Origin of the sequence: Brachybacterium sp. AOP25-B2-12 (assembly GCF_052378625.1) — a bacterium.
In the GTDB taxonomy this organism is placed as follows: domain Bacteria; phylum Actinomycetota; class Actinomycetes; order Actinomycetales; family Dermabacteraceae; genus Brachybacterium.
Genome location: NZ_JBQSXW010000002.1, coordinates 112,717 through 228,059, shown reverse-complemented (window position 1 = coordinate 228,059; position 115,343 = coordinate 112,717). Strand labels below are relative to the sequence as shown.

The 115,343-nt window shown below is 73.6% G+C and carries 87 protein-coding genes, 1 tRNA gene and 1 pseudogene (1 of these 89 running past the window's edge); 44 read left to right on the top strand and 45 right to left on the bottom strand.

Annotated features, from left to right (window positions below):
* A protein-coding gene (locus tag ACT3TZ_RS02665; protein WP_444581846.1) for a glycosyltransferase crosses the window boundary here: on the top strand, positions 1-429 show its end. Its footprint begins 681 nt before the window's first position; 429 of the gene's 1,110 nt are visible here — the last part of the coding sequence; its start codon lies off the left edge, out of view; its stop codon occupies positions 427-429.
* Between the two features lie 81 nt (positions 430-510).
* Positions 511-3,147: a YfhO family protein gene (locus ACT3TZ_RS02660; RefSeq protein ID WP_444581845.1), complete on the top strand. Its 2,637-nt coding sequence runs from the start codon at positions 511-513 to the stop codon at positions 3,145-3,147.
* A 42-nt stretch (positions 3,148-3,189) separates the two neighbouring features.
* Here ACT3TZ_RS02660 and ACT3TZ_RS02655 read toward each other — a convergent pair whose 3' ends face one another.
* From ACT3TZ_RS02655 to ACT3TZ_RS02610, 10 genes are all read right to left on the bottom strand, one after another.
* Complete coding sequence (locus tag ACT3TZ_RS02655; protein ID WP_444581844.1) at positions 3,190-4,029, bottom strand: alpha-1,2-fucosyltransferase; 840 nt, start codon at positions 4,027-4,029, stop codon at positions 3,190-3,192.
* A complete protein-coding gene (locus tag ACT3TZ_RS02650) occupies positions 4,026-5,294 on the bottom strand; it encodes a glycosyltransferase family 4 protein (protein ID WP_444581843.1) in 1,269 nt (422 codons plus the stop codon). Before ACT3TZ_RS02650 ends, ACT3TZ_RS02655 begins: the two co-directional genes overlap by 4 nt.
* Positions 5,291-6,157 carry a hypothetical protein gene (locus ACT3TZ_RS02645; RefSeq protein ID WP_444581842.1) on the bottom strand — a complete coding sequence of 289 codons (867 nt, stop codon included), beginning with the start codon at positions 6,155-6,157 and terminating at the stop codon, positions 5,291-5,293. The genes ACT3TZ_RS02650 and ACT3TZ_RS02645 overlap by 4 nt, the downstream gene beginning before the upstream one ends.
* Positions 6,154-7,011: a hypothetical protein gene (locus ACT3TZ_RS02640; protein WP_444581841.1), complete on the bottom strand. Its 858-nt coding sequence runs from the start codon at positions 7,009-7,011 to the stop codon at positions 6,154-6,156. Before ACT3TZ_RS02640 ends, ACT3TZ_RS02645 begins: the two co-directional genes overlap by 4 nt.
* A gap of 83 nt (positions 7,012-7,094) precedes the next feature.
* Positions 7,095-8,093 carry a glycosyltransferase gene (locus ACT3TZ_RS02635; protein ID WP_444581840.1) on the bottom strand — a complete coding sequence of 333 codons (999 nt, stop codon included), beginning with the start codon at positions 8,091-8,093 and terminating at the stop codon, positions 7,095-7,097.
* A gap of 110 nt (positions 8,094-8,203) precedes the next feature.
* Positions 8,204-9,403 (bottom strand): glycosyltransferase, encoded by a 1,200-nt coding sequence (locus ACT3TZ_RS02630; RefSeq protein ID WP_444581839.1) that lies wholly within the window; start codon positions 9,401-9,403, stop codon positions 8,204-8,206.
* Positions 9,400-10,662 carry a rhamnosyltransferase WsaF family glycosyltransferase gene (locus ACT3TZ_RS02625; protein WP_444581838.1) on the bottom strand — a complete coding sequence of 421 codons (1,263 nt, stop codon included), beginning with the start codon at positions 10,660-10,662 and terminating at the stop codon, positions 9,400-9,402. Before ACT3TZ_RS02625 ends, ACT3TZ_RS02630 begins: the two co-directional genes overlap by 4 nt.
* Positions 10,659-11,633 (bottom strand): glycosyltransferase family 2 protein, encoded by a 975-nt coding sequence (locus ACT3TZ_RS02620; protein WP_444581837.1) that lies wholly within the window; start codon positions 11,631-11,633, stop codon positions 10,659-10,661. Before ACT3TZ_RS02620 ends, ACT3TZ_RS02625 begins: the two co-directional genes overlap by 4 nt.
* Positions 11,634-11,635: 2 nt before the next feature.
* On the bottom strand, positions 11,636-13,516 hold the full coding sequence (locus tag ACT3TZ_RS02615; protein WP_444581836.1) for an ABC transporter ATP-binding protein: 1,881 nt from the start codon (positions 13,514-13,516) through the stop codon (positions 11,636-11,638).
* Positions 13,513-14,463: a glycosyltransferase family 2 protein gene (locus tag ACT3TZ_RS02610; protein ID WP_444581835.1), complete on the bottom strand. Its 951-nt coding sequence runs from the start codon at positions 14,461-14,463 to the stop codon at positions 13,513-13,515. The genes ACT3TZ_RS02615 and ACT3TZ_RS02610 overlap by 4 nt, the downstream gene beginning before the upstream one ends.
* 172 nt (positions 14,464-14,635) lie before the next feature.
* Between ACT3TZ_RS02610 and ACT3TZ_RS02605 the strand changes: the two genes are divergently transcribed.
* Complete coding sequence (locus tag ACT3TZ_RS02605) at positions 14,636-15,799, top strand: glycosyltransferase (protein WP_444581834.1); 1,164 nt, start codon at positions 14,636-14,638, stop codon at positions 15,797-15,799.
* Between the two features lie 14 nt (positions 15,800-15,813).
* Here the strand turns inward: ACT3TZ_RS02605 and ACT3TZ_RS02600 are convergent, their stop codons facing one another.
* Positions 15,814-16,917, bottom strand: a complete 1,104-nt coding sequence (locus ACT3TZ_RS02600) for an acyltransferase family protein (RefSeq protein WP_444581833.1) — start codon at positions 16,915-16,917, stop codon at positions 15,814-15,816.
* Between the two features lie 75 nt (positions 16,918-16,992).
* On the bottom strand, positions 16,993-18,390 hold the full coding sequence (locus tag ACT3TZ_RS02595; protein WP_444581832.1) for an acyltransferase family protein: 1,398 nt from the start codon (positions 18,388-18,390) through the stop codon (positions 16,993-16,995).
* Between the two features lie 311 nt (positions 18,391-18,701).
* Between ACT3TZ_RS02595 and ACT3TZ_RS02590 the strand changes: the two genes are divergently transcribed.
* Together ACT3TZ_RS02590 and ACT3TZ_RS02585 are read left to right on the top strand one after the other, a co-directional pair.
* Positions 18,702-20,315 (top strand): sugar transferase, encoded by a 1,614-nt coding sequence (locus ACT3TZ_RS02590; RefSeq protein WP_444581831.1) that lies wholly within the window; start codon positions 18,702-18,704, stop codon positions 20,313-20,315.
* A gap of 130 nt (positions 20,316-20,445) precedes the next feature.
* Positions 20,446-20,931, top strand: a pseudogene (locus ACT3TZ_RS02585) (VanZ family protein); the annotation flags it as partial.
* 58 nt (positions 20,932-20,989) lie between these two features.
* On the opposite strand, the gene ACT3TZ_RS02580 reads toward ACT3TZ_RS02585, so the two are convergent.
* On the bottom strand, positions 20,990-21,919 hold the full coding sequence (locus ACT3TZ_RS02580) for a nucleotidyltransferase family protein (RefSeq protein WP_444581830.1): 930 nt from the start codon (positions 21,917-21,919) through the stop codon (positions 20,990-20,992).
* 46 nt (positions 21,920-21,965) lie between these two features.
* On the opposite strand from ACT3TZ_RS02580, the gene manA reads away from it, so the two are divergent.
* Genes manA through ACT3TZ_RS02565 form a run of 3 tightly spaced genes read left to right on the top strand, consistent with a single transcriptional unit; the run spans position 21,966 to position 26,182 of the window.
* On the top strand, positions 21,966-23,165 hold the full coding sequence (gene manA, locus ACT3TZ_RS02575; RefSeq protein WP_444581829.1) for a mannose-6-phosphate isomerase, class I: 1,200 nt from the start codon (positions 21,966-21,968) through the stop codon (positions 23,163-23,165).
* Between the two features lie 22 nt (positions 23,166-23,187).
* A complete protein-coding gene (locus ACT3TZ_RS02570) occupies positions 23,188-23,520 on the top strand; it encodes a PqqD family protein (protein ID WP_444581828.1) in 333 nt (110 codons plus the stop codon).
* Positions 23,521-23,533: 13 nt separating this feature from the next.
* Positions 23,534-26,182, top strand: coding sequence for a MauE/DoxX family redox-associated membrane protein (locus tag ACT3TZ_RS02565; protein WP_444581827.1), 2,649 nt, complete (start codon positions 23,534-23,536; stop codon positions 26,180-26,182).
* Between the two features lie 140 nt (positions 26,183-26,322).
* Here ACT3TZ_RS02565 and ACT3TZ_RS02560 read toward each other — a convergent pair whose 3' ends face one another.
* The gene (locus ACT3TZ_RS02560) at positions 26,323-26,889 is read right to left on the bottom strand and encodes an arsenate reductase/protein-tyrosine-phosphatase family protein (RefSeq protein ID WP_444581826.1); all 567 of its coding nucleotides are present in this window, start codon (positions 26,887-26,889) and stop codon (positions 26,323-26,325) included.
* A 172-nt stretch (positions 26,890-27,061) separates the two neighbouring features.
* Between ACT3TZ_RS02560 and ACT3TZ_RS02555 the strand changes: the two genes are divergently transcribed.
* The gene (locus ACT3TZ_RS02555) at positions 27,062-28,723 is read left to right on the top strand and encodes a M48 family metallopeptidase (protein ID WP_444581825.1); all 1,662 of its coding nucleotides are present in this window, start codon (positions 27,062-27,064) and stop codon (positions 28,721-28,723) included.
* A gap of 68 nt (positions 28,724-28,791) precedes the next feature.
* Here ACT3TZ_RS02555 and ACT3TZ_RS02550 read toward each other — a convergent pair whose 3' ends face one another.
* Positions 28,792-29,844 carry a glycosyltransferase family 2 protein gene (locus ACT3TZ_RS02550; RefSeq protein WP_444581824.1) on the bottom strand — a complete coding sequence of 351 codons (1,053 nt, stop codon included), beginning with the start codon at positions 29,842-29,844 and terminating at the stop codon, positions 28,792-28,794.
* Between the two features lie 224 nt (positions 29,845-30,068).
* Between ACT3TZ_RS02550 and ACT3TZ_RS02545 the strand changes: the two genes are divergently transcribed.
* Positions 30,069-30,980 (top strand): glycosyltransferase, encoded by a 912-nt coding sequence (locus ACT3TZ_RS02545; protein ID WP_444581823.1) that lies wholly within the window; start codon positions 30,069-30,071, stop codon positions 30,978-30,980.
* Here ACT3TZ_RS02545 and ACT3TZ_RS02540 read toward each other — a convergent pair.
* Genes ACT3TZ_RS02540 through ACT3TZ_RS02500 form a run of 9 tightly spaced genes read right to left on the bottom strand, consistent with a single transcriptional unit; the run spans position 30,931 to position 43,609 of the window.
* A complete protein-coding gene (locus tag ACT3TZ_RS02540) occupies positions 30,931-32,310 on the bottom strand; it encodes a lipopolysaccharide biosynthesis protein (protein WP_444581822.1) in 1,380 nt (459 codons plus the stop codon). The two genes, ACT3TZ_RS02545 and ACT3TZ_RS02540, sit on opposite strands and share 50 nt — an antisense overlap.
* Positions 32,307-33,011: a PIG-L deacetylase family protein gene (locus ACT3TZ_RS02535; protein WP_444581821.1), complete on the bottom strand. Its 705-nt coding sequence runs from the start codon at positions 33,009-33,011 to the stop codon at positions 32,307-32,309. The genes ACT3TZ_RS02540 and ACT3TZ_RS02535 overlap by 4 nt, the downstream gene beginning before the upstream one ends.
* Positions 33,008-34,198, bottom strand: a complete 1,191-nt coding sequence (locus ACT3TZ_RS02530; protein ID WP_444581820.1) for a DegT/DnrJ/EryC1/StrS family aminotransferase — start codon at positions 34,196-34,198, stop codon at positions 33,008-33,010. Before ACT3TZ_RS02530 ends, ACT3TZ_RS02535 begins: the two co-directional genes overlap by 4 nt.
* On the bottom strand, positions 34,195-36,129 hold the full coding sequence (locus ACT3TZ_RS02525; RefSeq protein ID WP_444581819.1) for a polysaccharide biosynthesis protein: 1,935 nt from the start codon (positions 36,127-36,129) through the stop codon (positions 34,195-34,197). Before ACT3TZ_RS02525 ends, ACT3TZ_RS02530 begins: the two co-directional genes overlap by 4 nt.
* Positions 36,126-38,582 (bottom strand): hypothetical protein, encoded by a 2,457-nt coding sequence (locus tag ACT3TZ_RS02520; RefSeq protein WP_444581818.1) that lies wholly within the window; start codon positions 38,580-38,582, stop codon positions 36,126-36,128. Before ACT3TZ_RS02520 ends, ACT3TZ_RS02525 begins: the two co-directional genes overlap by 4 nt.
* On the bottom strand, positions 38,579-39,859 hold the full coding sequence (locus ACT3TZ_RS02515; protein WP_444581817.1) for a glycosyltransferase: 1,281 nt from the start codon (positions 39,857-39,859) through the stop codon (positions 38,579-38,581). Before ACT3TZ_RS02515 ends, ACT3TZ_RS02520 begins: the two co-directional genes overlap by 4 nt.
* Complete coding sequence (locus ACT3TZ_RS02510) at positions 39,856-40,998, bottom strand: hypothetical protein (protein WP_444581816.1); 1,143 nt, start codon at positions 40,996-40,998, stop codon at positions 39,856-39,858. Before ACT3TZ_RS02510 ends, ACT3TZ_RS02515 begins: the two co-directional genes overlap by 4 nt.
* The gene (locus ACT3TZ_RS02505) at positions 40,995-42,119 is read right to left on the bottom strand and encodes a glycosyltransferase family 4 protein (RefSeq protein WP_444581815.1); all 1,125 of its coding nucleotides are present in this window, start codon (positions 42,117-42,119) and stop codon (positions 40,995-40,997) included. The genes ACT3TZ_RS02510 and ACT3TZ_RS02505 overlap by 4 nt, the downstream gene beginning before the upstream one ends.
* Complete coding sequence (locus ACT3TZ_RS02500; RefSeq protein ID WP_444581814.1) at positions 42,119-43,609, bottom strand: sugar transferase; 1,491 nt, start codon at positions 43,607-43,609, stop codon at positions 42,119-42,121. The genes ACT3TZ_RS02505 and ACT3TZ_RS02500 overlap by 1 nt, the downstream gene beginning before the upstream one ends.
* A 500-nt stretch (positions 43,610-44,109) precedes the next feature.
* On the opposite strand from ACT3TZ_RS02500, the gene ACT3TZ_RS02495 reads away from it, so the two are divergent.
* The 4 genes from ACT3TZ_RS02495 (at position 44,110) to metE (ending at position 50,243) form a co-directional block, all read left to right on the top strand.
* Positions 44,110-45,546, top strand: a complete 1,437-nt coding sequence (locus ACT3TZ_RS02495; RefSeq protein WP_444581813.1) for an MFS transporter — start codon at positions 44,110-44,112, stop codon at positions 45,544-45,546.
* Positions 45,539-46,615, top strand: a complete 1,077-nt coding sequence (locus tag ACT3TZ_RS02490; protein WP_444581812.1) for a hypothetical protein — start codon at positions 45,539-45,541, stop codon at positions 46,613-46,615. The genes ACT3TZ_RS02495 and ACT3TZ_RS02490 overlap by 8 nt, the downstream gene beginning before the upstream one ends.
* 69 nt (positions 46,616-46,684) lie before the next feature.
* Positions 46,685-47,599 (top strand): methylenetetrahydrofolate reductase, encoded by a 915-nt coding sequence (locus tag ACT3TZ_RS02485; protein WP_444581811.1) that lies wholly within the window; start codon positions 46,685-46,687, stop codon positions 47,597-47,599.
* A 286-nt stretch (positions 47,600-47,885) separates the two neighbouring features.
* Entirely contained in the window at positions 47,886-50,243 is a 2,358-nt protein-coding gene (metE, locus tag ACT3TZ_RS02480; RefSeq protein WP_444581810.1) for a 5-methyltetrahydropteroyltriglutamate--homocysteine S-methyltransferase, read from the top strand.
* Between the two features lie 105 nt (positions 50,244-50,348).
* Here metE and ACT3TZ_RS02475 read toward each other — a convergent pair whose 3' ends face one another.
* Together ACT3TZ_RS02475 and ACT3TZ_RS02470 are read right to left on the bottom strand one after the other, a co-directional pair.
* A complete protein-coding gene (locus tag ACT3TZ_RS02475) occupies positions 50,349-51,083 on the bottom strand; it encodes a hypothetical protein (protein WP_444581809.1) in 735 nt (244 codons plus the stop codon).
* A gap of 136 nt (positions 51,084-51,219) precedes the next feature.
* A complete protein-coding gene (locus ACT3TZ_RS02470) occupies positions 51,220-52,761 on the bottom strand; it encodes an MDR family MFS transporter (protein WP_444581808.1) in 1,542 nt (513 codons plus the stop codon).
* A gap of 460 nt (positions 52,762-53,221) precedes the next feature.
* On the opposite strand from ACT3TZ_RS02470, the gene ACT3TZ_RS02465 reads away from it, so the two are divergent.
* Positions 53,222-54,904: a hypothetical protein gene (locus ACT3TZ_RS02465; protein ID WP_444581807.1), complete on the top strand. Its 1,683-nt coding sequence runs from the start codon at positions 53,222-53,224 to the stop codon at positions 54,902-54,904.
* A 28-nt stretch (positions 54,905-54,932) separates the two neighbouring features.
* Here the strand turns inward: ACT3TZ_RS02465 and ACT3TZ_RS02460 are convergent, their stop codons facing one another.
* The gene (locus ACT3TZ_RS02460; RefSeq protein ID WP_444581886.1) at positions 54,933-56,294 is read right to left on the bottom strand and encodes an MATE family efflux transporter; all 1,362 of its coding nucleotides are present in this window, start codon (positions 56,292-56,294) and stop codon (positions 54,933-54,935) included.
* A gap of 290 nt (positions 56,295-56,584) precedes the next feature.
* Between ACT3TZ_RS02460 and ACT3TZ_RS02455 the strand changes: the two genes are divergently transcribed.
* Together ACT3TZ_RS02455 and ACT3TZ_RS02450 are read left to right on the top strand one after the other, a co-directional pair.
* Entirely contained in the window at positions 56,585-59,977 is a 3,393-nt protein-coding gene (locus tag ACT3TZ_RS02455; protein ID WP_444581806.1) for an efflux RND transporter permease subunit, read from the top strand.
* A 64-nt stretch (positions 59,978-60,041) separates the two neighbouring features.
* Positions 60,042-62,237, top strand: a complete 2,196-nt coding sequence (locus ACT3TZ_RS02450) for an MMPL family transporter (RefSeq protein WP_444581805.1) — start codon at positions 60,042-60,044, stop codon at positions 62,235-62,237.
* Positions 62,238-62,332: 95 nt separating this feature from the next.
* On the opposite strand, the gene ACT3TZ_RS02445 is transcribed toward ACT3TZ_RS02450, so the two are convergent.
* Both ACT3TZ_RS02445 and ACT3TZ_RS02440 read right to left on the bottom strand, forming a co-directional pair.
* Entirely contained in the window at positions 62,333-63,118 is a 786-nt protein-coding gene (locus tag ACT3TZ_RS02445; RefSeq protein ID WP_444581804.1) for a ferritin-like domain-containing protein, read from the bottom strand.
* The gene (locus tag ACT3TZ_RS02440) at positions 63,108-64,124 is read right to left on the bottom strand and encodes a hypothetical protein (RefSeq protein WP_444581803.1); all 1,017 of its coding nucleotides are present in this window, start codon (positions 64,122-64,124) and stop codon (positions 63,108-63,110) included. The genes ACT3TZ_RS02445 and ACT3TZ_RS02440 overlap by 11 nt, the downstream gene beginning before the upstream one ends.
* A 181-nt stretch (positions 64,125-64,305) precedes the next feature.
* Between ACT3TZ_RS02440 and ACT3TZ_RS02435 the strand changes: the two genes are divergently transcribed.
* The 4 genes from ACT3TZ_RS02435 (at position 64,306) to ACT3TZ_RS02420 (ending at position 67,990) form a co-directional block, all read left to right on the top strand.
* Positions 64,306-66,222 carry a hypothetical protein gene (locus ACT3TZ_RS02435; RefSeq protein ID WP_444581802.1) on the top strand — a complete coding sequence of 639 codons (1,917 nt, stop codon included), beginning with the start codon at positions 64,306-64,308 and terminating at the stop codon, positions 66,220-66,222.
* Between the two features lie 161 nt (positions 66,223-66,383).
* A complete protein-coding gene (locus ACT3TZ_RS02430) occupies positions 66,384-66,698 on the top strand; it encodes a GNAT family N-acetyltransferase (protein ID WP_444581801.1) in 315 nt (104 codons plus the stop codon).
* A gap of 34 nt (positions 66,699-66,732) precedes the next feature.
* Positions 66,733-67,230, top strand: a complete 498-nt coding sequence (locus ACT3TZ_RS02425; protein WP_444581800.1) for a mycothiol transferase — start codon at positions 66,733-66,735, stop codon at positions 67,228-67,230.
* Positions 67,223-67,990 (top strand): class I SAM-dependent methyltransferase, encoded by a 768-nt coding sequence (locus ACT3TZ_RS02420; protein ID WP_444581799.1) that lies wholly within the window; start codon positions 67,223-67,225, stop codon positions 67,988-67,990. The genes ACT3TZ_RS02425 and ACT3TZ_RS02420 overlap by 8 nt, the downstream gene beginning before the upstream one ends.
* An 82-nt stretch (positions 67,991-68,072) precedes the next feature.
* Here ACT3TZ_RS02420 and ACT3TZ_RS02415 read toward each other — a convergent pair whose 3' ends face one another.
* Together ACT3TZ_RS02415 and ACT3TZ_RS02410 are read right to left on the bottom strand one after the other, a co-directional pair.
* A complete protein-coding gene (locus ACT3TZ_RS02415) occupies positions 68,073-69,563 on the bottom strand; it encodes a peptide MFS transporter (RefSeq protein WP_444581798.1) in 1,491 nt (496 codons plus the stop codon).
* A 207-nt stretch (positions 69,564-69,770) separates the two neighbouring features.
* Positions 69,771-70,244 (bottom strand): DoxX family protein, encoded by a 474-nt coding sequence (locus ACT3TZ_RS02410; RefSeq protein ID WP_444581797.1) that lies wholly within the window; start codon positions 70,242-70,244, stop codon positions 69,771-69,773.
* A gap of 230 nt (positions 70,245-70,474) precedes the next feature.
* On the opposite strand from ACT3TZ_RS02410, the gene ACT3TZ_RS02405 reads away from it, so the two are divergent.
* The 8 genes from ACT3TZ_RS02405 to ACT3TZ_RS02370 all read left to right on the top strand — a co-directional run bounded on the left by ACT3TZ_RS02405 (position 70,475) and on the right by ACT3TZ_RS02370 (position 80,721).
* On the top strand, positions 70,475-71,263 hold the full coding sequence (locus ACT3TZ_RS02405) for a hypothetical protein (RefSeq protein WP_444581796.1): 789 nt from the start codon (positions 70,475-70,477) through the stop codon (positions 71,261-71,263).
* Positions 71,264-71,445: 182 nt separating this feature from the next.
* Positions 71,446-72,831, top strand: a complete 1,386-nt coding sequence (gene dnaB / locus ACT3TZ_RS02400) for a replicative DNA helicase (protein WP_444581795.1) — start codon at positions 71,446-71,448, stop codon at positions 72,829-72,831.
* Positions 72,832-73,011: 180 nt separating this feature from the next.
* Positions 73,012-74,661 carry a TIGR04028 family ABC transporter substrate-binding protein gene (locus ACT3TZ_RS02395; protein WP_444581794.1) on the top strand — a complete coding sequence of 550 codons (1,650 nt, stop codon included), beginning with the start codon at positions 73,012-73,014 and terminating at the stop codon, positions 74,659-74,661.
* A 4-nt stretch (positions 74,662-74,665) separates the two neighbouring features.
* Entirely contained in the window at positions 74,666-75,601 is a 936-nt protein-coding gene (locus tag ACT3TZ_RS02390) for an ABC transporter permease (RefSeq protein ID WP_444581793.1), read from the top strand.
* Entirely contained in the window at positions 75,598-76,440 is an 843-nt protein-coding gene (locus tag ACT3TZ_RS02385) for an ABC transporter permease (RefSeq protein WP_444581792.1), read from the top strand. The genes ACT3TZ_RS02390 and ACT3TZ_RS02385 overlap by 4 nt, the downstream gene beginning before the upstream one ends.
* The gene (locus ACT3TZ_RS02380) at positions 76,437-78,326 is read left to right on the top strand and encodes a dipeptide ABC transporter ATP-binding protein (RefSeq protein WP_444581791.1); all 1,890 of its coding nucleotides are present in this window, start codon (positions 76,437-76,439) and stop codon (positions 78,324-78,326) included. The genes ACT3TZ_RS02385 and ACT3TZ_RS02380 overlap by 4 nt, the downstream gene beginning before the upstream one ends.
* Positions 78,323-79,336 carry an LLM class flavin-dependent oxidoreductase gene (locus tag ACT3TZ_RS02375; RefSeq protein ID WP_444581790.1) on the top strand — a complete coding sequence of 338 codons (1,014 nt, stop codon included), beginning with the start codon at positions 78,323-78,325 and terminating at the stop codon, positions 79,334-79,336. The genes ACT3TZ_RS02380 and ACT3TZ_RS02375 overlap by 4 nt, the downstream gene beginning before the upstream one ends.
* Entirely contained in the window at positions 79,333-80,721 is a 1,389-nt protein-coding gene (locus ACT3TZ_RS02370; RefSeq protein WP_444581789.1) for an alkylhydroperoxidase domain protein, read from the top strand. Before ACT3TZ_RS02375 ends, ACT3TZ_RS02370 begins: the two co-directional genes overlap by 4 nt.
* A gap of 473 nt (positions 80,722-81,194) precedes the next feature.
* On the opposite strand, the gene ACT3TZ_RS02365 is transcribed toward ACT3TZ_RS02370, so the two are convergent.
* Complete coding sequence (locus tag ACT3TZ_RS02365; protein ID WP_444581788.1) at positions 81,195-82,571, bottom strand: NADP-dependent succinic semialdehyde dehydrogenase; 1,377 nt, start codon at positions 82,569-82,571, stop codon at positions 81,195-81,197.
* Between the two features lie 258 nt (positions 82,572-82,829).
* Positions 82,830-83,369 carry a thioesterase family protein gene (locus ACT3TZ_RS02360; RefSeq protein WP_444581787.1) on the bottom strand — a complete coding sequence of 180 codons (540 nt, stop codon included), beginning with the start codon at positions 83,367-83,369 and terminating at the stop codon, positions 82,830-82,832.
* 144 nt (positions 83,370-83,513) lie between these two features.
* On the opposite strand from ACT3TZ_RS02360, the gene ACT3TZ_RS02355 reads away from it, so the two are divergent.
* Positions 83,514-83,711 carry a CsbD family protein gene (locus ACT3TZ_RS02355; RefSeq protein WP_444581786.1) on the top strand — a complete coding sequence of 66 codons (198 nt, stop codon included), beginning with the start codon at positions 83,514-83,516 and terminating at the stop codon, positions 83,709-83,711.
* A gap of 227 nt (positions 83,712-83,938) precedes the next feature.
* On the top strand, positions 83,939-84,976 hold the full coding sequence (locus ACT3TZ_RS02350) for an alpha/beta hydrolase (RefSeq protein WP_444581785.1): 1,038 nt from the start codon (positions 83,939-83,941) through the stop codon (positions 84,974-84,976).
* A 158-nt stretch (positions 84,977-85,134) separates the two neighbouring features.
* Here the strand turns inward: ACT3TZ_RS02350 and ACT3TZ_RS02345 are convergent, their stop codons facing one another.
* The gene (locus tag ACT3TZ_RS02345) at positions 85,135-85,683 is read right to left on the bottom strand and encodes a GNAT family N-acetyltransferase (protein ID WP_444581784.1); all 549 of its coding nucleotides are present in this window, start codon (positions 85,681-85,683) and stop codon (positions 85,135-85,137) included.
* A 73-nt stretch (positions 85,684-85,756) separates the two neighbouring features.
* Between ACT3TZ_RS02345 and ACT3TZ_RS02340 the strand changes: the two genes are divergently transcribed.
* Positions 85,757-86,467 carry a hypothetical protein gene (locus tag ACT3TZ_RS02340; RefSeq protein ID WP_444581783.1) on the top strand — a complete coding sequence of 237 codons (711 nt, stop codon included), beginning with the start codon at positions 85,757-85,759 and terminating at the stop codon, positions 86,465-86,467.
* Positions 86,468-86,476: 9 nt separating this feature from the next.
* Here ACT3TZ_RS02340 and ACT3TZ_RS02335 read toward each other — a convergent pair whose 3' ends face one another.
* Both ACT3TZ_RS02335 and ACT3TZ_RS02330 read right to left on the bottom strand, forming a co-directional pair.
* Positions 86,477-87,748, bottom strand: coding sequence for a phosphodiesterase (locus ACT3TZ_RS02335; RefSeq protein ID WP_444581782.1), 1,272 nt, complete (start codon positions 87,746-87,748; stop codon positions 86,477-86,479).
* Between the two features lie 503 nt (positions 87,749-88,251).
* Positions 88,252-88,506, bottom strand: coding sequence for a hypothetical protein (locus ACT3TZ_RS02330; RefSeq protein ID WP_444581781.1), 255 nt, complete (start codon positions 88,504-88,506; stop codon positions 88,252-88,254).
* A gap of 129 nt (positions 88,507-88,635) precedes the next feature.
* On the opposite strand from ACT3TZ_RS02330, the gene ACT3TZ_RS02325 reads away from it, so the two are divergent.
* Entirely contained in the window at positions 88,636-90,066 is a 1,431-nt protein-coding gene (locus ACT3TZ_RS02325) for a protein kinase domain-containing protein (protein ID WP_444581780.1), read from the top strand.
* 21 nt (positions 90,067-90,087) lie between these two features.
* Here the strand turns inward: ACT3TZ_RS02325 and ACT3TZ_RS02320 are convergent, their stop codons facing one another.
* The 4 genes from ACT3TZ_RS02320 to ACT3TZ_RS02305 all read right to left on the bottom strand — a co-directional run bounded on the left by ACT3TZ_RS02320 (position 90,088) and on the right by ACT3TZ_RS02305 (position 98,304).
* A complete protein-coding gene (locus tag ACT3TZ_RS02320; RefSeq protein WP_444581779.1) occupies positions 90,088-91,650 on the bottom strand; it encodes a serine hydrolase domain-containing protein in 1,563 nt (520 codons plus the stop codon).
* Between the two features lie 560 nt (positions 91,651-92,210).
* A complete protein-coding gene (locus tag ACT3TZ_RS02315) occupies positions 92,211-93,008 on the bottom strand; it encodes a hypothetical protein (RefSeq protein WP_444581778.1) in 798 nt (265 codons plus the stop codon).
* Complete coding sequence (locus tag ACT3TZ_RS02310) at positions 93,005-96,286, bottom strand: DEAD/DEAH box helicase (protein ID WP_444581777.1); 3,282 nt, start codon at positions 96,284-96,286, stop codon at positions 93,005-93,007. Before ACT3TZ_RS02310 ends, ACT3TZ_RS02315 begins: the two co-directional genes overlap by 4 nt.
* A gap of 53 nt (positions 96,287-96,339) precedes the next feature.
* Complete coding sequence (locus ACT3TZ_RS02305) at positions 96,340-98,304, bottom strand: chromosome partitioning protein (protein WP_444581776.1); 1,965 nt, start codon at positions 98,302-98,304, stop codon at positions 96,340-96,342.
* A 32-nt stretch (positions 98,305-98,336) separates the two neighbouring features.
* Between ACT3TZ_RS02305 and ACT3TZ_RS02300 the strand changes: the two genes are divergently transcribed.
* A complete protein-coding gene (locus ACT3TZ_RS02300) occupies positions 98,337-99,125 on the top strand; it encodes a protein phosphatase 2C domain-containing protein (protein ID WP_444581775.1) in 789 nt (262 codons plus the stop codon).
* Between the two features lie 619 nt (positions 99,126-99,744).
* Here the strand turns inward: ACT3TZ_RS02300 and ACT3TZ_RS02295 are convergent.
* Both ACT3TZ_RS02295 and upp read right to left on the bottom strand, forming a co-directional pair.
* Positions 99,745-100,548 carry a winged helix-turn-helix domain-containing protein gene (locus ACT3TZ_RS02295; protein WP_444581774.1) on the bottom strand — a complete coding sequence of 268 codons (804 nt, stop codon included), beginning with the start codon at positions 100,546-100,548 and terminating at the stop codon, positions 99,745-99,747.
* Between the two features lie 406 nt (positions 100,549-100,954).
* On the bottom strand, positions 100,955-101,593 hold the full coding sequence (gene upp, locus ACT3TZ_RS02290; protein WP_444581773.1) for a uracil phosphoribosyltransferase: 639 nt from the start codon (positions 101,591-101,593) through the stop codon (positions 100,955-100,957).
* Between the two features lie 151 nt (positions 101,594-101,744).
* Here upp and tadA point away from each other — a divergent pair, with 151 nt between their 5' ends.
* Complete coding sequence (tadA, locus tag ACT3TZ_RS02285; protein ID WP_444581772.1) at positions 101,745-102,215, top strand: tRNA adenosine(34) deaminase TadA; 471 nt, start codon at positions 101,745-101,747, stop codon at positions 102,213-102,215.
* A gap of 128 nt (positions 102,216-102,343) precedes the next feature.
* On the opposite strand, the gene ACT3TZ_RS02280 is transcribed toward tadA, so the two are convergent.
* Entirely contained in the window at positions 102,344-102,856 is a 513-nt protein-coding gene (locus ACT3TZ_RS02280) for an SRPBCC domain-containing protein (RefSeq protein WP_444581771.1), read from the bottom strand.
* 258 nt (positions 102,857-103,114) lie between these two features.
* On the opposite strand from ACT3TZ_RS02280, the gene ACT3TZ_RS02275 reads away from it, so the two are divergent.
* The 8 genes from ACT3TZ_RS02275 to ACT3TZ_RS02240 all read left to right on the top strand — a co-directional run bounded on the left by ACT3TZ_RS02275 (position 103,115) and on the right by ACT3TZ_RS02240 (position 112,054).
* Complete coding sequence (locus ACT3TZ_RS02275; RefSeq protein ID WP_444581770.1) at positions 103,115-104,131, top strand: methionine ABC transporter ATP-binding protein; 1,017 nt, start codon at positions 103,115-103,117, stop codon at positions 104,129-104,131.
* Positions 104,128-104,823, top strand: coding sequence for a methionine ABC transporter permease (locus ACT3TZ_RS02270; RefSeq protein WP_444581769.1), 696 nt, complete (start codon positions 104,128-104,130; stop codon positions 104,821-104,823). The genes ACT3TZ_RS02275 and ACT3TZ_RS02270 overlap by 4 nt, the downstream gene beginning before the upstream one ends.
* Positions 104,824-104,878: 55 nt before the next feature.
* Positions 104,879-105,730 carry a MetQ/NlpA family ABC transporter substrate-binding protein gene (locus ACT3TZ_RS02265; RefSeq protein ID WP_444581768.1) on the top strand — a complete coding sequence of 284 codons (852 nt, stop codon included), beginning with the start codon at positions 104,879-104,881 and terminating at the stop codon, positions 105,728-105,730.
* A 245-nt stretch (positions 105,731-105,975) separates the two neighbouring features.
* Entirely contained in the window at positions 105,976-107,967 is a 1,992-nt protein-coding gene (locus ACT3TZ_RS02260) for an SIP domain-containing protein (RefSeq protein ID WP_444581767.1), read from the top strand.
* 97 nt (positions 107,968-108,064) lie between these two features.
* On the top strand, positions 108,065-109,093 hold the full coding sequence (locus ACT3TZ_RS02255) for an ABC transporter substrate-binding protein (RefSeq protein ID WP_444581766.1): 1,029 nt from the start codon (positions 108,065-108,067) through the stop codon (positions 109,091-109,093).
* 2 nt (positions 109,094-109,095) lie between these two features.
* On the top strand, positions 109,096-110,163 hold the full coding sequence (locus ACT3TZ_RS02250) for a FecCD family ABC transporter permease (protein WP_444581765.1): 1,068 nt from the start codon (positions 109,096-109,098) through the stop codon (positions 110,161-110,163).
* Positions 110,160-111,242, top strand: coding sequence for a FecCD family ABC transporter permease (locus ACT3TZ_RS02245; protein WP_444581764.1), 1,083 nt, complete (start codon positions 110,160-110,162; stop codon positions 111,240-111,242). Before ACT3TZ_RS02250 ends, ACT3TZ_RS02245 begins: the two co-directional genes overlap by 4 nt.
* Before the next feature lie 38 nt (positions 111,243-111,280).
* The gene (locus tag ACT3TZ_RS02240) at positions 111,281-112,054 is read left to right on the top strand and encodes an ABC transporter ATP-binding protein (protein WP_444581885.1); all 774 of its coding nucleotides are present in this window, start codon (positions 111,281-111,283) and stop codon (positions 112,052-112,054) included.
* A gap of 48 nt (positions 112,055-112,102) precedes the next feature.
* Here the strand turns inward: ACT3TZ_RS02240 and ACT3TZ_RS02235 are convergent, their stop codons facing one another.
* On the bottom strand, positions 112,103-114,232 hold the full coding sequence (locus ACT3TZ_RS02235) for a S9 family peptidase (protein ID WP_444581763.1): 2,130 nt from the start codon (positions 114,230-114,232) through the stop codon (positions 112,103-112,105).
* 138 nt (positions 114,233-114,370) lie between these two features.
* On the opposite strand from ACT3TZ_RS02235, the gene ACT3TZ_RS02230 reads away from it, so the two are divergent.
* Positions 114,371-114,461, top strand: a tRNA-Ser gene (locus ACT3TZ_RS02230).
* Between the two features lie 82 nt (positions 114,462-114,543).
* On the opposite strand, the gene ACT3TZ_RS02225 is transcribed toward ACT3TZ_RS02230, so the two are convergent.
* Complete coding sequence (locus ACT3TZ_RS02225; RefSeq protein WP_444581762.1) at positions 114,544-115,275, bottom strand: hypothetical protein; 732 nt, start codon at positions 115,273-115,275, stop codon at positions 114,544-114,546.
* Positions 115,276-115,343 lie beyond the last annotated feature (68 nt).

Here is a 115,343-nt window from a genome sequence, read left to right as displayed (position 1 = left end):
GAGCGCCTGGTCGTGGTGGGGCGTGGCCCCGAGAAGGACCGGCTGCGGGCGATCGCACCGCGCAATGCGATGTTCGTGTCGGACCTGACGGATGCCCAACTGCGATGGACGTACGCGGGAGCACGGGCTCTCATCGCCGCCGGACGTGAGGACTTCGGCCTCACCCCCCTGGAGGCGGGAGCGCACGGCGTCCCGACCTACGCGCTCCGGGCGGGCGGCTACCTCGACAGCGTCCGCGAGGGCGTCACGGGTCTGTTCTTCGAGGCCTCGACCCCGGAGGCGATCGCCGACGCGGTGCAGGAGGGCGGGCGGCGCATCTGGGACCCGGCGAGGATCCGGGCCGAGGTGGAGAGCTTCTCGCAGGAGCGGTTCGTGCAGCGGATCCGCACCGAGGTCCAGGTGCTGGGACGCAGCGCATCCTCCGCCTGACCGCATCCTCCGACCGCCCCGTCCCCGTCCGCGCAGCGCGTGCGGATGCCGCACTCCCGCGCCCCGCAGACAGGACCCGAGATGACCGCCCCTGACACCCCGCGAGCCACGTCGGCCGCGGAGGAGCCGACCGACGGTCCCCGCGGGCGTCGCCGCGCCTTCACCGTCCCCGTGCTGTCCGCTCTGGCCGCCGTGGTGGTCCACTGCCTCGGCGTGGCTCTCGCGGGCCGCTTCCCCTTCGGTCCCCACGGGCGGGACATCGCCGATCTCGGCGCGCAGTTCGTCCCGTTCCACGCCCTGTTCGCCCGCGCGCTGCGCGGTGAGGACCCGACCACCACCGCCACCTTCACCTGGGCCGTCGGCAACGGAACCCCGTTCATCGGCGACTACGCGACGTATCTCGCCAGCCCCTTCGCGCTGATCGCGGTCCCCTTCGGCCCCGAGCACGCCTCGATGGCCCTGTTCGTCATCGCGTGCGCCAAGCTCGCGGCGGGTGCGGCGATGATGGCGTTCTTCCTCCTGAGCGTGATGCCGCCCCGGTCCAGCGCGTTCCTGCCCTGGTGGGCGGGACTGCTGGGGCTGTCCTGGGCGACCTGCGGCTGGGCGATCGACGACGGCACGTGGCTGCCGATGTGGCTCGACGTGCTGTGGTGCCTGCCGCTGCTGCTCCTGGTGGTCGAGCAGGTCCTCCGCGGGCGGAGACTGGTCCTCGGCTGCGTGGCCGTGGCCCTGGTCTGGTGGTCGAACTACTACATGGCCTACATGGCGAGCATCTTCGCCACGCTCTACCTCGTGGCGCGCCTCGTCGAGCTGCGGCCGACCGGGCGGGAGGTGCTGCGACGGCTCGGCGGATTCCTCCTGAGAGCGGCCCTCGGCGCCGCACTGGCCGCCGTGCTGCTGGTCCCGGCATTCCTGGCGGTCGGCAACGCCACCCCGTGGGACGAGGGCGCCTTCGTGCGCAAGCCGTGGAGCCTCGTCGTGGGCCGGTTCCTGCCGATGACGGCAGGCGCCTTCGCCGCCCCCGGGCTGTTCATCGGTGTCGCCGCGCTCCTGGCCGCCGCGGTCCAGCCCCTGGGCCGCCACATCTCCTGGACCCAGCGCCTCCTCTGGCCCGCGGGCGCGCTCGCCCTGCTGCTGTCCCTCCAGCTCCCGGCGACCCAGCTGGCCTGGCATGCCTTCGCCCTGCCCCACGGGGGCACCTTCCGTGAGGCGTTCGTCGTGTGCGCTTGGCTGATCCTCATGGCCTGGCGATCGATGGGCGCACCCTGGACGCGGCTGCAGACGGGCATCGCCCTCGGCGCCGGACTCGCGCTCCTGGCGGTGTCGCGGATCGGGACGGCCGCGACGGTCGTGCCCGTGGACGGGGTGCTGGTGGTTGCCGTCTCGGTGCTGGTCCTCGGGATCGCCGCAGGGTGTGCCCGTCGGCTGCCCCGCATCGCGCTCGCTGCGACGGTCGCCGTGGTGGTCCTGGGCAGCATCGCCAACGTCCTCGGCATGGAGAGGGGCAAGCAGGACTGGGAGTCGTATCCCACCGTCGCCGGCGCAGCCGGTGACTCTTCGGGATCCGCGTCCTGGCCCACCTATCGCACCACGGCCGGTGCGCAGGTGCGAGCGAACGACGGAGCGGTGACCGGGCGCGTCGGGAGCTCCTACTACTCCAGCCTCACGCCTGCCGAGAGCGCGACCATGCTCGCGGCGCTCGACCTGGGTTGGACCAGCTTCGGACGCGGGACCTCGGACCCCGCCGACCCGGTGGGGGCTTCGCTGATGGGTGCTGAGAGACTGCAGGCCCGATACCCGGAGGTCGCCGTGTACCCGCTGGTCCGGACCGTCCCGTCGGCCCTGCAGACCCCGTCCGACGGACGGCCGGGCGGCACCGACGGCGCAGCGGACCCGTCAGGAGACGACGCCATGGCCATCGCGGACGGCTCGGCGTTCGCATCACGTCGCAACGCCGTGGCCGGGGCCGAGGTGTACCGGGCCGTCGACACCCAGGTGCGCACGGGATCCCCGGACGGCCCCCTGCTGGCCGTCCCTCCGAGCGGGCTCGAAGTGGATCCCGGGCAGGTGTACGTGCTGACGGCGTCGTGTCGGCCGGGTGACCTCGTGCAGGTGTTCTCCCCGGCGCTGTCCGGCCGCGTGAGCACCGCGGACCAGGCCGCGACGATGGACGGCGTGCGGGAGGAGGGGGTCGTGGCGACGCGGGCCGAGCCGGCGACCCTGGGCGTCACCGACGATGGCAGGGTCGAGGCGCAGGTCGTGCCGTCCGGCGCGTCGCTGCTCGCGGACGCATCCGTGGCGTGCGTGGACCTCGGCGCGCTGCGCGCCGCCGTGCAGGACGCGGAACGTCCCACCGAGCTGAGGATCCGGGGCGGGCGCGTCGAGGCGCAGTGGGACCGCCCCGTCTCCGGGACCACGGTCATCGCCGTTCCCGCGTACCGCGGGTGGTCGTGCACGGCCGATGAGCGGGCGACGCCGGTCCGTGACGTCAGCGGCATGCTCGCCGTGCGCACGGAATCCGTGCAGCGACTGACCTGCCGGTACTCGCCCCCGGGACTGACCGCAGGGCTGGTGGTCTCTCTCTCGAGCCTGACCTGCCTCGTGACCTTCGGCATCCGCTCCCGCTCACGCGCCCGACGGTCCGTGACCGTCACCTGGGGAGGCACGATCCACCGAGGCCGTGTGCCCGGTCGAGGGCGGGCCGATTCCCCGCCGTGAGCAGCCGTGGGGCCGGGTCGTGGGGGCACCGGGTCCGACAGCTCACGCCGTGGGCAGCTCGGCGACCACCGTCCACGAGGGGTCGAAGCGCTGGGCGTCCTCGGTGCCGTCGGCGTGCCGGAAGTGGAAGGGCGGGGCGACGCAGGTGCGGAGGTCCCCGAGCGCCGCCCCGAGATGCGCACCCCAGAACGAGAACGTGGAATTCGCCAGGATCAGCGTCCGGGCCACCGACAGCGCCGCGAGGTCGTCGAAGAGGTCCCGACGATCCAGCGTGGCGACGGTGCCGGGCACCATCGGCGCGACGTGCTCGAGGCACCAGGCGGGATCGTCGGAGACGAGGACGTGGTGCGCGGCGGGTTCCGTCAGCTCGAGCGCCGCGCGGACGAAGCCCGGCACGTCCATGCCGTACATCGCCTCGAGCTCGGGGACGCGGTAGTAGTCACCGCGCCGTACGTTGATCACGCAGGTGCCCTCGGGGATCTGCGCACGTGCCCGTGCGCGTCGCGCCCGGAACGAGGGGGACGAGGCCACGAGCGCTCGGCAGAAGCCGTCGAGCTCCTGCCGCGAGAAGTGGACGCCGATCAGGTCGTACCGGTCGCCCAGCCACTGGGTCAGCAGCCGGGGCACGTCCTGCTTGCGGGTCGACAGGTGCTCCAGCAGGGGGAACTCGGCGGGCCATTCCGCGAAGTTATCCTGCAGGAGGATCCGACAGGGGTGCCTCGGGGCATCGAGCGTCCACGCGCGCAGCCAGTAGTACAGGGCGTTGCCCCCGCGCGTATTGGGGGAGGTGATCTGCACCTGGGGTGCGCCGAGGAGGCGGCCGACCGGCGCGAGCACGTGGTCGCGCAGGGCGCCCACCATCCGGTGCCTGTCGATGCTCATGGCCCTGTCCGTCCTCGGTGCTCGGCGCCCGGGCGCCCGTCCACTGTCGGGGCGGGGTCATCGAAGAGGTGGTCCCAGTCCTCCTCGCGCCGCGCGCGCAGGCCTGCGCTCTGCAGGATGCGGGAGGCGACGCGGTCCCAGGTGAAGAGCGGGGCGAGCTCGCGACCGGCGGCGCCGAGCGCTCGGGCCCGCTCGGGGTCGGCGAGGTGCAGCATCGCCGCGGCGAGGGCGTCGAGGTCATCGGGACGGGCCACCACACCACCGGGCCCGATCATGTCGGGCGCCCCGCACCCGGAGGCCCCGATTCTGGGGATCCCGACGGCGGCCGCCTCGAGGAAGGCGATCCCCGCCGCCTCGAAGGCCGTCGGGACCACGAGGCAGGTGGCGCGGGCGTAGAGCGCGGCGAGGAGCTCCTGTGCGGAGGCGTCCGTGAGGTCCAGGAAACCGTGGCCGGTCACCCCGGGCCGGTCGACGGCGGGGTGGTGCCCGACGAGGTCCAGACGGGCGTGGGGGAGGACCTCGTGGACGGATGCGAAGGCCGCCAGGAGCACGGGTCCGTTCTTCTGCTCCCAGTTCTTGCCGACGAACAGGTACCGGGGCGACGACCAGTCACGCCCGGCGAGCACCGGGAGCCCGCTGATCCCGACCCCCACGGCGTGGACCCGGTCCTCGGGTACCTGCAGGTCCTCGCGGACCGAACGGGCCGTCCAGGGCGTCGCGGTCGTCGCGGCGCGGGCATGCAGGAGCGCGCGGGTCTGCGCCCGGAGCCGGGAGCGGACCGTGGACGGCGCCAGCCCGCGCCAGTCCGGGGCATCGCGCTGCAGCACCTGGGGGATCGTGAGGTCGTCGAACGTGACCGTGGCCGCTCCGGCCACCTCGAAGGCGGAGCCGATCTGGATCACGAGGTCCACGGGCCCCGTCCGGTGCAGGGCCCGTGCCGCCACCCGGGAGCTCCACCACCGGTACCGGCGGGTGTTGCGGGTCCGTGCGACGGCGGCGTCCAGCGCCGAGCGCAGGTGCGGCGTCCGACGCAGCTGCCGCGGGACGGCAGGCAGCGACAACACCTGCAGCACGCGCTTCTCGAGGACGGGCCGGGGGCTCGCCGACACGCCGATGACCTCGTGGCCCGCTGCGCGCAGCCCGCCGATGATGCCCGCGGGGGTGCCGGACCACGTCGCCCGGGACTCGGGATCGCCGTGGGCGGCCACGACGATCCGCAGGGGACGATCTGCCGTGGGGAGGGGGCCGTCGGTGACCGCGCTCATCGGTAGCCCCGCGTCCTGACCAGCAGGCGCCGATCGCGCAGCACGTGCGCGCGGTGCTTGATCTCCAGCGGCTCGGTGACCTCGGCCAGGAGCTCCGTCCACCGCAGGGCGTAGCCGGGGCGTTCCCCGTACGTGTCCCCCGGTGTCCGGCGCAGGGCCTCGGCATGTGCGTCGAGACGGGCGTCGACCTCGTGCATCCATTCGGCGGTCAGGGAGGTGCGTGCCCGGCAGATGAAGGCGCCCTGTCCGGTGAGGAGGCTGGAGCGGTCCCGCAGGGCATCGCCGAAGGGCTCGGGCCGGGGGATCAGGGTATGGACGATCTCGGGGTAGCCGGCCAGCCAGATCCCCTGGCGCTCGACCTGCTCGAGCACGGGCAGCCACGCACCGATCGGCCGCTTGACGTCGGTGTACGCCCCACCGTGGTGGTGCAGGAGGTAGGCGCGCAGGTAGTCGGACCGATGGACCAGGGTGAGGTCCTCGAAGCGCGGATGCAGGGGATGGTCCGGGAGGATCCATCGGTCGATGGTCGCGGGTGTCACGAGACGGACCTCGAGGCCGCGCTGGACCTCGCGGAGGTGGGCGAGCGAGGCGGTGCGCGTGGGGGACATGGGGTTCTCGCCGGTCCACAGCACCCACAGCACGCGGGGGATCGGTGCGGTGGCGGCGCCCGGGTCCCCCGGCTCGTCATGCCGGAGGAAGCTCTCCGCGACGAGCTCGGGCGGAAGGGACAGATCCTGCCGCCGCTGACGCGCCTCCCGGAGGAACTCCACGTGGCGCAGGTGCAGGTGACGGAACTTCCAGGCGAGGAACGCCCTGTGCTTGGCCTGCCGCGCAAGGGCGAGGAGCGTGGAGCGGGCGGTCACGGCAGACGCACCGTCCAGGACCGCTCGCTGGGCGGCAGCACACCGTCGTCCACGATCGAGCTGTCTCCCACGAGCTGGCTGCGGTAGTGCTCCATGAGGGCACGCTTGACCGCGGTGTCCACGGCGCGGACCCGCTCGTCCAGGGGACCCAGGCGCGCGGAGAGCTCCTCGACGGCACCGGTCGCGTCCTGGGAGAGCAGGTACGGGTAGTCCTCGTAGAACTCGACCTCCACCGTCCGCCCGGGTGCCTCAGGGGTTGCCCGGATGAGGTGCTCGAGGTGGTCGAGCACGGTGTCGCGGACCCACAGGTGGTCGCCGTTGACGGTGCGGGCGCTGCCCACCGTGAGGTTGCGGTGACGTCGCCGGGCGGCGTCGAAGAGCTTCTTGCCGGGGGCCCCGACGATCCGCTTGACGACGCGGGTCCATCGTCTGCCGGGCGGCGGCGCCGGGATCGTGCGGAAGGGCACCCCGGCACCCGCGGGCATGCAGACGAGAGGCTCGTGTGCCGCCGAGAGCCAGGCCTCGAGCTCCGCGTCGAGCACGGCGGCGTCCTGTGCGGTGCGGGGACCCGTGAGATAGGGCGCCTCGAGCAGGGGAAGGCGTCTGAGCGCGTGCTGCGTCCCGGCGAACGCCGCGTCATCCTCCTGCCGACGGGCCTCGACGGCGTGGTCGGAGTCCCGGAAGCCGCACTGCTGGTCCCAGGACCGGACGACGGGCGGGCTGGGGGCGCCCGCGAGCACGGTCAGCACCGTCGCGTGGGGATGCTCGGCCAGGACCGCGCTCGCCGAGTACGCGGCGTCGTCGGGATGGGGTGCGACGACGAGGACGTCGCGCGCGGAGGGCGTGACCTGCATGGGAGCATTCTGCCCCGGGCGACGTGCCCTGCGCTGTCGCGGGGCGCGCGAAGAGGGTCCAGGATCGCGGGACACCGCGGCGATCAGTACTCGGAGCGGTGGCGATGCCTCGCCGTGATCCCCAGGACCGATCGCCAGCGATACCGGAGATGCCCCTCGACCTTCGAGCCCGCCTTGAGGATCGCTCCGAGGTGCCCCTTGACGTCCCGAGCCGGGATGGTGGGAAGGCTTGCGATCCCACGGGCGAGCCGTCGGACGTCGGCGCTGAACGAGAGCGGCACGCCGGCATGGTGCTCGTAGTCGGACCACATGTGGACGTCGCCCCGTCCGAACTGCCTCTGCTGGCGGAGGAAGGCCCGGAAGCTCGTGCGGGACCGATAGTGGATCAGGCAGCCCGAGACGCGCTGCACGGTGAACCCGAGCAGCTGGGCGCGCGCTCCGAACTCGATGTCCTCCTGGCTCCGGTAGCGGGTCTGGAAGTCGCCGATCTCGAAGAACGCGTCGCGACGTACCGCCAGGCCGGAGCCTCCTGTGATCACGAACCGCCCCGCATGCGGGGGTGCCTGCTCCTCATGGCGCGCCGCGTCCTCCTCGACGGCGCGGAGTCTGCCCGCATCGGGCGCGTCGTCGCCGTGGAAGGCGGAGGCGTCGGACGGCGCGATCGCGAGGTCGTGGACCTCGAGGGCGTCGTGGAGCCTGCGGAGGAGGTGCGGCGACGGGATGTCGTCGGCGTCGATGAACACGAGGTGCTGACCCCGGGCGTGGCGCACCGGGATGTTGCGGGCCACGGCACGCCCGCGGGACGTGTGCGCCGCGACCACGGAGATCCTCGGGAGGGTGTCACGGAAGGCGTCGACGACGGAGCGGAAGCCGTCGGTGCTGAGGTTGTCCGAGACGATCACCTCGAACGGCGGGGGGTCCACCTGCTCGACCAGGGCCGACAGGAGCGCCGGCAGCGTGGCGGCCGCGTTGTAGCAGGGGATGATCACGCTGACGAGTGGATCGCTGTCGTCCTGCGGCTCCACGGCTGACTGCGGCCTCGCGAGCGAGGTCGGGCGCGGCGCTGTCTGCTCGGTCGGCATGGACGCAAGGTATCGCACGGCCGGGCCGGTCGGGTGCGCCGACCGGTGCGCTCCGCACCCGTGCGTGTCGCCGTCCGTCCTGCGCGGAGCGCCGCGGCCGACAGGGCCGGTCAGGGGGCCTCGGTCGGCGCGGCGTACAGGCGTCGGACCTGCTGGGAGAAGGCCTCGGGGCCGTACTGCCGCCTGATCTCAGGGGCGATGCGCGCCGCGTCCCGATGGAAGGGGGCGGGGTCCTGGAGCACCTCGATCAGCGAATCCGCGAACGCCTCGGGATCCGTCGTGATCGCGGCGAGGTGCCGTGCCGCCTCGATGCCCTCGGCACCGATCGGGGTCGACACCGCGGGCAGTCCGCGGGCCAGCGCCTCCAGGGTCTTGAACTTGACCCCCGACCCCAGGAGGAGCGGCACCGCGACGACGGTGAGATCCGCGTACGCCGCATCGAGGTCCTCGATGAAGCCGGTGGCCTCGATCGAGGGGGCGCCCGCCGCCACCGCGGTCGCGAAGCCGGTGGGATCCGCGCCGACCAGCAGGAGACGCGCACCGTCGGTCCCGTGCAGGACCCGGGGCCAGACGTGCTCCACGAACCAGCGGGTGCCGGCCTGGTTCACCTCGCGCCCGAAGGCGGCGACGATCCCGACGGTCGGACGGCCCGGGGGGTCCGGGACGTGCTCGCCGCCGGATGCCAGAGGGATCAGCGGGTCGAGGACGGTGACGTCGGCAGCTCCCGCGGCGCGCAGCAGCGCGGCGTCCGCCGGGCTGAGGGCGACGGCCAGGTCGAGGTGGCGCAGGATGCGACGCTCGTGGCGCCGGGTCACCTGCACACGACGTGCGGCGATCACCCCGGGGGCTCGCGCCAGGCGGCGCTCGGCGAGGTGGCTGAGCACGTCGTGGAAGGAGCCGATGCGCCGGGCGTGCGGGGCGATGCGGCGGACGATCGGCGCCAGCGCCGCGTACTCCTCCCACTGCAGGTCGACGACGTCGGCCCCGGCCAGCGCCGCACGCGCCCGGGGGTCCAGGAGGAGTCCCAGCGCGAGGGGGAGGGGAGGCAGCGTGAGGTCCAGGCGGCGCAGCAGGTTCTCGCCGCGGCCGAGGAGCGTGCGCATCCAGCGGGGCCCCGGGACACGCACCTCGAACCCCGTGGCGACCGCTCCCTCGCCCGCCGGAGGGGCGTCCGGAGGGGTCAGCACGAGGAGATCCGCGCACCCGTCCACCTGGATCTGGAGGTTCTGGAGGTGCCCGAGCCCGGCGGACGGCGCGGGGGACCCGTCCCCGACACGGGGAGCGATCATCACGACGCGGTGGCGCCTCACGAGATCACCTCCCGCACCCGGGCGAGCACGGGAGCGAAGGCCTCGGGCCAGGTGCTCGGCAGGGCCGCACCGGACGTCACAGGAACCCCTGCGTCGTGCCGCGCGCACGCCGCGACCAGGGCGTCACGCAGGGCCCCGACCCGGGCCGGGGCGACGGTGACCTCGCCGTACCGCGAGAGATCGGTCTTCCGGCCCCACGCGGTCGTGACGACGCGAGCACCCGCCTGGGCGACCTCGAGCGTCGGGTAGTTCGGATGGGGGGCGAGCATCGGTGACAGCGCCACGGCGGCGCGTCCGATGAGGGTCCGGTACTCCCTGAGGCCGAGCTTGCCGAGGTTCGTGAGGCGCTGCCCTCCGTCGAGCGTCAGGTCCGGGAGCTCCGCGTCGCCCGCCATCACCAGCGTCCAGCCCGCGAGTGCGGGGTCCGTCGAGGCCCGGTCCAGTGCCTCCAGGCCCAGCGCGAAGAGGTTCCGGGCCACCTGCGGGCGGGCGTAGAAGAAGAGCAGGCGCTCCGTGCCCGGATGCGGCTCGGGAGGACGGAGGACGGACGGCTCGAAGGAGATCCCGCGTCGCGCCAGGGCGGCGAACTCGGTGTGCGCGAAGTGGTCGCGGAGCACCTCGGTGTTGAACACGGGCAGGGTCGACGCGAGGGCGAAGGTCCGCGCCACCGCGAGCTCCTCGTCGCTCGCGGGATAGAAGATGCGCTCGTCGTCCTGGATCAGCTGGATCACCGGTGTCTCCAGCGGCAGCCGCGCGGCGACGGCGGTGTCCCACCACGCGCTCGTCACGACGAGCTCCCGGGGATGCAGCGGGAGCGGGGCGACCTCGTGATCCCGGCGCCATGACATGTCCACGAGCTCCACGCGGCGCGGGTCCACCGAGACGCCGAGCTCCCGGATCGCAGCGACGACGTCGGGTGCCGTGCGATGGCTCAGCGTCTCGACCACCCGCAGCGGACGGTCGAGGCCCTCGGCGAGGGAGGCACCGAGGGCCATCACCGTCGCCGTCCCGCCGAACAGGCTTCCCGGGTGCAGGGAACCGAGCACCGTGACCCCGGGCGCGGCCGTCGAGCTGCATGTCGGGATCGCCGGGTGCTCGGGACTGAACTCCGCGAGGAGGGCCCGGGCGTCGGAGAGCGGTGTGCTCGGTGCCCACCGCGCCTGGATCTGCTGGAGCAGGCGGTCACCGCGACGCAGACCTCCCCGTGCGCGGCGTGCCGCCCCTGTGAGGAGGCGGGGGAGCGGGGACTCGCGGGTCATCGTGCCTCCTCCGGACCCGGAGCCGACGCCTCGACGTCGTTCCAGGTCGACGGGCTGGTGGATGCCAGGGGCACGAGGGCGCCGTGCGGCTTGTAGCCGAACTCCAGGCCGGCGTCGGGGCCACCGCAGATCTCGGCCCAGACGGCGTCGAGCTCGCCCGAGGACAGGCCGGTCATCTCGCCCCAGTGCCCGTCGACGCCGGAGGCGGGACCCCCCAGGCCGGCGGCGGACAATCCGGCGGACCCCTTGCGGATCTTCTCCGCCAGCTGCGTGCGGGACCGCCAGGGGAGGTGCAGGAAGTGCAGACCGTCCCCGCGGGATCCGGGCCGGCGGACCCAGTGCGCCCCGTCGGCCACCTCCGCGAACGGGTGCGTCCGGAAGGCCACCTTGGTGATCGGGTGGGGATGCGGGTCCCAGGTCCACGGGGCGTCGCGGACGTCGGACGTGGGATAGGCGTTGTGGACGTGCGCCGTGACGATGTCCAGGCCCTGGCGGCGCGCGTCGGCAAGGGTCGCGGGCACGGTGTCCGTCGCGCCGACCCATCGTTCGTCGGCGTCGGCGGGGACGACCCAGTCGGCCCCCGCGCGCCATGCCAGGTGGGCGAGGTGGGTGAGCTTGGCGCCCTGGTGGAAACCTCGCAGCCGGTCGTCGAGAAGGGTGATCCGGGCATCGGAGCGCGCGAGCGCCTCCAGCATCGAGTCGGTCCCGTCCTGGGACCCGTTGTCCGCGACGAGGAGGCGGTCCAGGCCCTGGCCGAGGTGGTGGGTCACGAACTCCTCGATGACGTCGGCCTCGTCCCGGACCACGGCGATCAGCCACACGGATCCGAGGACCCGACGGTGCGGTCGCGGCCGCGTCCCGGTCATGGCGGCGGCGGCCCGGCGCCGGAGGAGGGTCTCGTCGGTGCCGCGCAGTCGCAGGCGTCGCCGGACCAGCGCTGCCTCCTGCCGGAGTCGACCCTCCGCGTCCACGGTCAGCTCCGTCCCGGTGCGTCGGTCATGGGCGTCTCGTGCGGGCTCTGCCCCTCGTCCCCGGGCGGCCCGGCGTCGAGGCGGCCCAGGTCGACGAGATGGGCGAAGGCGGGGGACGCGGCACGCACCTCGGAGAACGTGCCCAGGGCCTCGATCCGTCCGTCGGCCATCATCGCGACGGTGTCCACGTCCCGGACCGTGGACAGGCGATGGGCGATCACCAGCACGGTCACCTCCCCCCGGAGCGCCGAGATGGTCGCGGTGATGCGCCGCTCGGTCTCGTTGTCCAGGGCGCTCGTGGCCTCGTCGAGGACCAGCAGCCGCGGACGGCCGTAGAGCGCCCGGGCGATCCCCAGGCGTTGGCGCTGACCGCCCGAGAGCCGTGTCCCCCGCTCACCCACGCGCGTGGCGGTGCCCTCGGGCAGCGAGCGGACGAACTCGGTGAGCTGTGCCCGCGCGAGGGCGTCGGCGATCCGCTCGTCGTCGATGTCCGCCGCGTCCTGGTCGAAGGCGATGTTCTCGCGGATCGTCGCGTCCATGAGGAAGACCTCCTGGGGGACCACGGCGATGTTGGCGTGCCAGGCGGCCGGGTCCGAGGCGATGTCGGTGCCGTCGGCCGTCACGGTGCCCCTCGTCGGCGCCTGCAGCCCCAGGATCACGTCCACGAGCGTCGACTTCCCGGCACCGCTGGTCCCCACGAAGGCCATCGAGGACCCTGCCGGGATGGTCAGGTCGATCGAGCGCAGGACGTCGGCGTCCCCGCCCGCGTACCGGAAGGTGACGGCCTCCAGGCGCAGGGCATCCTCGAAGGGCATGGGGGTCTCGGCGGGGTCCTGGTGCGGGGGGATCGTGCGGGAGGCCGCGAGGTCGTCGTGGACGGCATCCAGTGCGGGCAGTCCGCTGCGGATCCCGGCGACCGCGCCGATCAGGCGCGAGAGCGAGGGGAGGAGGCGGAACGCGCCGGCGCCCAGCAGGCCGATGCTCACCACGAGGCTCGAGGTCCCCTGGGTGAGGACCACGACGACCGTGAGGACGAAGAAGCAGACGAAGAAGGCGATCTCGAGGACCGCCTTGGGCAGGTCGCCGACGAACGCGAGCACGCGCTGGGAGTGGGCCGCGCGATGCTCGAGCCGACGGTACGTCCCCACGAAGTGCGCCTGGGAGTGCCGGAGCTTGATCTCCTTCATGCCGCCGAAGGCGTGCTGGACCAGCTGGAAGCCCTGCTCGGCGAGGGAGAGGACCAGGCCGCCCTCGCGGACGACGCGGGGTCGCACGGCGCGCAGGAGGATCATCCCGGTGACCCCGAGCACCACCAGCAGTCCGACGGAGTACAGCGGGGTGGCCACGAGCAGCGCCGTGCCGATCACGATCACGGTGGTCAGCTCGATGATCAGGCTGACGAGACCCTGGGCGACGGAGGCGTAGAGCTGTCCGGTGGAGGTGCCGATCGTCGTGTACATGCTGCTCATCGATCGACGCTGGACCTGGGGGTAGGGGGCGTCGAGGTAGTACTGCATGAGCTCCGCGTAGGTCTCGGCACGCTCGTGCGTGAGGAAGCCGACCGACCACCACTTGAAGGCGAGGGAGAAGGTGTCCTTGAGCAGGAACCCGGCGACCACGGCGGCCAGCAGCACCAGGGTCAGGTCCTGGCGCGAGGTCAGCCCGGTCGTCGCGGCGATCGTGCCCAGGACGCCCTGGGTCACGTCGGCGCCCGTGAGCACCTGCAGGAGGGGGGCGACCAGCAGGATCGCGCCGGTCTCCATGAGCGTCACGGCGATCGACCCCAGGGTCAGGAGGACGAGTCCGCGCCGCGCGCGGCGCGAGAACACGACGCCCAGCTGCATCAGGCGGAAGCGGATCTGAGCCCGGACGTGACGGGTCATCGCGCCCCCCGCACGGTCCATCGCCCCGGCACCCGCAGCTGCGCCAGCACCGCCAGCGCCAGCCCCCGGACGGGAGCCGGGGAGTCCCGCCAGGTCCGGCGCAGGTCCGAGCGCAGCGCGGCGTCGGCGTCGCCGGCGCGCCAGCGCCTCAGGGCCAGGAACCACATCGCCTCGGGGATGAGGTCCGAAGCGGGAGTGGGCGCGCCCAGGTGCTTGCGGAAGCTCGCGGACATCGCTGCCAGGAACCGGGGGTTGTCCGCGGAGAAGGTGGTGTGGCCCAGCGACGTGGGCAGCTCCCGGAACACCACGAGCGGGGTGTCCACGCCCACGGCGTCCCCGCGCAGCGACAGGCGCAGCAGCAGGTCGAAGTCCTCGTAGTAGATGTCCGGGTCGTAGCCGCCCGCCTCCCGCATCGCCGCGGTCTCGGCCAGCACGGATGGTGCGGGGACGAAGGACTCCAGGACCAGGGAGCGGAACAGGTGCGGCGGGCGCTCGGCGGGCCAGACGTACGCGACGGAGAACGGCTCGGGCAGGAGCGTGCGGTGCTCGTCCTCCCGGAGGGCGTCGCTGTAGCTCCACGTCGTGCCCGCCGGTGCTTCGCGCAGGGCGGCCAGCTGCACTTCGAGACGCTCCGGCAGCATGCGGTCGTCGCCGCTGATGTACGTGAAGTACGGCTCCCGGGCGGTGGCCAGCGCCTCGGCGAGGTGCGCGGTGAGGCCTCGGTTGGTCGGGTGCAGGCGCAGCTCCCAGGGGATCTCCGGGAAGCGGGCGGCGCTCTCGCGGATCGCCTCGGCGGTCCCGTCGCCCGAGGCGTCGTCCACGACGATCACCTGGGCGGGACGTGCCGTCTGCGCGGCGATGGAGGCCATGCAGTCGCCGACCCAGGCGGCGTGGCGGTAGGCGACGACGACCACGGTCACCGGGGCCGGAGGTGGGACTGGGGCCACGTCAGCCGTCCACGACGATGCTGCGGGCATTCGTCGTCGTGCACACGCTCAGTACGATAGCCCACGACCGGCGCGGCTCCCGGTGGTGCGAGGCCCCTCGGCCGCGGCCGTCGCGCGCCCTCCGCCGGACGGTGCCGCAGCAGGTCGAGCAGTCGAGCACAGGGGAGCGCCGGTGACGCCGAGGCAGGACGGCCCGCGTCTCGTCGTCGCCCAGCAGGACCCGATCTCCCTGGACGGCACGACGGTCCGGATCGCGACCAAGAGCCTCGTCGGGCTGGAGCAGTACGCCCGCACGTGGCCCGGGGAGGTCGTCCTCCTCGCCCGCGCGACGGACCGCGCCGCCACGGTCACCCCGCTGCACACCGCCGTCGCCCGCGGGGAGCTGCCCTTCGACCTCGAGCTGCGCGAGGGCTCCGCGCCGTCGCGGGCCCGGGAGGGCGCGGCGGCGACCCTGGCCTTCCATCACCTCGACGCCGCCGCGCTGCTGGCACGGGATCCCCGGTCCGTGGTGCTGTTCGGGGAGTTCTCCCTGGCCGAGAGGATCCGGATCGGCGCCCTGGACGCACCGTCCGTGACGAGGGCCCGGGTCGCGGCGGGCTGGCTGCGTCGCCGGGGCGCCCTGCGTCGGATGGTCCGCGACACCGGCGGGTACCAGGCCAACGGGTATCCCGCGCTCTCCGCCTACGGAGCGCTGTCGCCCCGCGCGATGCTGTACCTCGACACGCGGATGACCGCCCCCCTGTTCGCCCGGGGACGCGATCACCTCGCCCCCGGGGACCCGTCGCCGGGGCATCCGCTCCGGCTCGGCTTCTCGGGACGGCACATCCGCGCCAAGGGCGCCGAGGATGCCGTGTCCGCCGCCGTCCGTGCCGCGACGCGGGGCCTCGCGCTCACCCTCGACGTCTTCGGGTCCGGGGAGGCCACCGCACGGATGCGGGCGATCGCCGCCCCGCTCGGCGACCGTGCACGGTTCCACGGGGACCTCGTCTTCGACGACGCCTGGGTGCGTGCCGTCGCCGCGGGCATCGACCTCATGGTGCTGCCGCACCGTCAGGGGGACCCGGCCGGCACCTACCTGGAGACCGCCGCGCTGGGGGTGCCCGTGCTCGGCTACGCCAACCGTGCCCTGCAGGCGCTCGTGGACCGGCACGGGATCGGGTGGACGGTGCCGATGGACGATGTGGACGCGCTCGCGGCGGCGATCGCCGGGATCGGCCGGGATCCCGCGGGCCGGGCGGCCGCCGGCGCCGCGGGCCGCGAGCTCATGTCCGAGCACCTCTTCGCGCGGGAGGCGGAGCGGCGCATCGCGCACCTCCGCGAGGTGGCGCAGGTCTGAGGCGCATCCCGCCCTCAGGCGGTCACCCTGCGTGCCGACGCACCGGCCCATCGGCCCCAGGCGCGGAGGATCACCCGCTGACAGGGCTTCTCCCAGAGGTGGTGCAGCACGGCGGCGGCCCCGAAGGACAGGCACACCGCCGCCAGGCACCATCCGAGCCCCGCCGCGCCCGCTCCTGACGCGAGGGGCGGCACCAGGGGCACCAGGTTCAGGATCACGAGCTCGTGCACCAGGTAGAGCGCGAAGCTGACCTCCCCGGCCCATTGCAGCGGACGCGCCCGGGTCCAGCGGATCTCCCCGCGCGCGTCCGCCCGGGCCAGTGCCACGACCAGCAGCACGCAGCACGGCGCCAGCACGACGCTCGCGGTGGTGTGGGGCAGCCCGGTGACGGCCAGCACCGCGTACACGAGCACTACGAGACCCGTCATCGGCAGCGGTCGCACAGCTGCCGGCGGCTCCCAGCCCCGTCGCAGGAGCAGGGCCGCGAGAGCACCGAGCACGAACTCGCCGCTGCGGATCACCGGATTGGGATAGGCCAGGGAGTCCGTGAGACCCGAGGCGGATCCCAGCACGATGCCCGCCGCGGCCATCACCGCCCACCATCCGCCCAGCGCCAGCACGGCCGAGCGGGTGGAGCGGCTGTGCGCCCACGCGAAGAGGAACGGCGCGACGACGTAGAACACCAGCTCGCACGACAGGGACCACGAGACGCCGTTGAGCCCGTAGACGACGTCGTACAGCGGGAACAGCGACTGGGTCAGGGTCAGGTTCGCCGCGATCGACAGGGCGGTGGGGGAGAAGATCGTGACCGGGACGACCAGGGCGATCAGCGCGGTGAGGACGTGTGCCGGGTAGATCCGGGCCAGGCGGCGCACCCAGAACCCCGTCGCCGGGTCCGCCGGGCGCGTGGACCACTGCAGGACGAACCCCGAGAGCACGAAGAACAGCGCCACCCCCACGAAGCCGGTGTCCACGAGCGGCCCGCCCTCCAGCCACGGCGTGCGCAGCGACAGGTGGTACCCGACCACCAGCAGCGCCGCGGGTGCCCGCAGCGCCGTGAGCGAGGGCAGGCGGGGCGCCGGGACGACGCTCTCGCGCGGGGTGGGCACGGCAGGCATGGGGGAAGACTCTCAGATCACGGGGGAGGCAGGGGCGGGGTGGCGGGCACCGGGCGGCCGAGGGGCCGACGCCGCTCAGGTCCGGGTCGTCCCGGCGGCAGGCGGCGAGCCGCCCAGGATCGGCGCGGGCGCGGGCGCAGCATCGGGCGAGGTATCGGGCTCGGCGTCGATCACCGTGGCCGGTGACGCCGTGACCACCGGGCGCGCCGGCTGCGTCGCGACGTCCGTCACCGCCGGCGGGGCCTCCACCACCGGGGGCGGCGAGGCCGGGATGCGGGGGTGGCGACGCTTCCACCAGCCGAGGATCGCGAGCTGCCACGGCTTCTCCCACAGATGGTGGATCGCGACCGCCGCCAGGATCGACAGCCCCAGCACCGCGCCCGCCCAGGCCAGGCCCTCCGCCCGGGAGGACACGGGGCCCACCAAGGGCATCACGTTGATGATCACGAGCTCGTGGATCAGGTACAGCGCGAAGCTGCAGTCCCCGGCCCACTGGAGCACGGGGGCGCGCAAGAACGTGGTGCGGCCCTCGACGTCCGAGCGCGCCATCGCGATCGACAGCAGTGCGAAGCAGGGGCCCAGCATCATCTCGGCCGCGGTGGGCGGGACGTGGAACGTCGCGACGGCGACGTGCACGAGCACCACGAACACCGCGGTCGGCAGCGGTCGCAGCACCTTCGGCGGCGTCCACCCGCGGCGCAGCAGCAGGGCCGCCAGGGCACCCAGGACGAACTCACCGCTGCGGATCACGGGGTTGGGGTAGGCCAGTCCGTTGGTCAGGCCCGAGGCGTAGCCCAGCACGATCCCCAGCAGCGCGATCCCCAGCCACCACGACCCCATCGCCAGCACCACGGTGCGGGTGGAGCGGCGGTGCGCCCAGCGGAACAGGAACGGCGCCACCGCGTAGAAGGCCATCTCGCACGACAGCGACCAGGAGACGCCGTTGAGGGAGAACACCACGTCGTACAGCGGGATGAAGGCCTGGGTGAGCGTGAGGTTCGCGGCGACCCCCAGCACCGTGGGGGCGAACACCGTGATCGGCACGAGCAGGGCGATGACCGCCACCAGCAGGTGCGAGGGGTAGATCCGCGCGAAGCGGCGCACCCAGAAGCCCTTGGCGGTGTCGTGGGGCCGCGAGGACCACATGAGCACGAACCCGGACAGCACGAAGAACATCGAGATGCCCACGAAGGCGCTCTCCAGCACGGGCACGCCCTCGAGCCACGGGGTGCGCAGGCGCAGGTGGTAGAGCACGACGAACAGCGCGGCGGGCCCGCGCAGCGCCGTGAGCGAGGCGAGGTGGGGAACCCGGGTGCTGCCCCGGCGGAGGGGGAGGCGGTGAGCGCGGCGGCAGGCATGGACGGACTCCGGGATTCGGCCGTGGGCGGAGGCGGGGAAGGGCGCGAGCCGGGATGCGGGGCGTGCGCCGGCCGGACGGGTCGCGGTGAGGAGCCACGAACTGGACGAGCGCACGCGAGTGGTCGTCGGCCTGACCCGACTCTAGCCACGATCCGTCGCGAATGTCGGTGTCGTGACGGTGTGTGCGGGCTCGACCTCGTCACCGGTCACTGGCGCGCACAGCGACCGGCGGCACGGAGGTCGGGGACGGGAGGGCGTGGACGGGAGGCGCGGCGGGGCCCGGGACGGGGGTCGGACCCCTGCGTGCCGGCGCGACCCCAGGCAGGCGGGCCCTGTGACCTTGGGTGCAGAGAGTGGGGGGATCTTGTGCAGGCGGCCTCCGGGGACCACCCTGGGTGCACTGTGCGCAGAAGGGTGCCGACCACATGACGACCGACGCCGGGACCAGGGTCACGTCCTCGACCCGCCCCGCGCCGCGCCCGGAACCGGACGGTCCGGGCTCCGAGGAGCCTCGCCTCCCCGCGCAGGCCCTCGTCGACGCCGCGCCCGCCTGGACCGCCGATCCCGAGATCCTGCGCCCCGCCGACACGGACCCCGCCGCCCCCTCCGGCGCCGCTCGTGTCCGCACCTCCCGGCGCCACCTGCTCGTCGCCCTCGTGGGCATGGACGTCGTCGCGCTCGCACTCGCCGTGCTCATCGCCTACCTCGCCCGTCAGGTCACCCCCGGTCTCGGCCACGCCGGGGACCTCCCGGGGATCCTGCAGCAGGGGGCCTGGCCGATCGCGCTGGGCTGGCTCGTGGCGATCACCGCCTTCGGCGGCTACAACGTGCGGCTCATGCAGGCGGGCTCGGAGATCTTCCGCAACGTCCTGCACGCGAGCCTGGCCGCCGCCGGGATCGTGGGCGGCGCCGTGTACCTCTCGGGGATCGAGCTGTCCCGCGTGTTCTTCGTGGCGCTGTTCGTGGCGGGCCCCCCGCTGCTGCTCCTCAACCGCGCCCTGCTGCGCCGGGTGCTGAACCTGCTGCGACGACGGGGACGGATGCGTCAGAGCGTGCTGGCCATCGGCGCCCTCACCCACGTCGACTCGATCGCCGCGACCGTGCACCGCGAGGGCTGGCTGGGCTACGACGTGGTCGGGGCGCTCGTGCCGGCGGGCGTGGCCGCCTCCCGCTCCCGGGCGGGGATCCCGGTGCTGGGCGCCGAGGACGACGTGGTCGCCGTCGCGCGCGCCCTGCGGCCCGCCGTGCTCCTGTTCGCCGCGGGATCCAGCGCGAGCGCCGAGGACTTCCGGCGCACCGCCTGGGAGCTCGAGGATCTCGACGTCGACGTGATCGTGGTGCCGGCCGTCAGCGAGATCTCGGGCGACCGCATGAGCATGCGCCCGGTGGCGGGCCTGCCGCTGGTGCACCTGGACCTCCCGCGCTCGCAGGACGCGCTGCGGCGCTCCAAGCGCTTCTTCGACGTCGTGGCCAGCGCCGTCCTGCTGACGGTCGCCGCCCCCGTGCTGGCGGTCGTCGCCCTCGTGGTGCGCCTCCACGACGGCGGCCCCGTGCTCTTCCGGCAGACCCGCGTGGGACGCAGCGGCGAGGAGTTCGAGTTCCTGAAGTTCCGGACCATGGGCACCGACGCCGAGCAGCGCCTGGCCGAGCTCCTCGCCGAGGACCGCGACCGCGGCAACGACGTCCTGTTCAAGCTCGCCCGGGACCCGCGGGTCACGCGGCCGGGCCGCCTCCTGCGGCGCTTCTCCCTCGACGAGCTGCCCCAGCTGTGGAACGTGCTGCGCGGCGACATGAGCCTGGTGGGCCCGCGCCCGGCGCTCCCGCGCGAGGCGGCGCGGTACGACCAGGACGCCCGGCGCCGCCTCTCGGTGCGCCCGGGCATCACGGGCCTGTGGCAGGTCTCCGGCCGCAGCGACCTCTCCTGGTCCGAGACGGTGCGCCTGGACATGTACTACGTGGACAACTGGTCCTTCACCCAGGACGTGCTGATCCTGACCAAGACGGTGCGGGCCGTGCTCGCGAGCTCCGGGGCGTACTGAGCCGCGGGGCCGTACCTGGAGCCCCGGTCGTGCTGAGCGCACCGGTCGTGCTGCGCGCGATCGGTCGTCGAGCGACCGGTCCGCGCGAACCTTGCGGGCGGCCGTCGACGTCGATGCTCCCGCGCGTGTGATGTCCGGTGCACGGGAAGCTCCCCGGCTTGTCGCGACCGGCGGACGCGAAGAAGCTGGGGCGATGAGCACGAACGGGAGGTCGAGCGCACCGGCCGCAGCAGGTCCGGCGAGACCCCGCCACCGCGTCCTGCGCACGATCGCCCTGATCCTGCTGATCGCCTACGCCGCAGCCGCCCTGGCGCTGCTGCTGACCCCCTCGGGATGGTGGGTCAACCGCGTCAATGTGGAGGTCTGGCTCGCGGTCACCGAGCCCTTCGGCCTCCAGCGCACGATCACCCCCGACGAGTTCCAGGGGGTCGCCAACATCGTCCTGTTCGTCCCGGCCTTCGCGGCGCTCGCCGTGCTCCGTCCCACCTGGTGGTGGGTGGCCCTGGGTGCCGGGCTCTCGGCGTGCGTCGAGACCTACCAGCTCGTGATCGGGACGCGGCAGGCATCGGTCGTCGACGTCCTCATGAACACCCTCGGGGCGCTGATCGGCGTCGCGATCGGGAGGGTGATCATCCGTCGTGCACGCGCTCGCGCCCAGGGGCGCGCCACGGGCGTCAGCCCTGCCCCGGACGCCGGGCGCGCAGCCTCCGCGCCCCCCGCGCCAGGCGATGCCACCACTCCGCCCGCAGCTCGCGGCGCGAGGGGGCATGGCCCAGGGCCAGCTCCAGATGATCGCGGTTGACCCGCGCGGCCTCCACGAGCAGTCGCGCCCGGTGCACGGGGCCCCGGGCATCCCGCAGACGTGCCCTCCACACGACGGTGGGATTCTCCCCGGCATGCACCGCGCGCCAGAGGTGCTCCCCGGACACTCCCCGGGCGCGCTCCGGGCGGTCCGTCGCCAGGGCGAGGGGCACCGTCGCGCCCAGCCGGTCGGCGAGGGTGTCGACCACGTCCCGCTCCGCGGGCGGCACCTGCGTCCAGGCCACGTCCACGTCGTGCTCGCGCCGCCCCATCGCGTCCCGGGCCGCATGCACCAGCAGCACCAGGCGCTGCGCCGTCAGGTCCGGGACGGCGCACTCGTGACCTCCCAGCTCCACGGTGCCGCGATGCTCCCAGAGCTCCGCGAAGGTCGCGCGGGGGTCGCGCTCGAGCCCGGGGAAGCTACGGTGCACGTCCACGGTGCCCCACACGGGGTGGAAGTAGGTCGCGGCATGCGTGAACACGCTCCCGTGGGCGAAGGTCGTGCGGCGCTCCCAGCCGGCCGCCGTCAGGCGTGCGGTGTAGGCCGGGACGTCGTCCGGGGTCACCAGCACGTCGCAGTCGGTGGAGGGCGGCCGCCCGGCCGAGAGCGTCGGGTGCAGGGCCTCGCCCTTGAGGTGCAGCACCCGCAGTCCGCGGTCCCGTGCCGCAGGGGAGCGGTGTCCGTCGACGGGGACGCGCGGCGCGGCGAGGTGCTCGAGGCAGGCGTGCGCGAGCCGCAGCCGCGTCCGGTCGGGGACGGTGGCGTCCGGGCCTGCAGGGTCGGGCACGGCCGGGACGTCCATGGCGCCCATAGTATGGACCGACGCCTGACGGGACGGACGAGGACGCATGTGGGAGCTTGACGGGACCCTCCAGCACTACGCCTGGGGCTCCGAGCGGACCCTTCCGGAGTTCCTGGGACGCCCGATCGACGGCCGCCCCTGGGCGGAGCTGTGGTTCGGCGCCCATCCCGCGGGACCGTCGCAGGCACCCGATACGGGCACCGGGCTGGACACGATGATCTCCGCCGACCCCCACGGCACGCTGGGCGACGTCGTGACCCGTGCCTTCGGGCCCCGCCTGCCCTTCCTCCTCAAGCTCATCGCCCCCGCGGTCCCGCTGTCGCTGCAGGTCCATCCCAGCCGCAGCCACGCCGCGGAGTCCTTCGCCGCCGAGAACGCGGCGGGACTGCCCCTGGACTCCCCGGTGCGCAACTACCGCGACGACAACCACAAGCCGGAGCTGGTGGTGGCCCTGACGCGCTTCGAGGCGCTGTGCGGGTTCCGCACCCCCCGTCGTGCCGCCGGGATCCTCGACGGCCTGGACACCCCTCTCACCGACCGGCTGTGCGCCCTCCTGCGGGATCTGCCGAGCGCCCAGGGGATGCGCGCCGCCTTCCGCACCCTGGTCTCCCCGTCGATGCGCCCGGACCCCGAGGCGGTCGCCGACGTCGCCGCGGCCTGCGCCGCGCGGCTGGCCGAGGGCGCCTCCCCGTCCCCCCGGATCGACCGCACCGTGGCGATGCTCCAGGAGCACTTCCCCGGCGACCCCGGGGTGGTGGCCGCGCTGCTGCTGAACCCCGTGACCCTGCGTCCCGGGGAGTCGATGTACGTCCCCGAGGGTGCCATCCACTCCTACCTCTCGGGGTTCGGGGTCGAGATCATGGCGGCCAGCGACAACGTCCTGCGCGCGGGGCTGACCGTGAAGAAGGTCGATGCCGACGAGATGCTGGGCTGCGTCTCGGTGGTCGCCGCCCCGCCGCTGCGGGTGGCCCCCGAGCGCCAGACCGAGGCCACCGTGGCGTACTACGCGCCGGTGGACGACTTCGAGCTGTCGCTGACCACCCTCGACGAGGCGAGCGGGCCGCAGGCCGTGACCGTCCCCGGCAGCGGCCCGCGGATCCTGCTGGGGCTCGACGGCGAGGTCGAGGTGAGCGCGGGCGGTGCCACCCGCACCCTCGTCCGCGGCGGCGCGCTCTTCGTCCCCGATGCCGACGGGCCGGTGCGCGTGCACGGCACGGGCCGCCTGGTCCAGGCGTGCACACCGTGACACCCGTCAGGATGCCGCTGTCATGACCCGCGACGGTGACGCCGACCGGGTCGAGCTGGCCGAGCTGGCCTGGGAGGACGATGCCGCGGGGCGGTGGGTCGCCGCCCTGCCCGACGGGCCGATCCTCCACGTCGACGCCGTCGGGGAGCTCATCGTGGACATCGTGGCCGATGCAGACGGTCCCGTGACCGTCGAGGAGATCGCCCGCGAGGCCAGACGCCGCGTGCCCGGCGCCCCGCCCTCGGCCCTCGAGGACGTCCGGGCGTTCGTCGCCGCGCTCCGGGAGGCGGGCGTGGTGCGTGCCGCCCCGAGGCCCGCCGTCGGCCCTGCGGCACCGGGTCCGGGCGCGGCATGACAGCCTGTACCCCGTGAACGCCCTGCACATCGCGACCCTCGCCCTCGCGGCCCTGCTCGCCGTCGCGGCCGTGGCCAAGCTCCGTGAGGACGACGCGATCGCGCGCGCCGCCTGGATCGACCTCGACATCCCCGTGGCGCTGCGCCGCAGGGCCCTGCGGCGCGCCCACCCCATCGGCGAGCTCGCCCTCGCGGTGCTGGCCCTGCTGCCCGGCGTGCTCTCCCTGCTCGGCGCGCTGGGCATGCTGGTCCTGACCCTCGTCTACCTCGGGGTGATCGTGCGGGTCGTGCGCCGTCCCGAGCCCGTGGCCTGCGCCTGCTTCGGGGAGGACGGCGGTGTGGTCTCCGGCCGCACCGTCGAGCGCAACCTGCTGCTGGTGGCCCTGGGTGGATGCGCCGTCGCGGCCGCCGCCCTGACCGGCGGACCCTTCGACCACCTGGGCGACCAGGTGATGAACGCGCCGCTGGCCCTGGCCGTCGGTCTGCTGGCCCTCGCGGCGGGCTGGTTCAGCGGCCCCGGCTCCGCCTCGGCGCCCGCTGTGGTGGCCGCCCCGGCTGAGCCCGCGTCGGATCGCGACCCGGCCGATGAGGACGTCGCCGGAGGCCTGGCCGGCGATGACACCGAGGACGACTACGTGCGGACCCTGACGCCCCGCGCCCGGGTCACGACCGCCGAGGGGGCGGTGACCGATCTCCTCGCCCTCTCCCAGAAGGCGCCGCAGCTGCTCGTGTTCGGCTCCCCGGGCTGCTCCTCGTGCCTGCGCCTGTCGCCCCAGCTGGCCGGCTTCCGTGCCCGGCTGCCCCAGGTCGAGGTCCGCATGGTCACGAGCGTGCCCCTGGAGGAGCTCCGCGAGCAGGCGCCCGAGTGGGTGGACCTGGCGCTGCTGGACGCCGACGCGACCGCCGCCTCGATGCTCCAGGTGCTCCGGACGCCCACGGCGTTCCTGCTGGGCACCGACGGGATGCTCGCGGGAGGGCCCGTCGTGGGAACCCAGAACATCGCCGACCTCGTGGACGACATCGCCGAGGCGCTCGCCGAGGGCGGGGTCCCGGCTCCCGAGCCCGCACCCGAGGCCGAGGTCGGCGCGGACGCCAGGACGGACGCGCCGCCCGGCACTGGTCCGGATGCCCCTCCGCCGGGAGCGTCCGCAGCAGACGTCGAGCGGTCGGGGGATGCCACACCCATCGGGGACGCCGCACCGCGCGGTGACGATGCACCCCCGACGGCCGACACGCCCTCCGCAGCGGCCGGCGGGGCCGTCGTGGCCGCCGCGCCGTCCGTCGATGCCCCCACGTCACCCACCCCGCCACAGCGACTCGTCCTGGCCGTGGCCGGCGTCCGGATCGACCTGCTCGTGGAGGACCCCGAGCTCGCAGGCCGACTGGCCGTGCTGTGGGATCACCTCCTGGTCGGGGACCCCCTCGCCGTCGCCGACGATCCGGCGGTGCCCGGGACCTCGGACGCCGCGACGCAGCATCCAGCCACCGATGCCCCCGAAACGCCCGATGGGCAGGAGTTCCGCACACCCGGAGGCCCCGACGGCGTCGTCCACGTGCTCGGTCCCGAGGGCGGTGCGATGACGGACGGGGTCGGCTCCGACCCGGCGGGGGACGCGGATCTCGACGTCCCGGACGCGAGCGTCCCGGAGCATCCCGTCGTGCGACCGCTGCGCAGCACCCTGCATCTGGACCCCCGGCACGTCACGAGCGAGTACTCCGTCTCGGGCGCGGTGACCCGCATGCTCATCGCCCTGCACCGCGGGCGCTTCCTGCTGCTGCACGGCGCCGTCGTGGCGCGCGACGGTCGCGCGCTCGCGCTCCTCGCGCCGTCGGGGACGGGCAAGTCCCATGCCGCGCGGCACCTGGGTGCAGCCCCCGGCGTCGAGTACCTGAGCGACGAGACGGTGATCGTGGATCCCGGCACCTCGATGGTGCTGCCCTTCCCCAAGCCCCTGTCGCAGGTCCGCGAACCCGGGGGCTGGGCCAAGTCGGACGAGGCCCTGCCCCAGGCGGGCCTCACGCCGGCGACCGGGCCCGTGCCCCTGGCCGGGATCGTCGAACTCGTGCGGGACCGTGATGCCTCCGATGCCTCCGATGCCTCCGATGCCTCCGGCACCTCCGACGACGGCGTCCGGCTCGAGCGCCTGGACCTCGCGGAGGCGCTGCGGGTGCTCGCCCCGCTGACCTCCTCGCTCGCGGCGATGGACGGCCCGCTGGACCTGCTCGCCGCGCTCCTGGACACCGTGGGCGGCCTGCACCGGGTGACCTACCGGGACGTCGGCGATGCCGAGGCCCTTCTCTGGCAGGTGCTCGACGCCGATGCCGTGCGCACCCCGCGCGACCACCTGCCCGGCCGGGACTCCGTGGGCACCCTGCTCGAGGTCGCGCCCTTCGCGGACGCCCTGGTGCTGGACGATTCGACCATGGTGCTCGACGCCCAGGGCGTGCGCGACGTGACCGGCTTCGGGGCGGTGGTGTGGGAGACCCTCGCCGAGTCCGGGCCGCTCACCACGGACGGGCTGCGGACGCGGCTCGAGGAGCGCATCGGCGCCCACCCCGAGGCGGGGGCGCTCATCGACTCCGCGCTCCGGGAGCTCGCTGATGCCGGGCTCGTGCTGCGTCATGAGGCCGATGGCACGGCAGGCCGGTCCAGCCGCGTCTGACGGCAGCTCGCGTCATGCCTGACCGTGTCGGCCGCGTCTGAAGAGGTCGCGCCAGGCCCGGCCCGGTCGGCCGCGTCTGACGAGAGGTCGCCCCAGGCCCGGCCCGGTCGGCCGCGCCGGACGGGAGGACCGACCGTGCGTCAGCGAGGACCTGCGCCCGCGAGACGAGGCGCCAGCAGCTCGACGGCCGTGGTGATCCGCTGTGCCGCAGCATGGGCGGCCTGCTCGCCCCGTCGGAAGGGGTCCGCGATCTCCCCGGCGGGATCCACGGGCAGACGGGTCCACCTCGCCACGTCCCCTCGGGTGAGCGGCGACCATGCCTCCGTCCCCGGGGCAGGAGCGCACAGCGTGGCCACGGACCCGAGCAGGCCCAGCCGTCGCACGGCTCCCGGGTGCTCGTCCAGCAGCAGGCCGCGCTGGCGCCGTGACATGACGAGGATCAGGTCCGCGTCGAGGTCGGCGAGGGTGACCTGACGCGCCGTCCGGTCGGCGGGGACCTGCACCCCTGCCCCCAGCTGCGTCGCCATCAGCGGATCCATGGCGGAGCCCTCCCACGCGTCGGTCCCGGCGCTGGAGACCGCCAGGCCCGGGACGAGATGCTCCAGGAGGGCCGCGCCGAAGGGGGACCGGCACACGTTGCCGGTGCACACGAACAGCACGGAGGCGATCGGGATGTCCGCGATGGGTTCTCCTCCGGGTGAGGTCATCGCGCCAGGATAACGAGCGCCCCGGGCGCGCCCGATCCGCGCCGGATGTCCGAGGCCGCGTGCGGCCCCAGGAACGTAGGGTGGCCGGAGGGTCGCCGCCTCTCCGCCGTAGCGGACGGCAGCGGCGCGCCCTCGAGACGACGTCCCCGTGCGCCGAGAAAGCGAGCTCATCGTGACCCATCCCCCCAGCGATCCCTATCCGCCCCGGGGCGGCGGCCCGTCCGATCCGGGCGCAGGTCAGGCTCCGTGGGATGCAGGCCGGGACCCGCGGGCGGGACAGCTGTCGCCGGCGGCTCCCGGTGCGCCGTCGGTGCCGTACGGCGCCGCGAGCCCGACCCCCGGGTACGGCAGCTCCGCCGCCGGGTACGGGAGCCCGGCCCCCGGGTACGGGAGCCCCGCCTTCTCGGCGCCGGGCGCGCACCCCGGGTCGGTCGCGCCCGGCGGCACGGGTGGGCCGTTCGGCCCCGGTGGCTCCGGTGAGCCTGCCGGTCCGGGTGGGCCGTTCGGCCCCGGTGGCTCCGGTGGGCCAGCCGGTCCCGGCGGCCCGTTCGGCCCCGGTGGTCCCGGAGGCAGCTCGGGCGGCCCCGTCCCGCCGCGCGATCCGGGAGAGCCCGCCGCCCCCAACCTCATCAACGGCGCGACCGTCCACGGGATCCTGGGTCGCCGGGGTATCCGCCACCCGTGGGAGCTCCCCCTGTTGGGCGTCGGCGTCGTGATCACCCTCGTCGCGGCGCTCCTATGGATCCTGGCCACGCTCTACTGGATCTTCCAGGGACCCGCCAACGCCCAGCGGGCGCTGAACGAGCTGGGTCTCGGCTCCACGGTCTCCCAGCTCTACGTGGCGTTCGGGCTGATGGCGCTCATCCTGTGGATCGCCCGCGCGCTCGGCTACGCGCAGCAGCGGGCCGGGGCGATCCGCATGAGCCCCACACAGTTCCCCGAGGGCTACCGCATGGTGGCCGAGGCCGCGCGACGTCAGGGCATGCGCCGTGTCCCGGACGCCTACGTCCAGCTGGGCAACGGCACCATCAACGCCTTCGCCTCGGGGCACGGGTTCCGTCGCTTCGTCGTCGTGTACTCCGACCTCTTCGAGGTGGGAGGTCACGCGCGCGACCCCGAGGCGCTGCGCTTCATCATCGGCCACGAGGTGGGGCACCTGGCCGCCGGCCACGTCTCCTACTTCCGCTACGTCTTCACCAACCTGCTCGCCCAGATCCCGATCCTGGGACCGGCGTTGTCCCGCGCCCAGGAGTACACGGCCGACAACTACGGCTACGACTTCTGCCCCTCGGGATCAGCCGGGACGATGGCCGTGCTCGGCGCCGGGAAGTACCTCAACGCCGACGTCAACGTCAATGAGCTCGCCGACCGCGCCCCGGCGGAGAAGGGCCTGTGGCTGCACATCGTCAACTGGCTCTCCAGCCACCCGATCCTCACCTGGCGCGCCTACGCCCTGCGGGATCGCCGCAGGCCGGGCAAGATCTGGTTCCGCCCCGGCAGTCCCCTGTGGCCCGGGACTCCGGCCGACGCCCCCATGTTCCGCGGCCCGCTCCCCGCCGGCAGCGTCTTCAGCGGCCCCTACCCGACGCCCGAGCAGGCGATCCGCCTCCTCGACGAGGCCGACGCCGTGCGGCCGGCGGGCTCGGCCGACCAGTGGGGGCGCTTCCCCGGGGTCGACTACGCCGATCGTCCCGCGGTGCGGACGTTCCAGACCTCGGCGCCGCTGCTCTCGCGGCCCTGGGGCGAGGTCCCGCGCTTCGGCCCCGACGACGGGCCCGGCGGGCACGGCGGCGCCCCGGGCGGCTACGTCCCACAGGACACGGTCCGCCCCTGACGGGCGCGACCTGCACGGCCCGGCCCCGCAGCGGCGGGACCGGGCCGTCGGCGTCGGTGCGGGAGAGGTCAGGCCGCGGCTGCAGCAGCGGCCGCGGTGTTCCGGTGCCGGCGCTTGCGCGCCCCGTAGGCCTGGTACGCGCGGCGGTGCAGCACCGGCGAGATCCACATCAGCAGCCATTCGGCGGCCTCGGCGCGATGCCCCTCACGAGCCAGTGCGAGGGCGCCGCGCGGGGTGATCCGGGCACGGGCCCATGCCGTGACCTCGCGACGCAGGGGGCTGTCCTGGGAGGACCCCGCCGCCTTGTGCAGGACGTGGGTGACGGTGTGGCGGCGCAGCTCGACCTCCAGGGCCGCGGCCTCGTCGGGCTCGAAGGTCTCCCGGATCAGCGGGGCGGCGAGCTCGGGCAGGTCGAGCAGACCCCACACGGAGGGGCGCAGGCCCGCGGACTGCGAGATCTCCTGGATCGTGTAGAGGTAGGGCGCGTCGTCGGCGTAGGCGACCCGCTCGGCCCGCGCCACGTGGCGCATCAGCGTGATCCAGTCCCCGTAGGTGAGACCCTCGGGGGCCACCGGCTGCGGATCGCGCAGCAGCACGTGCTGGCTGCCGACGACATTGTTGCGGAGCATCGCCCGCATGGCCTCGCGGCCGGTGGACACCGGCCCCGGGGGGTTCCAGGCCAGGGTGTGGTTGGCGACGCCGTCCTGGATGGCGATCAGCGGCATGAGGACCACGGCGGCATCGGCCTCCTCGCCCGCCCGCACGAGCTTCTCGAGGACGTCGGGGGCGATCTCGTCGTCGGAGTCCAGGAAGTGCACCCACCGGCCCCGGGCCCGGCGCAGGGCATGGTTGGTGACGCGGGAGTAGCCGCCGTTGACGGGGCGCCGGTCGATCACCAGGCGAGGGTCCGCGGGGAGATCCTCGGGGACCGGGTCGTGCTGGGAGCCGTCGTCGACGACGAGGACCTCGATGTCGGTGAGGGTCTGGGCCAGGGCCGAGGCCACCGCGGTGCGGACGTCCGTGCCCGACTCGTAGGACGGGATGACCACGGTCGCCACCGGCGCGTGGGAGGCCGCGGGCGCCTCCCGGTCGGCGGGATCGGTGCGGGGGGTCTCGGTCACGGGTGCTCCTGGGTGGTGCGCGGGCCGGGAGGTCCGGCGGCGGTGGGAGGGCGTCGCTGTCCGGTGCGCCCGGTTCGTCCTCTGGGACCCTCCCACCAGGGGCGCGCCCGGCACAAGCGCACAGGCGCGGATGCGTGCGAGCGCACATCGGACGTACCGGGACGTTCCGATGGGTAGGGTGGGTGCTCGTCACGCCCGCCGCGAGCCGTCCAGGAGGGTCCTCGGTGTCCACGCCCCCGGAGCTCACCGTCGTCATCCCCGTGCGCGACGGCGCCCACTGCATCGACGAGCAGCTCGACGCGCTCGCCGCGCAGGACGCCGTCTTCCCCTGGGAGCTGGTGGTCGCCGACAACGGCTCCCGGGACGGGACCCGCGCCGTGGTCGAGGCGCGGGCCGTACGCTTCCCGGTGCCCGTGCGGGTGGTCGACGCGGGTCAGAAGCCCGGGGTGTCCCACGCGCGCAACACCGGCATCCTGGCGGCGCGCGCGCCCCGCATCGCCATCTGCGACGCCGACGACCGCGTCGGATCGCACTGGGTGCGCGCCGCGCGCGGCGGCCTGGCCGTGCACGACGTCGTGGGCGGACCGCTGCGCCGGCTCACCGAGCCCTTCGACCCCGAGGCGCCCGAGCACGCGTTCACCTCGCTGACCGAGGACGCCGTCATGTGCTGCAACGTGGCGCTGCGCCGCGACGTCGTGCTGGCCCTGGGCGGGTTCGACGCCTCGTTCCGCGCCTACGGCCGGGAGGACTTCGAGTTCACCGTCCGCCTGGAGCAGGAGGGCCTGGACATCGGCTTCTCGCCCGAGCTGCTGGTGTACTACCGCGTGACCCCCAGCGCCCGCGAGATGGTCCGCAAGGTCTATCTCAGCGCCGTCGCCGACGTCATGGTCTGGCGCCGCCACCCCGAGGTGTTCCCCGACCGCCAGGGCCGCGGGTACGTGCTCCGCGAGGCCCTGGGGCTGCCCGCGAGCATCGTGCGGGCCGCCCGGGGCGGCGGGATGCGGCGCGTGGCCCGCGTGCTGACCACGCTCGCCGCCCACGCCCGGGTGATGCTCCCGCCGCACCACGAGCTGCCGCCGCCCGAGCTCATCGTGCGTGACGGGGCCTCGACTCGCGTCGCCGGCGACGTCTGCTGATCCCGAGGTCGGCGAGCACCTGGGGGCGGGTGCGGCGCGTCCGACGCCGCTGCGTGCGGGCGTCGAGCGCGAACAGCAGGGCCTGCAGGCCCTCGGAGACGATCAGCGCGACCGCCGCGCCGATCGCCCCCCATCCCAGGGCCCCCAGGATCACGAGCACCAGGTGCACGGCCGCCCCGGCCGTCGCCAGGCGCGCCACCTGGGAGAACCGGTGCTGGGCGGTGGCCCGGAGCATGAGCACCGAGCTGACGGCGACCATCAGCAGCGTCACGCCCATGAGCTGGGTGACGGGGGCGGCATCGCGCATCTCATCGCCCAGGTACCAGGGGATGAACCACGGCGACGCGAGCGCGAGGATCAGCCCGGCCGCGGCGTAGCCGCCGATGATCCCGCCCGCGATGAGGCGCTGGAGCCCCGCGGAGGAGTCGTCGGCCCGGCTCATGCGGGGCAGCATCGCGTCGGTGACCCCGCGCATGACCCCGCGCACCGCGTTGGAGAACCGCTCCCCGGCTCCGAAGTAGGCGACCTGCACGGGCGTGGTGACCACGCCCAGGACCACGGAGTTCGCGGTGCCCATGACGACGGTGGCGATGTTGGCGATGAACAGCGGCCAGGAGTCCACGAGGGCGTGGCGCACCGCGGCGACGGTCACCCGGACCCGCACGATGTCCTTCCACACCAGGGCCAGCATCACCCAGCTGGCGATCGCCGAGAGGGCCAGCGGGAACTGCTGCCACGTCATCGCCAGGACGATGTCCTGGGGCCCGTGCACGGTCAGCAGCAGCAGCGCGAGGGCCACCAGACGGCTGCACGAGGTCAGCAGCGCGAAGGACTTGACCCGGCCGATGCCCTGCAGGAACCAGTTGGGGTACAGCGCCCCGACGCCGATCAGCGCCACGCCCACCGCGTACATCTCCCAGTGGGTGCGCAACGACGGGACGGCGGCGACGATCACCATGAGCACCGCGGCGCAGACGGTCCACAGCAGGGCCTTGGCGGCGATGGTCGACAGGGCCACCGCCGAGCGCTCGGTACGGTCCCGGGCGACGGCGACCCGCCGGATCGCACCCATCCCGAACCCGAAGTCGGTCACGTAGACGACGATCTGCAGCAGGGCCAGCGCGAACATGAGGCGGCCCAGGTCCGCGGCGCCGAACACGCGCGCCAGGAACGGCAGGGAGACCAGCGGGTAGGCGAAGGAGGCGAGGTAGCCCAGCCCCACGGCGAGGGCGTCGGTGCCCACCCTCGCGGTCGAGTCCTTCTGCGGCTCCTCGGGTGCGGCGGTGTCCTCGGGCACGGCGGGGGAGGGGGCCTCGCGGCCGCCCGTCATCCCAGCGCCGCCAGGGCCCCGTCGTCCGCGGCCGTCACGAGCCGCACCACCTGGAAGGACTCGGCGTGGGGCAGCCCGGCCTGGCTGCCGCGGAACAGGGCCAGCGCCTCGAGCGCCTGGACCGAGCGCGGGCCGGGGAAGGCCTGCAGCTGGCTCTCGAAGCGCGCGAAGGCCTCCGTCTTGCGGGCCAGCGTGGCGCTGATGTCGACGTTCCAGGTGGGGGCGAACACGGGCTCGGCACCGGGGGCGTTCCAGAACGTCTCGGAGATCGTCTCGTACATCGCCACCAGCGTGATGTCGCGCCCGGCGCCGATGGGCCGGGTCGCGACCATCGCGGCGTCGAACACGGCACGGTGGTCCACGTGGCGGTCCGGGAAGGGGATCAGCACGATCGCGGGCCGCACCCGGTCCACGACCGCCTGGAGGGGGCCGTTCAGGGCGGCGACGGGCCCGCGGGACACCTCGACCGAGGGCAGGTCCAGGAAGACCGACTCGGCGACGCCCAGGACCTCGTGGGCCGCCCGCGCCTCCCGCTCGACGGCGGGGGCGACCTCCGCGGGGTAGAGCGGCGGAAGGTCCGAGCACGCGGCGACGACGGTCACCTCGATCCCGGCGTCGGACAGGCGGGCGATGGTGCCGCCCGCGCCGAGCACCTCGTCGTCGGGGTGGGGGGCGATCACGAGCGCACGGGGTGCGCTCACAGGACCACCTCGGCGGGGGTCTGGGAGACCGCCTGCTCGACGACCGCGCCCCGTGCGGCGGAGACCGCCGCGGCGATCCGCTCGCAGACCTCGTCGATCTCCCCGGCCGTGGTCGCGGGCGAGGAGGGCACCGAGACCCCGGTGAGGTACATGCGGTCGGCCGTGCCGTCCAGCACCCGCGGGAACCTCTCGGGATCGGCGAAGACCGGCTGGCCGTGCATGGGGGCGAACACGGCGCGGGCCTCGATGCCGTGGAAGGCGAGGGACTGGCACAGGGACGTGGGGGTCAGGTGCGTCACCTCGGGGTCGATCACGAGGTTGGTGAGCCAGCAGCTGTCCCCCTCGTCGCCCCCTCCGAGGATCGCGATCCCCTCTACGGCGTCGGCGAGCTCGCGGTAGCGCTCCCGGTGCGCGCGACGGCCGACCATGAACTCGTCCAGCCGCTCGAGCTGGGCCAGGCCCAGGGCCGCGAGGAGGTTGGACAGGCGGTAATTGAAACCGACCTCGCGGTGCTCGTAGTGCGCCACGGGCTCGCGGGCCTGCGTCGCCAGGCGCCGGGCGTGGTCGGCCAGGGCCTTGTCGTCGGTCAGCACAACGCCGCCGGAGGACGCCGTCACCATCTTGTTGCCGTTGAAGGAGAAGGCCGCGAGGCGGCCCTGCGAGCCCGCGGGGCGCCCGTCCCGCTCGGCGCCCAGGGACTCGGCGGCATCGACGAGGTACACGGCGTCGTGGGCGGACGCGATCCGGGACAGGCGGGCGTGGTCGGCGACCTTCCCGTAGAGGTCCACGGGGATGACCGCCCTGATCGGGTGCCCCGTCTCCTCGCCACGGATGAAGGCGCGCTCGAGCAGCTCGGGGGACATGTTGCCGGTGTGGTCGCAGTCCACGAACACCGGCACCGCCCCGGCGTGGACGATCGCGGCGGCCGTGGCGATGAAGGTCAGGGTGGGGCAGGCGACGTGGTCGCCCGGCCGCACGCCGGACACCAGCAGCGACAGGTGCAGCGCGGCGGTCCCCGAGGACACGGCGACGGCGTGGCGGCGGTCGGCGAGCCCGGCCAGCGCGGCCTCGAAGGCGTCGAGCTGCGGTCCCACGGGCGCGATCCATCCGGAGTCCAGCGCCCCGAGGACGAGCGCACGCTCGGCGGGGCCGACGGTGGGGACGGAGAGCGGGATGCGAGGTTTCATGACGGATCGACCTTTCGCGCCGAATGCGGGACGGGTGTGGGGATGCTGGAGGAGGGAGGGCGCGTCGGGCGCTCCCCGGTGCCGAGGACGCGCAGGTAGAACGCGTCGACGGCTGACGGCGGGGCGTGGGGCGGGGGCAGCGCGCTCGGTGCGATGCCGGCGTTGCGCACGTGCGTGACGCGCCCGGTCGTGCGCAGGATCTCCTGCTCCCCGGGCGTGAAGAGCTCCTCGGCAAGCTTCTCGCCGGGGCGAAGACCGGTGTGGACCACCGGGACGCGACGCCCGGACAGCAGCATCATGCGTTCGACGAGGTCGGCGATCCGGACGGGTGACCCCATGTCCAGGACCAGGGTCTCCCCGGGCTCGCCGACCGCGACCGCGAACAGCACCAGCTCGCACGCCTCGGGGATCGTCATGAAGTAGCGGGTGGCCTCGGGATCCGTGAGCGTCACGGGTCCGCCGGCGCGGATCTGCTCGGCGAACAGCGGGATCGCCGAGCCGCGGGACCCGATCACGTTGCCGAACCGCACCGAGACGTAGCCGCGGCCCGTGGCGTCGGCCGCGGCGGTGGTCAGGCCCTCGGCCACGCGCTTGGACAGACCCAGCACGCTCGTGGGGCGGGCCGCCTTGTCGGTGGAGATGTTCACGACGTGCTCGACCCCGTGGGCGATCGCCGTCTCGAGGACGTTGCCGGTGCCGTGCACGTTGGTCTTCCACGCCTCGGCGGGGTGGCGCTCGAGCACCGGCAGGTGCTTGAGGGCGGCCGCGTGGAACACCAGCTCGGGCCGGTGCTCGGCGAAGGCGGCGTCCAGGGCGTCGCGGTCGCGGATGTCGGCCAGGAGGAACTCCGGCGTGTCCAGGAGCGCCCGGCCGTGCAGGGACATCGACAGCGCGTGCAGCGCGGACTCGTCGCGGTCCACCATGATCAGCGACGACGGATCCAGCGCACGGATCTGGCGGCACAGCTCGGAGCCGATGGAGCCGCCGGCGCCGGTCACGAGCACGCGCCGCCCCTGGATCAGGCTGCGGGCCAGCATCGGATCGGGTCGCGAGACCGATCGGCCGATGAGGTCGGTGACGTCGAGGTCGCGGATCGAGGACACGTCGGCGGGGGATTCCAGCAGCTCGGCCATCGTGGGCACGGTGCGCAGCCAGGCGTCGTGCTCGGCCAGCTGCCGGGACAGGCGGGTCAGCAGGGCCGGCCCGGCGTCGCCGATCGCGACGACGGCGCCCCGGGCGCCGCTGCGGTGCAGCGCCGCCGCGAGGTCCTCGGTGCCCCCCAGGACGCGCACCCCCGCGGCGCGGAACCGGCGCTTGGCGGGATCGTCGTCCAGGAAGCCGACGGGCAGGTAGGGGCTCGCGGGGTCACGCACCATCTGCTCGGCGAGCGCCGTGCCCAGGCTGCCGGACCCGATCACCAGCACCGGCTCCGCATCGCGGGGCCGGCGCCCGCCCTCTACGACCCGGCGGATCAGCTGACGCAGCGCGAGGGTCAGCACCAGGGCGATCAGCCAGGCGATGACCGTGGTCGACAGCAGCAGCGGATGCCGCAGGACGGCGGCACCGGCGATGAGGGCCAGCAGCACGACGACGGCGACGAAGGTCATGGACCGCAGCTCGGGCGCCGAGCCCACCGGGTCGCGATGACGGTAGATGCCCAGCGCGATCCCCGCCGCGAGCTGGACCGCGACCGACAGGACGACGGAGAAGACGATGATGCCCTCGTGGTGCGGCGCCGGCGGTGACTGGAGCACTGCGAGGAACCAGGCGAGGACCCACAGCAGGACATCGGCGGTCCCCAGCACCACGAGCGCCACGCCCGGGGAGTTCCGACGGATCCCGAGGCGCGCGAGAACTGCCGGCCAGGGTGCGCCGGGACGTTCGTGGGAGGCCTCGGGATCTGGGGCCTGATGCCGGGACGCCGGGGTCATGTGCGGGTCTCCTTCATGGTGTCGAGGGTGGTGGGGGTGGGGGCGGTCCTCCCGGGGGACCGCCCGGGGAGTCTGCTCGGGTGGGACTGCCACCCCACGTCGTGACCGGAACGGGCCGTGTGGTGCGGCCCGTGGGGTCCGTCATCTGCGGCGTCGGGGTCGTCCGCGTTCTCGCGTCCCTCGTCGTCGGCGTCCGCCGTGGTGGAGGACAGGGGCTCCCAGGGGTTGCTGGCGTGCTCCCACGGAAAGCGGCCGGTCGCCGGAGGGGTCTCGAGGCCGTGTCCGGGCTCGTGCGGCTCCGGCACGGACGTGGGCGCCGCCGCGTCGTCGTTCCGTGCAGAGGACGTCCGATCGGTGGCGTCGGGGACGTCCGGTCGCGAGACCTCCTCCTCGTAGCGGGGGATCTCCGCCGTGACCTCCTCCTCCCGGAACTCCGCTCCGGAGGGACGATCTGCCGGTGCCCAGGGGCGCAGGGCGGCGGCGGGCGTCGCCGTCGCCGGGTGGGCGGCGCGGTCGTCCGTGCTCGCCGGACCGGTCCAGGACGTCAGGTCGTCGGTGCTCGCCGGGGCGGGGCTGTCGACCTCCGGCACCGCGGATGTCAGGTCCGCCGGTGCCGTGCCGTCCTCGGCCGAGGAGCCGTCCGATGTCGCGTCGCCCGTGGGCGCCGCACTGTCCGAGGTGAGGTCGGCGGCTGTGGCCTCGGCAGCTGTGCCCTCCGCCGGGACGTCCTCGGCAGCGTTGCCCTCCGCCTGGACGTCCTCCACCGGGGTGTCCTCGGCCTGGTCGTCCGCGACCGCCGGGGACGACGTGTCCGCAGTCGGCGTGCTGTCGGCGAACGGGCTCTCGGAGGGAGTGGACGGGCCGGCCACGGCGAGGTCGCCCTCGGGCCCGTCGGCGGGAGTCGAGGACGCGTCCTGCTCCGGCGTGCCCGGCACGGTTGCCGTGGCATCCGCGGTCTCCGGGCTCTGCGCCGAGGAGGACGAATACGTCGCCGCTGCCGCGGGGAACAGCCCGGCCGAGGCGGCGGCGGGGAAGCTCGACGCGGGCTTGGCTGCTTCGGCGGCTCGACGGGCACGTCGCGCGCTGATGCGAGGGGAGACCACCTCGGTCGGTGCGATGAACGCGCCCCCGCGTTCGGTGGCGGCACGATGCGTGTGCGCGGATTGCGCCTGAGCGGCCGTCACCGCGGCGACAGCGCCTGCGCCCGGCGACGGCTCCGGGGCCTCCTCCGGGCCGGCCGGGGTCGTCGGTCGGGACGACGTCGCCGGGAACGTCGCCGGGCCACGGGGTGCCAGGGGGGTGGACCCGTCCACGGCGGAACCGGTCCGAGCCGTGTCGGACCGACCTGCATCCGAGGTCGTGCCCTCGTCGACCCCCGGCTCCGCGACGGCGGCGCTACCGGCAGCAGTGGGGTCCTGGACGGCCACGGAATCCTCGGTCGCGTCGGACCGCTCGGCCTCGACCACGACGGCCCCTTCGATCTCGGCACCGTGGACGCGCGCACGACGGGCCGAGCGTGCGATCCGGTCGGTGGTGGCCAGCGGTCCCACCAGCAGGACCACGGCACCGTCCGGGCCCAGCCCGGTGAGCTCGGACGACGGGCCGTCCTCGACGGTCGGACGCAGGTCCGCGGAGATCCCCGCAGAGGAGGGGAGGGTCTGGAGGTGGGAGCTCAGCGCTCGAGGATCGGCACTCCCCAGCGGCACCAGGAGGAACGTCGTGCGGTCCGAAGCCCTGAGGCGACCGAGCAGACCGGCGAGGGAGGTGGGCTCGCCGAGCACCTCGGCACGGGCGAAGAGCGCACGGCGCTGCGGATCCAGCACCGCGAGCACGGGGGCTTCGATCGCGTCGGAGATGTCCTCGAGCGTGCGAGGCCTGAGGCGGCGCGCACCCTGCAGGAGCGAGAGGAGGAAGCCCACGAGGACGCCCGCCACGACACCGCCGGGCACGATGATCGTGGGGTCCGGGGCGGTCTGGGTGCCAGGCTTAGCAGCGACGATGATCGAAGGGTCGACCGTGACACCCGCTTCCGAGGTAGCGGCTATCCTCGCTGAGAGGGAGTCGGCGGCCGCGCGCGCGAGCGCCTGGGACGCCTCGGGGCTTGCGCCGGTGGCGCTGACCGCGATCACAGCGGTCGCAGGGGGGACGCTGTAGGTGACCTGCTCGGCCACCTCCTCGGGCGTCGTGTCCGCGGTCCGGGCGACCTGGGAGACGTTGTCGTCGGAGACCGCCAGCGCGATCCAGGTGGGCAGGCGGTTGCTGATGTACAGCTGGAGGTCGGTGCCTCCGCCCGCGTCGGCGCTCTCCGCCTGGATCATCACGTCGGCGTGCGAGGAGTAGGTGCGGGGCATGACCAGGACCGCGGCCGCGGCGGCGAGGCCGCCGACGACGGCGCCGATCAGGAGGATCCACCAGGTGGCGCGGAGGGTTCTCCACAGTTTCGCGGTGCTCATCGGTCTCCTCGGATCTCTGAGACGTCACGGGGCCCGGCACTGGGCGATGGGACCGTGACGCCGAGCGGCACGGCGGCCGCCCGTGGGTGCTCGTGCGCGGGTACGGACCCGGGCACGAGCGGCAGGTTCGTGACGCCGACCGCACGATAGGCCGCGAAGGACCTCTCGGCCAGGTCGGCGATGTCGTGGTGGGCGCGGGCGTCCTGCGCGGCGGCGGCGCCCAGTGCGCGGCGCCGGGCCGGGTCCCCGGCGAGGTCCGCGAGGGCCTCGGCGAGCTCGTCCGTGGTCGGACGCAGCACCCCGGTGACCCCGTCGCGCACCACGTCGCGGATGCCCGTCACGTCGTGCGCCACGGCGGGGACACCCAAGGCCGCGGCCTCGAGCAGCGACATGGGCATGCCCTCGCCCGCGGAGGTGAACAGCAGGACGTCCGCCGCCGCCAGCTCGGCGCGCAGCGCCTCCGGGGGCAGCCAGCCGGTGACCTCCACCTCGGGCGGCAGGAGCGTGCGGTCGCCCTCGCCCAGCCAGCGGAAGCGCGCGGGCGGCAGCGCGCCGCCCCGTTCGGCCCGCAGCCCCGCCCACGCGGTGGCCACGGCCCCGAACGCACGGGGCCGCTTCTGCGGGGCGATGCGCCCGACGTGGACGACCGTCACCGCCGCGCGACCCGTCGGCGCAGCATCCGCAGGCGCAGCATCCGACGACGCCCGTGCGGCGACGCCGCGGGCCACGGTCGCGAGCGCCCGGGTGTCGACGCTGTTGGCCAGCACGGCCGTGCGCGCCCCGGGCAAGGAGCGCTCCGCGAGCTGCTGCTCGGACTCCGAGCACAGCACCAGCTGGGCGCCAAGCCGCGTGCCGATCCGCTCGAGGCCGCGGAGCACGGCCACGCTGTGCGGGGTGGTGTCGGTGCGGTCGAAGGCGAAGCAGTGCGGCGAGTAGACGATCCGGTCGCGGCGCCCCGTCAGCAGCGCGGCGGCGCGTCCCAACAGCCCCGTCCGGGAGGAGTGCAGGTGGACGACATCGGCATCGGATCGACGTAGCAGGCCGGGCAGGCGCGCCGCCAGCACCGGGACCGCGGCCCGGGAGGAGGCGGTCAGGCGATGCAGGCGCACGGAGGGGCCGGTGAGGTCCTGGATGCGGTCGGGGGTGGGGGAATCGGACCGCGGCACGTAGGCGAGCTCGACCACGCATCCGGGCACGGCGGCCTGGGCGCGGGCGATCGCGGTCACGGCCATCAGCACGCCCGAGGACGAGGCATCGGTGAGGTGGAGGATCCTCATGCCGCACCCCCCGCGCGGGCGAGGCGCCGCGGACGCGCGGCGACCGAGGCGGGCTCGACGACGCCCGCGAAGGTCTCGGCCGGACGCAGCAGCGCGGCGGCCGGGAGCATCGCCAGGGCCAGCGGCAGCAGCGGCGTGAGGTGCTTGAGATAGGAGCCGTAGTCCGGCTCGAACAGCGCCTGGACCACGAGGGCCGCCAGCAGCAGCGCCGCGGCGCGCGAGGCCTGGACGCCCAGCACGGCGGGGCGGCGGGCCAGGAGCCCCCGGGCCACGGGCGTCAGGATCACGAACCAGATCGCCGCGATGAGGCCGGCGCTGGCGAGGTGGTACGCCGAGCCGCTCGCGGCCAGCGTCAGCGGCACGATGAGCAGGGCGAGCATGATCAGGGCCGAGACGATCCCGAGCACGCCCTCGGCCCCGGGGAAGGGGCTCTGGATCAGCGAGGCGACGTCGCCGGCGGTGCCCGCCCGCTCGGCGTTGGACCACTCGCGCTGGGACTGCAGGCCGCCGCCCAGCACGATCTGGAACGCCGGGGTCAGGGCGATGTAGCTGGCCACGGGCACGAGCAGCAGCAGCGCGGGATGGCGGAACCATGCCAGCGCGATCCGCCAGACGACGTACATGCCTGCGATCACGGCCCAGTACTCCCGCAGCGTCACGGCGTACACGAGGCACCCGGCGACGACGACGAGGTCCCACGCCCAGGCCCGTTCGCGGTCCCGGGGCAGCACCAGCACCAGCAGCGCCAGCACCAGGGTCACGAGCTCCTTGGAGTACTGCGCGAGGTAGGCCAGCGCCAGCACGTAGGAGGCGCCGACGGCCGCGAGGCCGATGATGGTCAGCTCCCGCAGCCGGTCCCACCCGATCGCCACGAACACCGCCACCGTGAACACGATCATCGCCAGGACGGCGGTCGCCGAGGGACGATCGGCCAGCCCCAGGGTCCGGTAGAGCGCCGCGGTCACGGCGAAGCCCTCGGAGTCGCCCACCGGGATCCGCCCGGCGATCGAGTCCTGCAGGTGGGCGTCGTCCATGAGGAACTGTCCGGGCAGGACGGCGCGGACAGCGGGCGCGGCGATCAGCGCGCAGCCAGCGATGATCACGACGGCGATCTGGTTCCCCAGGCCCCGGCCGCTCATCGGGCACGCTCCGCGGTGAGATCCCGGCACGCCTCGACGAAGGCCTCGGTGAAGCCGTGTCCGGCCGTCGCGGTCGCGGCGCGGCCCATCGCGTCGAACGCGGCGGGATCCGAGGTCACCGCGAGCACCCGCCCGGCGGTGTCCTCGAGGTCGCCGTGGTGGTGGACGGCGTCGACGCCGTCCGTGGTGTCGGCCGCGAGATCGCCGACGGGGGTCAGCACGCACAGCATCCCCGCCGCGAGCGCCTCGTGGGCGGACATCGCGTAGCCCTCCACGTCCGAGAGCTGCACGAAGACGTGGGCCTGCCCGGCCGCCCGCTCCACGCCCGTGCGATCCAGCGGACCCAACAGCTCGATGCGCAGGCCAGGGCCGCTCCGGGCGGCGCGCTGCTCGAGGTCGTGGCGCTCGCCGTCATCGGGCCCGGCGATCAGCAGCTCGACGCCGCCGGGACGCCGCGCCGCCAGGATCTGGGCGAGCTCGACCACGCGGTCCAGGCGCTTCTGCCGGGCCATCCGCCCCCAGAACACCAGGCGCAGCGGCTCGTCGGCGACCGGGGCGGTGCGTCCGGGACCGGAGGCGTCCAGCGGGGAGGACTCCGGGCGCACGATCCGGTGGGGCACCGCGGTGCCGGCGCGGGCCAGCGCCGGACGCACGATCGCCTCGTAGGAGGCGTCGGAGTCGCACAGGATCGCATCGGCCCGGGGCAGGCACCAGGTGTGCACGAGCCGGTCGGCGGCGTTGGTGTACGCGGCCAGGTGCACCCACACGATCCAGCGGGTGCCGGGGGACAGCAGCCGGGCGATCGGCCCCAGGGCGACGACGCGCCACAGCGAGGTCACGAGCACCTCGGGACGCGTGCTCCGCACCTCCCGCAGCAGGCGCAGGGCCGAGAGCGGGCTGTTGACGGAGGAGCCCGTGACGTGCGCGTGGACGGCCTCCTGACCTTCGGGAGCCCCGGCCAGCGCCCCGACCCGGTACTCGATCGGCTCGTCGATCACGGCGGTCGCCGAGGTCCCGGAGACCCGTGTCCGCGCACCCCGACCGACCGTCGAGCGCAGGTGCTCGGCGGCCGCTTCCACCCCGCCGAAGGTCGTGGCGTGGATCAGGTGCAGGATCCTCATCAGACGGCGCCGTCCTTGGCGAGCACGGCCCGCACGGTGCGCACGAGGATCCCCAGGTCCAGGGCGATCGACCAGTTGTGGGCGTAGTGCACGTCGAGGCGGCGCGCCTCCTGCCAGGTGAGGTTCGAGCGCCCGGAGACCTGCCACAGCCCGGTCATGCCGGGCGTGACGCCGAGGCGATGGGAGTCGGTGCCGGTGTACATCGCGACCTCGGCGGCCCGCTGGGGCCGCGGTCCGACCAGGCTCATGGTCCCCTGCAGGACGTTGAACAGCTGGGGCAGCTCGTCGATCGAGTAGCGCCGCATGAAGCCGCCCACGCGGGTCAGCCGCGGATCGTCCTTGACCTTGAACAGGGGGGTGCCGGCGGTCTGCTGGGCGGCCAGGAGCTCCTGGAGGCGCGCGTCCGCGTCCACGAGCATCGTGCGCAGCTTGTAGATCTCGAAGGGCTCCCCGTCCTTGCCGATCCGCACCTGGCGGTACTTCACGGGGCCGCGGTCGTCGAGCTTGATGGCGATCGCCGCCGCCAGCAGGACCGGGGACAGCGCGAGGATGATCAGCGCCGAGCCCACGACGTCCATCGTGCGCTTGGCCCACCGCGCCCAGTGCGAGGGCAGCGGCGGTGCCACGAGGACGGAGACGCCGGTGGAGTCCGCCGCGCCGAGCAGACGCGAGTAGCGGACGGTGCCGTCGAGGATGTCGACCTGCACCGGCACACCGCGACCGCGCAGCGCCCAGCTGATCTCGGAGACGGTGGTGGGGGAGAGATGCCCGGAGATCCGCACCACGTCCGCGCGCGTCGCGTCGACCGCCAGCACCGCCGCTCGGGTCACGCGGTCCACGGCGCTCTCGCGGTCATCATGGGCGTCGACGACGACGACCGCCTCCGCGCGGGGCAGGGACTCGTCGTCGAGGAGGGCCACCGGGGCGACCACGACGGTGCGGATGCGGAACACCCGGGCGCCGAGCCCGATCGCGAGGACGGTCAGCAGCGTGGTGGCGATCAGGCACAGCAGGATCGCGCGCACCTCGGGGATCGGCACCCCGATCGCCCAGAGCACCCCCGTGCCCACGACGACGGTCTGCCCGGCCGTGAGGGCCGGGCGCACGGCCCGCGCGCTGGTGTATCCCGACCAGCTGAGGGACAGGGCGGCGGTCACGGCGAGCCACACGAGGTTGGCCAGGAGCATCGGGGCGAAGGTGCCCGCGGGGGCGATCCCCAGCGGCACCGCGAACGCCGGCACGAGCAGCGCGACGACGACGGTGGTCCCGGCCGCGACGGCGGAGCGGCGCAGGTGGCCGGACGGGCCGTGGGCCAGATCGGTGAGGCGGTGGTCCTCGACGAGGACCGGGCGAGCGGTGTCCGGGCGCTCGGGCGCCGCGCCCCCGACCGGACCCCGACCGTCCGCCGGACCGTCGTGGGCTCCGTCGAGGTCATGGGTCGCCGGGATCTCGGCGGTGATCGCCGCGTCGCGGGCGACTGATGCGAACATGGTTCTCCAGAGCTGCAATCCGACGTCGGACCCCAAGGTCCGGACACGCTGTGCCCGGTGACCTCGGCGGGCTCCCCCCGACGCGGACGATGACGGCGGTCCCTCCCCGGGACTGCGCACCCCCGCGCGCCGGGCCTTCGCCCTGCCCCAGAACCTAAGGCGTCCGAGTCCGGATCACCTGATTTATATGGGGTCCTTCACACAATACGGACAAGTCACGCTCCCGGGGCGGTTCCCGGTGTGAACTCCGACGCATATGCGCTGGTCACGTCCCGGAATGCCGGTCGCAAGGCATCCCCGGTCACCCCCGCGTCGCATGCGGAGGGGCGTGCCGCGCGTACTGACCTCGGACCCGGCGCGGCAGCACCGTCGGGCCGTGCGGGCCCACCTCGCCGCTGGGCGGTTCGTCGAGGTCGGGCGCGATGCCGAAAATGTACTCCGGGAGGACAACCCCTGACAAGCCGATCGGCGCCCCGGGACCCCCTGCCTAGACTGTCCCGGTGACCAGTGCGCCGTCCTCCAGGAGCTCCCAGCCTCCGGTGCGGCGACGGCTGATGATGCTCGTGCTGCTCGCGCCGCTGTTCATGGCGCTCGTGGCGGTCTCGGTCATCAACGTCGGGCTCAACGCGATCGGGCACTCGCTGGGGGCCGACGACGAGAGCCTGCAATGGGTCATCTCCGGGTACGCGCTGACCTTCGGCCTCTTCCTGGTGCCGGCAGGCCGCACGGGCGATGCCACGGGGCGCCGACGGATGCTCCTGATCGGCATCGCGGTGTTCACGATCGGCTCGCTGCTGGCCGGCTTCTCGCCCTCGATCGACATGCTCAACATCGCCCGTGTGCTCCAGGGCGTGGGCTCGGGCCTGCTGAACCCCCAGACGGTGGGGCTCATCCAGCTGCACTTCCGGGGCCAGCAGCGGGCGCGGGCCTTCGCGCTGCTGGGCACCACCGTCGCGGTCGCGACGGCGATCGGCCCCGTGATCGGCGGCTTCCTCATTCAGGTGCTGGGCGAGGACGCCGGATGGCGCTGGATGTTCCTCATGAACGTGCCCATCGGCGTGGTCGCGATCCTCGCGGGACTGCGCTGGGTCCCCGACGACCGTCTGCGCGACCGGGGTGCCCGGCCCGACCTCGACCCCGTGGGCACGCTGCTGCTGGCGATCGCGATCCTCGCGGTGATGCTGCCGTTCCTGGAGCGGTCGGCCTCGCGCCTGGTGTGGCTCGGGATCCCGCTGGGCCTGGCGCTCGTGCTCGTGTGGGCATGGTGGGAGAACCGCTACAAGGAGCGGGGACGATCACCGATGGTGGACCTGGCTGTGTTCTCCAACGCGGCGTTCCGCAACGGGATCCTCATCATCTCGATCTACTTCATGGGCTCGACGAGCATCTGGATCATCGTCCCCCTCTACCTGCAGCGCCACCTCGACCACACGGCCTTCGAGGCCTCGCTGCTGGGGCTGCCCTCGGCGGCCTGCGCCGCGATCTCCTCGCAGATCGGCGGACGATTCGTGCTGCGTCTGGGCCGGCGCCTGGTGATCGGCGGCTTCGCGACGGTGCTGGTGGGCCTGGGCCTGGTGGTCGTGGTCGTCGAGTACGTGGAGTCCGGGGCGGTGTCGTTCTGGGTGCTGGCGCTGCCGCTGATGCTCGTGGGGGTCAGCCAGGGCATGACGATCTCGCCCAACCAGACGCTCACCCTGAGCGCCGTCGATCCGCGCTTCGGCGGGGTGGCCGGCGGCGTGCTCCAGCTGGGGCAGCGGATGGGCGCGGCGATGGGCACCGCGATGATCCCCGGGCTGCTGTTCGCGCTGACCGCCGGCGGCGCCTCGTGGCTGTCGGCGTTCACGCTCGCCCTCGTGGCGATCATGGTGTTCACGGTGGGGGCGCTCTTCGTGTGCCTGCGGGACCGACACAGGGAGAAGGCGATGCTGGATGCGTGAGCGAGCGATCTCGGCGGGACGCCGCCCCCTGCTGCTGGGCGGCGCCTCGCTGGCGGCCGCGCTGGGGCTCGCGGCCTGCGGCGACGGGGCTCCCGACCCCGAGCCCACCTCGAGCGCGACCCCCACCCCGGAGCTCCCTGAGCCGCATCCGGCCGAGGGCGGCCTGGCACGGTTCGGGTTCCACCTGGGCGCGCCCACCGCGGCGCGTCATGACCGGTTCCGCGAGGACCTGGCCTCCGTCGGCAGGCTGGGCATGGGCTGGGCGCGCTTCGCGGTGCTGGGCCGGGACGTCGTCCAGGACTGGGGCGCCCCGGGCGGTCCGATCCGGATGCGCGAGAGCGCCCTGGACATGATCGACGACGCCGTCGGCGCGGCCCGCGACGCCGGGCTGTCGGTGTACGTGATCACGAACGATGCGTGGAGCGACCACACGGCGAGCGAGGACGTGTTCCTGGCCAAGATGCGCCTGTATTGGGAGGCCGTCGCCCGCAGGATCGCGGACCGGGTGGACGTGTGGCAGGTGTTCAACGAGGCCGATGGCAGCCACTACCGGACCGTCGAGCACGTCGACCCGGCCGATGCCGGGTACATGGGTCGCCTCGCGGCGGCGGTCGGCGCCGCCCGGGACGTGATCCACGGCGTCGGGCCCGACGTCCGGGTGACCACCAACCTGTTCGGGTACCCGGTGGACCAGGCCATGACGGAGCGCTGGGACCTGGGGATCGCGGCGCTCGCGCCGGCGATGGACGTCATCACGCTCGACGCCTACCCCCAGCTGTTCACGGACGCCACCCAGCGGCTCGTGGACTACATCGCCCGCGCCCGCGCCACCACCGGCAAGGAGGTGCTGGTCGGGGAGATCGGCCTGCAGACCTGCCCGGAGTGCTTCAGCGAGACGGACCAGGCCCAGGCCTACGCGCTCTACATCGACGCCCTCTCCCGCAGCGAGGCCTCCGCCGTGCTGTTCTACGAGCTGCGGGACGAGGACGGCGACTTCGGCGTCCTGACGGCCGACAATGCGCCCAAGCTCGCCGGGACCATGCTCCTGCGCGCCGCGGGCAACGGCTGAGGCGTCACGCCGCGTCATCTGCGGACACGGACGGTGGATCCCGGCCCGCCGCCCGCCTAGATTCGGGGCATGTCCGCTCCGTCCACGCTGCCCGAGCTCGCCCGTGCGGCCGGAGCGCGCCGTCGCCTCGCGCTGAGCTACGAGCTGTTCCCCGCCCGCTCGGAGGCCTCCTTCGACCGGCTGCGGGAGACGGTCGCCCAGCTCGAGGCCACCCGCCCCGACTACGTCTCGGTCACCAGCCGCACCGGCCAGGAGAACCTCTCCCGGGTGCTCGAGCTGACCGAGCACGTGCTGAGGGAGACCTCGCTGCGCCCCCTCGTGCACCTGACCTGCACCGGGTCCAGCCGCACCCAGCTCGAGCTCGTGATCGATGCGCTGCTGGACCTCGGGGTCCGCGGGATCCTCGCGCTGCGCGGGGACGTCACCGACGCGCACCGCGCCGACGAGGACGAGGTGCCCTTCGCCCGCTACCTCGTCGAGCTGGTGCGGGAGATCGAGCGGCGCCGCACCGCGATGCTCGCCGGCGGGCGGGTCTCGATCGGCGTGGCGGCCTACCCGCGACGCCACCCGGAGTCCCCGACGCGACGGCACGACCTCGAGGTGCTCGTCTCCAAGGAGCGCTCGGGCGCGGACTTCGCGATCACCCAGGTGTTCTTCGACCCCGCCGATTACGTCGACCTCGTGGACCGGGCCCGCGACGTCGGGGTCCGCATGCCCATCGTCCCCGGCTTCGTGCCCGCGACGGATCCGCGGCGGCTGCACCGGCTGGCCGAGCTGTCCGGGGTGCACGCGCCGCCGGAGCTGCTGCACGCCCTGGAGTCCGCGCGCGACGAGGCCGAGCGACGGCGGATCGGGGTGCGCTGGAGCGTGGACCTGATCCGGCAGGTCCTCGACGAGGGCGCGTCGGGTCTGCACCTCTACACCTTCAACCGCCACGAGGTGGCGCTGGACGTGCTCGAGCAGATCGACCTGTCCCGCGCGTGACCGCACCGTCGCCGGGGGACTGCGTGACGGAGCGCCGGCGATCTCCGACCACCTCCCACCGGGCATCTGCCCGGGACGGGGCGACCAGGCCGACGACGCCGGTGCCACACGAGGACACACGGCGTCACGGACGTCCGCCCGCGGCCCGCGGGATCCGTACCGTGGCGGCCGTGACCGGCCGCGCCGGAACCCCGATCAGGACGGGACCCACGACCGGATCCCCGTCCCCGTACCTGCCCAGGACCGCACCATCCCCGAGGCCCCCGGCCGCGGACAAGGAGACACGATGAACCAGACCCCCATCCACGAGACCGCCGCGAGCACCGGCGCCCTGCCTGCCGCGACGATCGTCGGCTACCCGCGCATCGGCCCCGACCGCGAGCTCAAGAAGGCCGAGGAGTCCTACTGGGCCGGCCGCATCGACCGCGCGCAGTTCGACGACGCCGTCCGCGAGCTCCGCCGCCGCACGCGCGCCCGCCTCGTCGAGCTGGGGCTCTCCGAGGTCGCCGCGATCCCCGGGACGTTCTCGCTGTACGACCAGGTGCTCGACGCCGCCGTGGCCACCGGGATCGTGCCCGCGCGCCTGGCGCACGTGCTCGAGGCCGACGGCACCGTGGGCCTGGACGGCTACTTCACCCTCGCCCGCGGCGACGCCCAGCAGTCCCCGCTCGAGATGACCAAGTGGTTCGACACCAACTACCACTACCTCGTGCCCGAGATCGGCCCGGACACCGACCTCCGTGTCGCCTCGACCCAGGTGATCGACCTGTTCCGCGAGGGCCTCGAGGACGGCGTCACCGAGCGCCCCGTGCTGGTGGGCCCCGTGACGCTGCTGCTGCTGTCCAAGGCCGCCGACGACGCCCCGGAGGGCTTCGACCCGCTGGACCGCCTGGACGACCTCGTGGACGTCTACGCCGAGCTCCTGGGCCGTCTCGCCGAGGCCGGCGCCCCCTGGGTGCAGCTCGACGAGCCTGCGCTCGCCGCCGACCAGCGGATCGGCGCCGACGCCCTGGCCGCGCTCCTCGAGCGCGCCGAGGGCCGCCTGGCCGCCGTATCCCCGCGTCCGAAGATCCTGGTCACCACGCCCTACGGCGGGATCGGGGCCCTGCTGCCCTCGCTCCTGGCCACGGGTGTCGAGGCCGTGCACGTCGATGCGACGCGCGGGGACCTCCCCACCGTCGAGAACCTCGCGGGCATCGCCGGCGTGCGGCTCGTCGCGGGTCTCGTCGAGGGCCGCACCGTCTGGCGCACCGAGCTGACCACCGCGGCCGCCCGCCTGGCCGTGCTGCGCGAGCGCGTGGCCGAGGCCGGCGGCGACCCCGCCGCGGTGTCCGTCTCGACCAGCGTGTCGCTCCAGCACGTGCCCCACACCCTGGACCTCGAGCCCAACCTGCCCGGTGACCTCAGCGAGACCCTCGCCTTCGCCGACGAGAAGGTGCGCGAGGTCGTGGCGCTCGGCGCCGGCTCCGTGACGCCCGGGGACGCCGACGGCTCCCGCTCGGTGCCGCGCGACTTCGCCGGCGTGCGCGACGAGGCCGTGCGCGCACGCGCCGCGGCGCTCGCCGCCGACGACCGCGACCGCGCCCAGTACCCGATGCGCGCCGCCGCCCAGCGCGAGGCCCTGGGCCTGCCGGAGCTGCCGACGACCACCATCGGCTCCTTCCCGCAGGTCAAGGAGGTGCGCCGCGCGCGGGCCGATCTGCGGGCCGGACGCATCGATGAGGCCGCCTACGTCGAGGCCATGCAGCAGGAGATCGCCCGCGTGATCGCCCTGCAGGAGCGCCTGGGCCTGGATGTGCTGGTGCACGGCGAGCCCGAGCGCAACGACATGGTCCAGTACTTCGCGGAGAACCTCGAAGGCTTCGCCGTGACCGAGAACGGCTGGGTGCAGTCCTACGGCTCGCGCTGTACGCGCCCCTCGATCCTGTTCGGCGACGTCTCGCGCACCGCGGCGATCACCGTCCCCTGGGCCACCTACGCCCAGTCCCTCACCGCCAAGCCCGTCAAGGGCATGCTGACGGGCCCCGTCACGATCCTCGCGTGGTCCTTCGTGCGCGATGACCAGCCCCTGGGCGAGACCGCCGATCAGGTGGCCCTGGCCCTGCGCGACGAGGTCGCCGACCTCGAGGCCGCCGGGATCGGGATCGTCCAGGTGGACGAGCCCGCCCTGCGCGAGCTGCTGCCGCTGCGCCGTGCCGATCAGGACGCCTACCTCGACTGGTCGGTGGGCTCGTTCCGCCTCGCGACGTCGGGTGTGGTCGATGCGACGCAGATCCACACCCACCTCTGCTACAGCGAGTTCAACGAGGTCATCGACGCGATCGACGGCCTGGGCGCGGACGTCACCAGCATCGAGTCGGCCCGCTCGCGCGGCGAGGTCGTCGACGCGATCGACCCCGAGCGCTTCTCCCGCGGGATCGGGCCGGGCGTGTGGGACATCCACTCCCCGCGTGTGCCGAGCACCGAGGAGATCGAGGAGCTGCTGATCAAGGCGCTGGGCACCGTGGGCCCGGTCAACCTGTGGGTCAACCCCGACTGCGGGCTCAAGACCCGCGGCTACGCCGAGACCGAGGAGAGCCTCGCGCACCTCGTCGAGGCGACGGTCGCCGTGCGGGCGCGCGCCGACGAGGCCGCGACCGTCTAATCCGTGTGCTCCGGGGCGCGCGCCGTCGCGCGCGTGCCCCGGACCGACGACGAGACGCCATGCACCCGGCGGGGTGCACGGCGTCCCGGGAGCGGAGAGGTCCGTTCAGGCGGTCTTCGTGACGACGGGTGGCCCCACCGCGATGTCGTTGGCGTAGGTGTTGCAGCCGTTCGAGGCCTCGTAGGCCGTGGCCGTGGTGAAGGTCCACGAGTACGTGAAGGTGTAGGTGTTCGCCGAGGGCACCGTCAGGGTGGCACTGCGCGATCCGGATCCGAACTGGTTGGACGACGCATTGCCGATCGGGGCGACGACAGCAGCTCCGATGGGCGTGGACGTCCCCTGGTCTCGCGTGGCCGTGAGCTGCAGGGTGGAGCCGACGGAGTTGTACGTCAGGGCGACCCAGTCGAAGCTCACCGTGTACGACCCGGCGGCCAGGCAGAGCGTCCTGGAGTACGTCAGCGTCGAGTTCGCGCGCGACGGATCGGGGTCGCCCACGACCGTGCCGCCCTCGGGGGCCAGCGAGATGGAGTTGGTCGGCGAGGGGCGAGAGAAGCAGTTGGTGGTCCCGTTCCAGCCGTTCTGGCTGTAGCTCGAGGCCCAGCGCGGGGCGGTGGCGCCGCCGTAGTACGACCCCGTGGAGCCCGCGCTCCATCCGTTGGCGCCCTGAGCGGAGCCGAACGAGAGCTGCTGCGTGAGGGTGGAGCCGGTCGCGGGGATGCAGCCCGACGCCGCGTACGCGGGCACCGAGGCGCCCATGATCACGGTGGGGACGGACCACGCGGCACCTCGCGCGAGGGTGCGTCGGGAGGGGTGCCGGGGCGGTGCAGCGGGAGACGTCATGGATCCTGTCCAGGGGTCGTGCCGGGCAGGCGGACCAGGGACGACGGGGCGCCGTCGACGGTCGGCCGAGAGACCCCTCCACGGTAGCCAGTCCCCCGTCTCACGGGCACCTCAGAGGCGCATCGCGTTGTGCAGATCACGCCGAACGGTGGCCGACCGCGCCGTGCTCGACCTTCCCGGGTGCCGATTCGTCCCGTTCGTGGTGAACGGTCCGATCCTCGTCCGGGGCGTCGTCCTTGCGCAGCCAGATCGCGCACACGACCCCGGCCAGCGCCAGGCACGCCGCGACCACGAAGGTGCGTCCGGTGCCGGTCGCGATCGCCTCGAGGTCTCCCGCACCGGTCCGTCGGGCGCCGGCCGCGACCACGGACATGATCGTGACCATGGTGGCGGTGCCTGCCGCACCGGCCACCTGCTGCACGGTGCCCACGATCGCCGAGCCGTGGCTGTAGAGCGACGGCGGCAGGGAGCCGAGCGAGGAGGTGAACAGCGGGGTGAAGACCAGGGCCAGGCCGCAGGAGACGATGACGTGGGCCGCCAGCACCGTCCACGGGGCGGTGTCCGTGGAGATGGTCGACAGGATCAGCAGGCCCGCCGCGACCAGGACCAGCCCGGGGATCACGAGGGGGCGGGGGCCGACCCGGTCGTACAGGCGTCCCACGAAGGGAGCCGCGAGACCCATCAGCAGCCCTCCGGGCAGGAGCATCAGACCGATCGACAGGGTGGGCAGGCCCAGCACCTCGGTGAGGTAGATGGGCAGGAGCACCACCATGCCGAACAGCGACCCCATCGTGAGCACCATGAGCACGGTCGCGGCGGCGAAGGTGCGATGGGTGAAGGTGCGCAGGTCCAGCAGGGCGCGGTCGGTGCGCTGCAGGCGCAGCTGGCGCAGCACGAAGATCGCCAGGACGACGACGCCCAGGGCGATCTCGCCGATCGCCCAGCCGAGCTCCGAGGAGCCGCCGTCGGCGCTGCCCTCGCCGCCCATGCTGCTCATGCCGTAGACCAGCGCACCGAAGCCGACCCCCGAGAGGATCACCGAGAGCACGTCGACCTTCGAGTGCGAGGTCTCGCCGACGTTCTGGATGCGGCGCAGTCCCAGGGCCAGGGCCGCGGCCGCGATCGGCAGCACCAGCACGAACAGGAAGCGCCACGGCAGCACCGAGAGCACGAGGCCCGAGATGGTGGGGCCGACGGCCGGCGCCACCGAGATGACGATGGAGATGTTGCCCATGATCCGTCCGCGGAGGTGCGGGGGCACGAGGTTCATGATCGTCGTCATCAGCAGCGGCATCATGATCGCGGTGCCGCTGGCCTGGACGACGCGGCCCAGCAGCAGGGGGACGAACGCGGTCGAGACGGCGCAGATGGTGGTGCCCACGAGGAACAGGATCATCGCGGCCGTGAACAGCGTGCGGGTGCTCAGACGCTGGATCAGGAAGCCCGTGATGGGGATGACCACGGCCATCGTCAGCATGAACGCCGTGGTCAGCCACTGCGCGGTGCCCGCCTCGAGGTGGAGGTCGGCCATGATCGAGGGCAGGGCGACGGACAGGATCGTCTCGTTGAGGATGACGACGAACGAGGAGACCAGCAGGAGCGCGATGACGAGGCGGTCGCGCGGGTCGAGCCGGGTGGGAACGGAGGGGGAGGACGCGGGGGCGGGCGACGAGGTCACCCGGCGATCCTACGAGCGTGCCCGGTGGTGCCGACAGGGGGTTTCCCCGGGGTGGCGGCCAGGCCGGAAGACCGTTGTGGACAACCGCCGAAAAGACGCCTGACCAGCGTGCCCCATCGATCTTCCCGCGCCGCGGTGGCACGCGTGCGGGGGTCCTCCCCCCTATCCTGTGGCGGGTATCACCACCACGGATGACGGGCGCCGCACGCCCGGCGAGGGGACGGGCATGAGCCAGGGCACGCACGGGGACGACGGCACGCACGGGGGAGGAGCCCCGCGGCCGGGCGGCGGCTGGGGCGCACCTCCGCCCTCATGGCAGCAGGGACAGCCGCAGCCGCCGGATCCCCAGCAGTCGGTTCCTCAGCGGTCAGGTCCGCAGCAATCAGCCTCCCAGCAGCCGGCCCCCCAGGAATCGGGTCCGCAGTGGCAGGTGCCCGGCGCACGTGCGGGGGCGGGCCCCGTGGACGTCCGTGCCCAGCTCACGAGGCTCGGGATCGTCAATCCCCTCGGGGGGCTCCTGGTCGCGGTGATCGCCTACGTCGCGGCGAGCATCGTCGCCGTCGTCCTCGCGGTCTCGACGTACCTCGCGATGGTGCTCTCCGCCTCGTCCTCGTCCGGCACGACCTCGGGCCCCTCGAGCGGCGGGGGCACGACGGATCCCGCGGGCGGCGACGGGGCCTTCGAGCTCCTGCGCGGGATCCTCGGCATCCCGGCCCAGCTGGTCGCCTCCGGGACGTTCGGCTCGTACCGGATCGATGTCCAGGCCGGCTTCCTCTTGTCCGGCGGCGGTTCGACGCGTGCCCTGCCCCTGGCGATCACGGCCACCATCGTGCTCCTCGGATGGTTCGGCGGGCGCTTCCTGCGCCGACGCCAGAGCGGCGCGAAGCTCCTCGGGATGGCCCTCACGGCCTGCGTGTCCGGCCTGCTCCTGGCGATCGTCACCACGGCGATCGCCCGGATCCTCGCCTTCAGGATCGCCACCGACGACGTGTCGGTCTCGATGCACGCCGCCGGCTTCGACGCCTTCTTCGGGGCGTGGTTCCTCCTGGGCGGCGCACTGCTGCTGGGTCAGCTGAGCATCGCCGAGCGCCCCCGATGGTGGTCCACGGCGGCCGAGGCGACCGCCGGACCGCGCCTCGCTCTGGTCCATCTCATGGCGTACTCCGCAGCAGGGATCCTCGTGCTGTCGGTCGCCGTCGTGGTCCGCGGATTCGTCGACGGGACCCCGGCCCAGGGGCTGGCCCTGATCCTGCTGCTGCCCGTCGCCATCGGCCAGGTCGTGGCGTACCTGGCAGGCTTCGGGGTCCTCGGGTCCGTGCACTACCGGGTCTTCGGGTCCGTCCCGCTCGCGGATTCCACGGTGCGCGAGGACCGATGGCTGTGGCTCTTCACCCAGGACGCGAACGTGCCGACCTTCACGGACCCGCCCTGGTACCCGGGCCTGCCCTGGTTCGTCGGGGTCCTGCTGCTCCTGGTGGGGCTGGTGCTGATCGCGGTGATGGGCGCGCTGTGGGGCCACGGGCGCCGGATCGCTCCCCGGAGCGTGCCGGCGCTCGTGATCTCCTGGATCACGCTCCCGGTCGCGTACGGCCTCGGTGGGATCGTGCTGCTGATCCTGGGTGCCGTGTCCCTGGACGCCGGGCTCGCGGGTCTGGGATCGCTGTCCGCGGGGATCCATCTCGGGCCGTGGCTGCCGCTCCTGACCGGGATCGTCGGTCTGCTGGTGGAGGTGTCGTCCCGGGTGCTGGGCCCGGCGACGGGACGCGCAGGCCTGGGTGCCCTGCTGGGCTGGTTCCGACGCCGTCAGGTGCCGGTCGAGAGCGGTGTCGCTCCGACGCTGATCCCGAGCGCGTTGCGCGGAGGCGTCGGGGGACGCGGGGGCGGCTCCGGAGGTGGCTTCGGGGCGACCCAGCACCAGGTTCCGCCGCAGCCATGGCAGCAGGGGACGGCCGCCGGGAGCCCTTGGTCCCCAGGGCAGGGAATCGCCCCCGGGACCCCCGTGCCTCCCCACGAGACCCGGACCCCCGGGCCTGCGCCTGCTCCAGGGCCCGAGCCCGGAGGCGGCTGGCGCCCCGTGGACCAGCACGGACCGGGCGACGGCGGGTCCGGGCACGGGGGTCCCTCGGCGGGCCACCGCGGGTGATCCCGGCGTCGATGGCGCCGCGCCGCCGTCACGCCCCGACGCGCATCCACCGGTCCGATCGCACCCGGATCCCCAGGGCGATCGCCCGGGCCACCAGGAACAGCAGGTTGCACGCGACCCACAGGGCCGCCAGACCCAGCGGGCCCCGGGGGCCCCACCACGCGACGAGGGCGGCGCCGGGCATGACCGCCAGCGCCGTGAGGACCCCTGCGCGCGCCAGGTAGGGGGCATCGCCCGCGCCCATGAGCACCCCGTCCAGGACGAACACGTAGCCGGCGATCGGCTGGGCCACCACCAGCACCCACAGCGCGGCACGGAGATCGGCCTGGACCAGGGGGTCGGGCGTGAACACCTGGGGCGCCGCGTAGCTCGCCGCGAGCAGCAGCACCCCGGTCGCGAACCCGCCGCCGACGCCCCACACCATGAGCCGCCGCGTCACGGCGTGGACGGTTCCGGTGTCCGAGGCCCCGAGGTAGCGGCCCACCAGCGCCTGCCCCGCGATCGCGAGGGCATCGAGCGCGAGGGCGAGCAGGTTGAACACCGTCGAGGCCAGCTGGTGGGCCGCCAGCTGCGTGGACCCCAGGCCCGTCGCGACGAACACGGTCACCAGCAGCACGGCGCGCAGGGACAGGGTGCGCACGAACATCGGCACCGCCTCGCGTCCGGCCGAGGCGACCGATCGCAGCTGCGGGGCCAGCCGCACGCGCTCTTGGCGTGCGGCCCGTGCGACGGCCGCCAGCAGCACGATCGCCATCAGCCACTGCGCGACCACGGTCCCCGCGGCCGATCCCGCGATCCCCAGGCCCATGCCGAAGATCAGCACGGCGTTCAGCGGGATGTTCAGCGCCGCCCCGCCGACGGCCACCACGAGCGGCAGCCACGCGTTCTGCAGCCCCCGCACCAGGCCCGTCGCGGCCTGCACCGCGAGCATCGCCGGGAGGCCCAGCGCACTGATCCGCAGGTACACGTGCGCCTCGGCGAGCACCTCGGGCGCAGCCCCGAACAGCGCCAGCAGCGGCTCGCCGAACGGCACCAGCACCGCCGCGCACACCGTGCCGATCCCCAGCGCGAGCCAGGACGCGTCCACGCCGCGGGCGATCGCCTCGGATCGTCGGCCCGCGCCGAAGGCCCGCGCGACGGCAGCCGTCGTCGAGTACGCGAGGAACACCGACAGCCCCACCACCGTCGTCAGGACCGTCGCCGCGAGCCCCAGGCCCGCCAGGGCGGGCGTCGAGACGCGCGCGATGAACACGGAGTCGACCAGCACGAAGAGGGGCTCGGCCACGAGCGCGCCGAGCGAGGGGATCGCCAGGCGCAGGATGTCGCGGTCCACGACGCGGCGGGCGGCCCCGTCGGGGACGGAGGGACTGGGCTCGGACACGCCCTCCATTGTGGTCGGCGCGCGCGGACCCGCGGCGACCACGACGTCCGGATGTGACCCACTCCCGCACCGCCGTCCGTGACCCCGTCCACGGGCGCGTCCGCATGCCGCCCGTGAGGGAGCGCGCCTCGAGGCCCGCGACCCCGCCCACATCTCCGCCCTTCGTCGTATGGGCGCGGGGCCTCCGGCGTGGTCGAATGGTGCGCGGGGACGGTCACCGCCTCGCCCCGGGCGCGCCAGGACCCGCTCCGCCCGTCGTGCGCCGCCCGCGGCGCGCGATGTCACGACAGGAAGAACCCATGCGCCGCCTGGCGATCCTCAGCCTCCGCAACCGCTCCTTCATCGCCCTGGTCTGCATCGCGGTGGCCCTCATCGGCGCCCTGTCGATGTCGACGCTGCGCCAGGAGCTGATCCCCTCGGTGTCCCTGCCCCAGATCCAGGTGGTCACCACCTCACCGGGCGCCTCGAGCGAGCAGGTCGCCTCGCGGATCAGCGGGCCGATCGAGCAGTCGGTGCGCGGCCTCGAGAACGTCGACTCGACCACCTCGATGTCCCAGCCCAGCGTCTCCATGGTCACGATCGAGCTGAAGTACGGCACCGACACGGCCCGCAGCGCCAACCAGGTCGACGCGGCGCTGGCCCGGATCAAGGACGACCTGCCCGACGGCACCGACCCGCAGGTCATCGCCGGAGGCTCCGGAGACATCCCGGTCGCCGTCCTGTCGATCTCCTCGGACAACGAGCCCGCGACCCTGGCGCAGGGGCTGCGCGACGACGTCGTGCCCGAGCTCGAGCGCGTGGAGGGGGTCTCCTCGGTCGTCGTGGCCGGTGCCCCGACCCAGATCGTGCGGATCACCCCGGACGCCCAGGAGCTCGCCTCCCGCGGGCTGACCACCGCCGACATCAAGACCGCCCTCGATGCCAACGGGCTGTCCGTGCCCGGGGGGACGATCACCGACGGAGATCGCTCCCTCGACGTCACCATCGGCACGCAGCTGACCTCGATCGAGGACCTCCAGGGCATCGCCCTCCTGCCCGCCGAGGGCGGTCAGGGCGGTCAGCAGGACGCCACGACGCTGGGCCAGGTCGCCAAGGTCGAGCAGACCCAGCAGGCGGCCACCTCGATCTCCCGCACCGACGGCCGCGAATCGCTCGTGCTGGTGGTCACCGCCACCGCCGACGGCAACGTCGTCGACGTCTCCAAGGGCGTCGAGTCCCGGCTCGACGAGCTCCTGCCCGGCCTCGGCGGCGACGCCAAGAGCACCGTGGTGTTCGACCAGGCGCCGTTCATCCAGAAGTCGATCCTGTCCCTGGCGGAGGAGGGCCTGCTGGGCCTCGTCTTCGCGATCGGCGTGATCCTGCTGTTCCTGCGGCAGCTCCGCCCGACGATCGTCACCGCGATCTCGATCCCCATGTCGCTGCTCATGGCCTTCGTGGGGATGCTCGTCTCGAACTACACGCTGAACATGCTGACGCTGGCGGCGCTGACCATCTCCATCGGGCGCGTCGTGGACGACTCGATCGTCGTCATCGAGAACATCACCCGCCACCTCACGTACGGCAAGGCCCGGGCCCGCGCCATCATCGACGCCGTCGGCGAGGTCGCGGGGGCGGTCACCAGCTCGACGCTCGCCACGGTGATCGTGTTCCTGCCGGTCGCGGTGGTCTCGGGCATGGCCGGCGAGCTGTTCCGCCCGTTCTCGCTGACGGTCGCCATCGCGATGCTCTCCTCGCTCATCGTCTCGCTGACCATCGTCCCCGTCCTCGCGTACTGGTTCCTGAGGGCGCCGCGCAAGGCCGCCGTGCCGACCGACCCCGACGACGCCGCCCAGGTCAAGGCCGTGCGCGACGCGGCCGAGGCCCGTGAGTCACGGTCCCTGCTGCACCGCCTGTACCGCCCGGTGCTGGGCTGGACCCAGGGGCACCGGGTCCTCACGATCCTCCTGGCCGTCCTGGTGCTCGTGGGCACCGGGTTCCTGGTCCCCGCGCTCAAGATCAACTTCCTGGGCGACTCGGGGCAGAACCTCGCCTCCTTCACCCAGACCCTCCCGGCGGGCACCACCCTCGACGAGTCCTCCGACAAGGCCGCACAGGCCGAGAAGGTCCTCAAGGACGTCGACGGCGTCGACAGCGTCCAGACCACCATCGGGGCGTCCGCCTTCGGACCCGCGGGCGGGGCGGGCGGCCAGACCAACGAGATCAGCTACTCGATCACCACCGACCCCGACGCCGACCAGGAGGCCCTGCGGGACACGATCCTCAAGAAGCTCCAGGGCCTGCCCGACGCCGGGGACGTCGAGGCCCAGCAGAGCGGCGGTGCGACGGGATCCTCGACGGTCGACATCCAGATCACCGGGCCCACCGACGATGCGCGGCAGAAGGCCAACGACGCGATCCTCAAGCGGCTGGATCCGCTGCCCTCGGGCGTCTCCAAGGTCGAGAGCGACCTGCAGGCCGATCAGCCCACCGCGGTCATCACCGTGGACCAGACCGCCGCCGCCCAGCGCGGGCTCACCGAGCAGGCGGTCGTGGGCCTCGTCGCCCAGCAGCTGTACCCCTCCTCGATCGGGAGCATCACGATCGACGGGGACTCGCTGCAGGTCTACGTCGAGCAGGGCACCGAGCCCATCTCGACCCTGGACCAGCTGCGGGGGATGCAGATCGCGGGCATGCCGCTGACCGACGTCGCCCGGGTCGACGAGCAGAACTCGCGGCCGCAGATCGTGACCCAGGACTCCCGGGAGACGGTCACGATCCAGCTCACACCCTCGAGCGACAACGTGGGGGCGGCGACGACCGCCGCGCAGTCCGCCGTCGACGGCGCGACGCTGCCCGATGGCGCCAAGGCGACCGTCGGCGGCGCCTCGGCGGACATCGGCGACACCTTCGGCCAGCTCGGCATCGCCATGCTCGCCGCGGTCCTGCTGACCTACGTGCTGCTCGTGTGGATCTTCAAGTCGCTGATCCAGCCGCTGATCCTTCTGGTGTCGATCCCGTTCGCGGCGACCGGCGCCCTGGGGCTGCTGGTCATCACGCAGGTCCCGCTGGGGCTGCCCTCGATGATCGGCCTGCTCATGCTCGTGGGCATCGTCGTCACCAACGCGATCGTGCTCATCGACCTGGTCAACCAGTACAGACGGCACGGCATGGGGCTCGAGGAGGCCGTGACCACGGGCGCCTCGAAGCGTCTGCGGCCGATCCTCATGACGGCCGCGGCGACGATCTTCGCCCTGCTGCCGATGGCCTTCGGGATCACCGGGGAGGGCGGGTTCATCTCCCAACCGCTCGCGGTGGTCGTGATCGGCGGGCTCGTCTCCTCGACCCTGCTGACCCTCGTGATCGTCCCGGTTCTCTACCGGCTCGCCGAGGGCCCGGGGGAGCGCCGTCGCCTGCGCCGGATCGCCGAGGGCCGGGGCGACGAGGACGGGATCCTCGCCGCGACCGAGGGGCTGTCCGGGGAGACGAACCCCGCGGAGGATCACCGGCCGGCCCACGCCGCGTCCGGCTCCGCCGCGGCACCCACCGCGGCCCCGGCGCACGAACACCTCGGGGCGCCCGCGGTGGGCGATGCCCCCGAGCACGGCTCGGGGATCGACCATCCGGGCCGGCACGCGACTCCCCGTCCCACCGGCGGCGCCCCGACCCATCGCGCCGACGTCCCGCCCGTGGAGCCGCCCGGCCGCCCCGAGTGATCCGGGCCGCCCTGCGTGATCCGGGGCGTCCGGCCCGGTGCCCGCCGGATGCGAGGATGTGCCGATGAGCGCTGATCACGGCACGTCCCCCACGCACCGGGCGCCGGGCGAGGCGGTGGACCGCAGGCCTCCGATCTGGCTGCGGGTGCTGCTGCCGGTCGTGCTGATCCTGGTGTGGCTGGCCGTGTTCTCCCTCGGCGGCATGTCCTTCGGGAAGATCGGCGACGTCGCGACGAACGACCGCTCCTCGTTCCTGCCCGCCTCCGCGGAGTCCACGCAGGTCCAGGAGCGTCTCGGGGAGTTCCTCGGCGAGGACACGATCCCCGCGATCCTCGTGGTCGAGCGCCCTGGCGGCCTGACCGCCGCGGACACCTCGGCGCTGGAGGCCGTCGCCTCGGGGGCCGGCGCGGCCGTGGCCCCGGGCGTCGACGTGCAGGTCTCCCCGGTCCTGCCCTCCGAGGACGGCAAGGCCGCCGAGCTCGTCGTCGCCGTCCCCGCGGGCATCGAGCCCGAGACGGCCGTCGCCGCCCTGGACGCCCTGGCCGCCGAGCAGCTTCCCGAGGGGCTGGACCACTGGGTCACCGGCCCCGCCGGGTTCAGCGCCGACCTCGTGGACGCCTTCGGGGGCATCGACGGGCTGCTGCTCGTGGTCGCCCTCGCCGTGGTGTTCGTGATCCTCGTGATCGTCTACCGCTCCCCGCTGCTGCCGGTGCTGGTGCTGCTGTCGTCCATGACGGCCCTGTGCGCGGCGGTGCTGGTGGTCGTCGCGCTCGCCCGCGCCGACGTCCTCACGATCAACGGACAGATCCAGGGGATCCTCTTCATCCTCGTGATCGGCGCCGCGACCGACTACAGCCTGCTGTACGTCGCCCGCTTCCGCGAGGAGCTGCGCGACGTCCAGAGCCCCGTCACCGCGACGCTGCGGGCGCTGCGCGGGACCATCGAGCCGATCGCCGCCTCCGGCGGCACCGTCATCGCGGGCCTCCTGTGCCTCATGCTCTCGGACCTCGTGTCCAACTCGGCGCTGGGCCCCGTGGCGGCGATCGGCATCGCGATGGCGATGGCCACCTCGCTCACCTTCCTCCCGGCGGTGCTCGCCCTGGTCGGGCGCGCGGCGTTCTGGCCGCGGCGCCCCCTGCCGGGCTCGGAGCATCCCCGGCTCACCGGGGACGGCGCCCGCGGCCTGTGGCCCGGGATCGGCCGCCTCATCGCCCGCGCCCCCCGACGCATCGCCGCGGGCGTGCTGATCGTGCTGGTCATCGGCTGTGCGGGCCTGGTGCGGCTCGACGCGAGCGGCGTCCCGGCGAGCGAGTTCGTGCTGGGGGACAGCCCCGCCCGGGACGGCCAGGCCGTCATCGCGGCGCACTTCCCCGGCGGCAGCGGGACCCCCACCTACGTCATCGCGCCGGCCGATCAGCGGGCCGATGCCGCCCGCGTCCTCGCGGACGCCGACGGGGTCAGCACCGTCGCCCTGGCCGCCCTGGACTCCCCTTCGGGATCGATCCCGGTCGACGCCACGGGCGCCGGGCCCGCCCAGGGGCCCTTCGCCGGAGCGGAGCCGACGGAGGTCGACGGCGACCTGCTCTTCCAGGTCACGCTCACCGACGCCGCGGACTCCCTGGCCGCCGAGGGCACCGTGGAGTACCTGCGCACCGACCTCGCGGGAGCGGGCGTGGACCCCCTGGTGGGCGGCACCACCGCCACCGACCTGGACACCAACGCGACCGCGGAGCGCGACCGCACCGTCATCATCCCCGTGGTCCTGGCGGCGATCACCGTGATGCTCATGCTGCTGCTGCGATCCATCGTCGCGCCGCTCATGCTGCTGGCCACCACGGTGCTCAGCTACGGCACGGCGCTCGGCGTCGCCGCCGTCGTGTTCCACCTCATCGGCCAGGGCGCGAGCGACCCCGTGGTGCCGCTGTACGGGTTCGTGTTCCTCGTGGCGCTCGGGATCGACTACAACATCTTCCTCATGAGCCGGGTGCGCGAGGAGTCCCTGGTCCACGGCACCCACGAGGGCGTCCTGCGGGGCCTCGGGCTCACCGGCGGGGTCATCACCAGCGCCGGGATCGTGCTCGCCGCGACCTTCGCGGCGCTCGCCGTGATCCCCATCCAGTTCCTGCTGCAGCTGGCGATCATCGTGTCCTTCGGCGTGCTGCTGGACGCGCTCGTCGTGCGCTCGTTCCTGGTGCCGGCGCTCACCTATGCCATCGGCGACCGGGTGTGGTGGCCCGCGAAGGTGCCGCGTCGGCGCTGAACCGGTGCGCCGGGGAGGCTCTGGGGTTGCGGAGGCCCAGCAGGAGACGCTGAGGCACCAGTGCCTCAGTTCCCCAGCGCCCCGGTGGCGCAGGCTCAGGCGACGCCGAGGCTGCGGAACGCCGAGCGGAAGATCGTCACCCCGTCGAGCCCGGGGAAGCGCTGGATGCGCTGGTCGAGCTTGTCGAGATCGTCGTGGCGGTGCTCGAACAGGTGGGTCATGACGGCCTTGACCTCGGACTCGTCCATCATCCCGGAGCCCACGGGCTTCCACACCTTGGACAGGATCAGCCGCACCAGCTTGCGGGCGTTGGAGGAGTTCTCGAGCCGCTCGCGGGCCTGGGTCGTGTAGAAGGCGACGTGCCGGGTCTCCTGCTGGGCGATCCGCTTGAGCAGCGGCGTCAGCACCGGATGGTCGGTGAGCTCGGCCAGGCGCCGGTAGGCGGCGACGGCCGACAGCTCGTTGGCGGCGCCCCACGTCATGTGGACGGCCACGAAGTCCTGGCCCACGAGGTTGGTCAGCAGAGACTGCTTCATCGGCCCCAGCGCGAGCTGCCAGCCGAGCTTGACCCGCTTGGCCTTGAGCTCGTCGTAGTCGACGATGATGTCGTGCTCGGCGAGCACGGCCGCCAGAGCCTCGCCGTGCCAGAACTCCTCGCGGTTCCACATCGTCATGAAGCCGCCGGCGGCCTCCTCGCGGTGCGAGGGGGTCACGAGCATGTCCCGCAGGAAGCACGAGGTGTGGTACTCGACGTCGCACATGTAGCGCAGGGACCGGAGCGTGTCGGCATCCAGCGGCTGGGACCGGAACAGCGACAGGTCGAGGTCCTCCCACCGCACGCGATCCGAGGTCTCGGCGAAGCGTTCGAGGTCAAAGGCCACGGGTGGCATCCCTTCGGGCGGGACGGGGGGAGCGGCCGGTCAGGCGCCGCAGGGGGGCCAGGGCCCGGGAGAGCGTACCGCGCTCACGGCGGGGCGGCAGGAGGTCCTGCACGGCCGCGATGGCCTCGGCGAGGTCGGCCCGCGCCGCGGCCGTGCGGAAGATGCTCGACAACGCGCGCCGCTCGTCGGTGTCGGGGACCCCGACGATGCGCAGCGGAGCCCAGCCGGTGCCCAGGTGCACGCGGGCGGCGGCGGCCTCGGCGCGGGAGCGGGAGATCCGGGCGGCGGCCTCGGTGCGGAAGAACTCGACGACGGTGTCGCGACGGTGCACGATCTCCGAGACGACCCGGTGGGCCTCACCCGACAGGCGGGGCAGCAGCGCACGATAGGCCGCCTGCAGGGCGCTCTCCTGCACGGCCAGGCGCGCCATGTGCCCGGCGACGACGGGCTCGCCGACGATCGTGGTCCAGATCGGGGCGACGACCGGCAGGATCCGCTCGACGTACAGCCCGCGGAGCCGCCCGCGCAGGCCGCGCCGCGGGGCGCGCGGCACGTCGCCGTCGGCGGTCAGCAGATCCCGTGCGGCGCGCGCGAACCAGAAGCGCTCGTAGGCCCAGGTCGCGATGAAGGCTGTGATCCGCGCCTCATTCGAGGTCCAGGTGGTCAGGACCGCGCGGGTCTCCGAGAGACCTGCGGAGTCCAGCCGCCACACGAACGCGAGATCGCGGCGCAGGGAGTCGTCATGCGGATCGGCCCCCATGGGGGAGGCGGTCCCGAGGTCGACAGGGATCCTCCCGCGGGCCGCGTGGACGTACGCGTCCACATCGAAATCCGTCCTCAGCACCGTCGGAGCGGCGGCGTCGGAGTGCAGGCGACCGTTCCGGTAGCCAGCGAGCACAGTGTCCGCCGAGGGCTCCGTGGTGAGCTCGTGACCGTGGTCGCCGGACACCCCGGTCCCGGGGTCGCCGGGGTCGTCCGTGCCATGGGGCACCTGGGGGTAGGTCACCCGTCCATTGTGCCGCACCCCCGGAGGCGGTCGATGGGCCGACCAGGCGACGTGGCACACACCCGGTAGCATTCGGCAGGTGCCAGGAACTCCCTCTCCCGGCCCCGAGGATCGTCGGCGGCGGCCGGATCCCCCCGCGCCCCCCGTCGCACAGGTTCGGACAGTTGGTAACGTTCCGGACATGTCCTCGCCCGGTGCCACTCCCACGTCCGGGGGCGGGCGCGACGAGCCGACCGGGCCGGCCCAGCACGCCGACGTCATGTCGCGCGTCCGCGATGCCCTGCGCCCCGCGAACCTCCCCCTGCCCTACCCGTGGAGCGTCCTGGAGGCCGCCCACCGGATCCGCGACCTCGGCACGCAGCGTCGCTTCCGGGAGGCCGGGGTGCTCGCCGACGCCTTCGCGGTCGAACCCGCGGACCTCCCCGACCGCGTCGAGCTGCTCCAGTCCTACGCCCACGTGCTGACCCTGGCCGGCGAGGACGCGGCGGCCTCGCGGGTCCAGCGGGAGATGGTGGGTCTGCTCGATGGCGCCGGGCGCCACGACCACGCCCGCGCGCTCCTGGTGGCGCTGGACCTCCCGTCCCGTCCCGCCGCGCCGAGCCGCGGGGCGCGCGCCCACGGGCGCCGGCGTGCGGACCCCCTGGCGGCGGTGGACCGCGAGGAGGTCGACGACGCCGTCCTCGTGGTCGTCGAGGGGCTCGTCCACGGCATCCCCGACCCGGGCGCGCCCCGGGTGCTGGAGTCCTGGCAGCTCGAGCGTGAGGAGGGACGGATCCTCTCGGCGATCGAGGCGCTCGCGGCCGTCCAGGGCGAGGTGGTGGGGGACCCCGAGCCGATCCTGCGGCTGCGCCTGGCCAAGGTCCTCGAGCTGGAGGGGCGGATCGAGGAGGCCTCCGAGCAGGCCGGCCACGTCCTGGACTGGTTCGCCGAGCGCGGGCACCGCGCCGACCCCACCGACATCGGCCGCAGCGCGCATGGGGCCCGTACGATCCTGGCCCGCACCCTGCGCGAGACCGACCCGCGCCTGGCCGCCGAGCACGCCCTGACCGCGCTGCACGGGCTGCGCGAGGTCGACGAGCCGACCCTGCGGGCACGCCTGGCCGCGGACCTCGTGCTGGACCTCGTGGCGGCCGGGCTCGGGCCCGAGGCCGCGTACGCCTCCCGACGCCTGGCCTCGCTGCTGCAGGCGGTCCCGCGCGAGGAGGATCGCGTCCGCCCGCTGCTGGTCGTCGCCGCCCAGCGGATCCAGGCGGGCCGTGAGGACGACGCCCTCGCGCCGCTCTCCCAGGCACGCCGGATCGCCCGGCACGAGCACGACCACCTCTCCGCCGTGCGGGCCGATCAGCTGCTGGGGCAGGCGCACCGCCGGGCCGGTCGCACGGACGAGGCGATCTCCGCGCTGCGCTCGGCGGCACGTGAGGCGCGCTGGCTGTCCGACGACCTGCTCGCGACCGATGCGGTGCGCGGCCGCTTCCTCGTGGCCGAGCTCGAGGCCCGCGCCGTCGTGCAGCGCCTGGCCCTGGACGCGGGACGCCACGCCGACGCCGACGCCGAGGGCGGCGAGATCATCCGCCGGGCCGAGCGCAGCGGCGGGGCCTCCGTGATCCCCGACGCCGATCTGTGGGATCACGTGGTCGACGCGGTGATCGGCCGCATGATCGCCACGGGCCTGGGCCTGGCCTCGGGTGCTGAAGGCGTGGACCGGGCGCTGTACGCCCACAGGCGCCGCGAGGCCCGCCGCCTCATCGACGCCGTGCCCGACGGCCACGAGGAGCGCGCCCGGTTCTGGTCCGTCTACCTCACCGACCGGGACGCGGCGATGCTCGATGCCCAGGGCCGCTGCGAGGAGGCGCTGAACTCCGCGACGCGCGCCCTGGACGGCTGGCGCCGTCTCGGCGAGGACGCCCACCTGCAGCGGATGGCCGCGGAGGTCTCGCGCCTCACGCTGCGCGTGCGTGGTGACGGGGCGCCGTCGGAGGGCGAGGTGGGCGGCAGCGGCGGTGCCGGCGCCACCGGAGGCACCGGCGGCGGGATCCCGCGCCGCTCCCACGGGGGCGCGCCCCCGCAGCCGGGCGTCGACGTGGGCCTGAGGCCGTGACCTCGCGTCCGTGACGGCATCGTCCTGCGGGGACGGTGGTGACGGGGCGTCCAGGTCGCGCCCGGGACGGGACCCGCGGCGAGGGTGGAACGGGTCCGGAGCGCTCCGGACCGGAGCACGCCGATCTGGAACACTGGGCGCTGCCGTGCCCCACCCAGCGCATGCGCATCACCCCCGTGCGAGGAGACCCCATGAGCTTCGAGATCCGTGACCTGCCCGATGAGGACCGTTATGAGGCGTACGAGGGCGAGGAGGAGCTGGGCCTGCTCACCTACCGGCGTGCCCGGGGGCGGCTCGAGCTGATCCACACCGTGACCGATCCCGACCAGCGGGAGCGGGGGGTGGCCTCCGCCCTCGTCTCGCGGGCCTTCGCCGACGCCCGCTCGCGCGGCGAGAAGATCCTCATCATCTGCCCCTTCGTCGAGAGCTGGCTCGAGCGCCATCCCGAGCAGGGGGACATCGTCGTCGGCGATTGAGCCGATCGTCGACCCCTGGGCGTAGCGTGAGGCCATGACCGCCGTGGACCTCCTCGCCGATGCCGCCTCCCGTCCGCTCGAGGCCGTGCGCGCCCTGCGCCCGCACCTGAGCCCCGAGACCCTCAACGCTCACGTGGGCACCCAGCCCAACTCCGTGGCCTGGCTGCTGTGGCACCTGGGTCGCGAGATCGACGCCCAGGTCGCCGACCTCGGCGGTCATGAGCAGGTGTGGATGGCCCAGGGCTTCGATGAGCGCCTGGGCCTGGGAGACGGGATCGGCTACGGCCAGAGCGCCGCCGAGGCCCGCGCCGTGCGCTCCGAGGACCCCGATGGCCTGCTGGACTACGTCGCCGCTGCCACACGGTCCCTCCAGGACTACCTCGGCACCCTCCAGGACTCCGCGCTCGACGAGGTGATCGACGACCGGTGGGACCCGCCCGTCACCCGCGGGGTGCGTCTGATCAGCGTCATCGACGACGCCGCTCAGCACGCCGGGCAGGCCGCCTACGCCCTCGGTGCCCTCGATGACTGACGGCTCCTCCGGGGACGCCGACTACGCGCGGATCGGCGAGGGCTACGGGCAGTACCGCCGTCCCGAGCCCGCCTTCGAGGAGGCCATCGCCGTCGCGCTCGGTGAGGCCCGTACGGTGCTGAACGTCGGCGCCGGCGCCGGGTCCTACGAGCCCCGGGATCGCGAGGTGACCGCGGTCGAGCCCTCCGCCTCGATGCGCGCCCAGCGCGACCCCTCACTGCCCCCGGCGATCGACGCGACCGCCGAGGACCTGCCGTTCGCCGACGACACCTTCGATGCCGCCATCACCACCTTCTCCGTGCACCAGTGGGGTGCGCTCGAGCGCGGCCTCGCGGAGCTGCGGCGCGTGACCCGCGGACCGGTCGTCGTGATGACGTGCGATCCCGCGCGTCTGGACCGCACGTGGCTGGCCGAGTATGCCCCCGAGATGATCGCGACCGAGGCCCGGCGCTACCCGGCGCCGGCCCGGGTCGCCGCCGCGCTCGGGGGCAGCACCCGGGTGCTGGACCTGCCCATCCCCGCCGGATGCCGGGACGGCTTCAGCGAGGCGTACTTCGGGCGGCCCGAGATGATCCTGGACCCGGGGGCGCGTCGCGCCAACTCGGCGTGGAGCTTCGTGGATCCCGCCGCCCAGGAGCGGACGGTCGCGCGGCTCGAGGCGGATCTCGCCGATGGCACCTGGGACGCGCGGCACGGGGCGCTGCGCACGCAGCAGTCCTTCGACGGCTCCCTGGTGCTGATCGTCTCCGAGCCGGAGTGAGGCGCCGTCGCGGACCGGGCGTGCTCGCACCGACGTGACGCACGGTCATCGGGCGGGCGCATCGCGGCGGGCACGCTCGGGCTCAGCGCACCCCGCGCATCGCCCGCAGCACGGGCTTGGACAGGGCGAGCATGACCAGGCCGATCACGATGGTCGCGCCGCCGCTGATCCCGAAGTACGCCCACTCGGTGTCCTCGGAGTAGAACGTCGACAGGGCCCCGGAGAGCGACGTCCCCAGGGCGACCGCGAGGTAGTACAGCGCCATCATGAGCACGGGATAGGCGCGCGGTGCCAGCCGCGTGGTCAGCGACAGGCCCACCGGGGAGATCGACAGCTCGCCGCACGTCGCGACGAACATGATGAGCACGACCCACAGCACGGGCACCTGCGCGGCCGGGACCATCGGCAGGAACAGCACGAAGGAGACGCCGATCGCGAGGATCCCCATCGCGAACTTCACCGGGGTCACCGGCTGGCGGCGACCGAGCCTCGTCCACAGGATCGCGAAGATCGGCGCGAGCACGATGATGAAGAACGGATTGAAGGTCTGGACCCAGGAGATCGGCATCTCCCAGCCCAGCACCGACCGGTCCATCCGCTGCTCGGAGTAGACGGTGATGACCGTGAACTGCTGCTGGAACAGCGCGAAGAACGCCGCGGTGCCGATGAACATCGGGATGAAGGCGCGGACGCGGCTGCGCTCATCGGCATCGACCTTGCGCGAGCGCAGCAGGATCCCGAACAGCACCAGGGCGGCGACCACCGAGACGCCCACCAGCAGGTCCGCGAGGTTCCCGGGGTTGATGACCCCCAGCAGCACGAGCACGGCCACCACGACGACCAGTGCCGCCGCCGTGCCGATCCACAGCGGGTACTGCGAGCGCGGCAAGGGATCCGGGACCCGCGAGGCGGAGGCCGGCAGCCCGCGGCGGGCGATCGTGTACCAGACGAGACCGATCGCCATGCCGACCGCGGCGGCGCCGAAGCCCCAGTGGAACCCCCACTCGCTCTGCAGCAGTCCCGTCAGGAGCGGCCCGAGGAGGCCGCCGACGTTGACGGCCATGTAGTAGATCGAGAAGCCGGCGTCGCGCCGGGTGTCCTGAGGCGAGTACAGCTCGCCGACGATGGTGGCCGAGGTCGACTTCACGCCGCCCGAGCCGATCGCCACGCACAGCAGGCCGATCACGAGCCCGGGGGCGCCGGGCACGAGGGCCAGGGCGATGTGGCCCACCATGATGAGGAAGGCGCTGGCCCACAGGGTGCGCTCGGGGCCCAGGATCCTGTCGGCGACGAGGGCGCCGACGATGCAGAAGACGTACACGGCACCGCCGTAGGCGCCGACGATCCCGGTGGCGACCATCTGCTCGATGCCCAGGCCGCCCTGGGTCATCGCGAAGTACATGTAGATCGCCAGGATGCCCTGCATGCCGTAGAAGCTGAAGCGCTCCCACAGCTCGAGGCTGGCCATGGTCGACAGCGGGCCGGGCTGCCCGAGGAAGCGGCGGTCGAGGGTCTCGGTGCCCGGATCGGGGGAGTGCTCGGAGAGGTCCTGGGGCCGGCGGGGAGTGGTCACGGCGAGCCATCGTCCCCGTCGTGACCCTGGGGATCCAAAGGACGGACGTCCCCACGGAGGGTCCGCGCGCTGCCCGATCCATGTCGGTGGGCGCTGTGACCAGCGGGGACGTCCGTCCTGTGTGACAAACGGGTCAGTCGGCGGTGCGGGGCCCGCAGGGGCCGCGCCGAAGTCCCGGTACGGGGAGCCCGGAGCCCGGGTGTGCGATCAGGCGGTCTCGCCGGTCGCGGCGGAGGCGGACCTGCGGCGGGCGCCGCGACGGCCTGAGTAGGCGTGATCCACCGAGAGGCGACCGGGACCGGCCGCGGCCAGCGCCAGCGCTCCGGCGCCGAGCACGCCGACGAGCTCCCAGCCGCCCTGGTCGATGAACAGGCCGTTGGAGACGTGCACGAGGATCGCGGCCACGACCATGTCGAGGGTCAGCAGCACGCCGACGATCGGCGTGAGCAGGCCGACGATCAGCAGGATCCCGCCGATCAGCTCGAGGTAGGCGATGAACGGCGCGGCGAGCTCGGGCAGGGGGACGCCCAGGCCGCGGAAGTTCTCGGTGACCCCGGCGATCCCGAACTGGTCGATCTTCTGCCAGCCGTGGGCGACGAAGACGACGCCGAGGACGACGCGGGCGATGAGCAGACCGATGTCACGCACGGTCGAGGAGCGGTGGGCGGCGGCGATGGCCATGGGAGATGTCCTGTCCGTCGGGGGAGGTGGATCCACCACGGTAGGTGAAATGTCAACGAATCTGCAAGGGGGGCTGGTCGTGCCGGGGTGTCGCGGAACGGGGCGGTGGGGAGGGCGCGGCGTGCGGGACGCGTGGACGCGGGGTGCGGCGAGCGGGGCTCTCGTGCGCATGTCGTGGAGTTCGTGGGGTGGTCCGGGTGCGGGGCTCGAGCCGTTCCTACGGTCGGGTCATGGACTCCTCATCCGCCCCGGGCGGCGATGTGGGCGGCGGTGCCGACGCCCCGGTCGCCCCGGTGCTGCGGTGGATCGGACGCCTCGGCGGGCTCGCCGTCGTCGTCGCCCTCACGACGCTGGCCGTCGTCGGCGTCCTGGCGCACCACATCGGCCCGGTGCCGCTGTGCTTCCAGGACTGCACGGAGGCGGACGTCCACGACCCCTGGGAACGGGAGCGGTGGATCGCGGTGGGGGCTTTCCTCGCGGGTACGGGGCTGCTCGGTGTCGGGTGGGCGCTGACCGGCGTGGGCAGGCCCGGCGAGGGAGCCCGTCGGGGACCGCTCGGCGGCGCCCGTGACGGGACGGGGCGTCGATCCGTGGGCGGTGCGGCCGTCCCGGGCGTCCTCCTGCTCGTCCTCCTGTTCCTCGAGGCCGTCCACGGCCCGGTGATCGACGCGGCCTCGGAGCTCTCGACCGCGCTGGGCCTCGGGGCCCTCCTCGCGCTCGTGCTCGCCCGCGCGATCGTGATCTGGGGGCAGCTCCGCCGGGACGGCGGGTCCTCGCGGGCTGCCTGGTACACGGCGGCGCCTGTGGCGGTGGTGGGCACGGGGGCCGGGATCCTGGCCGTCGGCGTGCTCGGCTCGCTGCTGGGCCATGCGGCGGGAACGGGGGCGTCGCCGCCTGTGCTCGTGGGGTCCGCGGTGCTGCCGGTGGTGGTGAGGTGGGCCCTCCTGGTCACCTGCGTCCTGGCGGTCGACCGGGTGATCCGGGAGGTCCGCCGGCCGGGCGGGAACCATGATCGCTGAGCGCGGAGGGCGCGACGGACCCGGAGACCGCACGAGGCCGCAGCAGCATGCGACGACCGCACTCGGGCTCACGCTGGTCATCGGCTCCCCGGCGGTGCTCCTGGTCACGGGAGGCCACCTCGGCCGTCGGGCCGCGACCATCCGGGTCCTCGACCGTCGGCCCCCGTCCCTAGACTGTCCCGGTGACTGAGAACGCTGCCTACGAGACCGGTCCCGATCGTGGGCTGGAGCGCACGCCCCCGCAGGACCTCTCCGCCGAGCGCGGCGTGCTGGGCGGGATGATGCTGTCCAAGGACGCGATCGCCGACGTGGTCGAGAACGTCGTCGCCTCGGACTTCTATCGCCCCGCGCACGAGCTCATCTACGAGGCGATCATCGACCTCTACGGGCGCGGCGAGCCCGCGGACCTCGTGACCGTCTCGGACGAGCTCACCAAGCGCGGCGAGCTGCAGCGGGTGGGCGGCGGCGCCTACCTCGCCGACCTCATCGACATGGTTCCCACCGCGGCCAACGCCGGCTTCTACGCCGAGATCGTCGCCGAGCGGGCGACGCTGCGCCGCCTGGTCGAGGCGGGCACGCGGATCGTCCAGCTGGGCTACGCGACCGACGGCGGCGAGGTCGACGAGGCCGTCAACGAGGCCCAGGCCCAGGTGTACGCGGTCACCGAGCGCAACCAGTCCGAGGACTTCGTGGCCCTGGGCGAGGTCATCCTGCCCACCGTCGACGTCATCGAGGCCACCCAGGGTCGCAGCGGCGACGTCACCGGCATCCCCACCGGCTTCAAGGAGTTCGACGACCTCACCCAGGGCCTGCACCCCGGGCAGATGATCATCTTCGCCGGGCGCCCCGCGATGGGGAAGACGACGCTGGGCATGGACGTCATGCGCAGCGCCGCGATCCAGCACGGCAAGGCCGCCTGCCTGTTCTCCCTGGAGATGGACAAGACCGAGATCACCATGCGTCTGCTCGCCGCGGAGTCGCAGGTGCCCATGAGCCGCATGCGCGACGGCTCGATGGACGATCGCAACTGGCAGTCCCTGGCCCGCTCGATGTCCCGAATCTCCGACGCGCCGCTGTTCATGGACGACAGCGCCAACATGTCCCTCATGGAGATCCGCGCCAAGTGCCGCCGCCTCAAGCAGAAGCACGACCTCCAGCTCGTGGTCATCGACTACCTGCAGCTCATGAGCTCGGGCAAGCGCGTCGAGTCCCGTCAGCAGGAGGTCAGCGAGTTCTCCCGTGCCCTGAAGCTTCTGGCCAAGGAGCTCGAGGTCCCGGTCATCGCCATCTCCCAGCTCAACCGTGGCAGCGAGCAGCGCACGGACAAGAAGCCCATGATGAGCGACCTCCGCGAGTCCGGCTCGATCGAGCAGGACGCCGATCTCATCGTCCTCATCCACCGTGAGGACTACTACGAGAAGGAGTCGCCCCGCGCGGGCGAAGCCGACCTCATCATCGCCAAGCACCGCAACGGCGCGACCGCGACCATCCCGGTCGCCTTCCAGGGCCAGTACTCCCGGTTCCAGGACATGGCCCAGGGCGGGGGCGGCGGCGGGTACACCGCCTGACGGAGCGCAGGGCACCGAGAGTGCGCGCACCGAGACGTCGATCACGTGGGCGCACGTGCTCCCGCCTGGGATTGTGTCGGCCGATGGCGTTTGTGTCTTGGGGGTGCCCAAAGCCGTGCTTGCATGGCGGCAGCGCGGCTCGACACGACGCCGTCGCTCCACCGTCGTGAAAGGCCCCTCATGTCGCCGTCCGCCATCTCCCGCCGCACCCTCATCGGGGGCTCCCTCGCGACGCTGACCCTCGCCGCGTGCGGCAGCTCCTCGGGAGGCGCGACCGCCGCATCGGGGGACCCGGTCAAGGGCGGCACCCTCACCTACCTCGAGCACCAGGCGTACTCGACCCTGTACCCGCCGGCGGGCGGCTTCTACCCCAACGGCGCGCTCGTCAACAACGTCACGGCCCGCCTCCTGCACCAGAAGCCCGACACCCTCGAGCTCGAGCCGTGGATCGCGACCGCCCTGCCGGAGATCAACGACGACGCCACGCAGTTCACGTTCACCCTGCGCCCCGACGTCACCTACTCCGACGGCTCGGCCCTGACCGCCGAGAACGTCGTGAAGAACTTCGACCTGTTCGGCAAGGGCGATCCGGCGCGCAAGCTCACCATCTCCGAGGCCATCAACAACTACGACCACGGCGAGGTCGTGGACGACCACACCGTCTGCTTCCACTTCTCGGCCCCCGCCCCGGGCTTCGCGCAGGCCACCTCGACGATCAACTCCGGGCTCCTCGCGGACTCCTCCCTCGCGCTGGACTCCGACGGCTTCGGACCCGGCAACGTCGCCACGATCATCGGCGCCGGCCCCTTCGTGTTCGAGTCCGAGAAGGTGGGGTCCCAGATCGTCCTGAAGGCCCGCGAGGAGTACGCCTGGGCGCCGCCGTCGGTGTCCAACCAGGGACGCCCCTACCTCGACACCGTCGAGATCGTCATCGCCGGCGAGGACAGCGTGCGCATCGGCTCGCTGGTCTCGGGGCAGGGCAACATCGCCCGCCAGATCGAGCCCCAGAACGAGAAGCAGGTCGAGGGCGCGGGCATCTCGCTCCTGTCCGCGCAGACCAACGGCGTCAACAACGGCTTCTTCTTCCGCTTCCGCCATCCGCTGCTCGAGGACATCCGGGTCCGCCAGGCCCTCATCGCGGGGATCGACCGCGACGAGGTGCTGTCCTCCCTGTACTCCAAGCACTACCCGGAGGCCACGTCGTCCCTGTCCAAGACGGCCCTGGGCTATGCAGGGCAGACCGACGCCTACGTGTACGACGCGGACCGTGCGGCCTCCCTCCTCGAGGCGGCCGGATGGGTGGCCGGCTCCGACGGGATCCGCGCGAAGGACGGCACCCGGCTGCACCTCGTGGTCAACGAGGCGCTGCCCCAGCCCCGCTCGCGGGACCTCGTGACGCTCGTGGCCCAGCAGCTCAAGAAGATCGGCGTCGAGCTCGAACTGTTCCAGGGCGACCAGGCCGCCCAGGACACCGCCTCCAACGACCTCGACACGATCCAGGTGCGCCACTCGATGGTCGGCCGCGCGGACTACGACGTCATCAAGAGCCAGTTCTCGATCAAGAACCGCAACGTGCTGCTCAACGCCGACGACGCCGGCAACCCGGTCGACGCCCAGCTCGAGGACCTGCTGGTCCAGGTCGCCTCCGAGCCCGAGGCCGAGGCGCGGGCCGCGGCCAGCGCCGCGGTCCAGAAGCACCTCACCGACAATGCATACGTGCTCCCGTTCTTCGAGGAGCCGCAGGTCTACGGCGTGCGCAAGGAGGTCGGCGGCTTCGCGGTCGAGTCCATCGGGCGCCCCGACTTCTCGGGCACCTGGGTGGCGAGCTGAGCCGATGGGCTACATCCTGCGGAGGCTCGGACAGGCGGTCGTCGTCGTCCTGGCCGCCTTCATCGGGGCGTTCCTGCTGCTGCAGGCGCTCCCCGGGGACGCCGTCTCGGCGCGCTACGAGAACCCCGAGCTGGGCCTGAGCGCCGCGCAGATCGCCGACATCCGCGCCGCCTACGGGGCCGACGACCCGATCTGGGTGCAGTTCTGGGGGACGCTGCGCGGGTACCTCGCCGGGGAGCTCGGCTACTCGCTGCAGAACGGCGCCTCCGTCTCGACCCTGCTGGGCGCGGCCCTCCCGGACACCGTGCTGCTGGCGGGGATCGGCTTCGCCGTCGCCGTCGGGGTGGCCGTCCTGGTGGCGACCCTCGCGACGTACGGCCCCTTCTCCTGGCTGCGGTCCCTGCTGCGTGGTCTGCCGCCCCTGTTCGTGTCCATCCCGGTGTTCTGGATCGGGATCGTCCTCATCCAGGTGTTCTCCTTCCAGCTGGGGCTGGTGCCCGTCATCAACGCGAGCCCCGCCCAGGCGCTCGTGCTGCCGGTCATCGCCATCAGCATCCCGATCGCCGCGCCGCTGGCGCAGATCCTCATCCGCTCGATCGACGCCACGGGGACCGAGGCCTACGTGACCGTGTCCCGCGGGCGCGGGGCCGGGCCGGGATGGCTGCTGACCCACGACGTGGCCCGCAACGCCGTCCTGCCCGCCCTGACCATCGCGGGCGTCCTGTTCGGGGAGCTCGTCGGGGGAGCGGTCGTGACCGAGGCGGTGTTCAGCCGCCCGGGCCTGGGAACCCTCACCCAGCAGGCCGTCGCCGCCCGCGACACCCCCGTGCTCCAGGCCGTCGTGGTCATCTCCGCGGTCGCGTACGTCGTCATCAACCTCGGCGTCGACCTGCTCTACCCGGTCCTGGACCCCCGTCTGCGCAAGGAGCTGCGCGCATGAGCCTCGCCGCCGCCACCGTCCCCCGCACGGAGCGCCGCGCCCTGGCCCTGCCCGGCGCGACCGCCGTCCTCGCCGCGCTCGTGCTGCTGCTCGTCCTGGCCTGGGCGATCGTGCCCGGCGTGTTCACCGCGTACGACCCCATCAGCGGGGACGCCGCCCAGGCGCTCCAGCCGCCCAGCGGCCAGCACTGGTTCGGGACCGACGCCACCGGGCGCGACGTGTTCGCGCGCGTCGTGCACGGCGCCCGCAACTCCCTCAGCGGAGCGGCCATCGCCGTCGTCGTCGGCCTCGTCGTCGGCACCTCCCTCGGGGTGCTCGCGGGCTCGGTGGGCGGCTGGGGCGAGGCCGTCATCATGCGCGTCGTCGACGTGCTCCTGGCGATCCCCGGGCTGCTGCTCTCCCTCAGCGTCATCATCCTGCTGGGGTTCGGCGTCACCAACGCCGCGATCGCCGTGGGGGTCACCTCGATCGCGACCTTCGCCCGGCTCTCGCGCTCGGAGGTGGTGCGGGTGCGGCGCAGCGAGTACGTCGAGGCGGCGTTCGGCTCGGCCGGGACCTTCTGGGGGGTGCTGTGGCGCCACGTCCTGCCCAACTCCCTGGGTGCCGTCCTGGCGCTGGCCGCGCTGCAGCTCGGCACGGCCGTCCTCGCGATCTCGACGCTCGGGTTCCTGGGCTACGGCGCCCCGCCGCCCATCCCCGAATGGGGGCTGATGATCGCCGAGAGCCGTGACTACCTCGGATCCATCTGGTGGCTCACCACTCTGCCCGGCATCGTCATCGTCCTCGTCGTCCTGTCCACCCACCGCATCGCCGGCGTCGTCCGGGAGGTCACCGCATGACAGCACCACTCCTGCGCGTCGAGGGCCTCGAGGTCTCCTACCGGGTGCGCCGCCGCGGCGGCACGAGCCTGCGGGCCGCCCTCGGGTCCGCCTCCGAGCGTCGCGTCGCCGTCGGCGGCGTCGACCTCACGCTCGAGCGGGGCGAGGCCCTCGCACTCGTCGGCGGCTCCGGGTCGGGGAAGTCGACCATCGCCCAGGCGATCATCGGCCTGCTCCCTTCCGGCGGCCGGATCGACAGCGGACGGATCGAGCTCGACGCCCCCGGCGGCCCGATCGACCTGGCGCACCTGCCCGAGCGGGCGTTCCGCTCGCTGCGCGGGCCGCGCCTCGCGCTGGTCCCGCAGGACCCCACCACGTCCCTGAACCCGGTCCGCACGATCGGGGACTCCGTCGGCTCGGCGCTGCAGATCCACGGCCGCGCCCCGCGGGAGGCGCGCCGGAAGCTCGTCCTGGACCTGCTCGAGCGCGTGGGGATCGACGATCCGCCGCGTCGCGCCCGGCAGTACCCGCACGAGCTCTCGGGCGGCATGCGGCAGCGGGCCCTGATCGCCGCGGCGATCGCCCTGGACCCCGACGTCATCGTCGCCGACGAGCCCACCAGCGCCCTCGACGTCACCGTCCAGCGGCGCATCCTCGACCTCATCGACGACCTCCGCGAGCAGCTCGGCTCCGCGGTCCTGCTCATCACCCACGACCTCGCGCTCGCCGGGGAACGGGCCGATCGGGTGACGGTGCTGCACGACGGTGCCGTGCAGGAGGCCGGGCCCACCCGCGACGTGCTCCTGCGTCCCCGGGCGGAGTACACGCGGACCCTCCTGCGCGACGCGCCGTCCCGCACGGACGCCCCGCCCCGACCGCCGGTCCCCGCGGACCGCGAGCCCTTCGTCGTCGTCGACCACCTCATCAAGGAGTACGGCAGCGGCAGGAGCCAGTTCCGCGCGGTCGACGACGTCAGCTTCGCGATCGCCCGCGGGACCACGCATGCCCTCGTGGGGGAGTCCGGCTCGGGCAAGACCACGATCGGCCGGGCCGTCGCCGGGTTCCACGGCATCGAGGGCGGCAGGATCACCGTCGGCGACCTCGACGTCGCGACCGCTCGGCGCCACCGATCCTTCCGACGCACCACGCAGCTGATCCACCAGAACCCCTTCGCGTCCCTCGACCCCCGCCGGACCATCGAGCAGACCGTGGGGGAGCCTCTGCGCAACATCGGCGTCACGGACCGTGCGGAGATCTCGCGCCGGGTGGCCGATCACCTCGACAAGGTGGCGCTGCCGGCCGACAGCGCCCAGCGCCTGCCGCGCGAGCTCTCCGGCGGCCAGCGCCAGAGGGTCGCGATCGCCCGCGCGCTCATCATCCGACCCTCCCTGCTGGTGCTCGACGAGGCGGTCTCCGCGCTCGACGTGAGCGTGCAGGCCCAGATCCTGCGACTGCTCGAGGACCTCCAGGCCGAGCTCGACCTGACCTACCTGTTCATCACCCACGACCTCGCCGTGGTGCGGCAGATCGCCGACACCGTCACCGTGCTGCGGCGCGGTGTGGCGGTCGAGAGCGGCACGGTCGCCGAGGTCGACGCGGCCCCGCGCCACGAGTACACCCGCAACCTGCTCGCCGCCGCCCCGCGACCTGACCTCGGCCCGCCGGTGGGTGGCGACGGCGTGCTCGTGGGGGGTGAGCGCGGGATCGGCGGAAGTGCCTCTGCGGGGCGTACACCTGCGGGCAGCGCGCCTCATGGCCCCGCCGCCACGCGCCACGCGCCTTCTGGCCCCTCGGCCACGGGCGACGTTCCTTCCGGCCGCGCCACCACGGACCCCGAACCTTCCGGCCGCGCCACCACGGGCCTCCAACCTTCCACATCCGCACCTTCCGACAGGAGCACCCCATGAGCACGCCGTCCATCGGCTTCTTCACCCGTCTGCTCGACGACGTCCCCCAGGCCGAGCGCTACGAGATCGCCCTGCGGCAGATCGAGGCCGCCGAACGCCTCGGCTACCGCTCCGCATGGATCGCCCAGCACCACTTCGACGCCTCCGAGGGCGGGCTGCCCAGCCCGTTCGTGCTGCTCGGCGCCGCCGCGCAGCGGACCTCGAGCATCCGGCTCGGCACCGCGGTCGTGACCCTCGCGCACGAGAACGCCGTGCGCGTGGCCGAGGACGCGTCCGTCGTCGACGCCCTGTCGGCCGGTCGCCTCGAGCTGGGCCTGGGCACCGGCGCGAACCCCCGCGCCCTCGTCGCCTTCGGGGAGGACCCGGAGCGCCGCCGCGAGATCTTCGCCGAGAAGTACGCGCGCCTGCACGACCTCCTCGACGGATCGGCCCAGGACGTGCAGCTCTCCCCTCCCGCGGACGGCCTCACCGACCGCCTCTGGCAGGCGACCTTCTCCGAGCGCGGCGCCCGCGGGATCGGCGCCGACGGCGACGGACTCCTGCTGTCCCGCCACCAGCCCATCGAGGACGGCGTGCTCCGCCCCGTCCACGAGATCCAGGAGCCCGTCGTGGCCGCCTACCTCGAGGCCCTGCCCTCCGGCCGCACGCCGCGGATCCTCGCCTCCCGCTCGGTGTTCGTCTTCGACGAGGCCGACCGCGAGGTCGCAGAGCGCACCGCACGCGAGCACATCGCCCCGTTCCTGGCGCGCGCCACCGGGGCCGACACCGCGAACGCCACGCTCGCGGAGCTGCTGGCCTGGTCGAGCACCGCCTTCGGGACCCCCGAGCAGGTGACCGAGGTGCTCGCGCGCGACACCATCGCCGCGCGGGCCACCGAGGTGTCCGTCCAGGCGCACTCCGTGGACCCCGCCCCCGAGCTCGTGGACCGCTCGATCGAGCTGTTCGCGCGGGAGGTCGCCCCGGCGCTCGGCTGGACGGTGGGCGCGGCCCGCGAGGAGGTCCCGGCATGAGCGACGTCATCGACCTGCTGGCGGGCATCGCCCCGGGGTCCCCCGTGGACACGATCCGCCGCGCCCGTCCCGACGCCCGCGACAACTCGCAGGCGAGCTTCCTGGCCCTCCTGGAGCCCGCCGCGCCCGGCACCTTCTCCCTCGCGGAGCGCTACGCGGTGTCGACGTTCGTGGCGCTCCTGCACACCGACGGTGAGCACGATCCCGCCGCGGCCTTCTACGAGGAGCTGCTGCGCGACGCCGTGACCGACGACGAGGCCGCCGCCGTGCTCGACGCCGCGCGGACCACGCGGGCGCCGGGGCCCTACGGCACCTACCGGGAGCCGGGCCTCGCCGCCGACAGCGTGCCCGGCCCGACGATCCACCTCGACGACGACCGGCTGGCACCCCGGCTGCGCGCGGCGCTCGACCACGCCCACCTGCTCGTGCTGCATCCCCGCGACGCCCGACCCGAGGTGCTGCGTCGCCTCGCGGACGCGGGCTGGGATCCCGACGGGATCGTCTCGCTGAGCCAGCTGGTCGCCTTCCTGACCTACCAGCTGCGCCAGATCCACGGCCTGCGCCGCCTCGTCGCGGCGACGGGTGCGAAGGGTCGTGAAGAGGAGGCGGTGTCTCCCGTGCGGGGCAGCGCCGGATCTGCGTCGGCGGACTCGGGTGCGACGGATGCGGCGGAGGCCGATGCTGCGGCGGGTACGCCTGCGCCGGGCACGCTCGGCACCGCCCCCCCGGCGGCCGAGGAGACCCGGACCGTCCATCCTGCATCCCCTGCGACGATCCTCGAGCACCCGGACCTCCACCGACCCGAGGCCTTCACGCAGGTCGCCCTCGGCTGGGTGCCGTGGGTCGAGCCGGTCCCCGAGGACCAGCTCACCGATGTGCAGCGCGCCGGGCTCATCGAGGCGGCCCGCGCCGCGAGCCCGTACTTCCGGCTCCTGGCCCGCGACCCCGAGGCCCTGCGCGCCCGGACCCTCACCGACCTCGACATCTTCACCAATGAGGGCGGCGGGGTCCCGCGTGCCGACCGCGAGCTCTCCGCCGCCGCGACCTCCCGGGTCAACGGCTGCGTGTTCTGCGCATCGGTGCACGCCCGCGCCGCCAGCCGGCTGTCCGGTCGCCGCGATGACGTGCAGTCGTTGCTGGACCAGGGGATCGGTGCCGAGCTGGGGGAGCGGTGGGACGCCGTCGTCGTGGCCTCCGCCGCGCTCGCCCAGACCCCTCCCGCCTTCGGGACCGAGCACATCGTGGCACTGCGCTCGGTGGGCATCGACGACCAGGGCGTGGCCGACGTGATCGCCGGGGCGGCCTTCTTCCACTGGGCCAACCGTCTCATGCTGTCCCTCGGCGAACCCGAGGCACCGTCCCCGAAGGCGGCCGCGCTCGGCTGATGGAGCGGCACCGACCTCGAAGCCGGGCGCGCTCTGCCGAGGCCCCGTGCTTTTCAATGCCGCGGCATCGCGAGCCTTCAGCAACGGGCCTGACGAGACCGGTCCCGGCTGCAGGCAGAGTCTGCCGTGGGTCTCCGTCCATCGGCGGGCCTGACGTGGGGTGCCCCATCCCTGGGCAGGTCTGCCGGGGTGGCACCGTCCGTCAGCGAGCCTGCCTGGGGGTCGCCGTCCGTCAGCGAGCCTTCCCTGGTGGCGGCGTCCGTCTGCTTCTCGACAAGGGTGCCGGACGGCATGTGCACTGGACGCCGATCCGTGTACACCCCCGCTCCGTCAGACCCCGGGAGTCATCCCGCCGAGGTCGGCATCGACGTCCCGATCGACCTTCCCGCGAACCCACGTCGCCTCGATCGCACCGCCCCTCGACTACGCCGTACCCCGACCGCTCCGCCCCGCGACCGCACGCCCGCTCGACCTCACCGGACCCACACCGTCTTGAGGTTGCAGAATTCCCGGATCCCGGCCGCGGCCAGCTCCCGGCCGTACCCCGAGCGCTTGATGCCGCCGAAGGGCAGCTGGGGCGTCGAGGACGTCATGCCGTTGACGAACACGCCGCCCGCCTCGATCCGGTCGACGAAGGCCGCCTCGTCCTCGGCGTCCCGCGTCCATACCGAGGACGACAGCCCGAAGCCGGTCTGGTTGGCGATCCGGATCGCCTCGTCGCGGTCGGCCGCCCGGTACAGCACCGCGACAGGCCCGAAGGATTCCTCCTGGATCAGCCGGGCGCCCTCGGGCAGGCCCGCCAGGACCGTCGGCGGGTAGAACCAGCCGTCGCCGCCAGGACGGACCCCGCCGGTGAGCACTGTCGCCCCGCGGCCCACGGCGTCGTCCACGAGGTCGGCCAGCTCATCGCGGCCGCTCTCCAGGGCGATGGGCCCCACGTCGACGCCCTCGTCGAGGGGGTCGCCCACCCTCAGCGCCGCCATCTCCTCGGTGAAGCGGCAGGCGAACTCGTCGTACACCTCGGTGTGGACGATGAACCGCTTGGCGGCGATGCACGACTGGCCGTTGTTCTGCGTACGGGCGGTGACCGCCACCGACACCGCCTCGTCCAGGTCGGCGCTGGGCATCACGACGAAGGGATCCGAGCCGCCCAGCTCGAGCACCGACTTCTTGATGCGTCGGGCCGCCCGTGAGGCGACGGCCTGGCCGGCGGGCTCGGAGCCGGTGAGCGTCACGGCCTTCACACGAGGATCGTCGATGATCGCCTCGACCTGCTGCGAGCCGATCAGCAGGGTCGAGAACGCCCCGGCCGGGAAGCCGCCGCGGGCGAACAGCTCTCCGAGGTACAGGGCGGTGGCGGGGACGTTCGAGGCGTGCTTGAGCAGCCCGGTGTTGCCGGCCATGAGGGCCGGCGCCGCGAACCGCACCACCTGCCACAGCGGGAAGTTCCACGGCATCACGGCGAGCACCGCACCCAGCGGCTGGTAGCGGGCGAACGCCCGCGAGGCACCAACGGCCGACGGGTCCGTGAGGGGCTCGTCGGCCAGGAAGCCCTGGGCGTGCTCGGCGTAGAACCGCATGGCCGTCGCGCACTTGGCGATCTCGGCCCGGGACTGGGCGACGGGCTTGCCCATCTCCCGGGTCATCGTCACCGAGAGCTCGTCGACATCGGCCTCGAGCAGGTCCGCGCTCGCGCGCAACCACCCGGCGCGCTGGTCGAACGCGGTGGCATGCAGGGCGTCGACGGCGGCGTGGGCGGCGGCGATCCGCTCCTCGACGGCGTCGGCGTCGTGGGCCTCGAAGGTCCGCTCGACGATGCCGGTGGCGGGGTTGGTGCTGGAGATGGCCATGGTGCTCCTCCTGGGGTGCGCGACGGTGCGACGGCCCGCGACGGCATGCCGTCGATCACGTTCCACGCTACGCGCGCCGACCGATGGGTGGGAGAAGCGGCCGATGTCTCGGCGGAGGGGCCGGGGTCGGCACTCGCGGCCGGTCGCCGACGGCAGCCCCCCCGGCACCGATCAGGACTCGCGCCGGTCCGACCACAACTCTTCGCGGCCCCGCACCCGCCTGCCCTGAGCCCTTCGTGGCCCCGCACCAGCCCGACCTCAATCCTTCGCGGCTCCGCGCCCGCCCGACATCGCGGTGTCCGCACTCCACCGCACGATCCAGTCCTCGACGGTCAGGTCGCGGCCCGGCTCCCCGGCGACCTCCATCAGCTCGTCGACCTCGACGGAGCCGCCCTCGCGGCGCAGGAAGCGTGCCCGCACGACGGCCTGCGCCGCCGGGCCCCGCGCGTCGAGGAAGGTCTGCTCGAGGTAGACCCAGCGGCCGTCGGCCCCGAGGATGCGGGTGCTGATGCGGAAGCTCTGCCAGGGCTGCAGGGAGCGGCGGTAGGTGATCGTCTGTCCCGCCACCACCGCATACCAGCCGTGCTCGCGCGCCTGCGCCCAGAAGCCCGACCGCAGCATGTGGTCGGTGCGGGCGAGGTCCATGAGGGCCAGATAGCGGCTGTTGGTCATGTGGCCCAGCACGTCGAGGTCCGTGGGCCAGACGCGGAAGGCGGTCTCGACGGTGTCCCACAGGGACACACGCCGACGCAGACGCTGGACCGTGAGGATCCGGAGAAGCCGCAGGTAGAGGTTCACGGGCACACCCTAGCCAGGTCCGGCGCATCGTTCGTCCAGCGCCGATCCAGGCCGTGCCCAGCGCGGATGGAGGGCCCGGGGCTATCCTCGAACGTGTCGTGCGCCACACGGCGCACCGTCCACCCCGAGGGAAGGAGCTCGATCATGAGCGCGAGCGACAAGATCCAGAACAAGGCCCAGGAGCTGGCCGGCAAGGCCAAGGAGTTCATCGGCGACAAGACCGATGACAAGAGCCTCGAGGCCGAGGGCGTCGGCGACCAGGCCGAGGCCGGCACCCGCCAGGCGGGCGAGCACGTCAAGGATGCCGCCAAGGACATCAAGGACGGCTTCACCGGCAGGTGACCGGACCTCTGCACCTCCGCCGCCGATGACGGCGCCGCGACGCGCCCCACGACCGCCCCGGCGGGCGTGGGGCGCGTCGCGTCCGGTGGGCGCGAGGTCCGGACCCACCCGCGGGCCGGCTGGGAGCCGGCTCCCGCACGGCGGCCTCCTCGTCGGCACCGGTCCCGACCACCACGACCCCTGCTCCTCCCGTCGATCGCCCTCCCGGGCGTGCAAGGATGCCGACCATGAACGACTCTTCGTCCCTCACGCAGGAACTCCGCGCCGAGGGCGACATCGTGCCCCGCATCGTCGACGCGCCGACCTCCGCCTCGGAGGATCCGATGCCCTCGCGGGAGGTCGCGAGCGGGCAGAAGGGGATCGGACTGGCGGGCGCCCTCGTCGGCGTGCTGTCGCGCCTGCCCCAGCCGGCCTTCGAGGCGGTCGTGCGCCGCACCCAGGCGCCCTCGAAGCCCTCGCGCCGCCTCGTGGCGCCGGCCCGGGTGCTGCGCGAGCGCGTCGGGGGAGCGGGGGACGACGCCCTGGGCGTCCCGGTCACCTGGATCGACAAGCCGCGCTCGACGCTGGGCACCGTGGTGCACCTGCACGGCGGGGCCTACGCGATCGGCGAGGCGCCCGGGCACTGGACCTGGTTCGAGGAGCTGACGCGCCGCGCCGACATGTCCGGGGCGATGGTGCACTACCGGATGCCGCCGTCGGCCCCGTTCCCCACCGCCCTCGACGACGCCGTGGGTGCGATCCGTGCCCTCGTGGCCTCGACCGATCTCAGCGAGAACCGCTGGGTGCTCTCGGGCGACAGCGCCGGTGGCGGTCTTGCGCTCGCCGCCGTGCAGCGCCTGCGCGACGAGGGCGGCCCGCTCCCGGCGGGGATCCTGCTGCTGTCGCCGTGGACGGACCTGACCTTGGGCGACCCCCTCGTCGGGACCCAGGCGAGCTCGGACCGTCTGCTCACGGCCGATGCCCTGGCACGCTGTGCCCGCGACTACGCGGGAGCCTTCGCGCTCGATGATCCTCGGATCAGCCCGCGCTCCGGGTCCGTCGCGGGGTTGCCGCCCGTGCTGCTGGTGGCGGGCTCGGACGAGCTGCTGCTGGGCGATGCCCGCGCGCTGCGCACCGCGCTCGTCGATGCCGAGGTGCCCGTGGCCTACGTCGAGCAGCCTGGTGGCCAGCACGACTACACGATCGTCACGACGGGTCCGGCGACGCAATGGGCGCTCCGTCGTCAGATCGCCTTCGTGCGCCGGGCCTCGTCGCTCGACCTCTGAGCCGAAGGGGCCGGAGGGCGCAGGCTCCGCGGCGCACGATCCGCACGGCACGGTCCGCGGCGCAGGATCCCCAATGCGCGATCCCCGGAGACCGAGGCCCTAACGGGGCCCGTCGGCCTGGAACACGGCGAGGACCGGACGTGTTCCCGCCGGAGTCCTCATCGACCGGGGGCGTCGTCGGTGCCGAGCAGCCGCTGCACGATCACGAGGTCCAGCCAGCGCCCGAACTTCAGACCTGCCTGCGGCACCCGCCCCACCTCGGTGAAGCCGCAGCGCGCATGGAGGGCGAGCGAGGCCGAGTTGGACGCCTCGATCATGCCGATCAGGGAGTGCTCGCCGTTCTCGGCGGCCCGCACCACGAGCGCCTCGAGGAGCGCGCGTCCCAGTCCCTGCCCCTGCGCGGCGTCGACGAGGTAGACCGAGTCCTCCGCGGTGAAGCGGTAGCCGGAGTAGGGGCGCAGGGGCCCGAACGCCGCGAACCCCACCACCGCCCCGTCGTGCACCGCGACCAGCACCGTGCCGCCCCGCACCTGCTGGTCGAACCAGGCGCGGGCGGCCTCGCGGGTGGGCACCTCATCGATCCACAGGGCGGTCGAGGAGCGGATCGCCTCGTCGCGGATCGCTATCACGGCGTCGCGGTCCCGCGGCTCGGCGGCCCGGACCCGCGGATCCGTGACGGGGACGCGGGGGGAGGTCGAGGTGCTCATGGGCCGAAGCTACGTCGCCCGGGGCCATGGACCTGTATCGGATGCCCAGCGCGCCCTGGGTATGGTGACGCCGATGGACACGACAGACCGCCCCGACGAGGGGCTCCCCGAGATCCCCCGGGACGGCGACGCCGGCGATCCTGATGCCGTCGGCGAGGCCTCGGAGGCGGCCACCGCCGCGCAGCGACCCGCGCTCGAACGCTGGTTCGACCGGTGGACCGGACGATCCTCCGGACCTCCGGATCCCTCGGTGCGGGTCGACGGCGAGGTCGAGGGCCTGCCGGCATTGCGCCGTGCGACGGCGACGGTCTCCCCGTCAGGAGTGATCCGCACGATCGCCGTCCGGGTCGCCCTGGTCCGCGGCACCGAGAGCGCGGGGCGTCACCGTCTGGTCGAGGTCGTGCTCGACGCCGAGGGCAACCCCGCGGCGCTCTCCCTGCAGGACGTCCTGCGGGCGGACCCGCTGACGGACCGCCGGGTCGAGCAGGCCCTGGACACGGTCGATGCGTGGCTCGATGCCCACGGATACGCGGGCCGGGACGTGACCGAGGTGGTCCTGGACGCCGATGGCGGCCACGAGGTGCGGATCGCTTTCGGCGTGGAGGTCTCACCCGAGGACGTGGCCGCGAGCCCGCCCCACCCCTCCGTCCACGGGGCGCGATTCCATCTCACGCACCGCGCCCCGGATCTCGAGGCCCTGCGCGACCGCCTGCGACGGGATCGCACGCCGCGCCTGCGTCGGCTGCTCCACCGGATCCGGCTGGCCGTCACCCGCAGCGAGTGAGGCTCTCGCTCAGGACGCGCGGCGGAGGTCCTGTGCCCCGCGACTGCGCAGCCCGCGTGCGGTGGCATGCGGCAGCGACAGCCCCAGGGCATGCGCGAGGTCCACGCCCAGGTCGGCCCAGCCGCCGTGGGCTCCCGAGGCTGGCAGACCGGGTCCGGCGACGCGTGTCACGGCCGCCGCGGCGGGATCGGTGACGGCGCGCGGTCCCGCGTAGTACGGGTCGTCGCCGGGAACGGCGAAGCGGCGGGCGGCCGAGCCCTCGACGACCGTGCCGGGGGCACCGACGAGCACCGCGACGGCATCGGACACGACCGTGGCGCCGGTGCCCTGGTCGACGGGTCGGACGATGGCCCCGTGCTCCGCGGCGATCCGCTCGAGGGCGCCGACGGCGCGCCGCGCTCGATCCGGCGGGAGGCCCGCCCGCACGTGCAGCACGCCGCGGGAGCCGTCGGGCCACACGAAGGCGTCCCACGCCGCGATGCGATTGCCGTCCAGGCGCACCAGGCCCGCCCGGGCGAGCTCGGCGTTGGGGTGCAGGAGGAGGCGCACAGGCACGAGCGGGCGACCGGTCACGATCGCGACGACGTCGTGTGGGCCGGGCTCGAAGGCCGCGAGGACGGCGCCCAGGTCCCGGGAGAGGGCCGCGCGTGCGGCTCGCAGGCGCCCGAGGTCCGTGCCGATCTCGCGCCGGGCCAGGGACAGGCCCTCGAGACGCACGAGCGCGAGGTCCACGGCACGGTCCTGCCGGGGACCGAGGGTCTCGGACGCGATCTGGCCGATGAGCTCGTCCCGGGGAACGCGCGAGAGGTGGGCCCCGGCCTCGATCCGGGGGCGCAGGTGGTGCTCGACCATCTCCGGGGAGCTCGTGGCCACGGTCATCTCCCACCGGTCCCGGAAGCGGTGGAGATCCTCCACGAGCGGGAGGCACAGGTCCACGGCTCCGCCGGCGGTCGCGGGCCACTGCAGCGCGGCGGTGCGCCTCCCGGCGGCGCGGGCGGCGTCCAGCAGGGTGGGCCGAGCCAGCGCCTCGGCGTACCAGTGCCGAGAGGGAGCCTCCCCGACCGGGTCGAAGGGCGCCTCCGACGCCACCCCGGAGACCGCCGACGTGCATCCCGTGAGCAGCCCCGCGAGAGCCGTGAACGGCTCGTTCGCGCCGCCCGGATCGATCAGGAGGTCCCGGATGCCGGGGAGGCGGGAGAGCGTGGGGTCGGACGCCAGCAGCGAGGAGTCCTCGGGGCGCCAGCCATCGACGGCGACGACGAGCATCCGCTCAGCTGGCATGGCGTCCCCCGACGTCGGATCCGGCGCGCCCGTCGCGCCGTCGTGGTCGGCCACGCTACGAGCCCGTGATGGACGGGGCCCGAGGTCCCGGTGTGGGCGAGGACACGAGCGCATGAACACGCGGTGACCGGCGACAACCGTCAGGACAGCGCTTGCCCGAATCGTCCCGGGTTCGTGGGCCCTGAGGGCAGGGCGACTCCTCACGTGCGACGTCGGCGCCGTGGACCGGTCGGCACGGGACGTCCTGGCTCAGGTCGCCTGTATATGGGCCGTGCTGAGTGAGGACGTCCCGTGCGTCCCGTGATCCGCGCGTCCGACGCGGCGTCGCCACCGTCGCACGAGGTCCGCCCGTCGCATCCGCTCGGCTCCGTGAAGCAGATCCGGTGCTCGGCTCCGTGAAGCAAGCCCACTGCCCGGCTCCGCGACGCCAACCCGGTCGCCGTTCCGCAACGCCATTCCCGCGCCCAGACCCCGGCCGCGCCGGGCCCCGTCCCGTGCCAGCGTCAGCGGCGTCGCCGGGTTCCCGGATCGGTGCGGCCGGCCTCGTCGTCGAGCTCCTGGGTGATGTCCCGGGCGTGGTCGTGCTCGCGGCGGACGATGTGGTCCATCGCCCGATCTTCGGGGGGACCGGCGCGCTTCTCGGGGACGACGATCAGCCAGACCACCACGGCGATGCTCGCCACCACCACGATGAGCGCGAAGATCCCGATGAGGGCGGCATCGGACAGGCCCAGGTCCCACAGCTCGTCGCCGCCCATGCCTGCCCTCCCCACGTCGCGCCGGTGTGCGCCGACCGCGGGCCCTCGACCCGTCGGGGCGAGTGTACCGAGGCGCCCCGTGACGCAGAGCACCTCGTTCGTCCGCCGCCCCGATATGCTTGCCCGGTCATGAACGACGTCATCGTGGGGCGCTTCGCGCTGATCGACCTGATCGCCAAGGGGGGATCCGGGTCCGTCTGGCGCGCCTGGGACTCGAAGAACAGCCGCGTGTGCGCCGCGAAGGTGCTGCGTCAGCGGGACTCCGCGGACCTCATGCGCTTCGTCCGGGAGAAGGGCGTGAGCTTCGACCACCCCCACCTCCTGACCCCCTACGGCTGGGGCGCCGAGGACGAGCACGTCGTCATCGCCATGCCGCTCGTCTCGGGCGGGACCCTCGAGTCGATCGTCCGCTCACGCGGCAAGCTCGCCGAACCCACCGTGGTGGTGATCCTCGACCAGCTGCTCGACGGGCTGGCGATGGTCCACTCCCAGGGCTGGATCCATCGTGACGTCAAGCCCGCGAACCTCATGTTCGAGCCCACCGGGCCGGGCCGTCCGCACGTGCGTCTCGCCGATTTCGGGATCGCGGTCCATGAGTCCGACGTGCGCTTCACCCATGTCGGCATGGTCAACGGGACGCCCGGGTACATGGCGCCCGAGCTCTTCTCGCTCGCCGAGCCCGCGCCGTCCCACGACATCTACGCCGCGGGCGTCGTGGCGCTCATGGCGCTCAACGGCGGCCTCAAGCTCCACGACGGCGCCTTCCGCCCGGAGGAGCTGGACCGGTACCTCGCGGGCGTCTCGCCCAAGCTCGCCGCCGTGCTGCGTCGCATGGTCGCCGCCCGCCCGGAGGAGCGGTACCAGGACGCGGGTGCCGTGCGCGCCGCGCTCCCGCGGGTGCCCGCCGGGTACCCGCTGACCTTCGCCGACGGCCGTCCGTTCACCGCTCCCGACACGATGCCGCCGCTGCCGCCCGACGCGCCGGGAGTCCGACGCCCGCAGCAGCTGGACGCCGCGGGGAATCTGCCGCTGTCCCGGATCCGGGAGGGCGAGGACCCGCGGGGTGGCCGACAGGGCGTGCCCGGCTTCGGGCAGGGACAGCACCCCGGGACGATGCGGGCAGGCCCCCAGCAGGGAAACCTCCAGCACGGCGGCCCCCAGCACGGAGGACCCCAGAACAACGGCCCTCAGCAGGCGGCTCCCCAGCAGGGCAGCCCGCAGCAGTGGGGGCAGGGTCCGCACGGCCCGGGCACGCCCAGCGGTGCGAGCCCCGGTCGCTACTCGGCGCCGAGCCCGCAGACGGGGCAGCAATGGGCGGGCCATCCCTCGGGGACGACCACCACGGGTGCCCCGCAGAGCAGCCGCCGGACGAACGTCATCGCCGCCGTGGTGGGCATCCTGCTCGCCGTGATCCTCGGCGTGATCGTCGCCACGGTCCTGCTGATCCTGTACCCCGCGTCCGGGTCCTCGGCATCGGTCGTGCACCTGGGGTCCGCGTCGGCGGTCATCTCCGCGTGGCTTCCCGATCCGGGCTCGACGGTTCCGGGCCTCGGTTCCTGACCTCAGCTCCGGGGCCTGAACTCAGCTCCGGGCGGTCGCCGCGACGCTCGTGACCTCGATCGCCTGGATCAGGGCATCGCGGCGGGGATCCAGCAGCAGGTCGATGCGCACGTCGTGCCCCGATCCGGCCGCTCCGGGGACCTCCCAGCGCAGATGGGCCCGGCTCAGCGCGCTCGCGTCCTCCGCGCGCAGGGCGTCGAGGGCCTCGCGGCCCACCCGTGCGGTCGCCAGGGCCGATCCGAGGCGACGTCGACGTTCGCCACGCGAGACGTCGAGGTCCATGTTGTCGGCGAACCAGGCATCGGCCAGGGCGTCGTCGTCGCCCCGGAGCCAGGTCAGGGTGGCCGCGGCGGCCTCGAGGGCTCGCGGCGAGGCGGTCACGGGGCGTCGTGCGAGCAGGTCCGTCGAGGTGCGCAGCACCCGGAGCGCCTCGATCGAGAGCGTCGAGGCGGGGGCGTACTTGGCGTTGGCCAGCGCCACGACCCCCACTCCGCTGTCGCGATGCCAGCACATGAACGAGCCGTACCCGGGATAGCCGCCCGAGTGGGAGACCACCTCGCCGAGGTCCGGGAACCGTTCGACGACGAGGCCGAATCCGTAGGCGCGGATCCGGTCGAAGCCGGGGGAGACGCCGTCCGGGCCGGCGGGCAGCGGCGGGAGCTCCTGGACGCGGTGCATCTGCTGCATCTCCCGGCGCGAGCCCGTCGACAGGAGCGACTGCTCCCGGCCGGCGGCATCGGGTGCGTCGGCGGCGGCGAGGAACCGCACCCAGCGCGCCACGTCGGCGGTGGTGGAGTACAGCCCCGCCATCGCCCCGTACACGCCGGGAGCGTCGAAGGGCACGGGCTCGAAGCGCGTGCGGTCGGTGCGGTCGGCGATCCGGTGGCCGATGGCGACGCGCCCGCGGTCGAGCCCGTCGAGGGAGAAGCCAGTGTCGGCCAGGCCCAGGGGCGCCAGGAACCGGCGGGCGATCTCATCGCGGTACGAGGTGCCGGTGACCTCGTCGATCACCCGGCCCAGCAGCGCGAAGCCGGTGTTGGAGTACTCGAAGCCGGTGCCGGGAGCGTGGACGTGCCCGAGATCCCCGTGGAGGATCTCGGCGAACCGCTCGGGGGTCATCGCCTCCTGGCGGTCCCCCCAAGGGTTGTCGGTGACCAGCCCGGCACTCATCGTGAGCAGGTGGCGCAGGGTGATCGCGGGGGAGTCGGGGGTCGCGGGCGTGATCCCGGCGGCCTCGGGGACGTACGTCGCCACGGGGGCATCGAGAGCGATGCGGCCCTCGTCCCGCAGGGCGAGGATGGTCGCGGCGGTGAAGGACTTGGTCATCGAGGCGATGCGGGAGATCGAGTCCACCGCCATCGGCCCGGCGGGGCCCGGGGTCCCGTCGTGCAGCTCCGCATCCCCGGCAGCGCCCGCCGCGAGCACCGCGTCGGAGGAATCGTGGCCGCCCACGAGCGCCCAGGTGATGCCGGCGGTGCGGTCATCGGCGACCGCGCCGGCGAACAGCTCCGTGATCCGGTCGACCGACTCCTCGGTCGGTCGCGGGCTCGCGGACGACGGCACGGACGGCTCGATATGCGGCATGACCTCCACTGTAGTCCCGGCCGAGGCGCCCTCGAACGGTGGCGCGGAGGGTGCCGTCGGCGTCCTTCGCGCGCCGGATGCCCGTTTCGGAGGGGTTTCGGACCGGTCGATCAGGGGGCTCTCAGACCGCGGGTGTCCAATCGTCCGTGACGGCGGGTGATCCCCCTCTCCCGTCGTCCCGCGTCACCTCGTGTGACGGTGGTTCCCTGTGAGAACCGGGCCGGCGCGTCACCCCCCTTCGACGCGTCGGCCCGGTCCCATGTCCGGGCGCGGACGCTCGATCGTGCGGATCCCGCCGGACGATGCGTCACATCCACTGCGGGCTCGCCACGATGCGTCACGACGGCTCCGTACTCGGCAAGTCCCGATCCATGTCGGGTAGACGAGATCGGGCCCGGAAGATCCCACTCCACGTTGCGTCACGACGACTCCGGACTCTGCAGATCCGTCTCCACGATGGGTCGCAACGACACCCGACGTCCCTGGTGTCCCGACCCGCGGCCAGGCGACGTCGCCCCGACTGCCGGCGCACCGGTCGGCCGGTCCCTCTCCGCCCGTCATCACCTCGGGGTCGGCGGCCCGTCCTTCCCATCCGGCGACCCGGGCGGTGCCGCCCCGTAGAAGGCAGCGATCACCGCGGCGGCCTCTTGCCCGAGCTCCTCGACCAGCAGCTCCGCATCGGCAGAGGTCGGTTCGAAGCGCGGACCGGCGGCACTGCCACCGGTCTCGCCGTACCGGGCCTCGGAACTCTCCCCCGATCTGCCTTCGCCCACGCCGCCTCGGCCCTCGGGACCGCCCTCCGAGCGATCCTCGGTCCCGTGCGTGCTCGAGACGGCCGCCGCCAGGTCCCCGAGCTCGAGGCCCCGCAGCCGCAGGAGCAGCACGGGATCGTCCTCGACCGCCTCGATGAGCACGCACGCGAGCGCGTGGACGTGCACGCAGGGGCCCGGCCAGTCGTGGCAGGTGCAGTCGTGCGAGATGTCCGCCGCCCGGGTGGGCAGCAGCGGGACCTCCTGGGCCGCGAGCTCCTGCTCCACCGGCTCGGGGTACTCGCCGCCGGCGAGCCGGGCCGCGAGGTCCGGGGTGCGGGCCGTGACGGCCAGCAGAGCCCGACGGTCGTCCGGGCGGACGGGCCGCACGTCCAGACGCGGCGAGGCGATCGTGCCGTCGGCGTCCCGGACGTCGCCGCGCACCGCGCCGGGGATCACGTCGATCCACTGCACCGCATCGGCACGCGCGGCACGTCGCCCCGTGGCGGCCCGGGTCGGTCCCAGGGCACGTTCCAGCGCCTCGCGCAGGGCGATGGCGAACCAGGCCGTGCCGATCGGGCCCCGCCGGGACCGCAGGTGGATGCTCATGCCCGTCCGCCCTGTCGGTCGGGTCGTCCGTCCGAACGCCCGCTTGGCAGCCCGTCCCACAGTCCGTCCGACCGTCCGCTCGGCAGTCCGTCCGAACGCCCGCCCTCAGCGCTCTCGACGACGTCCGGGGTGATGGACAGGTCCCCTTCGTCCACCTGGTCAGGATCCAGGGCGAACAGTCGCGCGAGGTCCGCGTCCTCGAGCTGGGCGATCCAGCCCTCGCCCGTGCCCACCGCGAGGTCCGCGAGCTGCGACTTGTCGGTGAGCACCTGGTCGATGCGCTCCTCGACGGTGCCGGCGGAGACCAGCTTGCGCACCTGCACGTCACGGCGCTGGCCGATCCGGAAGGCACGGTCCGTGGCCTGGTTCTCCACGGCCGGGTTCCACCAGCGGTCGAGATGGACGACGTGGTTGGCGGCCGTCAAGGTCAGCCCGGTGCCCCCGGCGCGCAGGGACAGCAGCATCGCGCCGGGTGCGTCCCGTTGCTCCTGGAAGTCGGCGACCATCGCGTCGCGGTCCGGCTTGGACACTCCGCCATGGAGGAAGGGGAACTGCATCCCGAACGTCTCCTCCCAGTACGGCACCAACAGGTGCCCGAACGTCGTGAACTGCGTGAACAGCAGGACCTTCTCCCCGGCCTCGAAGGCCGAGGCGAGGAGGTCGTCGACCAGCTCGAGCTTGCCCGAGCGGTGGCGACCGTCGCGGAGCATCGCGGAGCCGTCCTGGAGATAGTGCGCGGGGTGGTTGCACACCTGCTTGAGCCGGGTGATCGTCGAGACCACGAGCGAGCGGCGCTGGTTCTCGTCGGCGCCGTCGAGCTGCGCGAGCATCTCGTGGACCAGCGCCTCGTAGAGTCCCGCCTGCTCGGGGGTGAGGTTGACGCTCTGCGTGATCTCCGTCTTGACGGGCAGGTCGGCGATGATCGTCCGGTCCGTCTTGACGCGGCGCAGGACGAACGGCGCCGTGAGGCGACGCAGCCGCGAGACCGCCCCGGGCTCGCCCTCGGCCTCGATGGGTCCTGCGATCCGCTCCTGGAACGAGGCGGGGGAGCCGAGCAGGCCGGGGTTGACCACGTCCATGAGCGCGTGCAGGTCCGTGAGGCGGTTCTCGACCGGGGTGCCGGTCAGCGCGAGGCGGCGTGCCGCGGGCAGGGCGCGGGCCGCCCTGGACACGGCCGTGCCGGGGTTCTTGACGTGCTGGGCCTCGTCGAGCACGAGGCGGTGCCACGGCGCGCGCTGCAGCAGCGGCAGGTCCCGCGACAGCAGGGCGTAGGTCGTCAGCACGAGGTCGACGTCCGGGACCCCGTCGAGGAAGGACACGTCCCGCACGCGGTCCTGGCCGTGGTGGACGTGCACCCGCAGATGCGGGGCGAAGCGCTCGGCCTCGCGCTGCCAGGAGCCGACCACGGACATCGGGCACACCAGCAGGGTGGGGCCGATGCGTGCGGCGGCTCTCTCGCCGGCCTGCTCCCGCTCGCGGCACAGGAGAGCCAGGACCTGCATCGTCTTGCCCAGCCCCATGTCGTCGGCGAGGATCCCGCCCAGGCCGTGGGTGTCCAGGAACCACATCCAGTCCAGGCCCCGCCGCTGGTAGGGACGCAGGTCGGCGGCCAGCGTCGTCGGTTCGGGGACGGCGGGCGCCGCGGCGTGCGCCTCGACCAGGCGTGCGATCTCCCCGTCGACGTCGGTGCCGCCGATCTCGACGCCGTCGGCCTCCGCGGAGGCCAGCAGCGCGAGCCAGTCCCGCAGGCTCAGGTCACCGCGCGCGGCGGTGCCCGCGGGATCACTCCCGACGACGGCCTCCGCCGATCCGGCCCCCGTCCCGGCGGCCGCAGCCTCCCCCTCGTCGCCCGCGAGCGGCGCGAACCCCGTGCCGGAGGCGGGTGCTCGCGGCGACGGCTCCGGTCGGGCGGCGATCGCCCGGGCGCGTGCGGCCCGCTCGGCACCGTCGCCGCCGGAGGACCGCGAGAAGGCGTCGAGGAACCGCTCGGCGGCCTTGAGGGTGGCCTGGTCCAGACGCACCCAGCTGCCGCGCAGCTGGACGAGCTCGCCCTGGGCGGCGCGGATCTCCTCGATCTCCTCGTCGGTCAGCTCGGTCTCCCCGACGGCGACCTTCCAGCGGAACGACATCATCGCCTGCAGCCCCACCGAGGGACCGGTGCGCTCGGGCGGTGCGTCGGTGACCTCGGCGCGCACGCTCGTGCGCCGGGCGGTCCAGTTCCGCGGCAGCATCGCGGTCACGCCCGCGGCGTCCAGCAGCGGCGCGTCGAGGGTGAGGAAGTCGGAGGCCTCCCGGGTGCTCAGCAGCCAGTCGGTGCCGCTCGGGTCCACCTGCGCGGTGCGGAGGGTGGGGGCATGGCGCAGGATCGTGCCCGCGGCCTCTGCCGCGCCCGCCGCGGTGAGGTCCCCGACGGCGCGCAGATCCGCGACGGGGTGGACGGTCCCGTCGGTTTCGCGCAGGCACGTCTGGAGGGGCCACGCGGCCCCCAGCGGAGGCTCGTGCAGTCGGACGACCAGCTCGAGCTCCCCGCCGCCCACGCGCACCCGCGCCCGGGCCGAGGCGAGGTACGCGTCCAGCGCGGACCCGATCCGGCGCACCACGGGGATGCTCGCGCCGATCCTGCGGGCGGGATCGGTCAGGGCCGCGAGCAGCTCGGCCCCGCGCGCCGCGGGACCCGCGGCAGCAGGCGCCCCGGTCGGCGCGGGCACCAGCGGCCAGAGGGCGGCTCGGCAGCGGTGGTCCACGAGGACGTCGAGCAGCGGGTCCTCCAGGAGGTCCCCGTCCCCGTCGAGTCCGCGCCAGAGGGCGCGGACGCCGTCGGCGTGCTCGTCCAGGACCGGTCGCACGTGCCGCGCCTCGACGAGGGCGATCGCGGCGTCGTCGGCGCGGACGGCCGCGAGCAGGCCGGGCATGGCCACGAGCTCGGGCGCCAGGGCCAGCGCCGCCCCGTCCGCGCCCAGGCGTTCCAGGAGCGCGGCGGCATCGGTCCCGAGCTCCGCCGCGCGCACGAGGATCGCCGCGCGCACGGCGCCCAGCAGCACGGTCAGCTCGGAGGGCGAGACCGCGCGGGCCGGGACGCGATGGGTGCCGATGACGGCGCGGTGGCGGAGGGTGCCGGTCAGCGGTGTCAGGCCCTCGGCCAACGCCGGGGGAGCCACGGACAGGAGGGCGGAGAGATCCCCGACGGGGCGCGAGCGCCCGGCGTCCGTGCGCTCGCGGGCCCAGACGGCGATGCCGAGACTCCCATCGAGGACGAGATCCAGGCGGACGAGCGGCATCCGCTCAGCCTAGAGCCCGCCGCCGACGGACGAGGCGCGCGGTCGACCCGCGCTCAGAGGCCGTCGACGATGGTGGCGGTCGCCGCGAGCCATGCGCGCTTGGTCTCGCGGCTCACGCGCGACCAGTCGAGCTCGCCGCCGTCGACGAACTGCTTCTCGAACGGCACCTCGTGCACGACCCGGGTATGGGCCCCGAAGTGCGAGAGCAGGCGCTTGTGGAGCACCTTGTCGATGCCCTTGGCGGAGGAGTGGGACAGGATCGTCACCGCGTGGTCGACCTTGTCGGCGTAGCCCGTGGCCCGCAGCTCGTCGATCATCCACGCCGCGGCGTTGAAGGTGTCCTCGCGGACCGTGGAGATGATGACGAGCTGATCGGCCGCGCCGACGGCCGCGAGCCAGTTCGAGGCCCGCACATTGTTGCCGGTGTCGATCACCTTGACGCGGTAGAAGCGGGACAGCGCCTCGTTGAGGTCGGCGAAGGCGGGGCCGTCCATGAGCATCGCCGAGCCCGCGTCCTCGTCGGAGGCGAGCAGGTCGAACCGGGTCGCGTCCTGGTGGCGCACGTACCGGTCGAGGTCCGAGGCGCTCGCGCCGTCCCCGAGGGTCTCGAGGTCGTCCAGGAGGTCGCGAACCGTGTGGTGGTTCTCTCCCTGCGAGCCGCGCCAGCCCAGGGTCCCGCGGGTCTCGTTGTTGTCCCAGGCCAGGACGCTCGCACCGCGGGCCACGCCCAGGGTCGAGGCGATCATGAGGCAGGCGGTGGTCTTGTGGGCGCCGCCCTTGAGGTTGACCACGACGATGTTGCGGGGGTGCTCGAGCGGTCGGCGGATCCGCTCGGTCTCGGCCCGCTCGCGACGCTCGGCGCGATTGGGGCGGGGCGTGATCCCACCGCCGGTGAGACGGGTGATGAAGGCGGGGAAGCCTCGCGTGGGCGGCGCCGCCGCCAGCGGGCGGGTGCCCCCGCGGAGATCCTGGAGCGTCGGCAGCGGCTTGCCGTCGGCACTCACCGCGGGAGCGGCGACGGGCCGCGCCGCGGACCGCGAGGCCGTCGCGCTGCGGGGGGACGACGAGGTCGGGGTCGGCTCCGGGGCGGGCGCGCTCGGCGCCCCCTCGGCGATGTGGGCGTCCCGCGCCGGGGCCGCATCGGTGGCCGCGACGGATCCGTCGACGGCGGCCGGAGCGGGCTCCTCGTCGGCGGCCGGTGCCGGCGTGGCGCTCGGGAACGAGGCCGATGGTGCCGGCGTGCCCCCCGCGGCAGGCACGGGAGCGGTCACGGGCGCCGGGTCCGGCGAGGTCGGGGCCGGAGTCCGGGGGAACAGCGGCGCGCGGTCGATGATCGGTGCCGTCTCGGGCTTGGCGTCGGCCGGGGTCGTCCGCGCGGGCGCCTGCTCCGCCTCGGGAGCCGACGTCGACTCCGGCTGGGAGTGCCGTCCCCGGTGCCCGGATCCGGGGGTCGGGTCCGTCGGGGCCTCGGGCGCCGGCGCGTCGGCGTCGGTCTCCGCGGCGGGCCCCGGCGCCACGGCGGCGGTGGCGGGGTCCTCGGTGGCGTCGGTGATCCGCGGGATGGCGCGGGTCGCATCGGCGTCGTCCTCGCGCGGTGCCGCGTGGGACCCTCCGGCCGCGCGCTGGGTCCCGGCGTCCGCGGCAACGAGGGGCGCGCCGGGCGCGGGGGTGGGCGGTCCGAAGACCGGACGGTCATCGGGCACGCGGTTGGCGATCCGGCCGCTGGGCTCGACCGCGAGGTGGTGCACCCGGTCCGGCTCCACGATCTGCACGTCGACCGACTCGTGGCGGCGGCGGGCCTCGTCGATGAACGCCTGCTTGACGTGGGCGCGCAGCTCGGGGAGCGTCGCGGCGGTGAGCTGCTGCTCGCCGTCGGGAAGGTGGAGGGTGGCCTCCGTGTCGGACATGATCCGCGCCTGCACGATCATCGAGGGCTCCTTCTTCTCCGCCCGTCCGGGTCGGCTCGCGGGGTCTCGGGGTGCCTCGCGCACGCTGGCGCACGAGGTCTCGGCGGACATCACTGTAGGCCACGCCTGGGTACCGTGCCGGGATGGAGACCTTCACCGTCACCGATCCCTCGCGTACCGAGGCGGAGAACGAGGACGCCGCGCGCTCCGGGGACCGCGTCGCCGTGCTCGTCGACGGGGCCGGGATCCCGCGCGCCTGGCGCGCGGGCTGCCACCACTCGGTCGCATGGTTCGCGCGCTCCCTGGCCGATGCCCTCCTGACGGCCCTGGGCGACGCCTCGGCGAGCCCGCGGGCCGCGCTGGCCACCGCGCTCACGCAGGTGCGGGAGCTCCACGCGGGCACGTGCGATCTCGAGCGCGGCGCGCCCTCGGCCACGGTCGTCGCGGTCCGGGAGACGTCGGATGTCCTCGAGCATCTGGTCCTGTGCGATTCCTCCCTGCTCCTGCTGCGCCATGGGGGAGGCCCGGTGTCCCGCATCACCGATGACCGGCTCGCACGCGTGGTTGCCGAGGAGCGGACGGCGGCGGCGATCGAGGCGCGGCGCAACCGTCCGGGCGGGTTCTGGGTGGCCCGCCACGAGCTGCACGCCGCCGAGGAGGCGCTCGTGGGCGCGGAGCCGCTCGAGGACCTGCGCGGCGCGGTGCTGGTGAGCGATGGCATCACCCGGGCCGTCGACGAGCTGGGTCTGCTGGATGACTCCGCCCTCGCCGAGCGGTGCGCCACCCGTGCCGGGGCGCTCGAGGTCCTCGCGCGCGTGCGCGTCCTTGAGAGGGAGCGCGCCGAGGCCGGCACCCTGGGCCTGCGCAAGGTCCACGACGACGCGACGGTCACGGGGTGCTCTTTTGGGACACGCGCCGTGACCCCCTCGTGATTTTGCCGAACCTTTGAACCCTGAGGCCCGCGGACGTGCCGGGGCATCCGGTCGTCTCAGGGACGGAGATGGGCAGTACCACCGTCGTGAGAGGTCGGGGGCGGATCCGGGGCCTCCGCGCACCGCTGGCGACGGGCACCGGGCAGGTCAACACCCGACCATGACCCGGGGGCCCCGAGGACATCGGAGGTGTGAAGACGCCCGCCCGCGTTTACAGCCCGCGAAGGCCGCACCTAGACTTGCGGGCATCGGTGGTGATGCGGCGTCGGAAGGCGTCGCCGCACGTCACCGGGCGCACAAGCCCCGTCTCTCCAGACCCCCCTCCGGGGAGGCGGTCGGCGACCCGGAGTCAGGTTCCCCCCACCGCAGACCCGGATCGCCACGCCTGATCACCGCATCCACCGTGCGGCCGCATCAGGCATGCGAGCGGCCCGTGAGCCCCCCGGTTCTCCGGGAGGGAGCTCCGGGCCGCTCGTGCACGCCAGGGCCCGGCCCGGTCCGCGCGCGCTGCTCCCACCACGATGTCGCACACGCCGTTCACGAGGTGCAGTCGATCCGGTCGTCCCGGATCCGGTCACGTCGTCCCTGATCGGGCGGTCCCGGTTCAGATCGGGCAGGATCAGTCGAGGACCGCGACGTCGCTGCCCGGGTCCAGGCGGTAGCCGGAGCCGCGGACGGTCGAGATGAGACGGCGGTAGCGGCCGAGCTTGGTGCGCACGCGACGGATGTGCACGTCGACCGTGCGCTCGCCGGTCTCGGCATCGGCATCGGCCCACACCGACGTCAGGAGCTCCTCGCGCCCGACGATGCGACGCGAGTGGCGTGCGAGGTGGGCCAGCAGCTCGAACTCCTTGTAGGTGAGGTCGACGTCGGTGCCGTCGATGCGGACGCGGCGGCCGTACAGGTCGATCACGAGGGATGCGTTCCCGAGCTGTGCCGGTTCCGCGGGGCTGACCGCGGTGGCCTGCCGGGTGCGCCGACGGGCGTTCTCGATGTCGCGGCGGGCCGGCGAGTCTGGGGAGACGACCCCGGGGCGTCGATCACGGGTCGGACGGGCCGGCGCCGAGGGCAGCGAGGCCGAGGGCAGCGCGCGCAGCGCGGCGCCGGAGCCGGCGTTCGGGGTGCCCGCGGTGGTGCTCGTGAACGGGTGCGGGGAGGAGACCTCGACGGTGGCCCGGGCGCGGCGCCCGGCGGTCAGGCGCAGGGCCTGGGATCGCAGGGTGTCGGCCAGACGGGCCGCCTCGACGTCGGCGGTGCCCGCGGGCAGGGCGATCGTGAGGGTCACGTTCACCGTCTGCGTGGCGGCGTCCGGACGGGGTGCTCGGGAGGACGGGGCCGTGAAAGAGGGGTGCTGGGGTGCCGGTCGCAGGGAGGCTGCGGCGGGGCGGACGGTGCGGGTGGGTCGGTCCAGGGCGATGGTCATGGCGGGGACTCCGGTCGATGCGGGCGCCGGTGCGGCGCTGACGGGGTGGACCCGGGATCCCGTGGTGGATCTGCTGCGACTCCCGTGAGGGGGGCGGCGGACCTGGGGTTGTGCTCCCGGTGGCACCGGGGGCCCACGCCTCTCGGCCGGCCCCTGTCAGCCGACCCCGGAGGATTCTCGAGCGATCAGAGGCTCGGCTGACGATGCGTCATGCACATCATCGACATGTGCATGCGGCAGCAGGGCATCGACGCGGAGGCCACCGGGATGGTGGCCTCGACACGGATCTCTGCGGACGTCATGGGAAGGACAATGCACCGGCGAGCCGGAGGGACGCAAGCATCCGACCACATCGTGGGATACATGACATCCCGTGAACGCGAATGGCGGCGGCGTCCTCCGGGGATCAGTCGACGACGCCGAAGAGGCGGTCGCCCGCGTCCCCGAGACCCGGGACGATGTAGCCGCTGGCATTGAGACGGTCGTCGATCGCGGCGGTCACCACGGTGAGGTCGACGTCCTCGCCGATCGCCTCGGAGAGGGTCGCGATGCCCTCGGGTGCGGACAGCAGCGTCACGCATGTGATGTCGCGGGCGCCGCGCTCGTGGAGGTAGTTCACCGCGGCGATGAGGGTGTGGCCCGTGGCGAGCATCGGGTCCACGACGAAGCACTGGCGTCCCGTGAGGTCGTCGGGCAGGCGGTTGGCATAGGTCGTGACCTCGAGGGTCTCCTCGTTGCGGACCATGCCCAGGAACCCGACCTCGGCCGTCGGCAGCAGGCGCGTCATCCCGTCGAGCATCCCGAGGCCGGCACGGAGGATCGGGACGACCATCGGCTTGGGGTTGGTGAGCTTGGTGCCCGTCATCCCGGAGACGGGGGTCTCGATCTCGACGGGTGCGACGGCGACGTTCCGCGTCGCCTCGTAGGCCAGGAGCGTGACCAGCTCGTCGGCGAGCTGCCGGAACACCGAGGAGTGGGTGCTGCGGTCCCGCAGGACGGTCAGCTTGTGGGCGACGAGGGGGTGATCGATCTCGAGGACGCGCATGGGGGTCAATCTACCGCAGGGAGCGGTACCGGGAGCGTGCCCGGAGGTCCCGTGGAGGGCCGTGCGACGTGCGGCGACGCTCGTCCCGCAGGGGTCCGGGACGGCGCGGGCGACGAGCCGGGACAACGGGTCCCCGGGGCATGATGGACCGATGCATCTGCCCGACGACGACCTCATGGCGTGCGCGATCCTCGAGGCGCGCGCCGCGGCGGCGCGCCCGCGTCCCGACGTGCCGATCGGTGCCGTCGTCGCCGACCCCGACGGCGTGGTGATCGCCCGCGCAGGCAATCGCCGCGAGGCCGACGAGGATCCGACCGCCCACGCGGAGGTCATCGCCCTGCGCGAGGCCGCGCGGGTCACGGGCCGTTGGAACCTCTCCGGCTGCACTCTCGTCGTCACGCTCGAGCCCTGCACGATGTGCGCGGGGGCGATCGTGCTCTCCCGCATCGACCGCGTGGTCTACGGCGCGGCCGACCCCAAAGCCGGTGCGGCGGGCTCCCTCTACGACCTGGTGCGCGAGCCGCGGCTGAACCATCGTGCCGAGGTCACCGCCGGCGTGCGGGCCCGGGAGTGCGGGGATCTGCTGCGGGACTTCTTCCGGGAGCGCCGGCGTCGGGGCTGAGGGAGCTGCGACCGCAGCCCGATGTCGGAACCGCACGGGTCGCGTGGTTCCCGAGGGGAACACGGGCACGGTGGAGGTCCGCCCCGCGTGACGCGCACCGTCGCCGCATGGCCCCGCGGCGTCGATGATCAGCCGGAATACAGCGCCCGATAGTGGTCGCACAGCTCCGGGACGTAGTCCGGCTCGAAGACGATCTCGGCGAGGTCGCGTCCCTCCGCGGCGGCCACGAGACGGTCGAGGTAGAACTCCCAGCCGGGGCCGATCATCGCGGCGGCCTCCGGATCCGCGATGGCCTGGGCCAGCGTCACCGTCGAGACCTCGCCGCCGCCGCTGACGGTGAGCTCGATCGTCCAGGAGTCCTCGCCCTGGGGGAACTCGAGGACGAGTCGTCGGGGTGCTTCGCATGCGAGCACGTGCGCGGTCGCGGCGGGGGCACCCTTCTCCGCCGCGAGGGTCACGCTGATCGTGCCGGAGGCGGGGTCGCCGCTCCAGCGGCCGAACCACCGCGCCGTGCGATCGGGGTCCGTGATCGCGGCCCACATCAGGGCGGGGGAGCGCGGCAGCGTTCGCGACAGCGCCAGACGGCCGTCCGGGAGCCGGCGTCCGGTCGCGGTCGGTTCGAGAGCGGAGGGACGGTCCATCGGGGCTCCTCGGGTCCGGGAGGGCGGCGCGATGCCGACGTCGGGGCCGACGCTATCGTGCGCCGACGTCCGCCGCGCCGCATCGCGCGGCCCGGACCACCCGCGTGCGGGGGAGCGGGAGCGTGAAGGGCCCGGACGATGGCGGCGACGTGCGCCGCGAGCCGGATCGCGGTGATATGTCCCACGCATGGCAGCCGAAAGCGCACCTTGTGTGTCCGTTTCCGTCTGCGAAGGCGCCCCTCTCTGTTTTACTCCGGGGTGATCACTCTGGACGGCCTGACGAAGGTCTTCGACGCGCCCGGCGGCGGCGAGCGCGTCGTCGCGCTCGACGACATCCACCTCGCCGTCCAGGCGGGGCAGATCCACGGGATCGTGGGCCGCTCCGGGGCGGGCAAGTCCACGCTCATCCGCTGCCTCACGGGTCTCGAGAAGCCCACCTCGGGCCACGTGCACGTCGGCGGGACCGACATCGCGGCGCTCGAAGGGGCCGAGCTGCGCGCCGCGCGCCGCGGGATCGGCATGGTCTTCCAGCACGCGAACCTCCTGGACTCGCGCACCGCCGCCCAGAACATCGCCCATCCGCTCGAGATCGCCGGCGTCCCGCGGGCCCAGCGCGCCGCGCGCGTGGCCGAGCTCGTCGAGCTGGTCGGGCTGCAGGGCCGCGAGCACAACCACCCCGCGCAGCTCTCGGGCGGACAGGTCCAGCGGGTCGGGATCGCCCGGGGCCTGGCCGCCGAGCCCAAGGTGCTCCTGTGCGATGAGCCCACCAGCGCGCTCGACCCGGCGACCACCCGCCAGATCCTCGACCTCATCCAGGGGCTGCGGGATCGCCTCGGGATCACCGTCGTGATCATCACCCACGAGATGTCCGTGGTCCGCGAGGTGTGCGACGCCGTCACGCTGCTCGAGAACGGCCGCGTCGTGCAGTCCGGGACGCTCGTCGAGGTGGCGAGCGACCCCCACGGGCCGCTGTCCTCCGAGCTGATCCCGCTGCCGCCCGCGCCCACGGGCATCAGCGCGCTGGTCGTCAACTGCGACTACTGGGACTCGGAGTCCCTGCGGACCAGCGACGACATCGTGCGGCTCGCCGAGCGCCACGGTGCCCGCGCCACGATCGTCGCCGGGACCATCGAGACCATCGGCGGCCGTCAGGTGGGCCGCGTGCAGCTGGCCCTGCGCAACGACTCCGGGGCGCCCATCAGCCAGGAGGGTCTGCAGACCTTCCTGCACGAGCTCGAGGCCGCCGGCGTGGTGGCCCAGGAGGTGACGCGATGAGCGACTGGCTGGACAACCCGATCTTCTCCACGTGGGACTCCAACACGTCCCTGTGGTCCAACACCCTGATCACCCTCTACATGACCGCGGGCACGATGCTGCTGGCCACGATCATCGGCGTGCCGCTGGGGGTCCTGCTGTTCGAGACCTCCCGGGCGCGGTCCGGCCCGGCGCGCGTGGTCAACGCCGTCGTCGGCTTCGTCGTCAACGTCGGGCGGTCCTTCCCCTTCATCATCCTGATCATCGCGCTGATCCCCGTGACGCGCTTCGTGGTGGGCCGGGTCACCGGCCCCAACGCCGCGATGTTCGCGCTCGCGATCTCGGCGATCCCGTTCCTGGCCCGCCTCATCGAGATCAACCTGCGGGAGATCGCCGCCGGGAAGATCGAGGCCGTGCAGATGATGGGAGCCTCGCGCTGGCAGGTGATCCGCCAGGTGCTGCTGCCGGAGGCGCTGCCCGGGATCATCAGCTCGCTCACCGCGACGGCGATCGCCGTCATCGGCTACACCGCCATGGCGGGCACCGTCGGCGGCAAGGGCCTCGGCGACCTCGCGATCCGCATGGGCTACCAGAGCTACGACAACGTCGTGATGGTCGCGACCGTCCTCGTCCTCGTCGTCCTCGTCATCGGCGTGCAGGTGATCGGCAGCCGCCTGGCCCTGGCCGTGGACCACCGCGCCCGCAACGTCTGACCCCCCGTCCCTCATCCCGAACCCCAGAATCCCGAAACTCCAGGAGAGCCTCACCATGCAGTCCATCGACCGTCGTACCCTCCTCACCCTCACCGGCCTCGGCGCGACCGCCGTGACCCTCTCCGCCTGCGGCGCCTTCGGCGGCGGCGCCCAGGGCCCCGAGGAGGAGAACGGCGTGACCACCATCAACGTCGGCGCCTCGCCCAAGCCCCACGCGGAGATCCTGCAGTTCGTGCAGGACAACCTGGCCAAGGACGCCGGGCTGGGCCTGAAGATCACGCCCTACACGGACTACCAGATCCCCAACCAGGCGCTCGAGGACGGCGACATCGACGCCAACTACTTCCAGAACGCCCCGTTCCTGGAGACCCAGGAGAAGGAGAAGGGCTACAAGCTCCACGCCTTCGCGGGCATCCACATCGAGCCCCTGGGCCTGTACTCCGACACGATCACGGACATCGCCGAGCTCAAGGACGGCGATTCCATCGCGATCGCCAACGACCCCACCAACCGCGGACGCGGCCTGGGCCTGCTGGCGCAGTACGAGGTCATCACGATCAAGGACGGCGTCGAGGTCACCGACGCGACGACCGCCGACATCGCCGAGAACCCCAAGAACCTCACGTTCACGGAGCTCGAGGCCGCGCAGATCCCGCGCTCCCTGGGCGACTTCGCCGCGGGCGTCGTCAACGGCAACTACGCCCTCGAGGCGGGCCTGAAGCCCTCCGAGCAGGCGATCATCCTCGAGAAGAACGAGGACAGCCCCTACGCGAACTTCCTCACCGTCCGCGAGGACGACAAGGACAACGCCGGCCTGAAGAAGCTCGACGAGCTGCTGCACACCGAGGACGTCAAGAAGTTCATCGAGAGCACCTACACCGACGGCTCGGTCATCCCGGCCTTCTGACGGACGACGCGGCAGGTCGGCCCACGGCCGGTCGGCCCACGGACCGGTCGGCCGACGAGCCGGCAGGCAGACCGACGGACGCGGTCGCTCCGCGCAGGGCCCGGCACCCCAGGTGCCGCGCCCTGCGCCGTCCCGGCACGGAGGACGGACGTGGGTGGACAGCCCCCGTCACCCCGGGAGTAAGGTGAGGCTCGCCGAACCCGCTCGGCGCCCGACATCCCCGTCCTCCGGAGACCGACGCCCCCATGCCCCGCACCTCACGCGAGCTGTCCATCTTCCCGATCACCCTGCGTGAGGTGACCGTCCGGCGCATCGAGGACCTGACGCCGCACATGCGACGGATCACCGTGGGCGGGCCCGACCTGCAGGCAGGTCGTCACGACGGGCACGACGTCCCGGCCTTCCGTTCCGACGGGTTCGACGACCACGTCAAGCTCGTGATCCCGACCGGGCGCGACGACTTCGGGGACGTCGGCGTCCAGGACGGCGAGCGCTTCGCCTGGGCGCCGGGGGCTCTGGCACGGACCCGGGACTACACGGTCCGAGCCGTCCGTGAGGACGAGTTCGACCTGGACTTCGTGGTCCACGAGGGCGGGCTGGCCGCCGAGTGGGCGCTGGGGGCCCGCGTGGGCGATCCGCTGCGCTTCGCCGGGCCCAAGACCAGTGCCGGCGTGAGCCCCGACGTCGACTGGCACCTGCTGATCGCCGACGAGACCGCGTTGCCCGCGGTGGGACGCCGTCTCGAGGAGGCCCCCGCGGGCACCCGCGCGATCGTCCTGGTCGAGGTGCCGTCCACGGCTGACCGGCAGGAGCTCACCACCCGTGCCGATGCGGAGATCCGCTGGCTCGTGCGGCCCCACGACGTCCGACCCGGCTACTCGACCCTGCTGGCCGACGCCGTCCGAGGGCTCGAGCTCCCGCCCGGGCGCGGCTACGCGTGGTGCGCAGGGGAGACCCTGACCATCGCGCCGATCCGCCGCCACCTCCGCACCGAGCGCGGGCTGCGTCCCGAGGACGTCGAGGTCAACGGCTACTGGCGTCGCACGAGCCATGACCCGGGCACCCGAGCGGACGTCGGCGGCGCAGGCGGACAGGGCCCCGGGGCCGCGAGTCCCGCCCCGAATCCACCGCCCCTCGAGGCAGGCGGACCCGGCGCGCCCATCGCGACCGGTGCGCCCATCGCGACCGGCACGCCCAACGCGTCCGCCGAGGTCGGCGCGCCCCCTGCGCCCCGGGCCGCCTCTCGCCCTGCGAGCCCCTCGGAGCTCGCCCGCCGCCTGCACGAGATGAGCGAGCTGCTCCCTCCCGTCGCCGTCCGCGTGGCGACCACGCTCGGGATCCCGGCCCTCGTGGTCGAGGGCACCGACACCCCAGCCGCGCTGACCGGTGCCACCGGCATCCCGCTGACGCGCCTGGCACCCCTGCTCGACGCCCTCGAGGCCCTCGAGCTGGTGGCCCGCCACGACGACCGCCTGCGCCTCACGGCCCTGGGCGAGGTGCTCCTCGAGGAGTCCGCCCAGGACTCCCTCGACCTCGCGGACCCCCTGAACCGGCTCGAGCTGTCCCTCCTCGGGCTCGTCGACACCCTCCGCACCGGCCGCCCCGCGCGGTACGACGGTCCCGATCGGGCCCTCGCGACCTGGCGCGCCGAGGACCCGGCGGTGGCCGCGCGCGTCCACGACGCCGCCGAGCGGACCCTCCTCTACAACCTCCCGCCGCTCGTGGCGGTGCCCGCGCTGCACGACGCACCGGCGGTGACGGTCATCGGCGACGGGATCGTGCCCACCGCCGTGGCGCTCGCCCGCGACCGCCCGGGGCGCCGGATCACCCTGCGCATCCCGGCCGCGGACGAGGAGGAGACCCGCCGACGCCTGACAGAGGTCCCGCCTGCCCAGCGTCAGGCCCTGGACGTCGAGGTCTCGGACGACGCGACGACCGTGCCCGAGACCACGACGCTGCTGGTCCAGCTGGCCCTCGACGCCGCGGACGACGAGCAGTACGCCCGCCTCGTCGGCCGTGGAGCCCGGACGCTCGTGATCGTCGCCGCCCTCGCCGATGGGGCACGCACCGATGACCACCTCGCCGCCGATGCGCTCACCGCGCTCGCCTCCACCGGCGTGCCGTTGCGCACGGGCGCCCGCCACACCGAGCTCCTCCACGGACTGGGCCTGCACGAGATCCGGGTGGCTCCCCTCGGCTGGGGGTTCGGCCCCTCCCTGATCCTCGGCACCGCCTGACCCCGACCCCGACCCCGGGCCCGAACTGCCGCATCCCGACCACCATCCCGTGCTCTCCCGAGCACGCGCACCGCACACCGAACACGAAGGATCCGCCATGAACGCACCGACCCGCCGCCAGCTCCTGGGAACCTCCGCCGCAGGGGCCGCCGCCCTCGCCCTCGCCGCCTGCTCCGGAGGCGGGGAGGACGCCGGCACCTCGGGTGCCTCCGACGCCGGAGGCACCTCCGGCCCCCGCACCGTCACCGACGCCACCGGCGCGCAGGTCGAGGTCCCCGCCGACCCCCAGAAGATCGTCGTGCTGCACTACGCCGGGACCCAGGCCCTCATCGACCTCGGCGGCAAGCCCGCCGGCACCGCGGGCCTGGGCACCACGGGCGGCCAGCAGGACGTCAAGAAGTTCACCACCCCGCAGATCTGGGACGTCATGAAGGACGTGCCGGTGATCGACGACGGCAAGGGCAACCCCGACGTCGAGAAGGTCGCCGAGCTCGAGCCCGACCTCATCCTGGCCACCAACGCCCTCGAGGACTCGCTGATCCAGCAGCTGAAGGACATCGCCCCCGTCTACCAGTTCCTGCTGCGCGGAGGCGAGCGCAAGGAGTGGTGGGTGCGCGTCCAGCAGGTCGCCGACGCCGTCAACCGCACCGCCCAGTACGAGAAGCTGCAGTCGGACTGGCAGGCCGAGCTCAAGGCGGCGGGCGAGAAGTACGCCGCGGTCACCGGTGATCTCGTCGTCGGCGTCTACGACGTCTACGAGGAGGGCAACGTCTACCTGTGGGGCAGCCAGAACATGGCCGGGACGATCATCACCCCGCTCATCCCCACCTGGTCGGCCCAGGAGGATCAGGCGGTGCAGGGCGAGAAGTCCGCGGAGAAGGCCGTCGCGGTCGAGCAGACCCTCGACGTGCTCGGCGATGCGAACATCCTCTTCTACGGCACCGACATGACCGCCCAGCCCAACCCGCTCAACGCCGCCTACCAGGGCTCGGACCTCTACACGCAGCTCCCGGCCGTCCAGCAGGGCCACACCTACCCCTTCGGCAAATGCACGGTCGCGGGCTTCTCCGACGCCCGGTACTCGCTCGGACAGGTCACCGCCGCGCTCGACGCGCTCGAGGGCTGACCATGACGGCGCTCGCGCCGCCCCGCGAGGACCGCCCGGCGACGCCCGCAGCGCGGGGCCCTCGGCCGGGGCGCCTGCTGGCGGCGCTCGCCGTGGTGGTCCTGGCCCTCGTGGCGGTCGTGGTCCTGTCCCTCACGGTCGGCGCCAAGATGCTGACCCCCGGCCAGGTCTGGGGTGCCCTCGCCCAGGGCCCGAGCATCGCCGTCGCGCAGGAGGCCCACACCATCGTGTGGCAGTACCGCGTCCCGCGCACGGTCCTGGGCCTGCTCGTGGGCTCCGCGCTCGCGCTGGCTGGCGCCCTCGTGCAGGGCTTCACCCGCAACCCGCTCGCGGACCCGGGGATCCTCGGCGTCAACGCCGGAGCGGCACTGGCCGTGATCCTCGCGATCGCGGTGCTCGGAGCCACGGGCACGCCCGCCCTCGTGCTCGCCGCGATCCTCGGCGCCGGCGCGGCCACGGGCGTCGTCGTGCTCGTGGGCTCGCTCGGACGGGGACCGGCGTCCCCGATCCGGATGACCCTGTCGGGGATCGCCGTCGGGGCCTTCCTGAGCGGCTTCGGGGCCGCGATCCGCCTCGGGGACCCCCAGACCTTCGACCGCTTCCGGGTCTGGGCGGCCGGGACGCTGCTGGGCCGTACGCTCGACGAGGCCCTGACGATGGTGCCGTTCCTGCTCGTCGGCGGCGTCCTCGCGCTCGCCTGCGCCCGTGGGCTCAACGCGATCGCCCTCGGCGAGGACCTGGCCAGCTCGCTGGGCACCCGGGTGCGACGCACCCGCACCCTCGCCGTCCTCGGGCTCACGCTGCTGGCGGGAGCCGCCACGGCGGTCGCCGGACCCATCGGCTTCGTCGGACTCATGGTGCCGCACGCGATCCGCTGGATCCTCGGGCCCGATCAGCGGCTCATCATCGCCCTCAGCGCCCCCGGCGGCGCGGTCCTGCTGCTGGCCTCGGACGTGCTCGCGCGGGTCGTGCTGGGCGGCGCCGAGCTGCCCGTGGGCGTCGTCACCGCCTTCGTCGGAGCGCCCCTGCTCATCGCGCTGGCCCGCCGCAAGCGGGTGAACGCGCTGTGAGCGCCGGGACCGCCGAGCGTCGGCGTGCCACGGCGCCGATCCGCTTCGGGTACCGGTGGATCGGTCTGCCCGGACCCGTGCGTGCGCGGGTCCCCGTGCGCTCCCTCGTGGTGGGGGCCGTGATCCTCGTGCTCCTGCTCGCGTGCCTCGCCCTCGCGCTCATGCTGGGAGAGCGCTTCGTGCCGCTCCCGGACGTCGTCGCGGCGCTGCAGGGGCATGCGCGCAAGATCATCGAGCTGTACGTCGTCACCTGGCGTCTGCCGCGGGCGCTCGCCGCGATCGCCGTCGGCGCCGTGCTCGGTGCTTCGGGGGCGATCTTCCAGACCCTGACCCGCAACCCGCTGGGCTCCCCGGACATCATCGGCTTCACCACGGGTGCCCACACGGGCGGCCTGCTGGTCATCCTCGTGGCGGGGACGACCGCCTTCTATCCCGTGGCCGGGGGCGCCCTGCTGGGCGGACTCGCGACCGCCGTGATCGTCGTGCTGCTGGCCCGCCGCGGGCAGGCCCAGGGGTTCCGGCTCATCATCATGGGGATCGGGCTCACGGCCATGCTCGCGAGCATCGACACCTACCTCGTGCTCACCGCGGACCTCGACAGCGCCCTCGCGGCGGCCTCCTGGGGCGTGGGCTCCCTCGCCGGATCGACCTGGCCCTACGTCACGCCGATGCTGCTGTGCGCCGCGGTCGCCCTGGCCCTGTGCGTCCCGCTCAGCCGGCCCCTGGCCCAGCTGGACCTCGGCGACGACCTCGGCTCCGCGCTCGGCGCCACCCCCGGCCGCACCCGGCTGCTGGGCAACGGGATCGGGGTGCTCCTCGTGGCGGTCGCGACGACCATCGCGGGCCCCGTGACCTTCGTGGCGCTCGCGGCGCCGCAGATCGGGCGCCGCCTCGTACGGGCCCAGGGCACGCCGATGCTCCCGGCGATCGGCGTGGGCGCGCTCGGCACGCTGGCCGCAGACCTCGTGGCCCAGCACGCCTTCGCCACCGAGCTCCAGCTCGGGGTCGTCACCGTCGCGCTCGGCGGCCTCTACCTCACGTACCTCGTCGCCCTCGAGAACAGGAAGGGACGTCTGTGATCAGCGCCCACGCCCCCATCGCCGCCACGGGGCTCCGGATGACCGGGGCCACCCTCGCCTACGACGCCCGGGTGATCGCCCAGGACCTCTCGGTCTCCGTCCGGCCGGGCAGCTTCACGGTGATCCTGGGCCCCAACGCGTGCGGGAAGTCGACCACCCTGCGGGCGCTCGCGAACCTCCTGCGACCGCGCTCGGGTCAGGTCACCCTCGACGGCCAGGACATCCACGCGATGGGTGCCCGGGCTCTGGCCCGGCGCCTGGGCCTGCTCCCGCAATCGGCCTCGGCCCCCGAGGGCATCACCGTCGCCGACCTCGTCGCCCGCGGACGCTATCCCCACCAGTCGATGCTCTCGCGCTGGACCGCGGCCGATGCCGACGCCGTCGCCCGTGCCCTCGAGGCCACGGGGATGCAGGACCTGTCCGATCGTCCCGTGGACGAGCTCTCCGGCGGCCAGCGCCAGCGGGCGTGGGTGGCGCTCGTGCTCGCCCAGGAGACCGGTCTGCTGCTGCTCGACGAGCCGACGACGTTCCTCGACGTGTCCCACCAGATCGGGCTGCTGGACCTGTTCGCCCAGCTCAACGACGACGGGCAGACCGTCGTCGCGGTGCTCCACGACATCAACCACGCCGCGCGGTACGCGAGCGACCTGATCATCATGAAGGACGGCGCGGTGCACTCCGAGGGCACGCCGGAGGAGATCATCGTGCCCGCGATGCTCCAGGACGTGTTCGGCATCGAGGCCCAGGTGATCGAGGATCCGGTCAACGGCGGGCCGCTGGTGGTCCCGCGTCACGGCCACGCCCGACGCTGACCCGCTGACCCGCTGACCCGCAGGACCCGCAAGTCCCGCGGACACCGCTCAGATCCGGGCGGTGGCCCCGAGCTGGTCGAGCAGCCACGCGAGCTCGTCGGCCCGCTGGTCCCACTTGGCGTAGCGCCCGGACCGCCCACCGTGCCCGGCGACCATCTCGCAACGCAGCAGCACGGGACGCTCCTCGGGATCGCTCGTGATCGTCTCGCGCAGGCGCGCCACCCACTTGGCGGGCTCGACGAAGAACACGCGGGTGTCGTTGAGCGAGGTCGAGGCGAAGATCGCCGGGTACTCGACGGCGCGCACGTTCTCGTACGGGGTGTAGCCCTTCATGTACGCGTACACCTCGGGGTCGTGCAGCGGGTCCCCCCATTCCTCCCACTCGCCCACGGTCAGCGGCAGGGAGGGGTCCAGGATCGTCGTCAGGGCGTCCACGAACGGCACCCCGGCGATGATCGCCCGGAAGCGCTCAGGTGCCAGGTTCGCGACGGCGCCCATGAGCAGGCCGCCCGCGCTGCGTCCCTCGGCGGCGAGACGGTCGGGGTCGATGAGGTGCTGATCGCCCAGGGCCTCGGCCGCCGCCACGAAATCGGTGAACGTGTTGCGCTTGTGCAGCAGGCGACCCTGCTCGTACCAGGGGCGTCCCATCTCGCCGCCGCCGCGCACGTGGGCGATCGCCACGACCAGGCCCCGATCGAGCAGGGAGAGGCGGCTGGGCACGAACGACGGGTCCATCGACGCCTCGTAGGAGCCGTAGCCGTAGAGGTACCCCGGGGCCGTGCCGTCGGCCCGCACCTCGCGGCGCATCGCGACCGACAGGGGGATCCGGGTGCCGTCGGCGGCCGTGGCCCACACCCGCTTCTCGACGTACAGCGCCGGGTCGTAGTGCGGCACGGGCGTGCGGCGCAGCACCGAGGTCGCGTGGGTGGCGAGGTCCGCCTCGGCGATGGTCGCCGGGGTCAGCAGGCTCGTGAGCTCGTAGCGCAGGGCCGACGCGTCCCAGTCGTGGGTGGTGCCCAGCTCCACGGCGTCGAGCTCGCCGCCGTGGCTGATCCCCCAGATCTCCTCGATGCGCAGTGCGCCGTCGGCATCGCGGGGGATCACCCGCACGGCCGGCAGGCCCCCGGCGCGCAGCTCGAGGGCGACCGCCCCGGCGAAGGCGTCGACGCCCTCGAAGCGCTCGCCGTCGGCGGCGGCCAGCACCGTGGTCCAGGCGCTCGGGTCCGCCAGCGGCGCGGTCGCCAGCGCGAAGCCGACATGCCCGTCGTTGTGGACGATCAGCAGGCGGTCGCCGGCGTGCTCGACGCCGTACTCGATGCCCGGTCGGCGCTCGGTGACCGCGACGGGGTCGGACTCCGGGGCGGCGAGGTCGAGGGTCCACCACTGGGTGGTGGAGGTGGATCCGGCCATGAGCAGCAGCGTCGAGCCGTCGCGCGACGTCCCGAAGCCCAGCGAGAAGCGCTCGTCGTCCTCCTGGAGCACCAGCACGTCCTCTCCGGCGGGGGAGCCCAGGTGATGGCGCCACACCTGGAACTGCCGCCAGGCGTCGTCGACTCGGCCGTAGAACAGCCACTGCTGGTCGGTGCTGAAGGCCAGCCCGTACCCGGCGCCCCGGATCGTGTCGTCCAGGACGTCCCCGGTCGCAAGGTCGGTGACCGTCACGTCGAACCGCTCGTCGCCGGCGGTGTCGGTGCTGTAGGCCAGCAGGTCCTGGTCGGGGGAGGGCTTGAGACCGCCGAGGGAGAAGAACTCGTGCCCGGCGGCGAGCGCCTGGGCATCGAGCACGGTCTGCTCGCCGTCCAGCGCCGTGCCGGGCTCGACCTCGGGCAGGGACCCGGTGTCCGGGACGCGGGTGAAGCGGGGGTAGTCGTCGCCCTCGGTGGTGCGGGTGAGGTACCACCAGGGTCCGCGCCGCACCGGCACCGAGAGGTCCGTCTCGAGCGTGTGGTCGCGGAACTCCTGGACCAGCGTCCCGCGCAGGGCGTCCAGGTGGGCGGTGCGAGCGTCGGCGTAGGCGTTCTCGGCCTCGAGGTGCGCGATGACCTCGGGGTCCTCCTTGTCGCGCAGCCACTCGTAGGGGTCGCTGACCACGTCGTGGTGGTGGGTCCGCTCCACGGGGCGGCGCGCGGCGACGGGAGCGGCGGGGGAGGAGGGGCTGGAGGCAGAGGTGTCGGTCACCTCGTCGAGGGTAGTCGGCCGGGGGTCGGCGGCGCAGGCGTCGGAGGCATGCGCGGGAGCGCACCGGCGCGTGATGTGACTCGCCTCGGGCTCCTTCCAGTTTGAACGGCGGGTGGACGTCCGGCTACGATCGTCGGCGGTAGCGTGTCCGAGCGGCCGAAGGTGCATCACTCGAAATGATGTGTACGGTGATCCCGTACCGCGGGTTCAAATCCCGCCGCTACCGCCACGGGATCCCTCAGGGATCCGCACGAGAGCCCGCCCCCGGTCCGTCCGGGTGGCGGGCTCTCGCGATGTGCGGGGTGCGAGGGTCAGGAGATCATCTCGTAGGTGCTGGTGCTGACCTTCCAGCCCCGCCCGTCCGCCCGCGTGCACTGCACGCTGTCGCCGATGGCCTCGCAGGTGTATCCGTCCGTGCTGATGCTCTGGCCGGGCTCGAGGGCGACGACGTCGCCGAGCGCCTCGCGCATCGCGGAAGGGTTGTCCTGGAACGAGGTGACGTCGGTGCGGCATCCCGAGTAGGAGACCTGGTCCGCCGTGAGCGACGGCTCGCCCCCGGAGGACTCGCCGATGCCGTCCTGGGCGGAGCTCTCGAGGCAGGCGGCGATCCCGTCGTCGTGGGAGTCCGTCGTGTCCGCGGGGGCGTACGAGGCCATCACGCAGTGGACGCCCGCTCCGGACGAGATGTCGAGCCGCTCGGCGACGACGTTGCCCCCACCGCCTTCGGCGGGGTTCAGCACGCAGTACATGTCCTGGTCGAGGGCGGAGAACGCGTAACCGCCGTCGACGGCGTACTCCTCGACGGCGTCCCCGGAGCCGGTGTCGGCGGCGGAAGGCTGCGCCGAGGCGTCCGTCGCGTCGTCCGTGCTGCTCGCGGACGTCTGCTCTGGTGCGGTGGTGGAGGAGGCGGACCCGCCGTCGCTCGCGGGTGCGGCGTTCGTGGCCGTCTCCGCGGTGTCGGGGGAGCCGCCGCATGCGGCGAGGAGGAGGGCAATGGCAGCGAGGGCCAGGAGGCGGGCTGCGGGGCGCTGGGATGCGGGCACGAGCGGACAGTAAAGAACAGGCAAAGAACATGTCAAGTCCATGCGTTCTCCGTGCGTGGCAGCCCCGG

Excerpts from the sequence above, each read along its gene's own strand:
- ACT3TZ_RS02660 (WP_444581845.1), top strand. The coding sequence starts at position 511 with ATGACCGCCCCTGACACCCCGCGAGCCACGTCGGCCGCGGAGGAGCCG.
- ACT3TZ_RS02655 (WP_444581844.1), bottom strand. The coding sequence starts at position 4,029 with ATGAGCATCGACAGGCACCGGATGGTGGGCGCCCTGCGCGACCACGTG.
- ACT3TZ_RS02650 (WP_444581843.1), bottom strand. The coding sequence starts at position 5,294 with ATGAGCGCGGTCACCGACGGCCCCCTCCCCACGGCAGATCGTCCCCTG.
- ACT3TZ_RS02640 (WP_444581841.1), bottom strand. The coding sequence starts at position 7,011 with ATGCAGGTCACGCCCTCCGCGCGCGACGTCCTCGTCGTCGCACCCCAT.
- ACT3TZ_RS02635 (WP_444581840.1), bottom strand. The coding sequence starts at position 8,093 with ATGCCGACCGAGCAGACAGCGCCGCGCCCGACCTCGCTCGCGAGGCCG.
- ACT3TZ_RS02625 (WP_444581838.1), bottom strand. The coding sequence starts at position 10,662 with ATGACCCGCGAGTCCCCGCTCCCCCGCCTCCTCACAGGGGCGGCACGC.
- ACT3TZ_RS02615 (WP_444581836.1), bottom strand. The coding sequence starts at position 13,516 with ATGACCCGTCACGTCCGGGCTCAGATCCGCTTCCGCCTGATGCAGCTG.
- ACT3TZ_RS02600 (WP_444581833.1), bottom strand. The coding sequence starts at position 16,917 with ATGCCTGCCGTGCCCACCCCGCGCGAGAGCGTCGTCCCGGCGCCCCGC.
- ACT3TZ_RS02590 (WP_444581831.1), top strand. The coding sequence starts at position 18,702 with ATGACGACCGACGCCGGGACCAGGGTCACGTCCTCGACCCGCCCCGCG.
- ACT3TZ_RS02580 (WP_444581830.1), bottom strand. The coding sequence starts at position 21,919 with ATGGACGTCCCGGCCGTGCCCGACCCTGCAGGCCCGGACGCCACCGTC.
- manA (WP_444581829.1), top strand. The coding sequence starts at position 21,966 with ATGTGGGAGCTTGACGGGACCCTCCAGCACTACGCCTGGGGCTCCGAG.
- ACT3TZ_RS02570 (WP_444581828.1), top strand. The coding sequence starts at position 23,188 with ATGACCCGCGACGGTGACGCCGACCGGGTCGAGCTGGCCGAGCTGGCC.
- ACT3TZ_RS02560 (WP_444581826.1), bottom strand. The coding sequence starts at position 26,889 with ATGACCTCACCCGGAGGAGAACCCATCGCGGACATCCCGATCGCCTCC.
- ACT3TZ_RS02540 (WP_444581822.1), bottom strand. The coding sequence starts at position 32,310 with ATGACGGGCGGCCGCGAGGCCCCCTCCCCCGCCGTGCCCGAGGACACC.
- ACT3TZ_RS02530 (WP_444581820.1), bottom strand. The coding sequence starts at position 34,198 with ATGAAACCTCGCATCCCGCTCTCCGTCCCCACCGTCGGCCCCGCCGAG.
- ACT3TZ_RS02525 (WP_444581819.1), bottom strand. The coding sequence starts at position 36,129 with ATGACCCCGGCGTCCCGGCATCAGGCCCCAGATCCCGAGGCCTCCCAC.
- ACT3TZ_RS02520 (WP_444581818.1), bottom strand. The coding sequence starts at position 38,582 with ATGAGCACCGCGAAACTGTGGAGAACCCTCCGCGCCACCTGGTGGATC.
- ACT3TZ_RS02515 (WP_444581817.1), bottom strand. The coding sequence starts at position 39,859 with ATGAGGATCCTCCACCTCACCGATGCCTCGTCCTCGGGCGTGCTGATG.
- ACT3TZ_RS02510 (WP_444581816.1), bottom strand. The coding sequence starts at position 40,998 with ATGAGCGGCCGGGGCCTGGGGAACCAGATCGCCGTCGTGATCATCGCT.
- ACT3TZ_RS02505 (WP_444581815.1), bottom strand. The coding sequence starts at position 42,119 with ATGAGGATCCTGCACCTGATCCACGCCACGACCTTCGGCGGGGTGGAA.
- ACT3TZ_RS02500 (WP_444581814.1), bottom strand. The coding sequence starts at position 43,609 with ATGTTCGCATCAGTCGCCCGCGACGCGGCGATCACCGCCGAGATCCCG.
- ACT3TZ_RS02490 (WP_444581812.1), top strand. The coding sequence starts at position 45,539 with ATGCGTGAGCGAGCGATCTCGGCGGGACGCCGCCCCCTGCTGCTGGGC.
- ACT3TZ_RS02485 (WP_444581811.1), top strand. The coding sequence starts at position 46,685 with ATGTCCGCTCCGTCCACGCTGCCCGAGCTCGCCCGTGCGGCCGGAGCG.
- metE (WP_444581810.1), top strand. The coding sequence starts at position 47,886 with ATGAACCAGACCCCCATCCACGAGACCGCCGCGAGCACCGGCGCCCTG.
- ACT3TZ_RS02475 (WP_444581809.1), bottom strand. The coding sequence starts at position 51,083 with ATGACGTCTCCCGCTGCACCGCCCCGGCACCCCTCCCGACGCACCCTC.
- ACT3TZ_RS02460 (WP_444581886.1), bottom strand. The coding sequence starts at position 56,294 with ATGGAGGGCGTGTCCGAGCCCAGTCCCTCCGTCCCCGACGGGGCCGCC.
- ACT3TZ_RS02455 (WP_444581806.1), top strand. The coding sequence starts at position 56,585 with ATGCGCCGCCTGGCGATCCTCAGCCTCCGCAACCGCTCCTTCATCGCC.
- ACT3TZ_RS02450 (WP_444581805.1), top strand. The coding sequence starts at position 60,042 with ATGAGCGCTGATCACGGCACGTCCCCCACGCACCGGGCGCCGGGCGAG.
- ACT3TZ_RS02435 (WP_444581802.1), top strand. The coding sequence starts at position 64,306 with ATGTCCTCGCCCGGTGCCACTCCCACGTCCGGGGGCGGGCGCGACGAG.
- ACT3TZ_RS02430 (WP_444581801.1), top strand. The coding sequence starts at position 66,384 with ATGCGCATCACCCCCGTGCGAGGAGACCCCATGAGCTTCGAGATCCGT.
- ACT3TZ_RS02425 (WP_444581800.1), top strand. The coding sequence starts at position 66,733 with ATGACCGCCGTGGACCTCCTCGCCGATGCCGCCTCCCGTCCGCTCGAG.
- ACT3TZ_RS02420 (WP_444581799.1), top strand. The coding sequence starts at position 67,223 with ATGACTGACGGCTCCTCCGGGGACGCCGACTACGCGCGGATCGGCGAG.
- ACT3TZ_RS02410 (WP_444581797.1), bottom strand. The coding sequence starts at position 70,244 with ATGGCCATCGCCGCCGCCCACCGCTCCTCGACCGTGCGTGACATCGGT.
- ACT3TZ_RS02405 (WP_444581796.1), top strand. The coding sequence starts at position 70,475 with ATGGACTCCTCATCCGCCCCGGGCGGCGATGTGGGCGGCGGTGCCGAC.
- ACT3TZ_RS02395 (WP_444581794.1), top strand. The coding sequence starts at position 73,012 with ATGTCGCCGTCCGCCATCTCCCGCCGCACCCTCATCGGGGGCTCCCTC.
- ACT3TZ_RS02390 (WP_444581793.1), top strand. The coding sequence starts at position 74,666 with ATGGGCTACATCCTGCGGAGGCTCGGACAGGCGGTCGTCGTCGTCCTG.
- ACT3TZ_RS02385 (WP_444581792.1), top strand. The coding sequence starts at position 75,598 with ATGAGCCTCGCCGCCGCCACCGTCCCCCGCACGGAGCGCCGCGCCCTG.
- ACT3TZ_RS02380 (WP_444581791.1), top strand. The coding sequence starts at position 76,437 with ATGACAGCACCACTCCTGCGCGTCGAGGGCCTCGAGGTCTCCTACCGG.
- ACT3TZ_RS02375 (WP_444581790.1), top strand. The coding sequence starts at position 78,323 with ATGAGCACGCCGTCCATCGGCTTCTTCACCCGTCTGCTCGACGACGTC.
- ACT3TZ_RS02370 (WP_444581789.1), top strand. The coding sequence starts at position 79,333 with ATGAGCGACGTCATCGACCTGCTGGCGGGCATCGCCCCGGGGTCCCCC.
- ACT3TZ_RS02365 (WP_444581788.1), bottom strand. The coding sequence starts at position 82,571 with ATGGCCATCTCCAGCACCAACCCCGCCACCGGCATCGTCGAGCGGACC.
- ACT3TZ_RS02355 (WP_444581786.1), top strand. The coding sequence starts at position 83,514 with ATGAGCGCGAGCGACAAGATCCAGAACAAGGCCCAGGAGCTGGCCGGC.
- ACT3TZ_RS02350 (WP_444581785.1), top strand. The coding sequence starts at position 83,939 with ATGAACGACTCTTCGTCCCTCACGCAGGAACTCCGCGCCGAGGGCGAC.
- ACT3TZ_RS02345 (WP_444581784.1), bottom strand. The coding sequence starts at position 85,683 with ATGAGCACCTCGACCTCCCCCCGCGTCCCCGTCACGGATCCGCGGGTC.
- ACT3TZ_RS02340 (WP_444581783.1), top strand. The coding sequence starts at position 85,757 with ATGGACACGACAGACCGCCCCGACGAGGGGCTCCCCGAGATCCCCCGG.
- ACT3TZ_RS02335 (WP_444581782.1), bottom strand. The coding sequence starts at position 87,748 with ATGCCAGCTGAGCGGATGCTCGTCGTCGCCGTCGATGGCTGGCGCCCC.
- ACT3TZ_RS02330 (WP_444581781.1), bottom strand. The coding sequence starts at position 88,506 with ATGGGCGGCGACGAGCTGTGGGACCTGGGCCTGTCCGATGCCGCCCTC.
- ACT3TZ_RS02325 (WP_444581780.1), top strand. The coding sequence starts at position 88,636 with ATGAACGACGTCATCGTGGGGCGCTTCGCGCTGATCGACCTGATCGCC.
- ACT3TZ_RS02320 (WP_444581779.1), bottom strand. The coding sequence starts at position 91,650 with ATGCCGCATATCGAGCCGTCCGTGCCGTCGTCCGCGAGCCCGCGACCG.
- ACT3TZ_RS02315 (WP_444581778.1), bottom strand. The coding sequence starts at position 93,008 with ATGAGCATCCACCTGCGGTCCCGGCGGGGCCCGATCGGCACGGCCTGG.
- ACT3TZ_RS02310 (WP_444581777.1), bottom strand. The coding sequence starts at position 96,286 with ATGCCGCTCGTCCGCCTGGATCTCGTCCTCGATGGGAGTCTCGGCATC.
- ACT3TZ_RS02305 (WP_444581776.1), bottom strand. The coding sequence starts at position 98,304 with ATGTCCGCCGAGACCTCGTGCGCCAGCGTGCGCGAGGCACCCCGAGAC.
- ACT3TZ_RS02300 (WP_444581775.1), top strand. The coding sequence starts at position 98,337 with ATGGAGACCTTCACCGTCACCGATCCCTCGCGTACCGAGGCGGAGAAC.
- ACT3TZ_RS02295 (WP_444581774.1), bottom strand. The coding sequence starts at position 100,548 with ATGACCATCGCCCTGGACCGACCCACCCGCACCGTCCGCCCCGCCGCA.
- upp (WP_444581773.1), bottom strand. The coding sequence starts at position 101,593 with ATGCGCGTCCTCGAGATCGATCACCCCCTCGTCGCCCACAAGCTGACC.
- tadA (WP_444581772.1), top strand. The coding sequence starts at position 101,745 with ATGCATCTGCCCGACGACGACCTCATGGCGTGCGCGATCCTCGAGGCG.
- ACT3TZ_RS02280 (WP_444581771.1), bottom strand. The coding sequence starts at position 102,856 with ATGGACCGTCCCTCCGCTCTCGAACCGACCGCGACCGGACGCCGGCTC.
- ACT3TZ_RS02270 (WP_444581769.1), top strand. The coding sequence starts at position 104,128 with ATGAGCGACTGGCTGGACAACCCGATCTTCTCCACGTGGGACTCCAAC.
- ACT3TZ_RS02265 (WP_444581768.1), top strand. The coding sequence starts at position 104,879 with ATGCAGTCCATCGACCGTCGTACCCTCCTCACCCTCACCGGCCTCGGC.
- ACT3TZ_RS02260 (WP_444581767.1), top strand. The coding sequence starts at position 105,976 with ATGCCCCGCACCTCACGCGAGCTGTCCATCTTCCCGATCACCCTGCGT.
- ACT3TZ_RS02255 (WP_444581766.1), top strand. The coding sequence starts at position 108,065 with ATGAACGCACCGACCCGCCGCCAGCTCCTGGGAACCTCCGCCGCAGGG.
- ACT3TZ_RS02250 (WP_444581765.1), top strand. The coding sequence starts at position 109,096 with ATGACGGCGCTCGCGCCGCCCCGCGAGGACCGCCCGGCGACGCCCGCA.
- ACT3TZ_RS02240 (WP_444581885.1), top strand. The coding sequence starts at position 111,281 with ATGACCGGGGCCACCCTCGCCTACGACGCCCGGGTGATCGCCCAGGAC.